Below are 115,343 nucleotides of genomic sequence, written 5' to 3' on the forward strand. Positions count from 1 at the left end.
CGACAGGTAGGCACCGGAAGAACCGACCAAGGACCCGGTGATGATCAGCAGCGGGTTGGCCAGCATGAATCCGGCGGCCGCAGCAGCCCAACCCGAGTAGGAGTTCAGCATCGAGACCACCACGGGCATGTCACCGCCGCCGATGGCCGCCACCAGATGGATACCCAGTGCCAGGGCGAGCACCAGCATGACGCCCAGAATCGTCCAGGACAGCGCCGGGTTGTCGGTGCCGGCGGCGATGAACACACCCATGCCGACCAGAGAGACCACAATAACCAGCACGTTGAGCATGTTGCGTCCCGGCAGCATCAGCGGCGACCCGCTGATCTTCCCGGACAGCTTCAGGTACGCCACGATCGAGCCGGTCAGGGTCACCGCACCGATGAAGATACCGAGGTAGATCTCACCCAGGTTGAAACCGGCGACATCCTCGTCGGACCCGGCCTTCTGGATGAACGAGTTGACGCCGATGAGCACGGCGGCCAGTCCCACGAAGCTGTGGAGCATCGCGATGAGTTCGGGCATGCCGGTCATCTCGACCTTGCGGGCCCGCGGAATGCCGATGGCCGCACCGATGAGCATCGCCACGGCGATGAGCAGCAGCGTGACCCACGGGCTGTTGTAGTTCTCGGTGTCGTCGGCAGAGGCCACGACAGCCTTGACGATGGTGGCGATCAGGGCGATCGCCATACCCGCGATACCGAACCGGTTACCGCGGGACGCGGTCTGCTGCTTGGCCAGCCCGGCCAGCGCCAGGATGAACAGCAGGGCAGCGACGATGTAGGCCAGGTTGGTGACCTTGTCCGTCCACTCCAGGACAGACGCACTCGGACCGTTGGCAAGAATCAGCTGGTTGGTCACGTTCATCTCAGTTGCCTCCCTCGAACATGGTGAGCATGCGCCTGGTGACGAAGAAGCCACCGAAAATGTTGATCGAGGCCACGACAATGGCGATGAACGCCAGGACAGCCACGGCGATATTGGACGAGCCGACCTGGAGAATCGCGCCGACCAGGATGATTCCCGAGATGGCGTTGGTCTCACTCATCAGCGGCGTGTGCAGCTTGTGGGTCACTGCGGTGATCACGTAGAACCCGACCACCACAGCCAGCATCAGGACCATGTACTCGTCGGCCACAGCCAGCGGGCTGGCCAACACCAGGGCGATGCCCAGCAACCCCGCCAGCAGCTTCCACGGCAGGGTGGACCTCGCCGGAGCCTCCTGCCCGGATGTCTCGGACGGTTCGGCCGTCTCAGCCTTCGGGTTCGGCGCAGGAGCCGCCGAGACCTTCACCGGAGGCGGCGGCCAGAGGATATCGGCAACAGAGCCTGCCTCGCCGGCCTCATCAGCCTTCGTGACGGTGATACCACGTACGATCTCGTCCTCGAGATCCAGCACGGCTTCACCGTCTTTACCCGGAGTGACCAGCTTGAACAGGTTCACGACGTTCTGACCGTAGAGCTGTGACGACTGGGCGGGCAGGCGCCCGGCCAGGTCGGTGTAACCGATGATCTTCACACCGTTGTCTGTGGTGGTCACCTCCCCGGCAACGGTGAGCTCGCAGTTTCCGCCGTTGGCGGCAGCCATGTCGACGATGACGGAACCGGGCTTCATCTTCGCAACGTCAGCTGCCGTCAGCAGCACCGGTGACGTACGACCCGGAATATTCGCCGTGGTGATCACGATGTCCGCCGCTGCCGACTGCTCGGCGTAGAGCTTCGCGGCGGCAGCAGCCTGGTCCTGTGTCATCTCCTTGGCGTACCCGTCGTCGGACTTCTCCGAAGCCGTAGGGATAGCCACGAACTCCGCGCCCATGGACTCCACCTGCTCGGCAGTCTCCGGCCTCAGGTCGGTGGCCTTGACCACCGCGCCCATCGAATTCGCCGTACCGATGGCCGCCAGGCCGGCGACACCGGTCCCGATGACGTAGACGGTGGCCGGCGGGACCTTACCCGCCGCGGTCACCTGACCGGTGAACAGACGCCCGAAGGTGTTCGCGGCCTCGATGACCGCGCGGTATCCGGCGATGTTGGCCTGGGAGCTGAGCACGTCCATGGACTGCGCACGGCTGATCCGGGGGACGGTGTCCATCGCGACGGCGGTGACGTTCTTCTCTGCCAGCTCGGCGACAAGCTCGTCATTACGCGCCGGCGCGAGCCGCGAGATCAGCATCGCCCCGGACTTCAGCGCCGCGCGGTGTTCGGCGGACGGGGTGTCGAGAGTGGTGACGATGTCGCAGGACCATACGTCCTCGCCGACGATCGTGGCGCCGGCAGCCTCGAACTGGCTGTCGGGGAAGTTCGCCTGGTCACCTGCGCCGGCCTGGACGGCTACGTCGTAGCCGAGCTTGATCAGTTTGCCGACGGTGTCAGGTGTCGCCGAGACCAAGGTTTGCGGTTCCCGGGGGATACCTATGAGCAACGGAGGGCTCCTCTGGTGCGTGGTCGATCGCTCCGGAATCACACAGGCCCCTCCTGGATGGTGGCTGGAGGTTCCGCGCGCGTCCAGACGTCAACCCAGTCATTGGGTACACGTATGTTAACGTCCGGTTTATTATGCACATGTAGCTGACTGTCCAACGGAAGTTCCGGAATTTTGTCCGGATCTTCCTCCCGCAGAGCCTCAACTACCCCCGAATCAGCGCCTATCCTACCCCCGTTTCCGCTATTCGGATCCGGTTTTCCTTTTCTCGCCCCAAAGGAACATTCTTACAGCTAACCTCCACGTCCCTGCCCGGTCGCCCCCACCGACCGGGCATAACCGATATCAGGCCAGTTTCGCGGCGATCAGTTTGTTCACCTGGGCCGGATCCGCCTTGCCTCTGGTCGCCTTCATGACCTCACCGACGATCGCCCCGGTGACCTTCTTGTTTCCCGCACGGTACTTCTCGACGATGTCCGGATTGGCCGCAATGGCGTCATCCACCGCCTTCTCGATCGCACCGTCATCACGGACAACCTCGAGACCCCGCGCAGCCACGACGTCATCCACCTCCCCTTCACCGGCCAGGACACCGTCGACCGCCTTACGTGCCAGCTTGTTGGTCAGCTTCCCCTCCTTGACGAGTGCGCTGACCCTGGCGACCTGGTCCGGGGTGATCTGCAGCCCCTCGAGCTCAACGCCAGCTTCCTTGGCTTTCTGGGCGAGGTAGGCGACCCACCAGCTGCGGGCCTCCGCCGGCGATGCACCGGCTTCTACCGTGGCGATGATCAGGTCAAGCGCGCCGGCGTTGACCAGGTCACGCATTTCCTCATCCTTGAGACCCCACTCCTCCTGGATGCGGGCCCGACGGATCCACGGCATCTCGGGGAGGGTCTCACGGATCGCTTCGACCCATTCCGCCGGCGCCAGGACCGGGGGAAGGTCAGGGTCGTTGAAGTAACGGTAGTCTGCCATCGTCTCCTTGACCCTGCCCCGGGAGGTGGTGCCGTCGGCCTCCTGGTAGTGACGGGTCTCCTGGATGATCTCGACGTCGTTGACGATGCATGCCGCCTGCCGCTGCATCTCGAAACGTACTGCCTGCTCAACAGACTTCAGCGAGTTGATGTTCTTGGTCTCGGTGCGTGTGCCGAACTCCGATGTACCCGCCGCGCGCAGAGACAGATTGGAGTCCACACGCATTGACCCCTGGTCCATGCGGGCGTCCGACACTTCGAGGGCCTTGACGAGGTCACGCAGGGCGGTGACGTAGGCGCGGGCGATTTCCGGGGCACGCTCCCCCGCTCCCTCGATCGGCTTGGTCACGATCTCGATCAGTGGAATCCCCGCACGGTTGCAGTCCACCAGAGACGCCGTCGCACCGTGGATACGACCGGTTGCCCCTCCCAGATGGGTGAGCTTGCCGGTGTCCTCCTCCATGTGGGCCCGCTCGATCTCGATACGCCACGGAGTACCGTCGTCGAGGACGATGTCCAGGTAGCCGTTATGGGCGATCGGCTCATCGTACTGGGAGATCTGGTAGTTCTTCGGCTGATCCGGATAGAAGTAGTTCTTCCGGGCGAAACGGGAGTACGGGGCGATCTCACAGTTCAGCGCGAGACCGATCTTGATGGCCCACTCCACTCCCTGCCTGTTGACGACGGGCAGGGCTCCGGGAAGTCCGAGACTGCAGGGGTCGACATTGGTGTTCGGCGCGTCACCGAACTCCGCCGAGGAGGCGGAGAACATCTTCGTCCGCGTCGCCAGTTCAACGTGGACTTCCATACCCATCACGGGGTCGAAGCGCTCGAGCACCTCGTCGTAGTCCATCACATCATCGGAGTAATCGTTCACCACGGCAGTCATGGTGAATCATTCTAATGGATGGTCTCGGAGCCGTCGCTGGGGCGGGGCTCTCTTCGTACCGCCCGGCCGTCAGCGGCGCGGCACAGTGCAGCGAAGATCGCGCCCGAGAGGTTGTGCCACACCGAGAAGATCGCGCCTGGAAGAGCAGACATGGGTTCCATGTGCTGTGCGGCGAGGCCCGCCGCCAAACCCGAGTTCTGCATCCCGACCTCGACTGCCATGGTGCGCCGCACCTGCACCGGTTGGCCGGTGACGAGCCCCGCACCGTACCCCAGCGCCAGGCCGAGCGCGTTGTGGAGTACCACGGCGACGAGGACGAGCAGACCGGCTTCGAGCAGATTGTCACGGTTACCTGACACGACGATCGCCACGACGGCGGCAATCGCGAACACCGAGATCCAGGGCAGTGACGGCAGAATCCGTTCGATCACCGAGGGAAGGAAGAACCGGAACACCAGTCCCGCAATGACGGGAACGAGTACGACCTGCACAATCGACAACGCCATGGAGCCCCCGTCCAGCGGCATGTACTGGCCCGCCAGCCACAGGGTGAGCAACGGGGTCAGCAGTGGTGCCAGCAACGTGGAGACAGAGGTCATCGCCACAGACAGGGCGAGGTCCCCGCGGGCAAGGTACGAGACGACATTCGACGCCGTACCTCCCGGCGCGCATCCGACGAGGACCACTCCGGCGGCGATAGCGGAGGGCAGGCCGAGGACCCACACCACCAGCAGGGCGGCCAGTGGCATGACCACGAACTGCGCCACGGCGCCGATGACCACGGGTAGCGGACGTTTGACGACCAGGACGAAATCGCGGGGCTGCAGGGTCAGCCCCATACCGAACATGATCAGGCCGAGTAGCCAGTTGGTCCAGTCGGAGGTCGCGGCGGACAGGTCATCGCCCCCGAGGAAGCCGATGACGCCACCGATGATCACCAACAGTGGAAACCCGAGGGATGCGATATAGGCGCTACGGTCCTGAGAAGACCGGGCGGACTGCGTGGATGGTTCAGCGGGGGCAGACGAGGATGGCATGGTGCTTTCCGGGGAGAGGCTTGGTGCTGTGATGTCAGGGCCAGGTCATGGTCTCGATGTTCACAGTGATCACAGTGAAATCCGGCGGTGAGCGACACACTACAACTCCGTCGACGGTGCGGGTTGCCTCGGGGAGGCATAAGCAGGTGATGATGCACCGTCGTGTCCACTCCACCTCTTGTGGTGGCACACCGGTCGCCGTATACTTAACTAGACTGTTAAATAAGGAGTTGGTTATATGGTGGATCCCGAGCCCCTCAGTCTGGCCTTCTCCGCACTTGCGGACCGCACCCGCCGGAAGATCCTCGAGCGACTCGCTCACGGCCCCGCCAGTGTCGGGGACCTGGCAGCACCCTTCGAGATGAGCGCACCCGCTGTCTCACGACACCTCAAGGTTCTGGAGCGTGCCCGACTGATCAGCCGTACGGCGAACGCCCAGTGGCGGACGATCGCGTTGCGGACAGAAGCGCTCGACGAGGTCACCGAATGGATCGACGCTCAACGACGTGAATGGGACCAGCGGTTCGACGCACTGGATACCCACCTCGAGAAGATGAAGACAACTACCCGGACAACCGGAAGTCAGGAGCAGGAATCATGAACACCCGCGACACCTCCCCCGACAAGGCACCCGAGTTCACCATCACCAGAACATTCGATGCACCGCGCGAGCTTGTGTGGCGTGCATGGACCGACCCCCATGAACTGGCCGCATGGTTCGGCCCGTTCGGAGTGACCACGGACTCTGTCACTGTCGACCTCCGCGTCGGCGGACGCTACTCGTACACCATGGTCAACGACACCACCGGCGAGGAGTACCCCACCGGAGGCGAGTACCTGCAGATCACCCCGGTCGAACGACTTGTCTTCACCTGGGGCGAGCCGGATGCGCCGGTAGACTCATCTCCGGTCGTCACGCTGACGTTCTCCGCCTCAGGGGACCGTGACCAGTACACGGAGATGGTGTTCCACCTCCGGGGAATCGGTGGCCGACCCGGCGACAACTACGTCTACGACGGATGGGACGAAGCCCTCACCAATCTCGGAAGGCACCTCGAGTCCCGTTAGTGTCAGCCGATCAGCGCGCCGACCGAGTCGATACGCTGCTGCGGCACGACCTTGAGGTGGCCGACGGCATCGTCGAAGGAGACCAGTTCGATGCGTTCACCGTGCAGGGCGACGACCTGACCTGTCTCCCCACGCAACGCCGCCTTGGTGGCATGGACGGCGTACCGTGTCGCCAGCACCCGGTCGAACGCTGTGGGGGTGCCGCCACGCTGAATATGCCCGAGGACTGTGGAACGGACGTCGGTGTCGAGCCGGTTCTCGATCTCGTGCGCGATCTTCGCTCCGATATCGTCGAACTTCTGGTGGCCGAACTGGTCGATCGCCCGGTCCCCGATATCGAACGTCCCCTCTTTCGGCACCGCTCCTTCGGCGACGACGATGATGCCGTACTTCTCACCCAGTTCGAAGCGACGGGACATGCGTTTGCAGACTTCGTCGATGTCGAACGGGACTTCCGGGATCAGGATGTCGTGCGCCCCACCCGCCATTCCCGCATGCAGTGCGATCCACCCTACGTGCCGCCCCATGACCTGCACGATCATCACGCGGTTGTGTGATTCAGCGGTCGTGTGCAACCGGTCGATGGCGTCGGTGGCGACGGCCACGGCAGTGTCGAAACCGAAGGTGTAGTCGGTGGCATTCACGTCGTTGTCGATGGTCTTGGGAACGCCGATGACCGGAACGCCGTTGTCATGGAGCCACTGTGCGCCCTTGAGCGTGCCCTCTCCACCGATGGCGATGAGCACGTCGATACCCGCATCCTCCAGATTCGCCTTCACCAGGTCAATCGAATCCTTGAACGTGGCGGTCTTGAGCCGCCCGGTCCCCAGGATCGTACCTCCACGGATCAGGATCCGGTCGATGTCCTCGTCGTCGTACAACTGGACCCTACGGTCCTCCACCAGCCCCTGCCAACCGTCCTCGTACCCGACGACGGTTGCTCCTCGGCCTGCCGCTGTACGGACGACGCCCCGGATGACGGCGTTCAGTCCGGGGCAGTCCCCTCCACTGGTCAAGGTTGCGATACGCATGATGACGATCCTAGTCAGCTACTTCCCCGCCTGCGACTGGTGCAGGTTGTTGGTCGACAACAGGGACGAGGTCACCCCCACGATCATCATGGCGGCGGGGATGAGCACGGAGAGACCGAACGCGGTGCCCGGGTCGTCGACGATCAGGCGCCACTGCATCATCGCACCAACCGCCGCCACACCGATGACCGAACCCAGTTGCCGTGTCTGGTTGTAGACACCGGACCCCGCCCCCATCTGGTTCATTTCGAGATCGCGCATGGTGGACGCTGAGTTCGGGGCCCACACCAGCGAGTTCCCGATTCCCAGGCCGATCAGCGGAATGATCGTCCAGTAGTGGGGCGCACCGGAGGCCATCACCGCGGTCATTCCGACGATGGAGAGGGCCATCACCGTGAAACCCGACGCGCCCAGTCCGCGTGAACTGTACCTGTCGGTCAGGCGTCCCACGATCGGTGACAGAACCAGCGACGTGGCCGCCTGGGGCACCAGCATTATTCCGGCCTGCAACGGGCTCAGCCCGTGGACCTGCTGGTAGTACAGCGTGAATGGCAGAGGCACGCTCGCGACGGTGAACCCCATGCTCACGATGCCGATATTGCCCAGCGAGAAGTTGCGGACGCGGAACAGACTCAACGGCATCAACGGGTCACGCCCGCGGTGTTCGGCGACGACCTGCTGACGGACGAACAAGGCGAACAACACGAAGGACACGCCGATCATCACCCAGATCCACCATGCCCAGTCCATGCTCTCGCCCTCCTGCAGTCCGAAGACGAGAAGGAACACCGCCACGACGGACAACACGATGGACAGCGGGTCTATACGCCGAGCGGCCGGTGGGAAACGTGGTACCCACACCATGACCGCGATGATCGACAGCACCCCGATCGGCACGTTGATGAAGAAGACCCATTCCCACCCGACGGTGCCGGTGATCAGGCCACCGAGCAGTGGCCCGCACAGCGTGGACAGGCCGGCCGTGGCGCCCCATACGCCGAGAGCCGAGCCACGCCTGTCGCGCGGGAAGATCCGGTTGATCACCGCCATGGTCTGAGGAGTCAACAACGCCGCACCCAGCCCCTGTACCGCGCGGGCGGCGATCAGTTCCTCGACGCTGCCGGCCAGGCCGCACCACAGCGACGAGCAGGTGAAAACCGCCATGCCGACGACATAGACATTCCGGGGGCCGAACCTGTCCCCGAGCCGCCCCGTCACCAGCAGCGGCACCGCGAACGTGAGGAGATATGCGGACGTGACCCAGATGACCTGGTTGTAGTCCGCGTGGAGCTGGCGTTGAAACTCGGGCGTCGCCACGGCCACAATGGTCTGATCCAGCAGGATCATGAAGAAGCCCGTGCAGAGGGCGAACAGCGCAGGCCACGCGTCTTTTGCCGGTAACGGCATCGTGGGATAGTGAGGCCCCGGTGTCGCCGGAGCGTTCGTTTCGGTCACGTCGGACCAGTCTGCCACGAAGCCGACAGGAATGTCAGTCCTGTTCCGGCCCCTTGATCCGTTCACGCAGTCCTGGCAGCGCGTCTCGGAACGGCGGGATGAGCGGCAACTCCGCGACCTCGTCCAGGGGACACCACGCCAGGTCCGCACTCTCCGCCGAGGGGAACAACTCCAACGGGGAGTCGCACGCCCCCAGTACGGTCGTGTAGGTCCATTCCCCGACGCTGTCGTCAGGGGTCTCCCAGCACAGCTGCCCGCTCATCGTGATTGTCAGAGGATATCCGGTCTCCGGGTGGGTGATCCTGTGCGAGCGCACAGCATCCAGAAGCGAAGCGCCCCGTTCAGCCGCCGCCGTCACCGGGGCCGCCAACACCATGTCTTCCGGGGCCAACGGAACCCTGACCAGCACATGGGAAAGTTCGGCGCGGGCGGTGACGAGGTGGTCGGAGACCTGCACGTCGGCAGGATCCACCCCGGTCTCCTCCTGCGTCTCCCGCAGGGCGGCGTCAACCGCCGACTCCCCCGGCTCCACCGCTCCCCCGGGAATGCCCCAGGTGCCTCCGAAATTCGTCCAGTTTGCCCGGTGCTGGACCAGCAGGAGCGTCGTGTCATTTTCCCGTGTGGTGAGGAAGAGGCCCGCCGCGCCGAGCGTGCCCCACCGTCGGGTGCCGTCGACGCCGACCGCCCACCCGTCACCGTGCAGTGCCTGTTGGGTCATGAGGACAAGGGTACGCCTTTTCGCGTTCCGGCCCTTGTGGGACGACCTCTCGCCACATACCATGAAATGCGTTCATTGTTACTTATGGCATACCTATGGAGGACCATGTCACCCGCAGACCCGGCATCCGGTACGTCCCCGGAGAAAGAGGCGCAGAACGCCGGCACAGCGGCCCTGAAAGGCCTGTTGGCCCCGGTGTCCGGTGCCTTGACCATCGGCCGCATTCTCGCCGCGCTCTCCGCGGTCCTGTCCGTCATCCCCTATGTGGCACTGGTGAGGATCGGTGAGATCCTCCTCCGGGCCTCGGCGACCGGCAGCGGGGTCGACGGCCTCGCCGTCAGACACTGGCTCTTCATCCTCGTCGGTACATTCAGTGCACGCCTGCTCATCTACTTCGCCGCTCTCACCGTGACTCACGTCGCCGATGTCCGCCTCGGCCACATCATCCGTGGCGATCTGGTGGCTCGCCTGGCGAAGGTCCCGCTGTCCTGGTTCACCGCAACGAACTCCGGTCGGGTCCGCAAAGCACTGCAGGACGACATCACCACCGTTCACCAGCTCATCGCCCATCAGCCGGTCGAAGGAACGAATGCGGTCGTCATGCCACTGGCGCTGATGGTCTACGCCTTTGTCATCGACTGGCGCCTCGGACTTCTGTCGATCGCGACCGTCCCGCTGTACCTCGTCTCGAACCTGGTGATGTTGCGTGGCATGGGCGAAAAGACAGTGGAAATGGACAGGAGGCTCGGCGACGTGTCCGCACGGATGGTGGAGTTCGTCACGGGCATCACCGTCGTCAAGGCTTTCGGACAGGTGGGGCGAGCTCACAGCCGCTATCAGAGAGCTGCCGACGCTTTCTACACGTTCTATTTCGAGTGGTGCCGACCGATGATCCGCATGGCTGCGCTGGGGCAGTCGACGCTCGCCGTACCGCTAATCCTCCTGGTCAACCTCGGTGGTGGCGCATGGCTGGTCCGTCACGGCCATGTGTCCGTCGCGGATGTGACGGCTACGTCGCTCATCGCTCTACTGGTCCCGTTCGCCATCGAAGTGGGGATGAACTCGCTGTGGTCACGTCAACTCGCCGGTCAGGCGGCGCTCCGGCTGTCGACCCTCCTGGGCACCCCGGCGCTCCGGGACGCCAGGGAAGAGCATGAGACGCACGGCAACACCCCTATCCCTGGAAACCACAACGTCGTCTTCGACCACGTGACGTTCGCCTACGACGGATCCGACACCCCGGCAGTCGACGACGTCACGTTCAATCTGTCTGAAGATACCGTGACCGCACTGGTAGGACCATCCGGTTCAGGGAAGTCCACCATCGCCACCCTACTGGCGCGTTTCGCTGACGCAGACTCCGGTTCCGTGACCATCGGCGGTGTCCCGGTCTCCGACATACCCGAGCTGTATTCACATGTCGGGTTCGTCCTACAGGACCCGCAGCTGCTCGGAATCAGCATCCGGGACAACATTGCGCTGGGCCGACCCGGTGCCACCGACACGCAGATCCGTGACGCGGCCCGGGCCGCCCACATCCTCACGGAGATCGAGGCACTCCCCCATGGTCTTGAGACCATCCTCGGCACAGGCTCAGGTTTGTCCGGTGGTCAGGCCCAGCGCATCGCCATCGCCCGTGCACTACTTGTCGACGCCCCTGTGCTGGTCCTCGATGAAGCCACGGCCCTGACCGACCCGGAGTCGCAGCACGAGATCCAACAGGCACTGTCGACCCTCGTCCAAGGGCGAACCGTCCTGTTGATCGCGCATCGCCCCGAGGTGATCGCCGGAGTCGACCAGGTCGTCCTCATCGACGACGGTCGTGTCATAGCGACGGGGGACCACGACAGCATGCTGTCCCACCCTGGCTACGCCCGCCTGTGGAATGCCGCCCAGACCGACCACCCCGAAGGACCCCAGCAATGAACCTCCCGTTGACGGACATCATCCCCCGCTGCCGGAGGATGCTCGCACATCCCGAGGCTATGCGCTCCGTGATCATCATCGCCGTCATCGCCGGCCTCCTCGAAGGTGCCGCCCTCGGCGCGCTCCTTCCCACGGTGACTGCTTTAGCCACCGGCGGGACGGTATGGGGCCTGGGGTTCCCGGGCTGGCTGTGGGTCCTCGGTGGGCTCACCCTGACCACCTTCGCCGCCAACTACCTCTCCAACCGGTGGGGCTATTCCGTCGCCCTGGACTTCCTGAAGAACATCCACCGCCTGGTCGGTGACCGCGTGAGCCGGCAACCCCTGGGTTGGTTCGCCGGGTCCCGGGCTGGCAGACTCTCCCGCATCGTCTCCACGGAGCTGATGACCACGGGTGAAATCCTCGCTCACATGATCGTTCCCCTGATCAGCAGGACCGCGGCCGCCGGCGTGATCATCGTGGTCTCATGGTGCTGGGATCCGTTGCTGGGACTGGTACTGACCGTCGCCGTCCCCGTTTTCATGCTGTTGACCATGGCGTCGACGACCCTCATGCGCCGGGCGACCCGCCGTACGGCACCGGCGCAGGAGGAACTCGCGGACCGCATCGTGGAGTTCGCCCAGTGCCAGGGTGCGCTACGATCCTGTGGCCGCAGCGAAGACTTCACACCCCTGCGACGCGCAATGGAGGAGGCTCGATCGACGAAATTGAGGGCCCTGGGCACCGAGACAGCCGGGCTCCTGCTCAGCGGTGCCGCCACACAGGGTGTGATCGTGATGCTGATCACCGTGACCGGCTCCCTCGCCGTGTCCGGACTACTGGACCCGGTCCCGGCACTGGCTTTCATCGGGTTGGCGATGCGTTTCACCAGTACGTTGTCCGCGATCACCGAAAGCGCGATGGGCATAGAGGGACGACGTGCGGTCCTCGACGGACTGGACGAGGTGCTCACCGCAGAACCGTTGACCGAGCCGTCCACCCCCGCAGAACTGACCGCCCCAGGATCAGTGACATTGGACCACGTCACGTTCGGTTATTCGGAGAATACCCCTGTACTCCGCGACGTCACCCTCGACATACCTTCGGGGACGATGGTCGCCCTGGTGGGGCCGTCCGGATCCGGCAAGACGACGATAGCCCGGTTGATCAGCAGGTTCTACGACACGGACACCGGAACAGTGCGCGTCGGCGGTGTTCCGGTGACCTCCCAGACGACAGAACAGTTGATGGCGCAGTTGTCGATGGTCTTCCAGGACGTCTACCTCTTCGACGACACCCTGCTGGAGAACATCCGTGTGGGTCGTGAGGATGCCACTGACAAGGAAGTCCTCGAGGCTGCGACCCTGGCCGGCGCCCACCACATTGCCGCGCGTCTGGCGGACGGGTGGAACAGCCGCGTCGGTGAAGGTGGCCGGGCCCTGTCGGGAGGTGAACGCCAGCGGGTCTCGATTGCCCGGGCAGTGCTGAAGAAGGCGCCGATCGTCCTCCTGGACGAGGCGACCAGTGCGCTGGACGTCGAAAACGAGACCAACATCGTCACCGCTGTGGATACGCTGCGCACTCAGGCAACGGTGATCACGATCGCGCACCGCCTGGACACCATCGCGCGGGCTGATGTCATCGTGCAGTTGGATGGCGAAGGGCGCGTCGAGGCACAGGGTACCCACGAGGAGTTGATGCAGCTGGACGGCACCTACGCCCGGTACTGGGGACACCTACACGATGCCCAGGGATGGCGACTGGTGGAGTAGACAGGAGGCGGCCCACTACGCTGGGAGACATGACCGGCTCACCGCGCGCACCTCTGTCCACCGGGCACCCCGGGAGGAAGACCGGACCGAAACCGTCCTTCACCCGGGCGGACGTGCTCGATACCGCTCTCGAGCTCGGGATCGCTGACTTCACCCTGTCCGCCATCGCCCGGCGCCTGGGTGTGGTCACCCCGGCATTGTACCGGGTCTTCCCGTCACGCGACGCTGTCCTTGACGCCTGCCTGGCGCGAGTTGCCGCCACGATCCAGACGCCGGGACCGGGCACTGCGTGGCAGGACGCACTGCGGCTCTGGGCGTCCGAATGCTGGCGCATGTGTGAGGAAGTTCCCGGTCTGGCCAGGACGTTGTACGCCTATCCGACCGCATTCGCTCACATCGAGGAGCCCCTGCGCGGATATGTCCGTGTGGTGGAGGAGCACGGCAGATCCCGCATGCAGGCCGCGTTCGCCCTGGACTTCATCGGGGACACGGTGATGGCCTGCCGTCTCGGTATCGAGAGCATGCGGGCGACTGACGCCGCCGGCACGTCGGGCCTGGAACGGGTGCAGGACCGGATCAGCGCGGACCACCTCTTCCAGCCGGACGACTCCTGGTCGGAGAGGGGCTTCGTCGATGTGAAAGTCAATTTCATCATCGAGGGCCTGGAGCGCCACTGGCCGGAGGTCTGACCTCCGGCGGCCCGGCCCGGTAGCGTCTACCGTCGACCCGCCTCGAAGGCCGCACCGACACGGTACAGGCGGTCATCGCCGTGTGCCGGCCCCATGATCTGCAGGCCGACCGGAAGCCCGGTGTCTGCGGACAGAGGTCCGGGGACGGACATGCCGCATACACCGGCGAGGTTGAGCGGCAGGGTGCACAGGTCGAAGAGGTACATCGCCAACGGATCGTCGGCCTTCTCCCCCAGCTCGAAAGCCGTGGTCGGAGTCACCGGGGACACCAGGACGTCGACGTCGGCGAACGCCTTGGCGAAATCCTGGGCGATGAGGTTACGGACGCGCTGTGCCTGCAGGTAGTAGGCGTCGTAGTAACCGACCGAGAGGGCGTAGGTGCCCAGGATGATACGACGCTTGACCTCCGGCCCGAAGCCGGCGGCGCGGGTAGCGGACATGACCTGGTCGGCGGAGTGGTGCCCGTCATCGAGCTGACGCTGCCCGTACCGCATCCCGTCGAAGCGGGCGAGGTTAGAGCTGACCTCGCACGGCAGAATGAGGTAGTAGGCGTTGAGCGCGTACTCGAAGCTGGGGCAATCCACCTCCACGATCGTCGCGCCCTGCGCCTTGAGCTGCTCCAGGGAGGAGCGGTAGCTCTCTGCCACACCGGTCTGCAGGCCCTGGACCGTCTCCAGCTGTTTGACCACGCCGACGGTCACGCCGGTCAGATCGCCGTCGGCGCCCTGCCGCGCGGCGTCGACGACGGGGGCGACCGGGCGCTCGGAGGACGTGGAGTCCTGCGCGTCGTGGCCTGCGATGACCTCGTGCAGCAGTGCAGTGTCCAAGACGGTCCGTCCCGTGGGGCCGCCCTGGTCAAGGGAGGAGGCACAAGCGACGAGGCCGTACCGGGAGACGGTGCCGTAGGTCGGTTTGACCCCCACGGTGTTGGTCAGCGCCGCGGGCTGGCGGATAGATCCGCCGGTGTCCGTGCCGATCGCCAACGGAGCCATGCCGGCGGCGAGAGCTGCTGAGGAGCCACCGCCGGAACCACCGGCGGTTCGGCTGAGGTCCCAGGGGTTGTGCGTCGGCCCGTAGGCCGAGTTCTCGGTGGACGATCCCATCGCGAACTCGTCCATGTTCGTCTTGCCCAGGATGGGGATCCCCGCCTCGCGGATGCGCCGGGTGACGGTGGCGTCGTAGGGGCTCATGTAGCCCTCGAGCATCTTCGAGGCACAGGTCGTCGGCGCATCGGTGGTGACGAAGACATCCTTCAACGCCAGCGGAACACCGGCCAGTGCGGAAGCGACATGCCCGGAGGCGATGTCCTTGTCCGCCTTCTCCGCTGCCGCGAGAGCCTCTTTCTCCCCCACGTGGAGGAATGCGTGGACCGCTTCATCGACGGCGGCGATCCGGTCCAGATGCGCGCGAGTCGCGTCGACGGAGCTGACATCTCCGGCGTGGATCTTTTCCGCGAGTTCTGCGGCGGTCCAGGTCGTCAGGTCCGAGTCATCCCGGCTACCGACGGTGTAGGTGGTGCTGTTCACTTCGCTCATTTCGCTGTCGTCTCGCCCTCTACTCGCCCAGGATCCGGGGAACCTGGAAACGCTGCTGTGCCTGCTTCGGGGCCTGGTCGAGGGCCTGCTCAGCAGTGAGTGACTCCTGGGGGACGTCCTCACGCATCACCGACACAGCGCCGTCGACGTTCTGGGTGGGGTGGCTCAGAGGCTCGACACCGGCGGTGTCGACCTCCCGCACGGCGGCAACGGTTTCCACGATGCCGTCGATCTGGGCTGCGTAGTGGGTGAGCTCGTCCTCGGTCAGGTCGAGGCGGGAGAGCCTGGCGAGGTGCGCGACCTCGTCACGGGAGATCTCGGACACAGGTGGGTCCCCTTTTCGTCTTCGCTGGGTTTACCACGACCACTCTAGTAGGACGCTGCATCGCGCGTACGCTCACCCCGGTTCGCTACAATCGGGGCGTCCACCGTCCTATTCTCGCTGAGGTACACCTTGTCCTATCTGATGCGCGTCCGTCTCCCCGATGTTCCCGGCACCCTCGGGCTCATCGCCGCCACGATGGGAACGATCGACGCGGATATCCGCAGCGTGGATGTGGTCGAGCATGACCCTGACGGCACTGTCGTCGACGACGTCGTCGTCGACCTTCCTGCAGGCCGTCTCGCCGACGCACTGATCAGTGCCGCGCAGGAAGTCGACGGGGTCTACGTCGACTCCATCCGCCCGTTCTCCGGAACCGTCGACCGCCGGGGCCAGATCAGCCTGCTCGCCGAGCTGGCGCGGCATCGTCGCCGTACGGTTGACAGCGTCCAGAAGCTGATCGACGCACTGCCGAAGTCGATGTCGGTCCAGTGGGCGGTCATCCTCGAATCCGGGGAGCAGACCCGGCGCGTCGCCGCCTCGTCCTCCGCGCCTGAGGACGACGGGCGGGTGCTGTCGGAAACTCCCGTCGCCGAACCCCGCGCGCTGACCGACCGTGACACCTGGGTGCCGTCGAGTTGGACGGTGATGGACTCTGCCCTGGCCGCCACTCCCCTGACCGGTACGAACTACATCCTCATTCTCGGGCGTCCGGGCGGCCCGGACTTCCTGCTCTCTGAGATCGAGCATCTCGGTGAGGTCGGCGAGATCCTCGGCGCACTACTGAGCTGAGCCGGTACTTTCTGGGAATCACTGCCCGGGTGGGCAGTAGTCGGTCACCGGCTCGCCGGGATGGAGCTGGTTCCACACCTCCTGGATTCCCTGATCAGTCAGGGTGACACCAGCAAGGACCGAAAGCTCCCAGTCGTACGTCGTGGTCGTCCAGAAGTGGGTATACGGTGCTGCGGAGGGTCTGTCGCGTGTTCCCCGCAACCGCCTAGCCAGGCTGAATCCGTCGCAGACGGCCGTGAATTCTCCGGTGATGTCGTTGTGGTGTGGTACCGATGTCGGAGTCAGGTCAATGGTCACCGGTAGCGGCAAGAACGCTTCGTCGACCATAGGGTCAGCAACGACATTGTCGAGCAACCACTCTCGGCTCCGCTGTCGCTTGTCCTCCGGTTTCCTGGACCGCGCCAGTGTCTTCCGTTGCTCGAGGTCCTCTGCAGGAATGACGTCTCCGTCCCAGGTGAACAGGCCCCGGTCAAGTTTCGGTCCTATGTCAGGGACTGCGAAATACTCCCGGTAACCGGAATCCACGTCACCGAGTGCGAGGATGTAGAACGTTTCACAGTCGATCCAGACCCGTACACCGTCGACAGTGATCTGCCAGGTGTCACGGTCCTCGATCTGTTCGTTGTGCACGGCGATGGAATCCTGGTCGCTGTTGTCCCACTGTGTGACCGGCGGTGGCAGGATGAGCCACTGCGCCTCACACGAGTACCGCAGTTCTCCTGGTGTACCGAGTTGGGGGCGCCTGGGATTGTCCCGGAAATCCCAGACCGATTCGCCGTCAGAGATGTAGAGCGGCCACCGGTTCTTCTCCACCCGCAGCATATTCCCGTCCCGCCACACCTCGAGTTCAGATGCGTGCGATGTTCCGAGCGTGCGATCGATGAGGTCAATGAAACTCGGCCCCGGCCCCCACGGATATCGCCCGTCCACATAGTCCCACCGGGAACTTCTCCGCCCGTCCCACCGGACCCGTGCATGCAACGTGGACGGGGGGCTGCTGACGATCCTGCGTCGGATCTCATCCCAGGTGGTCGTCATGCCCGTCCCCCGAAACGTCTCTCAAGTTCCTCCTGTACGACATCGTCACAGATCACGTGGGGGTTCTCGAATCTGAATACCCAATCATAGTCTGCAGTCGACCATCGTACGACGGTGTCGTGATCACCGTCGTCACCGACGGCTGTCTCTCCCCCGCGTCGAGTCATCGAGTAGTAGGCTCCCTCGCTCCGCGCAAGGAAGCCACCTCCGTCACGTCGACCGATGTCCTGCGGTGCAATGTCGACGACAGCAGATGCGGTGAGACTTCCGGACATGACATTGTCGACGAACCATTCGACCCCATTCTTCCGTAGCGCTTCAAGTTCCTTCTCAATCAACTCCTGGCGCTCGGACTGCATCAGGGACGGGCCATCCCACGTGAACAGCGAATCATCGAGGGGAATGCCGATCTCCGGGGATTCGAACCATTGTCCGTAGCCCTCCGCCTCCGGGGATTCGTTCATCTCGCCCAGCGGGTACCCGGTGTCGCGGTCGACCCAGATACGCAACGGTCCGACCTTGCGCGGTGGCGCTTTCAGCGCCACTGTCCAGCATTCCCGCCCCTGAAACTCTTCGACGATAACGGGGCCGTCAGGAACAGTGAAGTCAGCTCCCTCCCAGTCGTGGGGCTCCCGAGGTCCACACAGTGACTGGACACGACCATAGTAAGGCAGTGTACCCACACAGGCTGCGACAGGATGTCTGTCCGTTTCCGGTAGGTATTCAATGTCCAGGAACGACCAGATCGTCTCGCCGTCGCAGATGTATTCTGGCGAACCGTCTTTCTCCACGCGGAGTTTCCTGCCTTGCCGCCACACCTCATACCGGGCGTCCGGGTCACCGTCGCCACGCGTCTCCAGCGTCGCGTGCAATGAGGCAGACGGGTAGCCGAGCAGGATCGGGAGCAGCTCGTTCCACTCGATCGAGTCCTCCTGCCGGCCGGTGGAGCTCATCGACTACTCCCCTGCCGGAGCCAGGAAGAGCTGGTAGGACGGATTATCTGTGACCTCTGTGAACGGGTAGCCCAGATCACTGAGATGGGATTCGAAGTCCGCGGAGTGGGCATCCTCGAACGCGGCGAGGATCCGTCCGTAGTCCATTCCCTGACTCCGGTAGTGGAAGGCGGTGATGTTCCAGTTCGTGCCGAGAACATCGAGGAAATGCACGAGCGCGCCGGGGTGCTCCGGGAACTCGAAGGAGAACATCCGCTCGTTGACGAAGGCGGGCGGCACCCCCCCGATCATGTAGCGGATATGTTCCTTGGCGACCTCATCGTCCGACAGGTCCACGACGTCGTAACCGGCGTCGGCCAGAGCATCCGCGATCGCTTCCCGCTCCGGGACACCTTCCTTGAGTTGCACGCCGACGAAGATCCGTGCCCGGCGGTCATCGCCGCGCTCACCGACGCGGTAGTTGAACTCCGTGACCATCCGGCCGTTGAGGACCTCACAGAACTTGAAGAAAGCGCCCTGTTCCTCCGGGATAGTGACCGCGAAGATCGCCTCTCCCCCTTCACCGAGTTCCGCACGCTCGGAGATGTAGCGCAGGGTGTGGAAGTTCAGGTTGGCGCCCGAGAGCACGTTCACCAGGGTCTCGTCCTGGATGTCATTGGCCGCGGCATACTTCTTGAGCCCCGCCAGGGACACCGCGCCTGCCGGCTCGGCGATCGCCCGCGTGTCGTCGAAAAGGTCCTTGATGGCCGCGCTGATCTCATCGGAGCTGACCGTGACGACCTCGTCCAGGTACTCCTTGCACAGTCGGAAGGTTTCGGCACCGATCTTGCGGACGGCCACGCCCTCGGCGAAGAGGCTGACATGCTCGAGTTCGACCGGTTCACCGGCCCACAGCGCTGCAGTGAGACATGCGGACTCCTCGGGTTCCACGCCGATGACCTGGATCTCCGGATTCAGTTCCTTCAACAGCACGGCGACCCCGGCGGCGAGACCGCCACCACCGACGGGAACGAAAACACGGTCGACGGGGCCTGCCTGGAAGATCTCCAGCCCGATGGTGCCCTGGCCGGCGATCACCGCTTCATTGTCGAACGGCGGGACGTAGACCAGGCCTTCGGTCTCCGAAAGCTCCTTGGCCTTCCTCTGTGCCGCATCGAAGTTCTCACCGTGCAGCACAACTTCGCCACCGAACCCGCGCACCGCGTCCACTTTGATGGACGGGGTCGTCACCGGCATGACGATGACCGACCGGATACCGAGTTCGCGTCCGGACAGCGCCACTCCCTGTGCATGGTTCCCCGCCGACGCGGTGATGACACCGGCACAGCCGGTGAGCTGTGACATCCGGTTGAATGCGCCACGCAGTTTGAAACTGTGGACAGGTTGCAGGTCTTCACGCTTGACGAGGACACGGTTGCCTGTCTTCTCCGACAGGGCGTCCATGGTGTCCAGGGGCGTGTGCTTGGCCGCGCGGTAGACCGGCGCGGCAACGATGTCGCGGAGGTATTCGGCCGAGGTCTTCGTCACGGAGTTAGCCATGGTCGTCAATCGTACTGAACGGCTGTATCCGGCCGGTCACTAGGACTGCACAGGCCAGGAGGTATTGACCGTGGCTGCACGGTCCGTCTGCCCTTTCTCCTCGAAATACTTCTTGAGTCCGGACTGCGACTCGTAGTGCCAGGTTGCCTGGTTGAGCATGAGTTCGTCCGCACTGACCTCGGTAAGTTCGGGATAGGCACGGGCGAGTTTCCATGCCACTCTGGCAGCTGCCAGGGCATCCGCCGTGGCTTCGTGCGCGTTGTCCAGCGTCACCCCCCAGTGGGCGCACACCGGTTCCAGCTGCCGTTTACCTTTGCGGTACGGATCCTTCGCCTTGTCGATGACGAGGGGGTCGACGACCGGGCCGTCCACAGTGAACGTGGGATCCAGGCTCCGCAGAACCGTGAGATCGTACGCGGCGTTGTACACGATCAGTGTCGCTCCATCGCGCCACCCCGCCCGGATCCGCCCGATGGTCTCGGCGAGGACTTCATCGTGCGGCCGCCCGTGTTCCTTGGCGTACTCCGTGGAGATGCCGTGGACTTTCGCAGCCCCTTCGGGAATCGGGATACCCGGGTCAGCGAGCATCTCCAGGTCATCCCGTTGACGACCTTTGATCGAGATCAGGGCACTGGTCACGATACGTGCGGTGAGCGGGTCCGTACCTGTGGTCTCCAGGTCGAAACTGAGGAGATGGGTCGGATCGAAATGCGCGGCGGTCGTCATGGGTGCCACTCTATAACGTCGCCCGGACACCAATGCCGCGGTGCACTCGACATACGACGCCGCCCGGGCACACCGTCAGATCGACTGTGTGCCCGGGCGGCGTCGCCCCAGGGAACGACGGGCGCAGTACCACCGCGACCCCCGGGTCCCTTGCGGACTTAGACGAGGAAGTCGTCGTGCTCCGGCGTATCGACGGCGATGGCCTCGTCGTCACCGAAGAGGAAGTAGTTGGCGCCGGAGGTCATCTCGTTGATCTCTTCACGGCTGAGCAGGTTGAACATGTGATCGTCCTTTCTGAAATGCAGCCATCTGATCTTTTCGCTGGTCTGCGAGGGGGGTGTTCTTCTTGACACGGCCAACGCTAGATTTTGCCCGGTGAACAGTTCCACCCCTCCGAATAGCGGACCACCCCGATACCTACATCACATTCCAACCATCACTGCAGTCCACACGGATGGTGGAAGTGGTTTGTAGTTATGTCCACCGCAGAGAGCGCCACCCCCGCCCCTGGTGGTGCGCATCACATCATGCCCACCTACTGTGAAGATACACTCACATACCGAAAGAACAATTCGCTGTGCGCCGGATGTCACTCCCCGCCCGGCGCCGGGCTCACTACACTGGCGACGGTGACTGAGACACCGCCTGAGACACCCGAGACACACGAGACACACGAGACACCCGAGGAGCGTTGGAACCGTCTGGCCGCCGACATCCGCCGGCACCGGGAGCTGTACTACTACGAGGCGCCCGAGGTCTCCGACGCCGACTTCGACGCGATGATGCGCGAGTTGCAGGAGCTCGAAAAGGCTTATCCTGAAGCAGTACAGGGCCCGAGCCCTACCCAGGAAGTCGCCCCGTCACCGGAGAACTCACCGTTCCGCAACGTCGACCACCGGGAGCCGATGCTCAGCCTCGACAACGTCTTCAGTCTCGACGAGATGCGGGAGTGGCTGACCAGGACCCCCGCACCCACCTACCTCACCGAGCTGAAGATCGACGGCGCTTCGATTGATCTCCTCTACATCGACGGCCGTCTGAATCTCGCTCTCACCCGAGGCGACGGTGTCACCGGTGAGGACGTCACCCACAACGCCCGGACGCTCGAGGACATCCCCGACGTGCTCACCGGCACCGATGAGTTCCCCGTCCCCTCTCTCGTCGAGATCAGGGGGGAGATCTTCATCACCGTCGAGGACTTCGCGACGATGAACGCGGACCGCCAGGCCGAGGGAAAGAAGATGTTCGCGAATCCCCGGAACGCTGCGGCCGGTGCAATGCGGCAGAAGAATCCGGAGGAGACAGCCAAACGGCCCCTCCGTCTGATCTGCCACGGCATCGGCGCCAGGGAGGGATTTGTACCTGCCAGCCAGCACGACGCCTACCGGGCGATCGAGGCGTGGGGGCTCCCCGTCAGTCCGTACACCCGGCAGGTGCACTCCACCGACGAGGTCCTCGACGCCGTCACGTACTGGGGCGAACACCGACACGACGCCGCCCACGAGATGGACGGGGTCGTCGTGAAGATCGACGACGTCACCGAGCAGCAGAACCTCGGTGCCACCAGCCGTGCCCCACGGTGGGCGATCGCCTACAAGTACCCCCCGGAAGAAGCGGTGACCACCGTGGAGTCCATCCGCGTGGGCATCGGGAGGACCGGGCGCGCCACCCCGTACGCGGTGATGACCCCCACCTATGTCGCGGGTTCGACGGTCACCATGGCAACGCTGCACAACGCCACTGAGGCGCACCGCAAGGGCGTCCGTCTCGGGGACCGCGCGATGATCCGCAAGGCCGGTGAGGTGATCCCCGAGGTTCTCGGCCCGGTGGAGACCGCCCGTAACGGAGACGAACGGGAGTACGTGTATCCCTCACTGTGTCCGGAGTGCGGGACACCTCTGTCCCCCACCAAGGAGGGAGACGCCGACTGGCGTTGCCCCAACACCCGGTACTGCCCCGGTCAGCTGCAGAACCGGTTGAACTATCTCGCAGGACGTGGTGCCTTCGACATCGACGCACTCGGCGAGCGGGCCGCCCACGACCTCATCGCGTCCGGTGTACTGCCGGATGAAGGCCACCTGTTCTCCCTCACCGAGGAGACGCTGGCCACGACGAGCGCCTACACCACCAAGGCGGGGACGCTGAACAAGCAGGGACGGGTCCTGCTCGACAATCTTGAGGAGGCGAAGGGGGTCGACCTGTGGAGGGTGATCACCGCGCTGTCGATCCGCCATGTCGGCCCCACAGCCGCCAAGGCACTTGCAGCGAACCTGCAGTCCATTCCCGTCATCGACGAGACCTCCGTCGAGGACATGGCGGAGATCGACGGCGTCGGCGGAATCATCGCGCAGTCAGTCAAAGACTGGTTCGCCGTCGACTGGCACCGGGAGATCGTCGATGCCTGGGCTGCCGCCGGGGTCCGGATGGAACAGATTGTGGAGACGTCCGATCTGCCCGAGCAGACTCTCGCAGGGCTGACTGTGGTCGTCACCGGGTCATTGGCGAACTTCGACCGCACGGAAGCGAAGGAAGCAGTGGAATCCCGCGGAGGAAAGGCTTCCGGCTCTGTGTCGAAGAAGACCGACTTCGTCGTTGCCGGGGAGAAGGCCGGATCGAAACTCACGAAGGCCGAGGACCTCGGCGTGCCGGTGCTCGACGAGGCCGGATTCGAGAAACTGCTCGCCTCCGGACCGGACGCCGTGCGCTGACGAGTCCGCCTGCCCTCGTCGTCACACTCCGTAGGTACAGGGTCCACGGTAGGCTCGACTGCGACATCAGCCGCGACCATCGTCAGGAGTTCCATGTCCGTCGTGAAGATCAACGCCATTTCCGTGCCCGAGGGTGCCGGACCCGAGCTGGAGAAACGATTCGCAGCCCGTGCCCACACCGTCGACTCCTCCCCCGGTTTCGAAGGCTTCCAGCTGCTGCGGCCGACCAAGGGTGACGACCGGTATTTCGTCGTCACCACCTGGGCCACCGAGGAAGACTTCCAGGCATGGGCGGCAGGCCCGGCGAAGGCCGCGCACAGTGGCCCCCACGGCGGTGAGGGGAAGAAGCCGGTGGCGACCGGGGCTTCCCTGCTGGAGTTCGAGGTCGTGGACTTCGACGCTATCACCGCGCAGGCCTCCGACGACTAGATCTGCCCCCGGCCCCGCTCAGTTGCGGTGCAGCAATGCCGCGGCTCCCCGCACCGTCCGTGCCAGTTCCGCTGCCGCGCCAGGCTTCAGGATCCCCTCCCCGACCGCAACCAGGTCAATCTGAGGCTCGGGCGTCGCCACATCGAAGGTCCACTGTTTCCACGTCCGGATGAGACTGTGCGCGATGTCTTCACTGGTTCGTCCGTCATCGACCCGCCAGGCGACCGAAGCACCACCGTCGACCATCCGGGCGACACTGTCCGTCAGATCATCGACGACAACACCGTCCGCTCCGGTGTGTGCGATCTCAGGCCACTCGACACCACTGTCAAGGACGAGTGACCGTTCACCCTCGCCCCGGACCTGCTCGATGAAGCGACGTTCGACATTCACCGCGATCTCGCGGTCGACCTGCATCGTCTCGAACTCGGTTGCGCCCTGCAACCGGGACGTGACCTCGCCGAGTCGCCTTTCGTGGACGTGCACCACGGTGGCCCCGACAGCATCGCAGAACTCCCGCACCCCCTCCCCGAGGGACAGGGCGACATCCCGGAAGGCGGGACGGTCGAAACACAGCGGGTGTCCGCGGTACTCGACGGACGCCCCGAATGTCCATGGACCTGACACGTGGACCATCAGCCGGTCGGCGCCGGGCATCGTTTCGGCGACAATGTCGGTGAGCTCATGGAGCCGTCCGAGGAAATGACGGGCATCCAGGGTCTTCCCTGGGGCCACTTCCCACCCGCGCGCATGGGACCGCAGGTACGGGCCACCGACGAGCGCCCCCATCGCGGCCGTCACCGGCACCAGCTCGCTCTGTGGCAGGCTCAGTGGAGGGACGACGCCGACATCCTCGTCCACGTCACGGGTCCGTCGGGAGGCTGCAGCCAGAGCAGAACGGAGATCACCGTGGTCGGTTCGCACGTCCTCCCACCAGCCGAGACGCAATGGGCCATCCTCTCCTGCGTTCACGCCGACTGAGCCTGCCTGCCGGTCGACCACGGCACCGTGGCACAGATGGTGCCTGATCCGAGCAGGATGTCGCCGTCTGCGTCGGGGAGATAGACCACTGCCGCCTGCCCGCGTGCGACACCGCGCAAGGGCTCGTGGAGGTCGAGGGCGACAGACCCGTCGTTCAGGGTGGCTGTCGCCGGGACGACGCCGCCGTGGGCGCGGACCTGGACGTCACAGTCAAAGGTGGTGCCGTGTTTCGCCGGGTCCAGACGCTTGAGCCGGTCGGCCGTGATGTGGCCGATACGCAGGTCGTCCCGCCCGCCGACGATGACCGTCCCGGTGGAGGCGTCGATGTCGGTGACGTACCTCGGTTGTCCGTCGGCCGCGGGTCCAGCGACACCGAGGCCCTTGCGCTGGCCGATGGTGAAGCCGTACACCCCGTCGTGTTCAGCGAGGGTCTCACCCTCGACCGACTTCACCATACCGGGACGCAGACCGATCTGTTTACCGAGGAACGCCTGGGTGTTGCCGTCGGGAATGAAGCAGATGTCGTGGCTGTCCGGCTTCGACGCCACCCCCATGCCGAGGTCCTTGGCCTCGGCCCGGATGTCCGGCTTCACCGTGTCACCGACCGGGAACATACAGTGCGCCAACTGTTCATCATCGAGCACACCGAGCACATAGGACTGGTCCTTGTTGTCGTCGATACCGCGACGCATCACGCCGTCGTGCAGGCGAGCATAGTGCCCGGTGACCACGGCGTCGAAACCGAGCGCGATCGACCGGTCCAGGAGCGCCTCGAACTTGATCTTCTCGTTGCAGCGCAAGCACGGGTTCGGCGTCTCCCCGATCTCGTAGGACTCCACGAAGTTGTCGATGACATCAGCCTTGAACCGGTCGGAGAAGTCCCACACGTAGAAAGGGATCCCGAGGGAATCACACACACGCCGGGCGTCGGCGGAGTCCTCCAGCGAACAACACCCCCGTGATCCGGCGCGGACGGCCTCCGGCGACTGGCTCAACGCCAGATGCACGCCGACAACGTCGTGTCCTGCCTCCAGCGCCCGTGCTGCAGCCACGGAGGAGTCCACTCCCCCGCTCATCGCTGCGACAACCCGCATACCTTCCTCTTCTCTCCCGTGCACCGGTGCACGTCGGTGATCGTGTGGGACCGTCAGTTGCCTGGCCCCTGCAGTCGACCCTTCACCCTACACCGTGGCAGGTCAGGTGCGAATGCGTCCAGCGACAGCCACGACAGTGCCGCCGCTACGATGCCATCCCCGCGGCACGCGCCTGATCGACGACACCCGGCAACAGGGAGCAGAGCCGGTCTACCTCCTCCGCGGTGGTCGCAGTGCCGAAAGTCAGCCGCAACGCGCCGCGCGCCACCTCAACCGGTACCCCCATGGCCGTCAGGACGTGGCTCGCCCGGTTCACCCCGGCTGAACATGCCGACCCGGTCGAGGCGTCCACCCCTGCGACATCCAGCAACATGATCAGGCTGTCTCCCTCCGCCCCGGGGAATGCCACATGGACATGTCCGGCAAGCGCTCCGCCGGACGGATCGGTGTAGATCCGCGACTGCGGGATCGCGCCGACGACGGAAAGGACCTTCCTGCGGAAAGCGGAGAGCCGTCGTTGCTCTTCCTCCATCTCACTGACAGCGGCAGCCAGCGCTGCGGCGGTACCGGCCGCTCCCTGCGGATTCGCCGTCCCGGACCGGACACCTCTCTCCTGCCCGCCACCACGCAGTGGGCTGACCAGTACAGCATCCCGCCGGGCGAGCAGGATACCCATGGATTTCGGGCCACCGAACTTGTGGGCGCTCGCCGCCAACGTCGAACTGCCGAGGGCATGGAAGTCCACCGGAAGGTGGCCGACGGCCTGGACTGCGTCGACGTGGAAAGGCACACCCGCGGCCGCGGCTCGTCCGGACAGGTCAACAACCGGCTGCAGGTTGCCTGTCTCGTTGTTCGCCCACATACAGGTCATGACCGCGTCAACGGACGCCTCGAGCTGGGGTAGCTCGCTGACGCGCACCCGTCCATTGTCATCAACGCTTGTCTCAATGTGGTCGAACTGCGGAGTGCCCCCACCCACCATGCCGCTGCACAGCCAGTCGACGGTCTCGACGATAGCCGGGTGCTCTGTCGCCGCAGCGTGGATTCTCCGGGCATCGGGACCCCGCGTCTTCTTCGCGCCGTACGCGAGACCCTGGACCGCGATATTGTCCGCTTCGGTCCCGGAGGCGGTGAAGATCACCTCAGCGCGGTCGGCGCCCAGCAGTTCGGCGACCTGTTCACGCGCATCTTCCAGGACCCGTTGTGCATGGCGGCCTGAGGCGTACTGGCCGGCGGGGTTCAGCAGTGCCCCCGTGTCCGCCATCGCGGCGGCCGCTTCCGGGCGTAACGGCGCAGTAGCGGCGTGGTCGGCAAAGATTCTCTGTGTCGTCGGTGTCATAGCCGATCACTTCTCATCAGGGAAAGCGAGGAGGCGGCGGTCGAGCTCGCGCATCTTCTCCCCGATCGCTTCGGGGTCCACGCCCCGTCGCGACTTCGAGGCGGCCAGGCTGCGTTGGGCTGCGAACATCGCCTCACGCCTGACCTCGAGCGCTTTGCGCCCCAGCGCCTGACTACGGGCGCGGCGCCTGCGGAGGATCTCGGCTTCCGAGGCCCCTGTCTCATCCGGGGCATCGTCGGCACTGTCGTCGGAGCTGTCGTCCAGGTTCGACGCCGAGCGTACGAGACCGAGGCGTTCCTCGATCCGCGCCGCCTGCTCCGGTGAGAGCCCCTCGCTCATCTGCTTGCGGACAACGTCCAGTGCGGCCCGGTACGCCTCATCGAGCGCCTCCTCCGTCAGCTTGTCGTCCAGGTCCTGCAGCCCGTGGCGCGTACGCAGGTAGGACGTCAATGCCGGCAGAGTGAGCCCCGGAATCACCATCGTGCACAGAAGCACGACGAAGGCGACGATGGTGAACTCGTCACGCAACGGGAAATCCACCGGATTCAACGACAGCACCAACGCGAATGTCACCAGTCCCCTCATCCCGGACCAGCTGAGCAGGATGACGTCGGTGAAGCGGATCGGCGCCCGGTAGCGACCCCGCCTGGTCCGGTTGGCCCGCAGCAGCCAGAACATCCAGAGGAACCGCACCAGGATCAGCACCGCAGAGATCACCAGGCCCCACCAGACGGGGTTGAGGTGGTCGGTCTCGTCGTCGATGATCGCGTCACGGACGTTCATGCCCATCAGCCCGAAGGCGAGACCGGTGACCAGAAGCTCGGTGACCTCCCAGAAGGCCGATCCCGTCAACCTGGAGTCCGCCGCCGTCGCGTCCGCGCGGGACGTCAGTTCCACCGCAGCGACGACAACGGCGATCACGCCGGAGACGTGGATCTCCTCGGCCGCGAGATACACCATGAAAGGCAGGACCCAGGTGAATGCGTTACCGGCGACCGGGGAATCGAGCCACCCGAGTACCAACGCCGATCCCCGTCCGACAAGCCATCCGAGGATGACCGCAACCACCGCGCTGTAGATGAACGTGCCACCGGCCTCGAACCAGTGGATGTCGTCGTTGAACTCGGCTGCGGTGATCGCCGCGCTGAAGATCACCAGGGACGCCGCGTCGTTGAACAGCCCCTCCGACTGCAGCGACCCGATGATCCTGCGGGGGATACCGGCCGGTTCCGCCACTGCTTCGACGGCGACAGGATCCGGTGGAGCAACAGCGGCCGCGAGGGCCATGGCGGCCACCAGACCGACCCCCGGGATGATCAGCATGGTCACGCCGGTGACGACGGCGACGGTGATGAACACCAGTCCCACCGACAGGCTGAGGATCGTCCGCCACTGGTCACGGAACATGCCCCACGAGGTCCTGCGTGCCAGTGCCCACAGCAGCGGAGGAAGGAACAGAGGGAGAATCAGTTCCGGTTCAATCCACACCGTGGGAGTGCCCGGGATGAACATCACCGCCGTGGTCACGAGGAGCAGCAGGACCGGCCACGGAAGGCCGATCCGGTCGCCGACCCCTACCGTCAGAACGGTGCCGAGCATCAGGAACATGATGACGAAGAGGGTGGTCACGACATTCTGTCCTTCGTGGTGGGCGTGAAGTGGCGTGGTGGGGCACCGCCCGGAACTTCCGGAAACGCGACGAGGACCCGCACTCGATGAGTGCGGGTCCTCGTTGTGCCGTGCACGGTTCACCTCACCGGTTCACCGCAGAGTCTACTCGGCAGCACCGACGCCGACACCGGCAGGTGTCTGCGGGAAGGTACTCCTAGCCGCGAGCCTTGAGAGCCTCGGTCGCCTGCGGGGCGACCTTGAAGAGGTCTCCGACGACACCGAAATCGGCGATCTCGAAGATGCCGGCCTCGTCGTCCTTGTTCACGGCGACGATGGTCTTGGAGGTCTGCATACCGGCCTTGTGCTGGATCGCGCCGGAGATCCCGAGGGCGAGGTACAGGTTCGGCGAGACGGTCTTACCCGTCTGTCCGACCTGGAACTTGCCCGGGTAGTAGTCGGCGTCGACGGCTGCGCGCGAGGCACCGACCGCTGCGCCCAGAACGTCGGCCAGCGGCTCGACGACATCGCGGAAGCCCTCCGGCCCAGCGACACCGCGGCCACCGGAGACGACGATCTTCGCCTCGGTGAGCTCGGGACGGTCAGCCTTCTCCGCCGGGGAGAAGGAGGTGACGGTCACGGCGGTCGGGCCGGCGGCGGGCAGCTCGACGGGCTGGACGGTACCGGATGCCGCCTGCGGCTCCGGGTCAACCGCACCGGCACGCAGAGTGTACACCGGGGATGCACCGCCGGCGGTCGACTCGACGGTGAAGTCGCCGCCGAAAATGGAACCGGTGGCGGAGCGGTCGGCGTGGATCTCGATCTGGTCGTAGAGCACGCCGGAAGCGACGCGGGCACCCACGCGGCCGGCGATTTCGTTACCGGCTGCACCGGCGGCGATGACCACCGGGACCTGCAGCTGGGCTGCGAGGCCCGAGACTGCGTCGACGGAAGGGGTGACGACGTACTTCTCGGCGTCCTCCGACTCTGCGGCGTAGATGGTCTCGGCGCCACCGGCAGCCAGACCGGACTGCAGCTTCTCTGCGGTGCCCGGGGCGCCGACAACGACGGCACCGACAGTTCCGAACGCGCGTGCTGCGGTGATGAGCTCGAGGGTGGAGTTCTTCAGTTCACCCTGTGTGTGCTCGACAAGTACCAGGACGTTGGTCATGGTTGTGAATGTCCTTTCGACAGATTCGTTCTGGGGAATCGGGGGTGAACTAGACGAGCTTCTTCGACACGAGGTACTCGACCAGCTTGTTGCCGCCGTCGCCCTCGTCCGTGATGATCTCGCCCGCGGTCTTCTCCGGCTTCGGGGCGGCGTTCGTCACGGAGGTGGACGCGGCCGCCAGGCCGACGTTCTCCGCGGCGACACCGATGTCACCCAGGCTGACCTCGCGGATCTTCTTCTTCTTGGCTGCCATGATGCCCTTGAAGACAGCGAAGCGCGGGGTGTTGGCCTTCTCCGTGACGGAGACGATGGCCGGCTTCGGTGCCTCCACGGTGTAGACGCCGTCCTCCGTGACCCTCTCGCCCGACACCTTGTCGTCGGTGACCTCGAGAGTGCGCAGATGCGTCAGGGCCGGGATCTGGCGGTACTCGCTGAGCAGGCCGGGAACCGCGCCCGCGACACCGTCGGTCGACGCGTTACCCGCGATGATCAGCTCGATGTCGTCAACGAGGTTGAGCGCGTTCGACAGGGTCCAGGCGGTACCGAGGGCATCGGAGCCTGCCAGGGCGTCGTCCGTGACGAGGATGGCCTCGTCCGCACCGAGGGACAGTGCCTTACGCAGCGCGTCCTTGGCGCTGGCGGGACCGACGGAAAGCACGACGACGTTGCGGTCGCCACCAGCTTCCTTGAGCTGGAGTGCAGCTTCCACGGCGTTCTCGTTGATCTCGTCGAGGACCGCGTCAGCGTTCTCACGATCGAGGGTGAAGTCGTCATCAGTCAGCTTGCGCTCGGAATAGGTGTCCGGCACCTGCTTGACCAGAACCACGATGTTCGACATTCATAGGCCTTCCTGCTTGGGGTGCTTTTCTTCGGTCAGAAGTCTACCTGCGAATCACCGTGATGTACCCCACATAGAAAATCCCGTCGGGGCCACGTCACGGAGGAAACGTCGCCACCTGCACAGATACGCAAGAGTACGTCGAAAATCATTTTTATATCACTACCCCCGCAGGTGTAGTTCCTCCGCGATGACGGCTGTCGCCGTGTCACCGACCCGCGCGACGACCACGGTCAGCTCCCGCCCCCCGCGCCCCCGTTTCAGCTTCATCTTGCGGCGCAGCGCATCCGGGTCCACATCCACACCCCGCACGAGGATCTCCAGACGTACGCAATCCAGCGACGCGAGAGCTGATTTCAGCCGTTTCAGCGGAACCTGGTCCACCACCTCGAAGATGCGCTGCCCCGGCACGGCCGTACCGTCCCCGAATGCGTCGAGGGAATCCCCGCTGAGGTAGGCGATGTGCGGGTCGATCCGCCACCACCCGATCACCGCGGCGTACTGGCGCACCAGCCCGGCACGAACCACCGCCCCGTCGGGGTCGAGGATGTACCGTCCAAGGGCACCAACGGCCTCCGACTCCGGATCGTCCGACGTCAGTACCCGTCGTACCCCCTTGCGGAGAACCACTGCACGACGGTCGTGCCGGGCCAGGTCCGGGGTGTAGAGACACGCCTCCTTCACTCCACCGTCGACACTGACGACGTCGACCTGGCCCTCCCAGCCACTGTAATCGATGCCCGGGGCGCATTTCACCGCCAGAGAGGCTCCCGCATGTGCCGACAACAGGTCGGGAAGCGGCGGAAGCAGGTCCTTCGGGTCGCGGATCCGACCACGGGAGGTCCGGCGTGCGGGATCCGCCACCACGACGTCCACGCGTCCCGGCGCGAACGCCGGCACCACCGCATCCGCACGGACGAGGCCGACGTGCGCTGCAGGGATTCCGGACGTCTCAAGGTTGTACTGCGCCATCAGCAACCGTGCAGGATCCAGGTCGGCGCCCAGCACGGTGCCGAACCGCCGGGACAGGTGGAGCAGTTCTGTCCCGACTGAACAGGTCACATCCGCGACGACCGGTCCTGCACCGTCTCTGCCTGAACCGCCGCCCAGGACCTCGGCGAGAAAATCCGCACGTTCTGCAGCGACAACGGCCGGCGTCGCCTGCTGGACTGATTCCCCGCAGACCAACCAGTCGTCGGGGACCTTCCCGCCCCGCCGGGCGGCGCGGCGTGCCGTCACCAGCTCACTGAGCGCCCTCGCCTTGTCGCCGTAACGGTCCCTGAGCCAGGTGGTGTCCCGCACCGTGCTCGACGTCGACAGTTCGAGTTGCTCGGCGTCTGCCACGGCGTGAGGATTCCGGGCGAGCCAGTGGACCTCGTCGACGGTGTACGTCACGAGAACGGGGACGGAGGCAGGTCCTCCGGATCGACGGCGAACTTCATCCCGGGAGCGAACACCCGTTCCGGGTAGCCGTACATCCGGGTCTCCAGCAGGTAGTACTCGGCCATATACGGTTCGTCGACGGGCTCGCTGCGGACCGGGTCGACCCGCAGTGTCTCGGCGAAGTCCAGGACCTCGTCGACACTCCGGAATGTGTCGAGCATCTTGAGCTGTGCCCAGGTCGGAGGCATCAGGTTGATTTTCCGGTTACGCCAGCCGTCCAGAAGCGTCGCCGGACGGAACCATCCGGTGGACGTCGCTTCACGGGTGTCACCGTAGGCTTCCTGGCCTTCGGGCATCGCGGCGACGAAGAACGCGGTGTCGTACCGGATGGGCTGGGATTCGGGGGTCACCCAGTTCGCCCACGGACGCAGCAGGTCTCCACGGAGAACCAGGTCGTGCATGCTCAGGAAATCGGAGAACGCGAGCCGGTGATTCTCCAGCTCCTGGCGAAACGGCAGATAAGGGGTCGTGTCCCGCACCGGACCACTGCCGTTCCCCGCGGACTCTCCGGCATAACCTGCCAACAGGGTCCCGGTCTCCTCGAATGTCTCGCGCACCGCCGCACACACCAGGGCACGGGCGAGATCCGGTGTGGTCCCCAGACGCTCGGACCACCACCGGGTCGACGGCCCCTGCCAGCCGATCTCCGGTGAAGCGTGTCCATCGCCGTCGACATCCCCGGGCATGTCCCTGGCATCCACTCCCCCGCCGGGAAACACCGTCATTTCAGCGCAGAAGCGCATCGTGCTCGCGCGCTCCTGCACATAGACCTCGGGGCCACTGAGGGTGTCTCTCAGGAGCATCAGTGTCGAGGCGTGCCGGGCAGGCACCACTGCAGAGTCTGCTGCAGTGGCACCGTCATCTCCTGCGCGGTTTCCGCTGTTCACGCTGCCGTCCACCATGTCCTCCACCATAGCCTTCTCACGTCGTCTCAGTTTCCGGTCAGTTTCCCGGCGATGACGGTCGCTACCGTGCGCGGTGGCTACCGGCGTTCCTCGTCCGTCGGGCGAAGTACCGACCGTCGTCGACGGTCAGTGAGATCGGCTGGTGGTACGCGCGTGTCAGGTTCTCTGAGGTCATCACGTCCTCGAGCAGCCCCTGGGCCACCACACGCCCTTCATCGAGGATCATACCGTGGGTGAATCCCGGGGGGATCTCCTCGACGTGGTGGGTGACCATCACCGTCGCCGGTGCGTCCGGGTCCGCCGCCAGTTCGCCGAGCATCACGACCAGGTCCTCGCGTCCCCCCAGATCAAGACCTGCCCCCGGCTCATCGAGCAACAGGAGTTCAGGGTCGGTCATCAGCGCCCGGGCAATCAGGACCCGTTTACGCTCGCCTTCACTGAGTGTCTCCCACCTCTGCTCGCCGAGGTGGACCGCACCCATCTGCTCGAGGATCTCCATGGCACGGAGTTCATCTCCCCGGTCGTACCTCTCACGCCACCGCCCCATCACGTCATAGCCGGCGGAGATGACGAGGTCGATGACTTTCTCGTCCCCGGGGACCTGGTGCGCGACCGCAGCCGAGGACATCCCCACAGCGGTCCGGAGTTCCCGGACGTCGGTCTTCCCCAGCGTCTCCCCCACAATCCGCGCTGTGCCGGAGGACGGGTACTGGCGCGCGCCGGCGATCGTCAGCAGTGACGTCTTCCCGGCACCGTTGGGGCCGATGAGAATCCACCGTTCATCGACCTCGACCTGCCATGTCACCGGATGAAGGACATGTCGTCCGTTGCGGACCATGGCGACGTCGCGAAGGTCCAGGACAAGGTCCTCATCCAGGGCATCGGCGGTGGCGGGAGTCGAGATGATGGTGTCATTCACCCTTCCCATCGTGCCCTATCCGCACCGCGGGTGGCAGATCAGGGGTCCCCGTCGCCGACGACCCTGTTGTCCGGCGCTCAGAACAGCGCGGAGGCCATCCGGGTCCGCGCGGCGATGACCTCAGGGTCAGCAGTGTCGTACATGGAGAAGATCTCCAGGAGCCGCGAACGCGCGGCGTCACGGTCCTCCCCCTCACTGGTCCTGATGCGCTCGATGAGCGTGTCGAACGCCTCCTCGCGCGCGCCAGCCAGCAACAGGTCGTCGATCTCGTCGGAGGCGCCGGACGCCGAGCGTTCCAGGAGAACGGCCGTCACCCTCGCAGCCCGGGCTTCCGCAACGGTCTCCGGCTCTGCCGCGCTGTCAGCGATAATGCTGTCGTACACAGCGGTGGCCCCCGAAAAGTCCTCCTCATCGAGTAGTGAGGCCGCTTCGTCGAAGCGGGGGTCGCCGTTGTCCCCGGCACCGGTATCGCCGCCACTGCCGTCGCTGCCGTCAGCCCCTGCCGTGTCCGCGTCCTCGCCGGCACCCGGTTGTTCGGGAAGCCCCGGCAACCTTCCGTCGACGGCGCGGACCACGGCGGCGACGAACTGGGCGATCTGTTCCGCCGGCTGGACCCCCTCGAAGTTGGTCAGCGGGCGGCCACCGGCCAGCGCCAGTACCGTAGGCACCGCCTGTACCTGCAGTGCCTGGGCGATCTCCGGCGTCGAGTCGACGTCGACCTCGCGGAAGACCCACTGGACCGGCTCCCCGGAGGAATCCTGGGCTTCGGCGAGGCGGGTGAACTCCGCGGCCATGTCCGCGCACCCCTCCGCGCGCTGGCTTCCCAGGAGGAGAATCACCGCCACCTGTGTCGAGCGGACAACGAGGTCCTGTTCAAAGGTCTCGGGGGTGATCGTCGCACTGCGCGCGATGCGTACCCCGCTCTCGGCTTCTTCCCTGGACCGCTCAGCCGCCCGCTGACGCTGGTCCGCCGCCTCCTTCACGGCGCCGAGGTCCACGGCACCTGCCGCGAAACGGTTCGGTGTCGCGGGGCCGCCCTGCTGATGGTGTCCCGGATTATTCGGTGTCGTCATGGCGCCCCATCTTAGCGCCGACCGGTCCGACGCCGCTCCCAGCACCCGGTGTGCCAGTGCCGGCGGTCGTCGCCCCCACGGTGTGAATCCGGCCAGGCGACGATGTGTGCGAGCCCAGGCGGGATGTTCTGGTTACAGCCCGGGCACACGTAGTACTTCACCGCCGACTGAGACCCGATACGCCGCACCAGATACGATTCAGCCCACCCGGACGGGCCACCGGCCCAGGACGGCGCGTCCTCGCGCCGTGTCCCGAGATACGACGCCCCGTCCCGGCGCATGTCGCGCTCCGGGCTCCCCTGTCTCCTGTTTCGCCTCGGCATCGCCCCGTGCCCGCTCTCAGAACAGACGGAGTTCGTCGGATTCCACACCACGCATCGCCTGGTAGTCCAGGGTCACGCACCGGAATCCGCGGTCCTCCGCGAGAGTCTTCGCCTGGGGCTTGATCTCCTGCGCCGCAAACACTCCCTGTACCGGTGCCAGGAGCTCGTCACGGTTCAGCAGGTCGACGTACCGGGAGAGTTGCTCGACCCCGTCAATGCCACCCCTGCGTTTGATCTCGACCGCGACGGTCTTTCCGTCGGCGTCGCGCGACAGGATGTCAATCGGGCCGATTGCGGTGGGGTATTCCCGACGGACGAGGGTGTACCCCTCCCCGAGGATGTCGATCTGTTCTGCCAGCAGCTCCTGCAGGTGGGACTCGACGCCGTCCTTGACCAGACCCGGATCCTCCCCCAGTTCGTGCGACGTGTCGGAGTACACCTTCCAGAGGCGGATGGTGAGGCGCTCCTTCTTGGGATTCTCCACGGTCCACACAGACTGGACGCCCTGCTCCGCCATGTCGGCGGGCACGTCGTCGGACTCCACAACTGTCAGCGCACAGGGCGGCGTCATCCAGTTGAGAGGCTTGTAGGCCCGGTCATCGGCGTGGATGCTCACGGACCCGTCTGCCTTGACCATGACCAGACGGTCGGCTTCGGGGAGATGGGCCGCCAGACGTCCCTCGTAGTCGACGGAGCAGCGGCAGATGACCAAACGCATGCAGAACAGGCTACCCCATCAGCCGCCGGTCCCGACGGCAGCACCCCGCCCCTGCTGCCCTCCCGGAACAGCTAACGGATCCCGCGTTTCCGCGCCATCCGCATGTCCGACCGCACCATCCGTTCCGACGGCGCTGACTCCAACCAGGAGACCAGGGCGGTGTCCCCGGCGTCGTCGAGGGCGACCTCCCAGGTTTTCTGGCCGTCGAGCAAGGTCATCACGTGCAGTTCTGACTCGAGGAACGCCGCTTCCCGGCGGGTGATGGGGCGCCGGTCCGTGATCTCCGTATGGTGGCGGCTCAGCTGCAGATCCGACTCGGGGCGGACCGACCGGAGCTTGTACACCCTGGCGATCCCACTCCCGTATACAAGAACCCCGTGGCGCCAGTGCCTGCCGTCCGGATTCGGAAGGCTTCTGACCACCACGGGGATTCCCCGGCTGCGGAGGGTGAGGAATCGCGCGCCTGCGATAACTGCTCCGCAGACGAGCACGATCACCACGACGGTGATCAGAATGTTCAACAGCACCAGGTACGCCCCTTCTCGGTCGTCATCCTCCGACGGTAGTCGTCCGTCGGGGGAATTGCGCCTCCGAACTTTCCGACGATGTTACCGCCGGCCGGGGGCAGCACCAAAAGAGAACGGGACTTCGCCACAGTCGTCATAGCCGTCACAGCCGTCACAGCCGTCACAGCCCATGACGAACGCCGGGCCGGTCACCCTCAGTGAGGTGACCGGCCCGGCGGCAGGTGTGGCGGCTGTCAGCTCTCCTGCAGACGCTTCACGGCGCGAAGTTCGGACTGTGCCAGCTCCCGCTCCTCCTCGGTCGAGGCGTCACGCTCGCGTGCCTCGGCGTCAGCGGTGTCGACCTCGTGGGCCCACAGTGCGGAGTCGGCGAGGATGGTGATCTTCCCCGTCGACACGGACAGGAAACCGCCCTGTACCGCGGCGACGAGAGTCTCGCCCTCAGTGGTCCGGATGACCACGACACCGTTCTCGACCAACTGGCCGAGCAACGGCTCGTGGCCGGGCAGCACGCCGATCTCGCCCTCGGTGGTCTGTGCGGTGACGGACGTGGCCTGACCCGACCACAGCATCCGCTCCACGGCCACCAGTTCTGCGGCAATCTCAGCCATGTGCGTGACCCCTTACTTCTCGGTGAGCTTCTTGTAGGCGGCCTCGACGTCGTCGAGTCCACCCAGACCGTCGAAGCACTGCTCCGGGTAGGCGTCGAACTCGCCGTCGCAGATGCGCTCGAAAGCGTCGATCGTGTCCTCGAGGGGCACGAAGGAACCGGGGATGTCGGTGAACTTCTGGGCGACGAAGAAGTTCTGGCCCAGGAAGCGCTCGATACGGCGGGCACGCTGGACGGTGATCTTGTCCTCTTCAGACAGCTCGTCCATACCCAGGATGGCGATGATGTCCTGCAGTTCCTTGTTCTTCTGCAGGATACCGATCACGCGCTGTGCGACAGCGTAGTGGCGGTCACCGACGATGCCGGGCTCCAGGATGCGCGAGGTCGAGGTCAGCGGGTCCACCGCAGGGTAGATACCCTTCGAGGCGATGGCACGGTTGAGCTCGGTCGTCGCGTCCAGGTGAGCGAAGGTCGTCGCCGGTGCCGGGTCGGTGTAGTCGTCGGCAGGCACGTAGACGGCCTGCAGAGACGTGATCGAACGGCCCTTGGTCGAGGTGATTCGCTCCTGGAGCACACCCATCTCGTCTGCCAGGGTCGGCTGGTAACCCACTGCGGAGGGCATACGCCCCAGCAGCGTGGAGACCTCGGAACCGGCCTGGGTGAAACGGAAGATGTTGTCGATGAACAGCAGCACGTCCTGGTTCTGAACATCGCGGAAGTACTCCGCCATGGTCAGGCCCGACAGCGCCACGCGCATACGGACTCCCGGAGGCTCATCCATCTGACCGAAGACAAGGGCGGTGTCCTGGAGGACTCCCATCTCTTCCATCTCGAGGCGGAGGTCGGTGCCCTCACGGGTACGCTCGCCGACGCCGGCGAACACGGAGGTACCGGAGAACTCGCGGGCGATACGGGTGATCATCTCCTGGATGAGCACGGTCTTGCCCACACCGGCACCGCCGAACAGGCCGATCTTGCCGCCCTTGACGTACGGGGTCAGCAGGTCGATGACCTTGATGCCGGTCTCCATGAGCTCGGTACGACCTTCGAGCTGGTCGAAGCTCGGGGCCTCACGGTGGATACCCCACTGCTCGCCGTCGCGGCCGAGACCCGGCTCGTCGAGGCAGTCACCGAGGGCGTTGAACACGTGGCCCTTGACGACGTCGCCGACGGGGACGGAGATCGGACGACCGGTGTCGGTGACCTCTGCCCCACGGACGAGTCCGTCGGTCGGGGCCATGGAGACACCACGGACGATGTTGTCACCGAGGTGCTGGGCGACCTCCAGGACGATGGTCTTGGCCACCGCCTCCAGAGTCACCTCCACCTCAAGTGCGTTGTACAGTGCCGGCAGCGCGCCACGCGGGAACTCCACGTCGACGACCGGTCCGATGACTCGGACCACGCGACCGGCAGCAGTCGATGCCGCGCTGTCGCGCTGCACCTCAGTAGCTGTAGTCATAGTTAGTCACTTTCTCCGCTGTCGGCGAGCGCGTTCACGCCACCGACGATCTCTGAGATTTCCTGGGTGATCTTTGCCTGACGCAGCTGGTTGGCGACACGGGAAAGGTCGTTGACCAGCGCGGTGGCGTTGTCCGTCGCAGCGGACATTGCGGTACGTCGAGCAGCGGACTCACTTGCGGCAGCTTCCAGCATCAGCGCGAAGATGCTCCGGGAGACGTACTGCGGCAGCAGCGCCTTCAGGAGCGAATCCGGGTCCGGCTCGAAGTCGACCTCGGCGGACACCGCATCGTCGCCGTCAGACAGCATGTCCTCGCCGATGTTGAGCGGTTCGTCGTCCATCTGGGTCGCAATCGGCAGCATGCGGATCGCCTGCGGCGTCTGCGTCAGCATCGACTCGAACTTCGTGTAGACAACGTGCAGTTCACCGAAGCCCGCGACCTCGGTGTTCTCGGGGGCATTCAGTCCGTCGCGCCACTGCACCGTGCCCTCATCGCCGGCCGTGAAGCCCTCGATGAGATGACGGCGAAGATCGTGCGTTGCGGAGTAGACGGGATCCTGGGAGAAACCTGTCCAGGATCCGGCGACGTCGTCACCACGGAAGCTGTAGAACGTCACACCCTTGGAGCCGGCGACGTAGAGGACGACGTCCTTGCCTTCTCCCTCGAGGCGCTTGCGCAGCTCGGCGGTCTTCTTCAGCACGTTGTGGTTGTAGCCACCGCACATGCCGCGGTCACTCGTGATGACGAGGATAGCCGCACGCTTGGCTTCCGCCTCCACGTCCAGCATCGGATGATCCAGTGAGGATGCTGATGCGAGACGCTGAATGACCCGAGTGATCTCGTCGGCGTACGGCTGGGACGCGTCCACGCGAGCCTGCGCCTTGGTGATCTTGGAGGTCGCGATGAGCTCCTGGGCCTTCGTGATCTTCTTCGTCGAGTTGACGGACTTGATCCGACCCCTCAGTTCGCGAAGTGTTGCCATCGCTGCTACCTCCCTTCTTCTGTGTACTCGGTCTGTGCAGTCATCGTCTTAGTTACCCGCGCCTACTTCTTGCGGGAGACGGTGATCTGGGACTGATCGAGATCTTCGTCGGCCAGCGCCTGAGCCTCGGGCTCGTTGATGACCGGGGTTCCGTCAGTGGACTGGAAACCGCGCTTGAACTCGCCGGTGGCGGACACGAGGGTCTTCTTCGAGTCGTCCGACAGCGGGGTGCCGCCGTTGATCTGCTCGTAGACGTCGGCGTTGTTGGCGTGCAGGTACTCCCACAGCTCAGCCTCGAACCGACGGATGTCCTCGACGGGGACCGTATCGAACTCGCCCTCGCCAGCCAGGAAGATGGAGACCATCTGGTCCTCGACAGCCTGCGGCTCGGTCTCGCGCTGCTTCAACAGCTCGACGAGACGCTCGCCACGCTCCAGCTGGGCCTTGGAGTACTCGTCCAGATCGGACGCGAAGGCTGCGAAGGCCTCCAGGTCGCGGTAGGCGGCGAGGTCCAGTCGCAGGTTACCTGCGACCTTCTTCATGCCCTTGGTCTGGGCGTCGCCACCCACACGCGAGACGGAGACACCGACGTTGATCGCCGGACGGACGCCCTGGTTGAACAGGTCGGACTCCAGGAAGACCTGGCCGTCGGTGATGGAGATGACGTTGGTGGGGATGAACGCTCCGACGTCATTGGCCTTGGTCTCGATGATCGGCAGTGCGGTCATCGAGCCGGCGCCCTCCTCGTCGGACAGCTTCGCCGCACGCTCCAGCAGCCGGGAGTGCAGGTAGAAGACGTCGCCCGGGTAGGCTTCGCGGCCCGGCGGACGGCGCAGCAGCAGGGAGATGGCTCGGTAGGCCTCAGCCTGCTTGGTCAGGTCGTCGAAGATGATGAGGACGTGCTTGCCCTCGTACATCCACTGCTGACCCAGGGCCGCGCCGGCGAACGGTGCGAGCCACTTGAAACCGGCGGAGTCGGAGGCCGGGGCTGCCACGATGGTCGTGTAGTCCAGGGCACCCTGCTCCTCCAGGGTCTGACGCAGCGAGGCGATGGTCGAGCCCTTCTGGCCGATCGCGACGTAGATGCAGCGCACCTGCTTCGTCGGATCCCCGGACTCCCAGTTCTCACGCTGGTTCAGGATGGTGTCGATGCAGACGGAGGTCTTGCCCGTCTTACGGTCACCGATGATCAGCTGACGCTGACCACGGCCGATCGGGGTCATGGCATCGATGGCCTTGATGCCGGTCTGCATCGGCTCGTGCACCGGCTGGCGCTGCAGCACCGACGGTGCCTGCAGCTCCAGGGCGCGGGTCTCGGTGGACTCGATGTCCCCGCGACCGTCGATGGGCTGACCCAGGGGATTGATGACCCGGCCGAGGAAGTTCTCGCCGACCGGCACGGACAGGACATCGCCGGTCCGCTTGACTTCGTCGCCTTCCTTCAGCGACTCGTAGTTGCCCAGCACCACGACGCCGATCGAATCGGTCTCGAGGTTCTGTGCGACTCCGATGACGCCGCCGGGGAACTCAAGCAGTTCGTTGGTCATCACGGAGGGCATACCAGAAACCTGGGCAATGCCGTCCGCTGCCATCGTAACCACGCCGACCTCCTCACGGGAGGCCTCCGCGGAAGTGCTTGAGGTGTAGTTCGCAATCGCGCTACGGATCTCATCGGAGGAGATCGTAAGCTCCGCCATGTTCTTCCTGCTCTCGGTATCGTCTTCCAGCATTACATGAATTATCTTGTCGATCGAGGTTCTATCCGGGGGCTAGGCCAGTGCCCGACGCATGCGCTCCAGCTTTCCAGCTGTGCTGCCGTCGATCACTTCGTCGCCGACCCGGATGACCGCTCCACCGAGGAGGCTGGTGTCAACCTCGGAATGGACGGACATCGCGGAACCGTAGATCTTCTCCAACTTCTGGCCCAGTGCCTGCTCCTGCGCCTCCGACAGCGCTGCGGCGGAACGGACGCGGGCAACCCGACGTCCGTCCAAGCCAGCTGCGAAATCGCACAGTGCGTCAAGGTCCTCGACCGGACGGGCGACGGGGCGACCGACCACCTGAAGCGCGAGCGCCTCGGTGATGGCGCTGACGTGTCCGTAGAGGACCTTCGCCAGCAGTTCCCGACGCTTCTCTCCGGACGCGAGACGGTCCGCCAGCAGCATCTCCAGTTCCGGCTCCCGTTCAAGGAGACGCGCAACGTCGAAGAGTTCGGTGGCGACCTTCTCGCGCTGGCCCTGCTCATGGGCTGCACGCAGCAGGGCACGGCGGCCCAGCTCGACCAGCCCGTGGCGCAGGTCCCGGGTGTTGGACCAGGTGCCCTTGACGACCTGCGAGACGATCTCGCGTGTCGTCTCGGAGACCTTGTCCGCCAGCAGCCCGTCGGCCAGTGCGGCGCGACGGTCGGCCGGAACAGTCTGGTCCACCAACGCCGTGCGCAGGGACCGGTCGCTGTCCAGGAGGTCTGCGACCTCGAACAGCTCGGAACCGGTGGCTGCGCCGGCGGCGGCGGTGTCGGTGGCACCGGACAGTGCACCGTCCAGCGACTCAGTCAGCTGGTCCAGGGTTGTTCTGCTCGCTGCGTGCACGGGCCTCACTTCCCCGATCCGACGCTGTCGAGATCAGCGAGGAAGGAGTCGATCGTACCGGAACGCTTGACGTCGTCCGACAGCTGGTCGCCCAGCAGTCGCTCGGCGAGGTTGATGGAGTTCTCCCCCATCTCCTTACGCAGATCGGAGACGACGGCTTCGCGCTGCGCGAGCAGCTGCTTGTTGCCGGACTCGATGATGCGGTTGGACTCGTCGGTCGCCTGCGTCTTCATGTCAGCGATGATCTTCTGACCCTGTGAGCGGGCGTCGTCGCGAATCTGGGAAGCTTCGGTGCGGGCCTCGGCCAACTGCGCGTTGTACTTCTCCAGCGCGGCCTTGGCCTCGTCCTGTGCCTGTTCGGCACGTGCGATGCCACCCTCGATCTGGTCGGTGCGGTCAGCCATGACCTGCTTGACCTTGGGAAGAACGAACTTCCAGAAGATCACGAAGATGATGATGAAGCTAACGAGGGACCAGACGATGTCATACGACTTGGGGAGCAGAGGATTGATCTCCTGCTCCATCGGCAGCTCTTCGGCCGCCAGAATGAGGTAGTTCGTCATAGTCTCCAGCTTTCGCTCTTGAGTGTGAAGGTCTTGTCACAGTGCTCCCTGCGGAGCACCGCACACTAGAACAGGAAGCCGGCGACCAGGCCGATGAGGGCGAGGGCCTCGGTGAAGGCGATACCCAGGAACATCGTGGTACGCAGCTGGCCGGCCATCTCGGGCTGGCGAGCCATGGCCTCTGCGGTCTTACCGACCAGGATACCGATACCGACGCCGGGGCCGATGGCAGCGAGGCCGTAGCCGATGGTGCCGAGACCCTCGAAGCTAGTGGTGGTGTCCTGGGCGAGGAGCAGCAGGTCGTTCATGAGGATTCCATTCCCTTTCGTGGTGCCCCACCCGGGTCCACTGTTGTGGTTCCGGTAGGCGGGGCGAGAATTTTATGTGTGGATGTCGGGGGTCAGTGCTCGTCCGCGTGCAGCGACTGCTCGATGTAGACCGCCGTCAGCAGGCTGAAGATGTAGGCCTGCAGGAAGATGATCAGCATCTCGAACAGAGTGAAGGCGATGGCGGCGACGAGCGTTCCTCCGGCCAACAGCGTCCAGCCGTTGAGCTGCCAGAAGAAGAAGTTCGTGGCGCCGAACAGCAGCACGAGAACAATGTGGCCGGCCAGCATATTCGCCATGAGACGGATGGTCAGGGTGACCGGCCTCAGGACGAAGGTGGAGAAGAACTCGATCGGGACGACCAGCAGGTGCAGCGCCGGAGGCAGGTTCGGGATGACCACGGAGGACTTCACGAACTTGCCGAAGCCGTAACGCTTGGCACCGGCGTAGATCATGGCGACGTAGGCCACCGCCGCCAGGACGATCGGCATGCCGACCCTCGCATTGGCGGAGATGTTCAACGCCGGAATGATCGCAGGCAGGTTGCCGATGAGGACCACGAAGAAGATGGTGCCGATGATCGGCAGGAACCGCCGGCCCTCCTTCTTCCCCAGGATCTCTTCGGCGATGTGCACGCGGACGAAGTCGACCGCGTACTCTGCAACGTTCTGCGCACCCCTCGGGATCAGCTTCGGCTTACGGAAGGCATACAGAAAAAAGGCCGCCAGGATGACGATCATCAGAAGACGGATGATCATCAGGCGGTCTACCGCAAAGATGCCGTTCGCGAAATCACTGAACCAGAGCTGGCTGGGATCCACTTCCCCCGGGAAGAATTCATGCTCCATAGAAGGCGCGTGGAATTCGCCCTTCATGGCCAAGGTTGTAACGCTCAGCGTTCTCTCCCGTGGTTTGGGCCGCGTGATTGTGGTCAGGCGGTGCGATGGAGGATGTCAGGAGTTCCCGGAACCGTGGACTCCGTCGCACATCCGCACGGTACCGGGGGTGATATACCAGGCTTACTCGCGGGCACGCGTGTCTACGCGGGACCGCCTACCTGATTACCCGCAGGAGAGCATACCAGCCGTCCGCGCAGGTGCGCGAACCAACTCCCCCCGATCCCCCACAACAGACGACGCGCCCCGCCCCGGTGCGCGTATTCACCCCCGGGTCAGACGTTCGTGACGTTCGTCCGGATGATGCCGATGGTTTCCGCGCCCAGCGCGACGACCAGTGCGGCAATAACCGTGACGCCCATCGCCGTATGGTCGAAGAAGTCCATCTCACGAAGTACGAGGAGGATGCCGAGGACGACCACGATCTTGATCAGCCACGATCCCAGGGTGACGATCATCGTGGTCTGGGGTGAGGTATTCGAGGTCAACAGCACCACGGCCACCGTCGCCAGGACGAATCCGCCACCGACGGCCGCCCCGATGAGGACACCCCAGAGCCCCTCGAGACCACGGAAGTTCCCCCACAATGCCAGGGAGATCACGGTGATCACCAGGAGGCCGACGGCGCCCGAACGGGCCGCGTTGAGCAGCGGGCGTCGATGGTCCGCCAGGTCCCCGTCGGACTCGTTGATATCCGGGAGATTGTTCGTCTGCTCGCTGTTCTGCTCAGTCACGCGCTACAGCCTAGCCGTCCCCCACGCCGGTGGCCTACCCGGATGCCGCAGCATGCCTGTGCCCCCCTCGCTCGCGCCACAGGGGTACGGCCGTGAACGCCGTCGCCAGGAGGATAGCCACACCGAAAACGATGGCGGCGATCGGAAGCGGCAGCACCGTCGATCCCACAGCGCCCAACGCCACCACTCCGACCCAGCTGTACAGCACCAGAACGACCTGCTTCTGTGAGTGGCCGAGCCGGAGGAGACGATGGTGCAGGTGCTGCTTGTCGGGGGCGAAGGGACTCTTTCCCGCCTTCAGCCGGCGCACCACAGCCATCAGCAGATCCAGCATGGGGATGAACAGGGCGGCGATCACGACGAGCACCGGCGTCATCAACGCCAGGAAGTCGGCTGGGCCGTACAGCGCCATGTTGATCCGTCCGGAGGCTGACACACTCGCCGCGGCAAGCAGCAGGCCGATCAGCATCGACCCGGAGTCCCCCATGAAGATCCGCGCGGGAGAGAAGTTGTGGGGCAGGAATCCCAGGCACACCCCCAGCAGACCCGCTGAGATCATCGCGGGCGGGTAGGCACTCACCGTGCCACCCTGGTCGTGCAGGATCGTCAGCGAGTAGATCAACAGCGTTGTCGCGGCGATCGCTCCGAGACCGGCTGCCAGGCCGTCGAGCCCGTCCACGAAGTTCATCGCGTTGATGATGGCGACAGTCAGAAGCGCGGTCAAGAGCGTTGACTGGACCTGGTCAAGAATCAAGGTGGTGCCGCTCCCGAACGGCGAGTAGATCAGGTACCACGACAGCCCTGCCAGACTCATGACCACTGACCCCGCCACCTGGCCACCGAGCTTCAGCACCCACGAAATGTCGAAGAGGTCGTCGACCACTCCGACGATCACGATGACGAACGCCGCGGCGACGACCGCCACCATGTCGGGGGTCACCGGCGGGAAACCACGGGTCAGCGCCGGCAGCTGGTTGGCGACGAGTACGGCGACGACGAAACCGGTGAACATCGCCACCCCGCCGAGTCGCGGAGTCGGCACCGTGTGCACGTCCCGTGAACGCGGTGCGGCCAACCGCCCGAACCTGAGCATCAGCATCCTGATGACTCCGGTGGTCAGGTACGTGGTGACCAGGCCGACGAGAAGGATCAGCGCCAGTTCCCGGAAAGGCACACCCACCCCGGACCAGGACGCCGCGTAGAGGTCCATCCTCAGTGCCCCTGTGCGGAGCCGTCGTCGAGGAGAGCTGCGGCCGAGATCCCGAGCACCTCGCCGACCCGGTCAGCACCGATGGCACCGTCGCGCAGAATGCGGGGCCGGTGTCCGGAGAGGTCGACGATCGTCGACGCCGTCCCGATGGAGGCTTCGCCGGCGTCGAGGTAGACCGAGACCGAGTCACCGAGCTGCTCGCGTGCCGCCCCTGCCGTGAGTGCGGCCGGACTGCCTGAGATATTGGCACTGGACACCGCCATCGGCCCGGCCTGCTGGAGGAGTTCGATGGCCAACGGATGCAGCGGCATGCGCAGCGCCACGGTCCCCCGGGTGTCTCCGAGATTCCACGGAAGACTGGGGGCCTGGTGGGTGACGATGGTCAGCCCACCGGGCCAGAATGCCTCGGTGAGCAACCGTAGTGGCTCGCTGTAGTCGCGGACCAGCCCGGCCACCGTGTCCCAGGAGCCGATGAGGACAGGCACCGGCATATCGGGGCCACGGTGTTTCGCACGCAGCAGCGCAGCCACGGCGTCATTGTCGAACGCATCGGCGCCGATGCCGTAGACGGTGTCGGTGGGGGTGACGATCAGCCTCCCCGCCTTCACGGCGCTGAGCGCCGCCGCAACGCCGCTTTCCCGGCCTTCGTCGTCAGAACAGTCGTAGGTCTGTGCCATCGTCTGCGCCGTCCGTCCCTTCATCTCGTTCTGCCACTAACTCTGACCCGTTCACTCTAGCCCCGTACCGGACGATGTCCGGGATCGCGGTGCACCTGCCCGCTGACGAACCGGTCCCGTCCCGCGAGATCGCAGTGCTGTACCAGGTCCGAGATACCGGCTCCGGTGAGAAGCTCCCGGACAGCCTCCCCCGTCGAATCGTCGTGCTCGACGGCGACTGCCGCACTGGGGGCCGCAACCAGTTCGATGGTCCCGGCCAGAGGACGCATCAGAGCCAGACCGTCCTCCCCCGAGAACACCGCGTTATGGGGGTCCCGGGCCACCTCCGGCGACACGGGGGTGGTTTCCGGCACATACGGAGGGTTGGAGGCCACGATATCAGCGGAGCTGACCAGCCCGAGCGCCACAATATCCGCCGACGATGAAACATCGGCCCGGTGGAAGGACACCTCTACCCGGGCGTCGACATGCCCCTCATCGACCCAGTAGCCGGCGTTCCTGCGTGCCAGTTGTACTCCCTGGTCGGTGATCTCGAGGCCGATCACCCGCACAGAGACCTTGTCCGGAATCCCCCTGGCGCTCAGCTCATGGGCCACCCCCAGCGCAATCGTGCCAGGTCCACTGCACAGGTCGGCCACGGTCAGAGTCGGTTCCAGCAGTCGGGAGAACACTCCGCGCTCCCGACGCGACACACGCCGCTCCGCCTCAGTCGCCACCCAGTCGATGAGAAGATCGGTTTCCGGACGGGGGATGAACACCCCGGGAGCAACTGCAAGATCGATCCCCATCACTGACCCGTGTCCGAGGATCCACTGCAGGGGCTCCCTGGCGATCCGTCGCTGCAACAACCCGGTGAACGTGGCAGGCACAGTGTCCCCTCCCCGCATGACCAGGTCCAGCGGGGAGACCGTCGTCCCGGTCTCTTCTTCCAGGGCCGCAGCCATGAGCACACGTGCATCATGTGCCGCGGACTCGACGCCGGCCCGGACAAGAGCCGGAACAGCCTCCCTGAGCGCCGCCGAGACAGTGCTCACGCCACTGAGCGCCACCGTGGACCTACTCCCCGGCTTCCAACCTGGTCTGACGTTCTGCCTCGCTGAGCGCACCGAAGAGGGCGTCGAGGTCACCGTCCAGGACAGCGTCGAGGTTGTTCGCCTTGTAGCCGATGCGGTGGTCCGAGACCCGGGACTCCGGGAAGTTGTAGGTACGGATGCGTTCAGAGCGGTCCATCGTGCGGATCTGGGCTGCGCGTCCTTCCGCAGCCGCGGCGTCCGCCTCCTCCTCCTTCATCTGCTGAAGGCGGGCGGCGAGCACCTGCATGGCACGCGCGCGGTTCTGGATCTGGGACCGTTCCTTCTGACAGGTGACCACGATGCCTGTCGGCAGGTGGGTGATACGCACCGCAGAGTCGGTGGTGTTCACGCCCTGGCCACCCTTGCCCGACGACCGGTAGACGTCCACCCGGATGTCCTTGTCGTCGATCTCGACGTCCTCGACTTCGTCTGGTTCCGGGTACACCAGTACACCGGCGGCAGAGGTCTGGATCCTGCCCTGTGACTCTGTCACGGGGATGCGCTGGACGCGGTGAACACCGCCCTCGTACTTGAAGACGCTCCACGCGCCGTCGCGCCCGGGCTGCTTCGCCCGCACGGACATGGTCATGTCCTTCACACCACCGAGATCCGTCTCGTTGACATCGAGGATCTCGAAGGTGAAACCGTGCCGTTCGCCGTACCGCTGGTACATCCGGGCGAGTTCCCCGGCGAACAGAGCGGCCTCTTCGCCGCCGGCGCCCGACTTGATCTCCATGACGACGTCTTCGCTGTCGTGGGGATCACGGGGGGCGAGCAGGTCAGTGAGCTTCTCTTCGAGTCCAGGCAGCTCCGCGGCAAGACGGTCGGCCTCATCGGCGAAGTCAGCGTCCTCGTCCGCCATCTCCTTCGCCGCCTCATAGTCGTCGCGGGTCTCGACGAGCCTGTTGTAGGTCTGGATGACCGGCTGGAGTTCGCTGAACCGCTTGGCCACACGCCGCGCTGCCGCCGCGTCATTGTGCAGCTCAGGGTCAGCGAGCTGCATCTCAAGACCCTGGTACTCAGAGAGGATGTCGTCGACCTTCGACGGCGATCCCGCCAACTCACTCATCGTCGTCCTCCCCTGCCAACGGCGCGGATGAAGCGATCTGGAGCATGAAGTCGCGGTTGGTCTTGGACTTCCGCAGCTGCTTGAGCAACAGGTCGATGGCGGCCTGAGGATCCAGAGCGGAGAGGATCCTACGCAGTTTGTGCATCAGACGGGCCTCGTCGGGCCCCAGCAGGAGATCGTCCTTGCGTGTTCCGGACGGGTTGACGTCGACGGCGGGGAACATACGGCGCTCCGCGATCTTGCGGTCCAGCTTCAGTTCCGCGTTGCCGGTTCCCTTGAACTCCTCGAAGATCACGGTGTCACCGGCCGAACCGGTCTCGACCATCGCCGTAGCGATAATCGTCAACGATCCACCGTCCTCGATGTTCCGGGCCGCACCCAGGAAACGCTTCGGCGGGTACAGGGCGTTCGAGTCGACGCCACCGGAGAGGATCCGACCGGAGGCAGGTGAAGAGTTGTTGTACGCGCGGCCCAGGCGCGTGATCGAGTCGAGGAGCACGACGACATCCTTGCCCTGCTCCACCAGTCGCTTCGCACGTTCGATCGCGAGTTCCGCCACGGCGGTGTGCTCGTTCGGGGGACGGTCGAACGTCGAGGCGATGACCTCGCCACGAACGGAACGCTGCATGTCCGTGACCTCCTCCGGACGCTCGTCGACGAGGACGACCATGAGGTAGCACTCCGGGTTGTTGACCGTGATCGCGTTGGCGATATCCTGGAGGATCGTGGTCTTGCCGGCCTTGGGCGGGGACACGATCAGCGCACGCTGCCCCTTGCCGATAGGCATGATCAGGTCGATGACGCGGGTGGTCAGGATCTTCGGCTCGGTTTCCAGCCGCAGACGCTGGTTCGGGTACAGCGGTGTGAGGTTGTTGAACTTCGGTCGCTGCGCCGCCTGGTCAGGAGCCAGCCCGTTGACGGTGTCGACGGCGTGCAGCGGCGTGTACTTCTGGCGGTTGCGCCCCCGCCCACCGCCTCCGGCCTGCTGGGCCTTGGCACCGGGCCGGATCGTGCCGGTGACTGCATCCCCGTGCCGCATCCCGTACTTGCGCACCATCTGGATCGGCACGTACACGTCAGTGGCACCGGCGTGGTAACCGGTGGTGCGGATGAACGCGGTGTTGGCGTCGGCGAAGTCCAGGATACCGGCGACCGGCGTAGGCGGCTCATTGTTGCCGCCGCCGTTGTTCTGGTTCTGGTTGTTCTGGCCGCCCTGGCTGCCACCCCGGTCGCCGCGGTCGCCCCGGTTGTTCCTGTTGCCGCGGTCATTGCGGTTACGTCCGCCACGGTCGTCGGCATTCTGCTGGTTACCGCGGTTTTCCCGGTTCTCCTGGTTACCCTGGTTCCCCCCCTGATCCCCCTTGCCCCGGTTCCGCCGATTCCTGCGGTTCCGACGTCCCCGACGACCGCCTTCCTCGTCGCCGTGATCGCCCCGGTCGTTCCGATCATTCCGGTCGTGGCGTTCAGACCGGTCGTTCCGATCATTACGGTCGTTACGGTCGTTACGGTCGTTCCGATCATTGCCGTCATGCGGGGCGTTGCGCTCCCCCGCACCCCGCCCTTCGGCATTGCTGGTGTCGGCAGCGCTCCCGGCGCTGTCGGCGTTCTTTCCGTTGTTCACGTTCTCCACGTTGCCCGCCGTCGACTGGGGTACCTGCTGTTTCTTCCTGTCCTGGTTACCTGCTCCAGCGGGGTCCTCCTTCGGCCGCTCAGAGGCAGATTCCTCTGCCGGGGCTTTCACCGCTCCGGCAGGTGCCGAGGCCTGAGCCCCTGCGGGACGGCCGCTGCCGATCCCGGCGCTGGCGATGGCGGAGACCAGCTCCCCCTTCCTCATTCCGGAGATCCCCCGCAGACCCTGCGATGTCGCGATCTGCTTGAGTTCCGCCAGTTTCAGGGAGGCAAGCCCGTCGTTCTGTGCCCGGGAGACGATGTCCGGCAAAGTCACAGGTGTCCTTTCGGTTCACCTCCCCCTGCTGTCGACCGACGGCAGTAGCCGAAGGACGATCCCCGCCACGCCGGGTGTGCACGCCCGACAGGCGTCCACGGTCCCTTACAGCGGCAGAACAACGGAAGGTGACGTGCTCTCGTGAGTCGTCGATATGTGGAACGGATACCACGGTGCGCGCGGGCAACAGGACCGGCACCTCGTGTGCCGCCTACTGTTGTGGAACCCCGGTACCGGAGCAGATGATCGCGCCCGGTGGATAAAGCTGTCGGGGCAATGCTCCCGCGTGGATTCCCGTGAATCCGGATGACCGTCCACCGTCTCGGACCGGTTCCCGACTCTGACTCCTCAGGGCCGACGGGATGGCGGTGGTCGGTTCTCGGCGTCAATGCTACCACCCGGCCGCCTGTGTATCCCTAATCCGCACCGGCGTGCCGGTGTCCCGGCGGCCGTGCGACCATACGCGGGCCCCGTCCCCTATCCTTGGTGACATGGACGGCACCCACCGCACAGAGCCCGGTCACACCACCGGCCCCGCCCCCAGCACCGCGCCCCTCACGTCGTCGACGATGCGCGAGTACCCCCTGACCATGGCCTCCGTACTCGAGTACGGACGAGTGGTGCACGGTTCCACGACGGTGCGTACCTACTACGGGGCAACACCCGAGGACACCACGTTCAGTGAGATAGGGGGACGCAGTGCCGCCCTCGCCCATGCACTCTCCGATATCGCAGGTGTCGGGCCCGGGGACCGCGTCGCGACGTTCATGCCCAACATCACCGAACATCTGGAGTCGCTGTTCGCGGTGACGTCGATGGGTGCGGTGCTGCAACCACTGAACTCCAACCTCGTCGCGGACCAGCTGGTGCACATCATCAACCACGCCGGTGACCGGGTGATCATCAGCTCACCCCGCCTGGCACGACGCCTCGCCCCGGTGATGCCGGACTGCCCGGAGATCCACACGGTGATCGTCACGGGCACCGGTGGCGCCGAAGCACGGGACGATCTCCACGCGCTCCTCACCGAGGCCGGCCGCGGGGACGTCACTGTCCTCAGCTACGAGGAGATCCTCGACGGCTACGCCACCACGTACACCTGGCCTGAGGTCAGTGAGACCGCCCCGGCTGCTCTGCTGTACTCCACCGGCTCCACCGGCGCGCCCAAGGGAGTGGTGTACTCCCACCGCGCGATGTGGCTGCACGCGATGAATCTCCGCACCCCCGACTCCTTTGGCATCCGTAACGGTCACAGCTTCCTCTGTACGGTCCCTGTCTTTCACGTGCTGAGCTGGGGTGTCCCGATCGCCGCTTTCATGGCTGGCGCACCGCTGGTCTTCCCCGGAGGAGTTGCCGGCCCCACACACCTGGCACATGTCATCGCCGACTCGATGCCACGCATGGCCCACGGCGCCCCCAGCGTCTGGATGCAACTCGTCGTGCACTACCAGCGCACACCACCGGATAAGATGAGCCTGCAGGAGATCATCTCCGGCGGTGCGCCCGTGCCACCCGCGTTGATCGACGCGTGGGAGGAACGCTACGGCGTCGACATGGTCCATTCCTGGGGGATGACGGAGACGGGGCCGGTGGGTACGGTCGCCCGTACCCCGGTGGGTGTCGGCGGCGCTGCGCGACGCCGCTACCGCGACAGCCAGGGCCGGTTCCCCGTCGGCATGGAGTTCCGTGTGGTGTCTGAGGACGGCACTCCTCTGCAGCCCAATGACCGGTCAAGCGGTGAGATACAGGTCCGCGGCAACTGGGTCACCACCGACTACCACCACTCCCCCGCATCCGCCGCGGGCGGTGCCGCACACGTGTTCCGCGGCACGGACGTCGATGACTCCGATGACGCCGCCGAACGCTTCACTGACGACGGTTGGCTGCGCACCGGTGACATCGGGACGATCACCCGGGACGGATTCCTCACCGTGCATGACCGCCAGACCGACACCATCCGGTCCGGAGGAGAGTGGATCTACTCGGCGATCCTGGAGAACATCGTCATGGAGTCCGACATGGTCGCAGAGGCCGCGGTCATCGGTGTCCCTGATGAACGGTGGGGCCAACGCCCGCTCGCCGTGGTGGTGACCATTGCAGGCGTCGACCGCGACCGTCGCACCGCGGAGGCACTCGCTGCGGCGGTCGCCGACAAAGTGCCCCGCTGGATGGCGCCGGAGTACTGGACCTTCGTCGACCGGATCGACAAGACGTCGGTCGGCAAGTTCGACAAGAAGGACCTCCGCGCCCACCTGGCGTCCGGGGAGTTCGACGTGATCAAGCTGCGTAGTCCCGGCGAGCCGAAACCGCAGGACGCGTCCGGTGACACACCCACAGACGCGTCCACAGACGCGCCGTAGGGGCACCACCGGCATCCCCGGGAGAGTCGTACCGCCCCCGGTCCCGGACTGTCAGTCGACCTCGACCGAGGCCCGTCGTCCGATACCGGTCTCCAGGACGGCGATCCCCCTGCCCCTGGCCTCCTCCAGCAGTGGAGCGTCGACGGAGGACGTCGACAGGACCATGACCGTCGGGCCTGCTCCGGAAAGGAAGGCCGGGAACCCCAGGTTGCGCAACCTGTTGACCCACTCGGTCGTGACCGGAAGAACCTCCGCGCGGTACGGCTGGTGCAACCGGTCGCGCGTGGCCTCCCACAACAACTCAGGGTACGAGCTCAACGCCAGGGGCAGAAGCGCGGCACGGGACACGTTGAACCGGGCGTCCTGGTGGGACACATCGCTCGGCAGGACCCTGCGTACCGCCTCGGTGGAGGCGTGGAAGTCCGGGATCAGAGCGGTCGCGGAGATGTCCTGGTGCACGGGGACGGCGACGGCGTGGTATTCGGGGGCACTGCGGCCATCGACCGGGATATTGGTCCACGAGACCACTCCCCCGCCGAGGACACACGCGGCGGCGTTGTCCGGGTGTCCCTCGAACGCAGACGACAACTGGATCAGCGTGTCGTCGTCCAGGGCACCGGTCGGGTGGTCTCCGCCGGCGAGTCCGCTGGCGGCCGCCACGCCGGCAACCGCTGCCGCCGCCGAGGACCCCAGGCCACGCGAGTGCGGAATGCTGTTCCGGCACACGATCCGCAGGCCACCCACACTCACGCCCGCCTCGTGCAGACCGGCACGCAGCGCGCGGACCACGAGGTGCCGTTCGTCGAGAGGAACCTCGCCTTCACCTTCCCCATGCACGGTGATATCCAGACCAGCGTCGGTTGACTCCACCTCGACGGTGTCATACAGCCCGACGGCGAGACCGAGGGTGTCGAAACCAGGACCGAGGTTCGCGGTGGACGCCGGTACGGTCACGGTCACCCGGCGGCCGGGGGCAATCGTCCGCACCGGTGTGTCGGCGGCACCGGTGCGCGCAGTCGAACCGGGCATCATGCGAGGTCCAGTGCCTCAGCGACCGCGTTGGTGTCGACGTCGATCGGGGTCGGCTCCGGCATCTCGCTCAGAGCAGTCGTCGGGTCCTTCAACCCGTGACCGGTGACGGTGCACACGATGCGCTGCCCCTTGTCGACCTTCCCCTCTGCGTGGGCGGCCAGCAGCCCGGCCACCGACGACGCCGACGCCGGCTCGACGAAGACGCCTTCGCGGGCGGCGATGAGACGGTAGGCCTCGAGGATCTTCTCATCCGTTGCGGCACGGAACGCCCCACCGGACTCCTCCTTGGCGGCAACGGCCTGGTGCCAGGACGCCGGGTTACCGATCCGGATGGCGGTGGCCACGGTCTCGGGTTCGAGCACCGGTTCTCCGCTGACGAGGGGCGCGGCACCTGCGGCCTGCACACCGAGCATCACCGGTCGCTTCGTCGACAGGCCCGCCTCGGCGTACTCCGAGTACCCCTTCCAGTAGGCGGTGATGTTCCCGGCGTTCCCCACCGGCAGGGCGTGGATATCGGGGGCGTCACCGAGTGCGTCGACGATCTCGAAGGCGGCTGTCTTCTGCCCTTCGATACGCATCGGGTTGACCGAGTTCACCAGTGCGATCTCCGGGAAGTCGGTGGTGGTCTTGCGCACCAGTTCCAGGCAGTCGTCGAAGTTACCGCGGACCTGGATGATCTTCGCACCGTGCATGACCGCCTGGGAAAGCTTGCCCTGGGCGATCTTGCCCTCGGGGATCAGCACCGCCGAGGCGATGCCCGCGCGTGCTGCGTAGGCTGCGGCCGAAGCCGAGGTGTTGCCGGTGGAGGCGCACATCAGCACCTTCTTACCGGCGTGGACGGCGTCCGTCACGGCCACGGTCATTCCGCGGTCCTTGAACGAACCGGTCGGGTTGGCCCCCTCGACCTTGAGCCAGACATCGCACCCGGTGATCTCGGAAATGTAGTTCGCCCTGATCAGCGGGGTCCCACCCTCGTTGAGGGTCACCGGCTCCCAGTCCGCGGCGAAGGGCATCCAGTCGCGGTACTCGTTGATCAGGCCGGTCCAGTGGTGGAGCACCGGGGTGCGCTTGTCGGTCATCAGTTGCCTTCCATTCGGATCACGCTGTTGACGGCCTTCACGGCGTCAAGGTTCTTGAGGTTGTCCACCGTCGACTCGAGGTCACTTTCGGCGGCGTGGTGGGTGATGACGACCAGTCGTGCCCCGGCGTCGCCCGCCTCCTCCTGCCGGACGGTCTTCAGCGACACACCCTGCACGGAGAACGTCGAGGCGACCTCCGCCAGCACACCCGGGCGGTCGTCGACGACCATGTCGACGTGGTAGCGGGTACGCACCGACCCGAAATCACCGACAGGCAGGTTGGCGTAGGTCGACATGCCCGGGGCACGTCCGCCGTGCACGATATTGCGTGCGGCAGCGACCACGTCACCGAGTACGGCCGAGGCGGTGGGGGCACCACCGGCACCGTTACCGTAGAACATCAGACGTCCGGCGTACTCCGCGACGACGAAGATGGCGTTGAAGGACTCGCTGACACTGGACAGCGGATGGTCCAGGGGAATCAGTGCCGGGTAAACACGGGCAGAGACCGACTCCCGCCCCTGGTCGTCGACGAGCCGCTCACAGATGGCCAGCAGCTTGATGGTGCAGCCCGCGGCCTTGGCTGCCTCGATGTCGGCGACGTTGATCGAGCGGATTCCCTCGACGTGCACGTCATCGCTGCCGACCGGGGAATGGAACGCGAGGTTCGCCAGGATCGCCGCCTTGGAAGCGGCGTCGTAGCCGTCCACGTCAGCAGACGGGTCCGCCTCGGCGTACCCGAGGGCGGTGGCCTCGGCAAGCATCTCGTCGTAGGACGCACCACGCTTGTACATCGCGTCGAGGATGAAGTTCGTGGTGCCGTTGACGATACCCATCACCTGGTTGACCCGGTCCCCCGCCAGGGAACGGCGCAGCGGCCCGACCACGGGGATCGCCGCGGCGACGGCGGCCTCGAAGAACAGGTCGGCCCCGGAGGAGTCCGCGGCCTCGGACAACTCGCTGGCGTGTGCGGCGACGAGTGCCTTGTTCGCCGTCACCACGGACTTGCCGGCACGCAGTGCGGCCAGCACGACGGTACGCGGGTAGTCGATACCGCCGATCACCTCGATGACCAGGTCGATGTCCTCGCGGTTGACGAGACCGAAGGCGTCATCGGTGAGCAGTTCGGAGGGGACACCCGGGCGGGGCTTGGACAGGTCGGACACGGCGATACCGCGGACCTCGATGGGTCCACCGGTGCGGGCGGTGAAGTCCTGCGCGTCCTCCTGGAGGATGCGCAGGACCTCGGTACCCACGGTCCCCATACCCAGCAGCGCTACGCCGACGGTGGGCGCGGCGGCATTGTTGTCAGCCTGATCAGCCATTACTCTCCCGAAGTTGTCTCGTGTGGGGTCTGTCATATGAAAGTTCGTTTTCCCGATGATAAACCATCAGAAATTCTCCAGCGCGAGCACGTCCTCTACCGTCTCCCGGCGGATCATCACCCGGGACTCCCCGTCCGCCACGACAACCACCGGTGGACGGGTCATCATGTTGTAGCGGGAGGCCATCATGTAGCAGTACGCGCCCGTGGCGGGGATGACCAGCAGGTCACCTGGGGCGATGTCGTCGGGCATCAGCGCGTCATTGATCAGGATGTCACCGGACTCGCAGTGGCTGCCGACCACCCGGGTGGAGACAAGGTCTCCGGTAGCCAACCGGTTCGCCAGGCGGCAGTCGTATTCCGCCTGGTACAGCGCCGGCCGGATGTTGTCGCTCATCCCCCCGTCCACGGAGATGTACCGACGGACCGTGTCATCAGCGGTATGGACGTCCTTGACGGTACCGACCCGGTAGACGGTGACGGCCGACGGTCCGACGACGGCACGACCCGGTTCGACATTGACCACCGGCGCGTTGACCCCGTAGGACGCCGCCTTCGCCGCGACGCGGGACAGAAGGTCACCGGCGACCGCCTCGACATCGAGCGCCTCCTGGTCCGGGGTGTAGGCGATTCCGTAACCGCCCCCGAGGTCGAGGACGTCCAGGGCCGACACATCGACGTTCGCGGTCTTCTTGCCGCTGACCAGCCGTGCCCACAGCCCCAGGAGACGGTCCGCCGCCAGCGCGAAGCCGTCGGCCTCGAACACCTGGGAACCGACGTGGCAGTGCAGGCCCCGCAGTCGCAGCCCGTCGGTGGACAGGCAGGACAGGCAGGCGTTCTCTGCGGAACCCGACGCCAACGAGAAGCCGAACTTCTGGTCCTCGTGACTCGTGGCGATGAACTCGTGGGTGTCGGCGTGGACTCCCGGCTTCACCCGCACCAGAACGTCCTGGACCCGTCCTTCCCGCCGGGCGATCTCGGCGACCCGGTCGATCTCGATGAGGGAGTCGATGACGACAAGCTCGACCCCCGCCTGGACGGCGGCGGTGATGAACTCGTGGTTCTTGTTGTTTCCGTGCACGGTGATGCGCTCAGGTGGGAAACCGGCGGCCAGTGCGACGGCGAGTTCTCCGTGGCTGGCCACGTCGAGTGCGAGTCCCTCCTCGTCGACCCACCGGCAGACCGTACGTGACAGGAATGCCTTGGACGCGTAGTGCACCCGCTCGCCGCCACCGAACGCACCGGCCAGACGTCGGCACCGCGCACGGAAGTCGGCCTCGTCCATGACGAACACGGCCGTGCCGTACTGATCAGCCAGGTGTGTGACGCGGTTACCGGCGATGACCAGTTCACCGTCCTCCGCCCGCCCGGAGGAGGCGGGGAAGACATGGGCGGGGATCTTGTTGAAGTCCTCGAGGGTCTCAGTGCGCTTGCGCAGCGGAATCTGGGGAAGATGAACGTCGGGATCCATGGGGCGGGTCACATCCTCTCTGGGGTGGAGACGCCGAGCAGCCCCAGGGCGTTGGCGAGGACGCGACGTGTGGCCTCCGCCAGCGCCAGTCGCGCCAGGAACACCGGGGCGGTGGCGTCACCGGCCGGCTCGTCGGACTTGGGGAGAATCTGGCAGGAGTCGTAGAAGCGGTGGAAGGTTCCCGCCAACTGCTCGGCGTACCGGGCGATACGGTGAGGTTCACGCAGTTCCGCCGCCGTGGCCACGACGCCCGGGAACTCGCCCAGAGTGCGGATGAGGTCGCCTTCCCGGTCATGGTCGAGAAGGGAGAAATCCAGTGTGGACAGGTCCTCCGGGAGACCGACGCCGATATCGGCGGCCTTCCGCTGCAGCGAACACAGACGGGCATGTCCGTACTGGACGTAGTAGACCGGGTTGTCACTGGTCTCGCTCGCCCACAGGCCCATGTCGATGTCCAGTGACGAGTCGACGGAGGTGCGGATCAGGGCGTAGCGGGCCGCGTCCACACCGATCGCCTCCACGAGGTCGTCGAGTGTGATCACCGTGCCGGCGCGCTTCGACATGCGCACGGCTTTTCCGTCACGCACCAGATTGACCATCTGGCCGATGAGCACCTCGACCTGGTCGGAGTCGTAGCCGAGTGCGGAGGCCGCTGCCTTCAGCCTGGCGATGTAGCCGTGGTGGTCGGCACCGAGCATGTAGATGCACAGGTTGTGCCCACGGTCAATCTTGTCGGCGATGTAGGCGATGTCACCGGCGATGTAGGCGGCGTTGCCGTCCGACTTGATCACGACCCGGTCCTTGTCGTCACCGAACTCCGAGGAACGCAGCCACCACGCACCGTCAGCCTCGTAGAGGTTGCCGTTCTCCTTCAACGTGACGATCGCCTTGTCCACAGCACCGGACTCGAAGAGTGCATTCTCGTGGAAGAAGACGTCGAACTCCGTACCGAACTCGGCCAGGGTCTGCTTGATGTGCGCGAACATCAGCTCGACACCCTGGGAGCGGAAGATCTCCTGCACCGTGGCGTCGTCGTGGTCGGCCCAGTCCGGGGTCGCCTCCATGATCTGGTGTGCGATGTCGGAGATGTACTCTCCGCCGTAACCGTCCTCCGGGGCAGGTCCGTTCTTCGCCGACGCCACCAGTGAGCGCGCGAAACGGTCGATCTGGGTGCCGTGGTCGTTGAAGTAGTACTCGCGGGTCACCGCGGCACCGCGGGCGGTGAGAATACGGCCCAGCGAGTCGCCGACGGCCGCCCACCGGGTGCCTCCGAGGTGGATGGGCCCGGTGGGGTTGGCGGAGACGAACTCCAGGTTGATGCGCTGGTCTGCGTAGTCGTCACCGGTGCCGTAGGAATCCCCCGCCTCGATGATGTCGGCGACGAGCTTGCCCTGTGCGTCTGCGGCAAGCCGGATATTGATGAACCCCGGGCCGGCGATGGACGCCTCGTCAACACCGTCGACGCGGCTGAGTTCGTCGGCCAGCCAGGTGCCGAGGTCGCGGGGGTTCGTTCCCGCCTTCTTCGCGGTCTGCAGCGCGATATTGGTGGCGTAATCGCCGTGTTCCGGGTTTCGGGGACGCTCGACGGTAGCCAGGTCAGGCGCGACGGTGGGGTCGAGATCATGCTCCGTCAGGACGGTGCGGGTGGTCTCGGTGATGATGGAGGCGAGTTCAGCTGGAGTCACAACCCACGAGAGTAACAAGGAGGGGTGAACACTCCGCGAATCGCGTCCCGTGCGGGGGTTTTGCGGTGCCGTGGACCCGCGGTGCTATAGTAACCGCATTGCCTCCGTAGCTCAGGGGATAGAGCACTGGTTTCCGGTACCAGCGGTCGGACGTTCGAATCGTCTCGGGGGCACACTGCGCGGCCCGACCACCATCATTGATGGTGGTCGGGCCGCTTTCTGTATGCCCCCGCGGTGGTTAAAGGGTCTCCCCCGCTACCCGCGCTGCAGCTCTGCCATGGAGGTCACCGTCGCCCCGGGGACACTGTCGAACCGTGCCGGATCACAGGTGAGGATGATGATCTGGTTCGTCCTCGCCAGCTGTGAGAGCACGACGTTCATCCGGTGGATCCGGGCGGTGTCGGAGAAACCGAGTGCGTCGTCGATGACGACGGGGACTCCTTCACCACGCCCGATGATGTCCGCGACCGCGAGCCTGGAGAGGATGGCGAGTTGCTCCCTCGCCCCGCCGGACAGTTGTGCAGCGTCAAGCGCGGTGGCGTCCAGAACCCGGCGCGAGATACTGAGGTCCTCGTCGAACTCGATACTGACGGCACGGCCGTACAGTGTCCTGGCCAGGCTTTCCACGGAAGCGCGGTAAGGGGCTTCATAGCGGCGCCGCGCGTCGTCCCGCGCGGCCTGGACGGCACGGTGAAGGGTATCCGCCGCCTGCGCCTGTCGTGCGACCCGTTCTTCGGTCCGTTGTGCCCGCTGGAGTCGTGCGGAGGCCGCTTCGAGTCGTTCGGCTACGCCGCTGTGCTCGCCCAGCGCGCCGTTCGCCCGCGAGATCTCATGACTGACCCGGTCGGCACGGTCACGCAAGGTCCTCACCCTCGACTCCGCTCCCGCCAGGAGTCCTTCAAGGGTGTCGAGGTCGCTGACGGAGGGATCGAGTTCGGCGGTCAGTCCCTCCAGTTTTGCCGTCGCATCCTCTACCTCACGGTGCGCCTGGTCAACCTGTGTTCGCAGGTCATCGTCGCTGACGTCCGCCCGCAGTCCCTCCAGTGCCGCCTTGAGTTCCGCCACCCGGGCCGCTGCCCGTTTCTGTTCCTCGAGCCGGCTGTTCAGGACTGCTGCCGCTCCGGTTCTGGCGAGGGTGTCGAGTTCCTCGCGGAGCCGGTCGACGCGGCTTTCGCACGCTTCGGCGTCCTGAAGCAGCTCCTCCTTGTCTGCGGTCTCGGCGTCCGGCAGTTCAACTTCGTTGTCCGGGTCCCCGGTGTCGAGAGCGTCGAGGGCTTCGCGGGCCGCGGACACCGCCTGTTCCGCCCGCCGGTGCTGCAGGTCGTGTTCCTTGATGTTCCTGTCGAGTTCCTCCAGTCCGAGCCCGCCGGTCGCCTGGCTGACCTTGATTCTGAGTTCTGCGAGCTCGGTCTGGAGCTGCCGGCGTGTCTCGGCTTTCCGTGTCACCGCCTCGACGGTGTCAACGCCGGCGCCGGCGAGCGCTGACTGCAGACGCGCCGTCGCACTGTCGACGTCGGCGGTGAGGTCACTGCTGCCGTCCGGCCCCCCGACCCCCTGTGCCGGGGTGATCGTGAGCGAAAAGTCGCCGAGTTGCAGTGTGCGTCGGGAGGTGACGCGGAGTTGTTGCGGGGTCTCACCGAGTTCGTACTCGCCTCCGTCAACGGAGAACCGTCCACCCTGCACCCCGGTCAGCTCGATCAGCGTGGCCGAGGCGTCCCGGACGCTCTCCGCCCTGGTCAGATCGGCGTCGGCGCGTCGCACCGTCTCGACCGCCTCCGCTGTGACGGGATTCTGGTCGATGAGTTCACGGGTGTCGGTGATCTTCTCCGCAATGCCGCGGGCCTCTGTCTGTTTCGACCGGAGTGTCTGCAGCGTCTCTGCCACGGTGTCACGGTGGTGGACCGCGTCAAGGTAGCGGATGAACGCCGTCGTGGTGCGGGCCTGCCGACGTTCGCGTGTCAGCGCCGTCCGTAGCTCGGCCTCCTGCTGCTGTGCACCTTCTGCGGCGTCCGAGGCCGCAGCGGCCTCTGCGGTGGCCTTGTCGTGGCGGTCCACGGCGTCGGTCAGCTCAGTGACACGGTCCCGACGCACCTGGAGCCGTTGTTCAGCCAGTTCCAGTCTCTGCTGTGCGCCGGTCAATCCTGCGCGGCATTCATCCAGTCGGCGTTGTCGTTCCCGTCCCTTCTCCACGTCGACCGCTGCGGTTTTCGCCTTCTCCCGGGCGTCGGGCTCCTGCTGCGCGATGGTCTCTTTCTCGGCGCGCAGACGCTCCAATTCGATGATCAGTGTCTGCGCCTGGTCATAGGCCTTTTCTGCTGCGGTATGCTCCTCCAGCGCGGCCGCGTGTTCGTCCACGGCCGCTTTGTACTCTTTCGACGGTTTTCCACCCGGAGTGAAGTAGCGCGACCTCTCCGTGGCGATCCTGTCCACCAGGGCGGCCGCTCCCCCGCCGTCGGCATCGGCGGTGCCGACACCGTCATTGTCATCAGATTCCTCAGATTCCTCCGCCGTGTCTCTGTTCAGCGCCCTCTCCAGCGGTCCGAGACCGGCGGCGGCGAGTTGGTCGAGACTCGCCCCCTGTTCCACTGTCAGCGCGTCGAGCAGGTCGGTGTCGACTTCCCCCCGCATGATTTCGGCGAACCGGTCCGACGCTTCCCTTCCGGTCAGGCTTTCCGCCCGGGGCGTTGTGACCCGCAGTTCACAACGTCCGCTTCCTTTGTTGAAGGCCTTGGTCAGCTGTAGTTCGGTCTCTCCGACGACCAGCTCGGCAGAGATCGTGGTCGGCTCGTCAACGCTGACGTCCTTCAACGCCTTGACGTCCCGCCTCCGGGAACTCGTCGGGGTGTCATCGAGCAGGAGGCGGACCGCACGGAGCAGGGTCGATTTCCCCGCCTCGTTGGGTCCGTGCACGACCAGTACGCCGCTTTCGGGAAACTCGAGATGGGCATGGCTGACACCTGCCACGTGTGACAGGGTGAGTGACCTGAAGTTCAGCATGTTCGTCCTAGTTCCCCTTCTGTGCGCTGAGCCGGTACAACAGGCGCAATGCGTCACGGGCGTCGGCGTCGTCGTGGGAGGCGCGTTCGGCCAGTCCACGGGCCGCCGCACCCACCACCCCCGGCCAGTCGGCGAGCGCCAGTTCCTCGTCCCCGGGGACCACGTGGAGGTCCATCAGCCGACGACGAGGGTACAGAGCTGCGAAAGCCGGAGCGATGCGGTCAAGTTCCTCGTCAAGCACGGCGGCGGTAGCCAAGTCAACTGATCCGGCCAAGGCGTACTTCACGACCGTCGTGCGCTTGTCCCGGATATCCTCGAGCCTGTTGATCCACTCGGCCACGTCTTCACTGCTGTTGATCTGTGCGGTAAGCGCCAGAAATCTCCAGCGACCTGTCTTAACCTCCTCGACACTGACCTGTGGAGCCCGACCGGCATTCTCCCCGGTGGTAGGCAGGATGTCGACGACCAGGGCATATCCTGACTTCGTTTCGCCACCGCCTCCTTCTTCCCGGAAGTCGGTCACCTCAGGGCTCCCGGAGTACCAGACGGTCCCGTCGGGGTGCAGGGATGTGACGGAGTGGGTGTCCCCCAGGGCCAGCATGTCGATGACACCGTCGCGACAGGCCCTGGCTGCTGCATCGACATCGATGACGGCGGGATCCTCCCCGGACGACCGTGATTCGGTGGCACCGTGGCCGACGAGGATCTTCACGGTCTGCTCCCCTGTGCGCTCCGTGTGGCCCGGCCCCCCGGCTTCCGCCTCCCGGGCGAGCACGGAGGCCACAGGATCGGTGCTCATGTACTTCGACAACAACGGTGCCCCGATGATCTCCGCTGCCGGAGAGCTGTCCGTACGGCCAGGGACAGCCCGCGGTCGGCTGTCATTGAGCACCTGGACCGCCGGTGCGAGCCCGTCGAACTCCTTCGACCGGTAGACACTGGCCGCGTCGTACGGGTCGTGGTTTCCCGGGAGGAGAAACACCGGTACCGGACTCCGGCGGAGGATGTCCACTGTGCGGCGCCAGGTCACCGGATCAACAAGGTTGTCGTCGAAGACGTCACCCGCCACGACCACAGCTGCGCACTGACGCGCCCCTGCGACGCCCAACAACCGTTCCACTGCCGCGAGACGCGCCTCACGGTAGCGCGGCCCCGCCTCCTCCCCGAGGAACCATCGGTCCATACCCAACTGCCAGTCCGAGGTATGGAGGAACCGGAACACGCCGGGATCAGGCGTCGTCGGTAGCTGCCGCGAGGAATCAGTCATGGTGACCACTACTATCATCCGGCCCGGACAGCCACGGTTCGCGTTCGAACTCCTGCCCATCCCCGTCGTCACCACCGGCCGGGCCGTCGAGCACAGTCAACGCCTCGAAGCACCGCGTCAGGGTGTCGAGGACCCGCAGTTGGTCGGCGTTGTTCCAGCTGAACTTGCGCAGTGCCGCGTCCCGGGCGGACCTGTCGCCGAGTTCCAGTCCGAATTCGACCTCCAGCGGCTCCCACACGGCAAGATCCCCGGGGTCCCCCCAGAACTCCGTCGGTGAGTACGTGACTTCCCGGTCGTCGTCGGTTTCGCCCGGGGTTCCGGTCGGGGTGTCGGAGTTTTCCTCACCTCCGTCCCCTCCGTCGACGGTCTCGAGGAGTCGGTCCATGTCGATACCGCGCCACGCCAGGAAAGCCGAAGGGTCGCCGGTGAACTCTGCGGCGAGTGCATAGGCGACACATACCCGGTGTTTACAGAATGTCGCATGGTCCGGGCAGGAGCAGAACGAATCGATGTAGTGTTCAACGCCGAACAGGACGGTGGCTATCGACGACTGGGGTCGCCGTCCTGCCAACAGGTTACGGACGCTCTCCGGGTGGTCACCGCATTCTCCGACGACGAAGTCGATCTGGCGCCGGGTCAGCGGGCGCCAACGGATCTGCACCTCGAACGGTTCAAGCTGGGTGCCACTGACGAGACCGTTGACCTGCCCCAGTTCGTAGTCGATACGGAGAACATTCCCGCTGCGGAAGTAGGTGCGTCCACGTGAGAGACGAGCCGAATCCGCCAGCGCAGTCGCGGTCCGCATCACTTGGCCGGCCGACCAGCTTTCCGTCGGCGAGGACCGTTCCTCCACCTCCGTGGCCGGTTCCTGCGGCTTCTCCACCCCACGCACCCGCGGCGGGGTCGACTGGATGGACGACGGCGTTCTCCGCTTCGTCGCGGACCTGTCGCGGCCCCGGGTGAAGTCAGCGGAGACGACGTTGTCACCCCATTCGGGCTGCGGTATGCCGACGCGTTTCCGGTCTGTGCCGCGGCGTCGGCGCCTGTCATCGACCATCGTCGTCGCCCGTCCTTCCTGCGTGGTTCGTCACCGGAGTCGCTCTGTGGTCTCCGGCGGTCTCCCTGGCGACAGACGACCGGTTGAGCTGCCAGAGCTCGGCAAGATCCTGGTCATTGAGGCTGGCGATCCACCCTTCACCACTGGTGACGATGTCACCGGCCAGCTCCCGCTTCGAACTGAGGATGTCATTGATCCGCTCATCCAGCGTACCGGTGGTCACCAGCTTATGGACCGTCACATCCCTGCCCTGCCCGATGCGGTACGCACGGTCTGTGGCCTGATCCTCGACAGCCGGATTCCACCACCGGTCAATGTGGACGACCACGCTGGCGCGGGTGAGAGTGATCCCGGTACCTCCTGCACGCGTCGACAGAATCATGACCTTGGGGCCGCCGTCGGACTGGAAGTCGTCGACCATGGCTGACCGTGCCGATCTGCTGAGCCCGCCGTGGAGGACGGGAACGCCCTCGTCCAGCGCCCCGAAGTGTCGTCGGAGTTCAGGGACCAGCATCTCCCCGAAGGACGGGAACTGGGTGAAGACCAGTACCTTACGGTCGCGGGCCAGGGCGTCTTCGATGATCTCGAACAAACGCTCAACCTTCTTCGACCGGTGGCGGCCGTTCTTCAGGAGCCCTGACCCGTCCCCCGAGAAGTGGGCCGGATGATTGCAGATCTGTTTGATCCGCACCAGGGCTCCGAGAATGATGCCGCTGCGGCCCTTACCTTCAGCCTCGGCGATCCGCTGTTCGAGACTCTTCGTGTAGGCCTCGTACAGTGCCGCCTGCTCCTCGGTCAACGGGACGGTGTCGATCACTTCCCGCTTCTCCGGAAGGTTCAACCCCATCGATTCGTCATTCTTGACCCGTCTGAGAATGAACGGTTCAACCAACCGACGGAGCTGATCCAGGGTATCGCCGTCCTGGTACCTCTCGATGGGGATGGCCAGCCGGTTCTGGAAAGCCTGGGCGCTGCCGAGTATTCCGGGGTTGCAGAAGTCGAGGATCGAATGCAGCTCCGCGAGCCGGTTCTCCACCGGAGTCCCCGTCAACGCCAGGTGGTGGCCCGCCCTGATCGCCCGGACCGCCCTGCTCTGGGCGGTGCCGGGGTTCTTGATGTTCTGCGCCTCATCGACGACGACCCGCCCCCAGGCGAGCCCGGAGTACCTGTCCGGGTTACGGCTCACGGTCCCGTACGTCGTCAGCACGAGATCGGACGACTGCGCTTTCTCCACGAACTCGGTACCGGCCACCTTCTTCGCACCGTGATCGACGAGCACTGTCAGATCGGGAACGTGGCGGGCCACCTCATTCTGCCACGTGTCCAGAACAGACGTCGGGGCGACGACCAGTGTCGGCCCGTCACAGTCGCCGGCCTCCCGCTCCCAGGCAAGAAGGCTGAGAACCTGGAGGGTCTTACCGAGACCCATGTCGTCGGCGAGGATGGCCCCGATCCGGTGCCGGTACATCCAGACCAGCCAGTTCAGGCCCCGACGCTGATGGTCTCGGAGCGGCGTCCGGACAGCGGCGGGCACCTCTATGATCTCCGGCGGTGCAATCGTCGGACGCTGGTCCTCCTCCCCCGGCGCGGGGAAGAACGAACGGACCATCCGTGCCAGCCATCCGTCGGCGTCGACGGTGATGTCCCCCGCCTTCGCCGCCGGAGTCCCGTCGGCGACGGACGTCAACTGCGCGTCGACAAGGTCAGCGAGCGTGAGCTCCGCTGTCCCCTCGTCGTTCTCTGCCCCGGCGTCGCGGAGTTTCGCGAAGTAGCTGCGCGCCACACTGAGCGAGTGTGTGTCGAGGCGGACGTAGCGTCCCTGGATCTCGACAAGTGACGACGCCGTGGTCATCAATGTGGACATCTCCGAAGCGCTGAGCGGTTCTCCGTCAACGGACACCGACCAGTCGAACGACAGGACCTGCTCCAGGCCCATCTTCCCGGACCCCGGCCCCTGGCCGACCGGAGTGACCTTCACCCGCACCTCTGGTCGTACCACCGACCATGCCCGGGGTACGAGAACCTCAGTGCCACCTGCCGTCAGCGACGTCGCGCCGTCGACGAGCAGTCTCTCGACCTGATCGGTGGTCAAGGCAAGGTAGACCACCCGGTCCTTCTCGGGACGCCCCGTCAAGGACGACGTCGGTGGGAACCACACCTTTGTCCGGAGCCACGCCTCCACGGCCGAGGAGAACTGTCTGAGCTCAGGCCAGGCACGGTAGGCCTGGTCCAACCCCTCGCGCAGCGAACGCCTCAGCGACTCCGTAGCTTCCGCAGCGGGGATCGGCTCGGCAGGACCGTCGTCCACGGACATCCTGATCTCCAGTCGCCACCGCGGTTCAGCACGGTCGGGCTCCCCCTCGTCGGGACTACCGGACACCGCCCCGGCGAGAGAATCCGGTTCCTCCAGCGAGAGGACCATCCTGGTCGACGCCTGCCGCGCCGAGGCCCGCCAGGTGTTGAGGGCCTCCGCCGTCACAGGATTCGCCCGCGCATCCGCCTCCCCGGTGAACAGCGACGAGATGAAGTGGTTCTCCGGTGCACCTCCGACCACCTCGGCCCGGTCCTGCAGCAGGCGGACACACATCCAGTGCACCAACTCGTCTGCGGCGCGCAGCAGCGTGTCCGGACCACCGTTGAGGGTGAGCACCGCAGGTGCCGTGGCCTGCAGCTCACGTACCACCCGGTTGTGCGCGCCACTGCTGGACAGGCACCAGGTGGGGTACCACTGTCCGTCGGTGAACTGCATCTTCATCATCACGCGACCGGCATGAACCGCATCGAGCAACAGATCGTAGAGGCGGACGAGCCACAATGCCTCCGGACTCAGTCCACTCGGGGCAGTGACAGGGCTCCCCCCTGCCTCCGTCCCGACCCCTCCGCATGAGTGCACATAGTGCGAGAGCATACCGAGAACAGGAAGCGCCTGGTCCGGGGTGTAGGCCTGCGTCGGAAGGTCCAGAGAACGGATACGTCCCTTCGGCGTAGCAACGCGGACGGCGTCCCGACGTCGCAGAGGACGTGACGTCATCACCTCCCGGAGCGGTTCAGGAAGATCTCCCGCTGCGATGGACGCCGCATCGACGACGACCACGTGGCCGTCGATCTGCTCCGCCCATACGTGGAGGCCCCGGCCCGCGAGCCAGAGGAGATGTACCTGGTGTTCCGTCACCCTCCTTGTGTACCACGCCGGACGGACACGAAAGATTCTCGCCGCTGCCGTATGGGGAGAACGCTGACAGGACCTGCACAAACCTGGCAAGATGCTGGACGGAACATTCGGATTCAGTGGACCGGCAACTGGATATCGACGCCGCAACATGGAAACCTGATGTGACGCCGTCTCCGTTCCGGGGATGGCAGCTGCTAATTCTGAACAATCTACCGCTACCACCTACTGAGGAGGCCCACGGTGAGTGAACAAACGTGGTTCATTATCGCCATGGTGATCTATCTGGCTGTGATGCTCGGCATCGGCGTCTGGAGTTTCACCAAGACAGACAAGTACGAGGACTACATGGTCGGAGGCCGCGGCCTCCACCCATTTGTCGCAGCACTGTCCGCCGGCGCGTCCGACATGTCCGGTTGGCTGCTGATGGGCCTCCCCGGAGCCCTGTTCATGTCGGGATTCTCCGAGATTTGGATGGCGGTCGGCCTCTTGGTCGGTTGTTGGTTCAACTGGAAGTTCACCGCACCGCGCCTGCGTAGCTACTCGGAGGTCTCCAACAACTCCATCACGGTGCCGTCGTTCTTCGAGAACCGGCTCCGCGACCACAGCCATACCCTGCGTATCGTCGCGGGCATCATCATCCTGGTGTTCTTCACCTTCTACGTCTCCTCCGGAATGGTGTCCGGCGGCCGCTACTTCGAGTCCACCTTCAACGGTGACTACCTCACCGGTCTGCTCATCATCGGTGCGGTGACGGTCATCTACACCTTCGTCGGCGGTTTCCTCGCCGTGTCCTACACCGACGTGGTGCAGGGCTCCATGATGTTCGTGGCACTGATCCTGGTCCCGGTCTTCGCAATCATCTCGCTCGACAACCCCGGTGACATCTTCACGTTCCAGGTCGACAACGCCTACGGACTCGATGAGGCTCTCGGCCCGAACTCGAACTTCTACAACCTGTTCCAGTTCACAGACACCACCAGCTGGGCCGCGTTCATCATCATCATCTCGAACCTGGCCTGGGGTCTGGGCTACTTCGGGCAGCCGCACATCATCGTGCGCTTCATGGCGATGAGGAAGCCGTCCGACGCCGTGTCCGGTCGTCGTTGGGGCGTCAGCTGGATGTTCCTGTGCCTCATCGGCACGGTCTTCGTGGCGATCACCGCTCCCGTTTTCTTCTCCCAGAACGCCGACGCGACCATCGCCGACACCACGAACTACGAGACCATCTTCCTGGACATGGGCAAGGTCGTGTTCCATCCGCTGGTCGCCGGACTGGTTCTGACCGCGGTCCTGGCCGCCATCATGTCCACCGTCTCGTCTCAGCTCCTGGTTGTCGCTTCGGCTCTGGTGGAGGACATCTACGCCGGCCTGATCAACAAGAACGCCTCGGACACGCTGCTGAAGAACCTGTCACGCGTGATGGTCGTCATCGTGGCCGTCATTGCCGCTCTGGTCGCACTGGATCCGGATTCCGCGATCCTCGGACTCGTCGAATTCGCCTGGGCCGGCTTCGGTGCCTCCTTCGGCCCGGTGGTTGTCGCAGCGCTCTACTGGCGCCGACTCAACGCCCAGGGTGCCGCAGCCGGTATGATCGCCGGTGCCATCGTGGCCTTCATCTGGGGCGGCCTGCCGCAGTTCGGTGTCATGGACAAGCCGTTCGACCTCTACGAGATGATCCCGGGTGTCGCCATCAACGTCATCCTCATGGTCATCGTGACCCTTGCGACGTCGCCGCCGAGCAAGGAGATCACCACGGAGTTTGACGAAGCCGTCCGTATCTCCAAGCTCACCGCCGGAGATGACACCGCCGATCTCAACGCCGTCCGTGCCAAGGTCAAGGAAGAGTCTGCCCAGGGTAAGCTCTAGAACCTCTGACTGTCCCCTGCGGGGAACCTCCGGGCCGGTCGGGGGAGTCTCTCTAATCCATGAGACTCCCCCGGCCGGTTTCGTCGTTCCCGTCCTTCATCGCCGCTGCCGCTGTCACGGCGCTGGCTGTCATCCTCGGCACATGGACCACGTGGCATGTCGGCGACAGGTCCGCCGTACCGCTGGCCGCAGACCGCGTCACCGTCTCACAGACGTTGGAGCAGCTCACCACCGTGCCGCGGCGTACCCATGTTCTCGACTACTCCCGCGATCACTTCGGCGGCTGGTCAGCGCAATGGTGGACAGACCCCGGCGGGGATCCCGGGGAGCAGGCTGGTGCACAGTGCGATACCCGGCACGTCGTCATGCTGCACGCCTTCGACGACCGCTCCCCCGGCGACGACGGTTCCTGTCCCACCCCTCGCGGCCAGATCACCGATGTCTACACCGGTGAGCCCCTCTCGCCCGACGACGTGGAGATCGACCACGTCGTCCCCCTGTCCGCAGCCTGGGACCACGGTGCATGGGCGTGGAGCCGTGCGGAGCGCGTGTCCTTCGCCAATGACCTCGAGCTGAACCTGCTCGCCGTAGCGAGCGCCGCCAACCAGGCGAAGAGTGACGGGAGCCTGGGCGAATGGCTTCCACCGACAGCAGAAGCCGGCTCCCCTTCGGAAGCCGGCTGTGCCTATGCTGCGAGATACCTCGCTGTGTGCCTACGCTACGGACTGACAGTCAGTGACGACGACGCCACCACCGCGAGACACTCCTGCGGGATATGACCGTCACTGACGGCCAGTCCCCACTGTCCCGTGGTCAGTCCCGGCGGGCCCCACGGTTACCGCGGTAGCTGCCACGGCCACCGCGGTCGCCGCGGTCACGGTCGCTGCGGTCACGGTCGAAACGTCCACCCCGGTCGTTTCGGTCGTTGCGTCCCCGACCTCCGCGGTCACCACGGTCGCTGCGGTCACCACGGGGGCGTCCACCGCCACGGTGTCCGCCACGGTCGCGGTCGCCGTCCTGGCGGTGCCGGGCCGGACGTCCGGCGGGGGCGCCGGGATCGGGTTCGATGTTGATCAGTTTGCCGGAGATGCGAGTCTGGTCGAGGGACTCGAACACTTCCTTCGGCAGATCCGACGGCAGCTCAACCAGGGAGTGCTCGGAAAAGATGCTGATCCGGCCGAAATCGCGGGAGTTCATGTTGCCCTCATTGGCGAGAGCTCCGACGATGGCCCCCGGGCGCACACGCTGACGGTGGCCGACACCGATGCGGTACACAGACAGGGACTTCCCGTTACGGTCGGTGACCGTGGGAGCCTGCTTGTTGAACCGCTCCTTGAAGGGACGGTGGACACCGGACTGCGCCTCGGAACCGTCCCGACGGTCCGTACGGTCGTTACGGTCCCGGCGGTCCCGCCGCGGAGGCTCCTGGATCTCCTCCATGTAGAAGGGCTCCTTGCCCTGCAGCTTCGCTGCCAGCGCGGCGGCGATCTCCGTGGGGTCGACCTCGTTCTCTTCGGCGTAGGTGGAGATCAGCTCACGGAACGTATCGACCTGCTTGCCCTTACGGGCTTCGGTGATCGACGCGTGGAACTTGTTCTTGCGTGCTTCGTTGACCTTGTCGACGCCAGGAAGCTCAATCTCGTTGAGCTTCGACTTCGTCGCCCGCTCGATGTTCTTGAGCAACCGACCCTCGCGGGGGGTCACGAACAGGATCGCTCGACCGTGCCGGCCTGCACGACCGGTGCGGCCGATACGGTGGACGTAGGACTCGGTGTCGCGCGGGATGTCGTAGTTGAACACGTGGGTGATGCGCTCGACATCGAGCCCGCGGGCAGCGACGTCGGTGGCGACCAGGATGTCGAGACGCCCGTCCTTCAGCTGGTCGACGGTGCGTTCACGCTGGTTCTGCGGTATGTCACCGTTGATGGCCGCCGCATCGAAGCCACGTTCACGCAGCTTCTCGGCGATCTCCTCGGTGTCGTTCTTCGTACGGACGAAGAGGATCATCGCCTCGAAGTCCGTGACCTCAAGAATGCGGGTCAACGCATTGAGCTTGTTGCGGTAGGTCACGTACAGGTAGTCCTGCTCGATGTTCTCCGCGGTACGCTGCGTGGACTTCACGGTGATCTCGGCAGCGTCATTGAGGTACTGCTTGGACAGGCGACGGATCGCCGACGGCATGGTGGCCGAGAACAGGGCGACCTGGCGGTCGTCCGGGGTGTCGGACAGAATGCGCTCGACATCGTCCTGGAAGCCCATGTTGAGCATCTCGTCGGCCTCGTCGAGGACGAGGAAGCGCAGACCAGACAGGTCCAGGCTGCCCTTCTCCAGGTGATCGATCACGCGCCCCGGCGTGCCGACCACCACGTGTGCGCCACGACGGAGACCCGACAACTGGGCACCGTAGGGGGCACCACCGTAGATCGGCAGCACGCTGATGCCGCCGAGCTGGTTGGCGAAAGACTCGAAGGAATCGGCGACCTGCAGCGCGAGCTCTCGCGTAGGGGCGAGGACCAGGACCTGCGGGGTACGCTGATGGGGATCAAGACGCGACAGGGCCGGCAGCGCGAACGCTGCGGTCTTGCCGGTACCCGTCTGCGCCAGACCCACCACGTCCCGCCCCTCCATCAGGGGCGGAATGGTGGACGCCTGGATCGGCGACGGCGTGGTGAACCCGACGCCTGCGACGGCGTCAAGGATCTTCTGCGGTAGACCCAAAGAATCGAAGCCGTTGGTGTCGGCCGCGTCCTCGTCGGTCTTCTCGTTCTCTGTTCGGATGTTCTTCTCGGTGACGTCCCCGTCCACAGTGCTCTCGGGAATCTCTGCGCCCACTACGTCACCGAGGTCCGGCGACCCCGTGACCGGGGAGGCGGCATCCTCGTGCAGATTCTCCTGAGGTACTGACGACTGGGAGGTTTCCGGCATTTTCTCGTCGCCGGTCACGTTCTCAGTTTCAGACATTGACCTCACAGTACGTTGTCGGAGCCGCAAAAGCGATTCGGCCGCCCTGTGCTGTGATATAGGACTCTTCGATGGTTAATATGTGAGTCCGTGAGTGACACAAGCACCCCCGCACGGCGACCGAGACAGTTACGCCGCACCCTGACCCACAGGCACATACATTTCATCGCCCTGGGCTCCGCCATCGGTACGGGCCTCTTCTACGGCTCGTCCGGCGCCATCGGTGCCGCCGGGCCCGGTGTCGTCTTCGTCTATCTCCTCGGCGGGGCGGTCGTCTACTTCATGCTTCGGGCACTTGGTGAGATGGCGGTGGCGGACCCCGCCCCCGGGTCCTTCGCAGAGTACTGCCGCCGGTATCTCGGCGGCTGGGCCGGGTACATCACCGGCTGGATGTACGCCTTCGAGATGATCATCGTCTGTCTCGCCGATCTCACCGCCATCACGGTGTACATGACGTTCTGGTTCCCCGAGACCCCCGGCTGGGTATGGGTCGCAGTGGCGCTCCTCGTCGTCGGTGCGGCGAATCTCGCCAGCGCCCGCTGGTACGGCGAGCTGGAGTTCTGGTTCACCTCGATCAAGGTGACCGCCGTCATCGCAATGATCCTCGGCGGCGCTGCGATTCTGGTGTTCAACGTCGATACCGGTGGTTCCGCCGGATTCGACAACCTCTGGAACGACGGCGGCCTGTTCCCCAACGGGATCACCGGTGTCTTCAGCGCACTCATTCTTGTTCTTTTCGCTTTCGGCGGGACAGAGATCATCGGCGTGACAGCCGGCGAGGCCGCCGACCACGAGAAGACAATCCCCAAGGCAGTCAACACGGTGCCGATGCGCATCCTGCTGTTCTACATTCTCGCGATTCTCGTGATCGTGGCTGTAATTCCCTGGCGCGACATCACCGGTGAGGAATCGCCGTTCGTCCAGATCTTCAGCGGTCTCGGTATCGGATGGGCGGCTGCCGCCCTCAACGTCGTGGTCGTTTCCGCCGCCCTCTCCGCAATCAACTCCGACCTCTACGGGGCCGGGCGAGTGGTTTTCGGCATGGCGCGCCAGGGTCTGTCGCCGAGAATCTTCGCCCGCCTCAACCACCGGGGTGTGCCGGTGACGACGATCGGTGTCATGCTCGTCGTGCTGCTGGTCGGCGTCGCCCTGCAGTTGGCGAGTGACACCGCTGCCGACATGTTCCAGAACATCGCGGCACTGGCGACCTTCGCCACGGTTTTCGTGTGGTTGATGATCCTGCTCGCCCATCTCGGCAGTCGGTACCGGTCGCGTGGCAAGGAGGGTGCGACCTCCGGGAATCTCACGTTCCCGGTCCCTCTGTGGCCTGTCGGCCAGTACTTCGCCATCGCCGTCATTCTCGTCACGTTCGGCACCATGGTCTGGATGGACGAGTACCACTCCGCATTGTGGGCCGGCGTCATCTTCCTGGTGATCATGACCGCCTTCTACCCCCTTGCCCGTCGACGCGCCGCTGCAGTCCGGGCGGCCACCTCACTCCGGGGGGACGAAACGGCGTCCGACTAGGTGTCTGACGGCCCGTTAACCTACCTTTGTAGTGTCCTTTTACCCCCTTACCGGGGATAGTCAACCCCCTCCCAGCCCATCACCCCAAGGAGCTCCCCCGCCCATGAGTGCACAGGCCCCCGATTCCCAGAGCGACTGGAACTCGCGCATTCTGCTCGCCGAACAGATCCTTCCCCTGCTGTCTCGACTGCACCGCGAACACAATGTCGTGACGTCCGTCTTCGGACGACTGCTCATCAATGTCACCGGTGTCGACGTCATCAAGTCACACCGTTACGCACGACTGGTCACAGACCGTGAACTGCCGTTGAGCTCAACACTTCCCATCCTGCAGGAACTCGTTGAGATGAACCTGGGGACGGCATCCATCGACCTCGGCCGTCTGGCGACCGGGTACGAGGCCGAAGGGGCCTCTGCGGGGAGCCTGCGCAGTTACCTCGAACGCGAGCTCGCCGAAGTCGTCGGCGGTCACTCCGAGAAAGAGCCCACCGACGTGGTGCTCTACGGTTTCGGACGGATCGGCCGGCTGCTGGCACGTATCCTCATTGCCCGCGAAGCCGCATACGGCGGCGTCCGTCTGCGCGCGATCGTGGTCCGGCGCAACGGTGACGACGACCTCGAGAAGCGTGCCAGCCTGCTGCGTCGCGACTCCGTCCACGGAGCCTTCGACGGGACGATCACCGTCGACACCGACAAGGAGATCATCTGGGCCAACGGCACACCGATCCAGGTCATCTACTCCAACGATCCGGCACAGGTCGACTACACCTCATACGGCATCACGGATGCGGTTCTCGTCGACAACACCGGACGGTGGCGCGACCGCGAGGGACTGTCTCAGCACCTCACGGCACCGGGGGTCAGGAAGGTGCTGCTGACCGCCCCGGGCAAGGGCGACGTCCGCAACCTGGTCTACGGCATCAACCATGCCGACATCACCGACGGTGACGCCGACAACATCCTCTCGGCCGCCTCCTGCACCACAAACGCCATTACCCCGGTACTCAAGGTGATCAACGACAGGTACGGCATCAGCCACGGGCATGTGGAGACCGTCCACTCCTTCACCAACGACCAGAACCTCATCGACAACTTCCACAAGGGCGACCGACGTGGCCGCGCAGCGGGACTGAACATGGTGCTCACGGAAACCGGGGCGGCGAAGGCCGTCGCCAAGGCTCTCCCCGAGCTTGAGGGCAAACTCACGGGCAATGCCATCCGCGTGCCCACCCCGGACGTGTCAATGGCGGTACTGAACCTCACCCTCGACAACGCCACCAGCCGCGACGAGGTCAACACCTACCTCCACAAGGTTGCGCTGCACTCCAACCTCCGCCAGCAGATCGACTACATCAAGTCTCCCGAGGTTGTCTCCACCGACTTCGTCGGCTCCACCCACGCCGGCATCGTGGACGGACTGGCCACCATCGCTGACGGCAACAACCTGGTTGTCTACGTCTGGTACGACAACGAATACGGCTACTCCAACCAGGTCATCCGCATTGTCGAGGAGATCGCCGGCGCCCGGCCACGGGTCTTCCCGCGGCGGCTCACACCGACGGAGCTGTTCTGACCCACAACCCTATCGAACGGATGTTCGATAGGGTCAGGTCGGTCGATCCTCGTGTCCACCGCCGGCCGTAACGTCCCGGGACATGACAAACCCCGACAACACCGACAACACCACCGCGCCCGCAGTGTCTCTCCGCACCCTCATGCGGCGGCCGCTCAGCACCCTGAGGCCCTCCCCCTCCGTCCGCCGGGCAGCCGACCGGTGCGCGGGCGTCCTACGCCATCCTCGCAGCCGGATCCAGGTGACACCGGGTTGGCAGGCTCCCTCACTGCAGGTCGCACTGCCGACAGGCCCCGCACAGGTATTCCTGTCACGCCACCGGGTCTCGCCGGTGATGTGGCGCAGGCTCACCGGTTCCGGTGCACTGGACTACCCACCCCCAGCTGTATGCCATCTGGTCACGCTGACGGCGTTCGCGACGCCCTCCGAACTCAGCGGGTCAGAACGAAATATGACGGTCGACGTCCACTCGCTGTTCCGTAGGACACTGCTCCCACCGGACTGCGCTGACCATCCGAGGAACAGAGAACTCGCCGACTGTGACTGCCTGCCCTGGCTGTCAGAGGACGTATGCGGCGAGCCGACCTCCGACGGCCGACGTCTGGAGTGGACGTGGCACGCCCTGACACATGGAGAGCCGGGCCGTTCCCACCCGCACAGCCACGGACACGGACTCCGGACCAGGCGCGATAACGTGGCCTGACCGGAACCGTGCAACGGCCGTGGCCGGGTCCCGGGGTACCAGGTCACGAATCCTCGTCGGTCTCCTCGTCCCCGGACGGGCCGTCCCCGGCAACATCGTCCTCCCACAGCGTTTCCAGGGGGACCAGGAGTGATTCCCAGTGGGCCGCCTGGGTCTGCGCGAGTGCAAGGACATCGAAGAGCCGGTCAAAATCGGTGTAGTGTCCCAGGTCGAGGACCTCTTCGGACATGTCCGCGACATTGGCGACCAGACCGCGGAACATGGCCTGACGCTCCATCTCCGAATACTCCTCACTCAGGGCCCCGTCATCCCACACGTCGGCGATCGCCTGATCCATCAGGTCCTCGAAGCCCTCCCCCAGCGAGATGAATTCGACATGGGCAGTCGGCTCCACGGACTCACCGTCAAGGGTGACAACCAGCTCAGAACTCTCCCCGATCTCCGCGGAAACACGGAGAGCGTCGCTGGCATCCTGCTCAAACTGCAGATCGACGATCCGCGAGTCAGTCCCGTCAATCAAGTCACGGATGACACCCACCACAAGGTCGGTGGCGACATGACGTGCGACGGTGGCGACCGCGTCATCCACGGAGAACACCACTCCGACCAGTGCAGCCTCAAAATCCTCGTCGTCCTCCGCCACATCGGCCATGGCGAGAAAGACATTCGCCGCCGACAGGCCGCCGGGCACGCCGTCCTCGATCTCGACGAACTGAATCTCCAGATCCGAGGAGACCGGCACAAAAAGGGTACCGTCATTGACCCTGGACTCGATCCCCTCCGAATCCAGGGACTCTGCAACATCCTCATAGAACCCCATGGCGGGTGCCTCCTAGGTACCTAATCCATACGTTGTGCAGCACGCGCCGGTTTCACGCGGCCCGCCTACCGGAACTCCCCCATGCTAGCCCAGTTCCGCCGCTGCAGCGGAGACGGAAAACGGTCATTTTGCCGACAGAACAGGACGTCCGTCACACTACGTCGAGCAAGTTACTGAAAACATACCCTCATCTGCCTGTTTCGTCCCTGACCCCGACGGATTCACCGTCCGCGGTGTTGTAGTAGGGTGGAGCGTCGAGATTGACCACATCATGAAATGAGGCGAGGACCTGCTGTGAACAGCACCAATTTCGGCCAAAATGAATGGCTGGTCGACCAGATGTACCAGCAGTTCAAGGAAGACCCCCAGTCCGTTGATCCGGAGTGGCGGGAACTCTTCAACAAGCGGCCGGACACGGTTGACCACGCCTCGGGGACACCGTCCCCGAGCTCCACGACCTCCGGGAACAGCGGCAAGACCGCCGAGACGAAGAGCACGCCGGCCGCAGAGGCCACGAAGGCCACAGGCTCCGTCGAGAACAAGACCAAGAGCGCGCCGAAGAGTGCGCCGGCCTCCCCGAAGAAGTCGCTTTCTGCATCGGTTAACCCGATCCCGGAACGCGTCGCACCTCCGGCACCGAAGGGGCCCGCCGAGGCGCCTGCCGCCGGTGAGCACCCGCTGAAGGGGGCCCAGAAGTCCATCGCGAAGAACATGGACATCTCGCTGGAGATCCCCACCGCCACGACGGTGCGCGACATGCCCGCCAAGCTCATGTTCGAGAACCGGGCCATGGTCAATGACCACCTGAAGTCCCGCGGTAAGGGCAAGATCAGTTTCACCCACATCATCGGCTGGGCGATGGTCAAGGCAGTCCAGGCCCATCCGTCGATGAACAACAGCTACAAGGTTGTCGACGGCAAGCCCGTCCTGGTCACCCCCGAGCACATCAACCTCGGCCTGGCCATCGACATGGTCAGCAAGAACGGTGCCCGCAATCTCGTCGTCGCCGCCATCCGCGAGTGCGAGACGCTCACTTTCGACGGATTCGTCGACGCCTACGAGGACATCGTCAAGCGTGCCCGTATCGGCAAGCTCACGATGGACGACTTCAGCGGCGTGACTATCCAGCTCACCAACCCGGGCGGCATCGGCACCCGCCACTCGGTGCCCCGCCTCACCCGTGGCCAGGGGACGATCGTCGGCGTCGGCGCCATGGACTACCCCGCGGAGTTCGCCGGAGCGTCCGAGGACCGTCTGGCTGACATGGGTGTCGGCAAGCTCGTCACCATGACCTCGACGTACGATCACCGCATCATCCAGGGTGCGGAGTCCGGCGAGTTCCTCCGGGACATCAGCCGACTGCTGATCAACGATGACTTCTGGGACGACCTGTTCGCCGCGATGTCAGTGCCCTACGCCCCCGTCCGCTGGAGCCAGGACCTGCCGAACATCGGCGTCGACAAATCCACCCGCGTCATGCAGCTCATCGAAGCCTACCGCAGCCGCGGACACCTGATCGCCGACATCGATCCGCTGCAGTGGACCCAGCCGGGGCTTCCCGTCCCCGACCACTCCGACCTGGAGATCGAGACCCACGGACTGACCCTCTGGGACTACGACCGCAGCTTCAACGTCGGTGGATTCGCCGGACGCGAGAAGATGACGCTGCGTGAGGTCCTCGCTACGCTGCGTCGTGCCTACACCCTCAAGGTCGGTTCCGAGTACACCCACATCCTCGACCACGACGAGCGTCAGTGGCTGGAGGAGCAGATCGAGGGTGGCCAGCCGAAGCTGTCCAACCCGGAGCAGAAGTACCTGCTGCAGACACTGAACTCCGCCGAGGCGTTCGAGAACTTCCTGCAGACCAAGTACATCGGCCAGAAGCGGTTCTCCCTGGAGGGCGCTGAGTCGCTCATCCCGCTGCTCGACGCTGCCGTCGACTCGGCTGCCGAACAGGGCCTTGAAGAGGTCGTCATCGGCATGCCCCACCGCGGGCGCCTCAATGTCCTGGCCAACATCGTGGGCAAGCCGTACTCGAAGGTGTTCACGGAGTTCGAGGGCAATATCGAGCCCACCGTCGCCGGCGGATCCGGTGACGTGAAGTACCACCTCGGCCAGACCGGCCAGTACACCCAGATGTTCGGCGACAACGACATCGACATCACACTGACGGCGAATCCGTCGCACCTTGAGGCCGTCAACCCGGTGATGGAGGGCATCGCCCGCGCCCACCAGGACATCTCAACCAACGGCCATGATCACCCGATCATGCCGATCCTGATGCACGGCGACGCCGCGTTCACCGGGCTGGGTATCGTCCAGGAGACCATCAACCTCGCGAAGCTCGACGGCTACACCGTCGGCGGCACCGTGCACGTCGTGGTCAACAACCAGATCGGGTTCACCACGACCCCGGATGCCGGACGTTCCACCCATTACGTCACCGACCTCGCCAAGGGCTTCGACGCCCCGATCTTCCACGTCAACGGCGATGATCCGGAGGCAGTCGTCTGGGTGGCCCGCCTGGCGGTCGAGTACCGTCGTCGCTTCGGTAAGGACGTCTTCATCGACCTCGTCTGCTACCGGCGTCGTGGTCACAACGAGTCTGACGACCCGTCCATGACCCAGCCGGGGATGTACGACCGTATCCAGGACCGGACCACCGTCCGCGCTCTCTACCACGACACCCTGGTGGGCCGCGGTGAACTGTCCGAGGAAGACGCGCAGCGCGCCGCCGACGACTTCCAGGGACAGCTGGAGACCGTGTTCAACCAGGTCCGCGAAGCGGAGAAGGGCGCCACCCCTGCCGAGCAGACCGGCATCGCCGGTTCGCAGTCCCTGACCCGAGGTCTGGACACCTCCATCTCCCGCGAGGTCCTTGAGGCCGTCGGCGACGCCTTCACCGGCGTCCCGGAAGGATTCAGCGTCCACCAGCGGGTCAAGCCGGTCGTCAAGCGTCGCCAGGAGATGACCCGGAAGGGCGGCATCGACTGGGCCTTCGGTGAGCTCCTCGCATTCTCTACCCTCGCCCAGGACGGTCGGCTCGTCCGGCTGGCCGGCGAGGATTCCCTGCGGGGCACCTTCACCCAACGTCACGCGGTGCTCTTCGACTCCGAGACCACTGAGCCCTACAGCCCGCTCGAGAAGCTCGCTGAAGAGTCCGGCAACGGCGGTTCCTTCCGCGCCTACAACTCCCCGCTGACCGAGTTCGCGGGGCTCGGCTTCGAGTACGGCTACTCCGTCGGAAACCTCGACGCCGTGGTTGCCTGGGAGGCGCAGTTCGGCGACTTCGTCAACGGTGGACAGACGATCATCGACCAGTACATCGCCTCCGGTGAGGCGAAGTGGGGTCAGCTCTCGAGCGTGATCCTGCTGCTGCCGCACGGTTACGAGGGCCAGGGCCCGGACCACTCCAGCGCCCGCATCGAACGTTTCCTGCAGATGGCTGCCGAGGGTTCGATGACGATCGCTCAGCCGTCCACCCCGGCGAACTACTTCCACCTGCTGCGGCGTCATGCCATGGGCACGATGCGCCGTCCGCTGGTGGTCTTCACGCCGAAGTCGATGCTGCGCAACAAGGCGGCAACCTCCGCGGTGGAGGACTTCACCGATGTGACGAGCTTCCGCTCCGTCCTCGACGACCCCCGTCTGAGCGACTCCGCCGCCACGCACGACGACATCACCACCGTCCTGCTGTGCTCCGGGAAGATCTACTACGACCTGGAGAAGAAGCGTCAGGAGGACGAGCGCGACGACGTCGCCATCGCCCGTGTGGAGATGCTGCACCCGTTGCCGCACAACCGCATCAAGGAGGTTCTCGACCGGTACCCGAACGCCGAGTTCCGCTGGGTGCAGGACGAGCCCTCCAACCAGGGGCCGTGGCCGTTCATCGCCCTGAACCTGCCGGAGCGCATCGAGGGACTCAAGCTGAAGCGGGTCTCCCGTCGGGCCCAGTCCTCGACGGCGACCGGCCTGGCCAAGGTCCACAAGCTTGAGCAGGAGCAGCTGCTCAACGAGGCGTTCGCCAAGTAGCCCCTCCGCGCCCGCCCCTCCGGTGGGTGCCCGGTAGGCCATAACCCGGCGGGGAAGGCACGACAGTGACCTTCCCCGCCGGGTTTTCTGACGTCTGTCGCTAGTCGTCGTCCCCGTCCGCAGCGAGATCGTCGCTGGAGACGCCTCCCGCCACATTGTTCAGCGCCCGACGGTCCGCCCGCTCCAGCGCCGTCTTACGGTAGACAGCGACCGTGTTCTGCGGGAGCGAATCATCGTCACACCCGACGGCTTCCCCCGGGTCGCTGGCCTGGAGATCGGTCGGGAGAGCCGAGAACATGGTCGTGTGGGCGATATCGCGCCACTGGCTCGGATCCGCACCCTCGTCACGTGCCTGTGCATAAAGCCCCCGGAGTTCCTCGCCCTTCACCGGGTCAAGCACGTCGAGCAACTCACCGACACAACCCAGGACGACGTTGACCTCACCGTTGCGGAGCAGGCCCAGGCGGTCTGAACCTTCGATGTCCCGCAGCTCCACCGGCCGACCGGTCCCGGCGAAAGCGCTCTCGTAACTCTCCGCCAGCCGGTGCTGCACCGGATCGTCTGTGAGACCCAGGTAGATCGGACCGGACGTCTCCTCTGCCATCCCCTGTGCCGCCGGCCCGGTCACGCCTCCCGCCGAACAGCCGGAGAGTCCCACCGCCACCGTCGTACAGACCGCCGCGGCAGCGAGAGCGCCGCGGCGGTCCCGCCGACGGCGCGGCCGCACCGCCGGCTCCCAGAAGCGTCTCACACCCATGTACCGTCCGTTCTCCGTCCATTCGTACCGGGGCGTGGGATCCCGCCCGTGATCGGTAGTGCCACCATCATGTCACCACCATGCCACGACGTAGACACCCACCAGCGCAAGCCACGGGACCACACCCCACAGGCGTGCCCGGTCCGAGAGCAGTGCCCCTGCCACAGCCACCGCCCCGCCCACCGCATGGGGAATCCACAACGGACTCCCCACCAGGGCCAGGATCACCGCGATCCCGCACAGACCGCCGGCGATCAGTCGTGACATGGTTTCCTCCCGCATTTCCAGCAGTACCTCGACATCGGCCTAAGAATACCCGCACAGTCGATACCGGAAGAAGCTCCGGCACCACCGAGACACCGGTTCACAGCGCGCCCACGGGATACTGTGCCGTAATCTCTAGTCTCATGGACACCACACGGGTATTCGCCGGACGTCTCGCCGGCATGCTTCTCCTCGGCGCGGACGGCGAGTCTCTCGGACGGATCCGGGACGTCGTCCTGACGATCCGTTCAACGCGGGCAGTCGCTCTCGGGCTCGTCGCCGAAGTCGCGGGCAAACGTAGGATCTTCCTGCCGATGGGACGCGTCACCTCCATCGACCCCAAGGAAGTCACTCTCAACACCAGCTCGGTGAACCTCCGTCCGTTCCGGTCCCGCGCAGGAGAGCTGACGGTGATGGACGACCTGATCGGAGCGAAGGTGCACACCGACGACCCCGAATTCAGTCACCTCGCCGGTCGGGCGGTCGAGATATCCGACGTCGAACTCGAACGGACCCGCACCCGCGAGTGGGAACTCAGCCGGGTGGCCGTGATCACCCGTGGTCGGCTGGGACGCCGGACGACCCCGGCGGTGATCCCCTTCATGCATGTCCACGGGCTCTCGGCGTCCGGTGCGGGCCCCCGCGACGTCGACGCGGAACTGATCGCCGAATTCACCACGATGCGCAACGCTGACATCGCCCACGCTCTCCGGGACATGGACCCGGACCGGCGGTTCCGGATCGCCTCGGAGCTCGACGACGAACGCCTCGCCGACGTGATCGCCGAGCTTCCCGACGACGAGCAGACCGAGCTCGTCGAGGAACTCAATATCGAGCGCGCTGCGACGATCCTGGAGGAGATGGACCCCGACGACGCGGCAGACCTGCTCGGAGAACTCCCCGGGGACAAGGCCGACGTCCTTCTCGAGCTGATGGACCCTGAGGAGTCCGAGCCCGTGCGCCGGCTCATGAGCTTCTCCCCCGACACCGTCGGCGCCCTGATGACGTCCGAGGCGATCATCCTGACGCCCCAGGCAACCGTGGCAGAAGCACTGGCCCATGCCCGCAATCCGGAGGTCCCGCTCTCCCTGAGCTCACTGATCTTCGTGGTGCGGCCTCCGCAGGCGACGCCGACGGGCCGGTACCTCGGTTGTGTCCATCTGCAGAAACTCCTGCGGGAACCACCGTCCTCACTGGTCGGCGGGATTCTGGACCTCGAACTTCCTGCGTTGCATCCCGACGACACCGAGGAGACGGCCGCCCGGTACTTCGCCACCTACAACCTGGTCTCCGCGCCGGTCCTCGACGAAGACAGTCACCTGCTCGGTGTGGTTGGCGTCGACGACCTGCTTGACCATCTGCTGCCCGAGAACTGGCGTGACGAGGACTGGCGCAGCAACCGGCCCGCCCGGACACAACTGACCGCAGGACGAGAGTGAGGGCACCATGCCGGACAACTTCTCCAGAACTGACCTGGACACTCCCTCGACGGGTCCCCGCCGCAGACTCATCGCGTACAACGACGACGCCGTCGGCGTCGGTGCCGAGAAGGTCGCCCGGTTCCTCGGGACAGGGCGCTACCTCATGTGGCAGACCATCATCGTGGTGGTCTGGATCTGCCTCAATGTGGGCGGATTCTGGTGGAACTGGGACGTCTACCCGTTCATCCTGCTGAACCTCGCCTTCTCCACCCAGGCCGCCTACGCGGCACCGCTGATCCTGCTCGCACAGAACAGGCAGGACGACCGCGACCGGGTCTCCCTGAACGAGGACCGACGTCGCGCCGAGGAAACCAAGGCCGACACGGAGTTCCTCGCCAGGGAGCTCGCCGGGCTACGTATCGCGGTAGGCGAAAACGTCACGCGGGACTATCTGCGTCGCGAACTCGATGACCTCGGTGACATGCTCCGGCGTATCGAGGACAAGCTCGAGGATCAGCGCAACGACGAACGGGCCGACGGAAATCCCTCTGACGCCGCACGGTGATTGGCCCTGAACTGGGGTGGGAGTATCATCGTGGTCAATGTCTACTGTCACTGAATCAGCGGTTCGCAGTGCCCTGGCAACTGTGGAGGACCCGGAGCTCAACAAGCCCATCACCGACCTCGGGATGGTCAAGTCGATCGATGTGGACGGCACCCATGTCGCCGTCGAGATCTATCTGACCATCGCCGGTTGTCCCATGAAATCGACGCTGACGACACGCACGCGCGATGCCGCCGAGAGCGTCGAGGGGGTCGACCAGGTCACCGTGACCACCGACGTCATGAGTGACGAACAGCGACGGGAGCTCCGCACGAAGTTGCGGGGTGGAACCGCAGAACCCGTCATCCCCTTCGCTCAACCTGAGTCGACGACCCGGGTCTTCGCCGTCGCGTCCGGCAAGGGCGGGGTCGGTAAGTCCTCCGTGACGGTGAACCTCGCCACCGCACTGGCGCAACGCGGTCTGCAGGTCGGTGTAGTCGACGCCGACATCTACGGTCACTCGATACCCCACATGATGGGATCGAACCACCGTCCCCACCAGGTGGACGACATGATCATCCCGCCACAGGCACACGGGGTGAAGATCATGTCGATCGGCCACTTCCTGGACAGCAATTCACCGGTCGTGTGGCGCGGACCGATGCTGCACCGCGCCATCCAGCAGTTCCTCGCGGATGTCTTCTGGGGGGACCTGGACATCCTGCTGCTCGACCTCCCTCCGGGAACCGGCGATGTGGCTATCTCCGTCGCGCAACTGGTCCCGAACGCGGAGCTTCTGATCGTGACCACGCCTCAGGTGGCGGCGGCGGAAGTTGCCGAGCGGGCGGGCAGCATCTCCCAGCAGACCCGCCAGCGGATCGGCGGTGTCATCGAGAACATGAGCTGGATGGACATGCCGGACGGCACCAGGATGGATATCTTCGGCACCGGGGGCGGGCAGGTCGTCGCCGACCACCTCAGCCAGCTGACCGGCGGTGAGGTTCCCCTGATGGGCCAGATTCCGCTGGATCCGAATCTGCGGATCGGTGGTGACCTCGGTAACCCGATCGCCATCTCCGAACCCGATTCAGCGGCGGGCACCGCGTTGGGGGCGATCGCAGGGAAGCTCGCCACGCGACGGCAGTCCCTCGCCGGACGTCAGCTGAATCTCGGTGTCGCCGGGCAGTAGTCCTCTCCCCGCGCCCTGGGCCGCGCGCCCGGGTGCCTACATGGTGTCGTCGTAGTTTCCGGCGTCGCCCCAGTCCCGGGACTGGCCGACCTCGTCCTGCTGTGGGAGTTCCACCCGTTCCTCTTCCTGTGCCGCGGGAACCTCGTTTTCCTGTGCCGTGGGAACCTCACTCGGCCTCGGAGGGTTCTTCGGTGCCCTGCCGGAAATCTGGGCGGATGTGCCCCGCACTGCTCCGGTGACATCCTTCGCTGAAGACTCCAGGTCCGTGAGGAAACTGTCGTCGTCGTCCAGCAGCGTTTTCGTGATGAATCCACGGGCGCCCATCTGACGGACACTGTTGAGTTGGGACAGGGGCTTGCGGAACTCCTCGAAGTCCTCACCGAAGTCCTGGTCCAGCTCCTGCCGGGCGTTGGCGATGGCGGTGCGTGCCGCAAGAAGCAGAGCCTTGAGGTCGGTGATCAGCCGAGGAAGTCGTTCCGGTCCGACGACGATAATGCCCACGACAATCAGGACGAGGACTTCGCCCCATCCGATGCTGGAGAACACCAGACACGCCTTTCTCTTGACACTGCCGACTGCCTGATTCTAACCCCCGCTGCGCTGACGTGGCTATTTCGCCCTTCCCCTGGTGGTCCGTCTCTGAACTTTGCGCGCTGCAGCAGCCATGCGGCCGGTGATGCTGTCCGGGCGACGGCAGCCGTCGATACCCACCGCATCGCTGTCGGTCAGGGCATCCTGCGGGGCGCCGCCCCCCTGTGCACAGTCGTCGGGGATACGGACGAGCCGGCTGAGCAGACTTCCGGAAGCGTGGAGCTGGTCCATCGGGATGCTACCCCGCAGACGGTCGGACGCCTGGCGCTGTGCACGGACTTCGTCCCGGCACTCCTCACAGTGGACCAGGTGGATCCGCGCCCGGTGTTCCGCCCCGCGGGACAGTTCTCCGTCCACCAGTGCCGCGACAACCTCCGGGGTCAGATGGCCGACATCCGACAGCTTCCCGACTTCCGACATGACTGGACCTCCTTGACGACTCGCACGTCGCGTGCCTCATCTGCCATCGATGATAGCGCTAAGACTGCGGGATGTAGCTGAGTTCACCGGCAAACCGGGCCAGGCTGGCCCTGAGCTGGCTTCTCGCACGGTGGATCCGCGAGCGTACCGTGCCCATCTTGAGACCCAGCGTGTCGGCGATCTCCTCGTAGGTCATGTCGAGCCCGTCACACAGGATCACCGCGACACGGAACTCCGGGCTCAGATCGTCCAGAGCCTTTTCCAGCGCCGGATCGAGGTTGTTCATCTCGAAAGCACGTTCCGGGCCGACCCGTGTCCCCTCGACGCGGTCGTAGTCCTCCGGCAGCGCCTCCATCCGGATCGTCCCCCGGTGGCGGACCATGTCGAGAAAGAGGTTGGTCGTGATGCGGTGCAGCCATCCCGAGAAGGTTCCCGGCCGATACGACTTCAACGACCGGAATGCCCGCATGAAGGTGTCCTGCGTAAGGTCTTCCGCGTCCTGCCGGTCGCCGCTGAGCCGGTACGCCAGACGGTAGACACTGTCCGCGTGTTCCTCGACGAGTTCGCTCCAGGACGGCATGGCACCTTCCCCGCGGTCGAAAGCGCCCGTCGCCCCGTCAGGGCCGGAGTCTGCTGCGGTGTTCATGGTCTCCATCCTGACGCACGTCCATTAGCTTTGTGTGCCTGGGCGCTTCGGATTCACTGTGAGCCTGTGAGTACGTCGCGCTGGTGCCTTTCCCTTCAAAATATATCCTGTGGTCCGGGCTGCTGTAAAGCTGTAACTTGCGCCCCACCAAACACAGTTTTCCCACGTTAGGCAGTGTCCGCCCGACTCGCCGGGGGCGGTCACCACATCGGCAGCTCAGCACCCTTACAGTTACACCCGTGAACGCAGAATCCAGCTCCGCCCTCGACGCCGTCCGCGACTACGTCAACAGCACAGCCGCAGCCGACGAGTCACTCGACGCTGCCCGCGATTCAGCCACCGAGTACGGGCTGCTCACCCCTGACGCGATGACCGGTGAGTTCCTCACTTTCCTGGCGGCCCAGATCACCACCCCGTCACCCACCGCGGTCGTCATGTCCCCGGCCTTCGGTGTGATCGGTCTGCACCTCTTCGCTGGATTCTCCGGTGGAGGGCACGTCACCTGCATCGACCCGGAAGTCCAGCACCAGGCGCTGGCACGCAGTGCGTTCAACTCCGCAGGGGTCCGCTCCAACGCGTACCGGTTCCTGCCCTCGGCACCGCTGATCGGTGTGTCCAGGTTGGCCACGGACGCCTACGACATCATCGTCTCCCAGTCCATGGTCGAGCATCTGTCGGCGACAGTCGACGCCGCGCTCCCCGTCCTGCGCCCGGGCGGGGTGCTGGTACTGCTGGACTCGCTCCTCGACGGCACGCTGGCTGACCCTGCACACACCGACCGGCAGACGCGTGCGGCCGCCGACGCCGAGGAACACCTGCGGTCTCTGGACGGCATCACCGTCGCACGACTGCCGCTGGGCGCCGGATGCACCGTCATCACCAAGCACACCGAGCACACCGAGCACACTGCCTGATAAACAGCTCTCATCGCGCGACGCGACACCGAGGTCCGCGACGATGGTATACAGGGATGACGTGAACCGCTACAGACCTGAACTACACGTCACCGCGGAAGTCGGCGTTCTCGAGGCACCGGCCGGAGCCTTGAGCCGGGGGGATTCCCTCCATGTCTTCCACCAGTTCCGGCCCCGACCTGACGCCGGGGCCCGGTGGGCCCACCAGGTCGCGTCCGGCATCCCCTACGGCTGGGACGTCTGCGACGACGTCCTCGTTCCCCGCGACAACGAGATCGACTGCCTGGCAGGATCATCGGTTCCCGTGGGCGACGGGGTCGAACTTTTCTTCGTCACCACGACCCCTGCAGAAGACAGCGACCCGTCCGGTCTCCGCTCGAACACCGTCGCACACGGCCACCGGGGCGACAGGACATTCACCATTCAGCGCGCACGCGTCGCCGACCTCGGCGCGGCCACCACGGAAGTCTCCGACGACCCCAGCGTGGTCTCCCCGTTCGTCGAGCGTCTCGGCCCGGTGGACATCGACGACTCCGCATACCCCGTCCACGATCTCGCGACACCGTCCGTCGTCCGCCGTGGCGACGTGTGGACCATGATCGCTCTTGACCTCATCGATGACGTAGATGCCCGCATCGTCGTACTGGACTCGACGGACCGCCAGACATGGACCGTCCGTGGGCCCCTGGAGTTCGCCGGCGAATCGGTCCCTCAGGGGCGCCCGTACGCCCCCCGCCTGACCTCGATGACCGACCATGGGACCGGTGAGGACAAGGACGTCCTGTTCATCACCTACCCTGACGACAGTGTCGACAGTGTCGCTGATGTCGCTGGCACCGCCGGTTCCCGGGAGCAGGCAGGCGAGACCACGGGCTACATCGTCGGTACGCTCGACGGAACGACGTTCCACACCTCGACGAATTTCCAGGTCCTCGACCACGGCCACGACTTCACCCGCCCGCGTCTGGTGCCCGGCACCCGGCCCGTCCTCTCCGGTCTGGTCGGTGCTTTCCCACACAGTGGCGACGGCGACGAACCAGCCACCTGGGCCAACTGCCTGTCAGTGCCGAGGTTCCTCAGTCTCCGGGAGGGGCACCTCTACCAGGACGTCATCGGGCTCCCCACCGCCGTCCGCTCCTACACCGACCGTGCCGCCGTCTACACCGCACAGCTCGACGTCGAGACGGGTACTGCGACGGTGGACCTGCTGGACAAGGACGGGAGTGTCATCGTCAGTGTCGCCCACTCAGGTGAGCAGGTCTCCATTACCCGCGATGATGATACGCGGGTGGCTCCCCTCGCCGACGGCGACAGTGACACGCTCACCATCTTCGTGGATGGGCCGGTGTGCGAGGTCTTCGCCGACGGTGGCCTGGTCTCGCTCACCACGGCCCTGACCGGCCCGCGGGTCTTCGACAGGTTCTCCGTCACCGCTACCGGCGGCGCACGGGTCCTGTCCGCGATGGAGTCGCTGGGGCGCCAGCTTCAGCGCCAGCTCGCCCACCTGGACGATCCGGCCGAGCAGGAGAAGCTCATCCGCGAGGCGGTCCTGGCAGACCGGGACCTCTCCGCCGGGATCGACCCCGGGGAATAGCGGGCTCTGAGCCCCCTCAGCCCAGATCGGGGTCGCGCCGCAGGCGGGTGATCGCGGCGCGCGCGGTGACCGTCATCGTCTCCGGCAGTGCAGCGATACGCTCGGCCAACACGGTGGGGTGGATGTGTCGCGCCGAGGGACTCATCCCGATCTGCGCGGCGATCGAGGCCTGGTCCAGATTCATCTGGAACTCCACGTTCTCGGGGTCACCGACAGGTACGAGGTGGCCCGACGCCTGTGCGATCATCCGTTCCACCTTGCCTTCCTCGACGTCGATGATGCCGAGCGGTTCACGCAGCTCCGCCAGGTGGCCGGCATCTGCCGTGAGCACGATGACCTGCCCCTCCGAAGACAGCACCCGGGCGAACTCCGCGGCATTACGGGGAGCGAAGATCACCGTGATCGCGTCCACGACCCCGTCGCGCAGCGGCAGCCGGGACCAGGCGTCGGCGACGACTGCACCGATATTGGGGTGGCATGACGCCAGTCGCTTCGCCGCCGGAACCGACACGTCGATCCCCACACCCCGGGAGTTCTGGATCGAATCCAGGGTATGGGACAGGTAGTAGCCGGTACCTGCACCGATTTCCACGATGGACGGGTGCGCATCGTCGGCGACGCCTGCGTCGTCGAGAGCGTGGCCGACATGGTCGGTGATCGCCTCGACGAACGGAGCGAAGTGCCCCCCGGACAGGAACGTCTCCCGCGCCTGGATCATTTCGGCGTCATCGCCGGTGTAGCGCAGCCCGGCACCACCGGCAAGGGTGACGTAGCCTTGCCGTGCCACATCGTAATTGTGGCCGGAGTCGGAGACCAGGGTCTTCCACGCCTCGTCACCGGCACGCAACGGGGTGCCGTCCACCGGGTCGGCGAGAAGGTCGATGACATCAGAGAGCACGGGTGCGGGGTCTCCCCTCGATAGCGGAACGAAAAAGTGCCGGGTCGGCTACTTCCGGAACCACTCTACAAGAGTACGGGCCGCGAAACCCGTGCTGCCCCGGTCGATGTCGCCCCGCACGGAATCCGACCACGACGGGCCCGTGGTGTCGAGGACGGCGCAGGGCACGCCGTCTGCGAAACGCCGGAGGTACATCGCCGCAGTCAGTGCACCGGGCCCCTCCGGTGCCACCGTGACGTCGGCGTCCCGGGCACTGACAGTCTTCTCCAGATACGCCGGCGTCGGTAGCGGCCACCACCGCTCACCGACCCGCGCGCCGCGCAGTGTCACCCTACGGACCGCCTGTTCGTCACCGGTGACGGCTCCGGTCAGTTCACCGAGCGCTGATTTCGATGCCGTCGACACCGGTCCGACGACAACCACACGCCGGGGCCGGTACCGCTGGACGCCGTAGGCCACCGCATCCGCCAGTGCCAACCTGCGGCACGCCTCCGCCTGCTCCACTGCACCGGCGGCACCCGGAAGCTGGCTGGTGGTCCCGTTGACGTGTTCGACGACCGGTCGGGCGCGACCTGGTACCCAGGCTGGGAGGCTGTAGCCGTGGACCGGCACCAGCCCGACGACTTTCTGCGGTCCCTTCAACTCCGCCAACGCCCGGATCACCGCAGGTACCGGGGCACCCCCGACGAGCAGGACCTCCGGCCGGTCGTCGTTGAGGTCCCCCTCCGCCGCCGCCGGATCCCAGAACATCTCGACGAAACCGACCTCGTCCTCGCCCTCCGGGTCATTGACCCCGGCCCCGGCAGTTGCGGTGACGAGGATCCCACCGAAGCCCTTGCGCTGCAGCCACCCGCGCCCGTGGGTCTTCACCCGGGTACCGGCAACATCACCGAGGACGGCCTTGGCCTTGCGGCGCCACCACACCGACGTCGCCGACGGTGCCGGTACAGCATTGATGTCCCTGGCCAGCACCGTGGCCGCACCCAGCACCCGACCGCGGTACACACTGTCCTCTGACCGCCGGACCACCGCCTCGTCAGCGACGTCGCCGATGTCGACGTGGACGGAACGTACCTCTGTGGCAGGGTCTTTCCGCGTGACGACGAGGTGGCGTCCGCCCAGCACGATTCCCTGGGCCAGGTTCCGGAGCTGCTGGACTGTCGTGGCCTCCGGCACACGGATCTGCACCGTATGCCGCTTGGCACGCACCGGATGCCCGTCGACAAGCGTGCCGAGGCGACGGATCAGCACGGCCCCTGCCGCCCGCCATCCGTCATCGGCTAACCGGGGTTCCTCGGACAACTCCGCAAGATCCGTCAACGGCCGCGCATGCCGGGGAACACAGATCTCCCACACTCCGTCGGCAGCCAGACCGGCTGTGGGGTCCCGGTCGGCGGGGCCCTCCGGCGCGTCGGCGAACACGATACGGCAGTCGATGACATCGCTGCCGGTCACGGTGGCTCCCACCGTGATCTCCGGTACCGGCCGAGGTAGATTCGGAATCCTCTTCACTGTGCCCTCTCCTGCTGTTCCTCGTGCCCGTCATCACTCTGGTCCGCGTGCACTGCCCGTCGTTGTCCCCGGGTACTCCCCGGTGCCGCCGGCTCACGGTCGAACACGGTCAGCACCAGGTAGACGAGGACCAGTCCCACCAGCAGTGACGCGATGACGGTGATGAGCAGATACATGGCAGCCGAGACTACCCGAACGACCGACCGTCAGAATCGCTCCGGCCCTCGGAGCCGGCCTCACCGGACATCCGTCCGGCCTGCTTCTCCAGGTTCTCGAGTTCCTGCAGGAGCTGACGTCGTCGTTCCTCCAGTTCCTCGACCTGCCCCTGGTGCGCCTCCACGCAGTACGCGACGGCTTCCTCAGGCGAATCCGTCACAAGGAACAGGTCCGGGTCACCGTCGGAGATCATCCCTTCATCGACGAGCCGTGTGGTGATCCAGTCGACCAGCCCACTCCAGAACTCGCAGCCGAGCAGGACGATCGGGAACTGCCGGACCTTGCCGGTCTGCACCATCACCAGTGCCTCGAAGAGTTCGTCAAGCGTCCCGTAGCCACCGGGGAGGCAGATGAAAGCCTGGGCGTACTTCAGGAACATCATCTTGCGGACGAAGAAGTAGCGGAAGTTCAGGCCGAGGTTCACCCACGAGTTCAGCCCCTGCTCATGGGGAAGCTCGATTCCCAGCCCCACGGACACTCCGCCGTCCTCGGCCGCTCCCCGGTTCGGAGCCTCCATCAGCCCGGGGCCTCCTCCGGTGATCACCGCGTACCCGGCTTCCTTCAGCCGTCGTCCGAGTTCACGACCGGTCTCGTAGTAGGGGTGGTCCTCGGCGATCCTCGCCGACCCCCACACGGTGACCGCCTTCGGCAGTTCCGCGAGCGCACCGAAACCTTCGACGAACTCGGACTGGATGCGCATCACCCGCCACGGGTCGGAGTGCAGCCAGTCGGTGTTCGGCTGTTCGTCCAACAGCCTCTGGTCCGTCGTCGACCGGGGGTACGGGGTCGCCGGGTAGACACCGTTGATACCTCGACGCATCACCGGCCCCTGAAAGGTGAACGGTTGCGGGTTGTCATTCGCCATTGCACGTCACCGTGCCTTCCGGGTCAGGTAGTCGGTCAACTGGGTGCTCACGGTCTCGATCATCTCCACCGGGCAGTTCTCCTGCGGGGTGTGGCACAGCCCCGGGTCACCCGGACCGAAGTTCACCGCCGGTATCCCGAGGGACGAGAAGCGGGAGACGTCGGTCCACCCGTACTTCGCGCGGACGTTGCCGCCGGTGGCGTCAACGAGCGCGGACGCCGCAGGGTGGTGGAGTCCCGGCAGAGCGCCGGGTGCGAGGTCGTCGATCTCCAGGCTGAATCCTTCGGACGGGGCGTCGGGCGTGCCGACGCCGAGGACCTCCAACGTGTGGGCGAGCGCCTCCTCACCGGAGCGGTCCGGGGCGAAGCGGAAGTTCACGAACATCCAGGCCTCGTCGGGGATGGTGTTCGTGGCGACGCCTGCTTCCAGGTGGACCACGTTGAGCCCCTCGCGGTAGAGACAGCCGTCGATGTCGACGTCACGGGGACGGTAGTCACTCACCCTCGCGATGACCGGCGAGAGCCGGTGGACCGCATTGTCACCGAGCCACGCACGTGCCGAGTGCGCCCGGGTACCGTGCGCAGTCACACGGACCCGGAGCGTTCCCTGGCACCCGGCCTCGATCACCGCGCCGGACGGCTCCCCCAGCAGCGCGACATCCCCCTCGAGCCATGCCGGGTGGGCCTCGACGAGGTGCCCCAGACCGTTGTAGCGGGTGGCGACCTCCTCACCCTCGTAGAGCACGAGTGTGAGGTCGTGGGCGAGGTCGGGGGAACTGGCGAGGCTGGCGAAGGCGTGGATGTACACCGCGTCCCCGGACTTCATGTCAACGGAGCCGAGGCCGTGGATGCTGTCCCTGCCCTCACTGTCCGGGCGGCGGGTCGACGGCAGGTTGTCGGCGGGGGGGACGGTGTCGATGTGGCCGGCGAGGATCACCCGGGTCGCCAACCCGCGGTGGGTCCGGGCGACGAGGGTGTTGCCGTGACGGTCGACAGTGACGTGCGGGTGCTCGTCCCGCAGTCCCTCGAGCGCGACCTGGAGCGCATCGGCGATCGCCTGTTCCTCGTGGGACCGGCTCGGGATGTCGACAAGCCTGCGCGTCAACTCCACCGGGCAGGCCGACAGGTCGGACGCGGTCAGGGTGGTGGTCGGTGAGGTGGGCGGCGGGGTGGGCACAGAATTCGTCATCGTGGCACTCACTCTAGTGGGCTCTGGTCTCGCACGCCGGGCGGGTGTGCGAGAATCCGGAAGTATGAGCACACAGCACACCGACTCCCCCACCGATTCTCAGGGTGCGGCACCGACCGAGGCCGGAAACCGGGACCTCGGACACAGCCTCAAGGTCCGGCACCTCACGATGATGGGACTCGGTTCCGCTGTCGGGGCGGGGCTCTTCCTCGGTACCGGCGTGGGTATCAAGGCGGCGGGGCCGGCGGTTCTGCTGTCCTACATCGTCGCCGGCATCGTGGTGGTCTTCGTCATGCGCATGCTCGGCGAGCTTGCGGCCGCCCGCCCGGCGTCGGGCACCTTCGCCACCTACGCGAAAATGGCCCTGGGCCCCTGGGCCGGCTTCTCCACGGGCTGGTTGTACTGGTTCATGCTCATCATGGTCATGGGCACGGAGATCACCGGTGCCGGGGCCATCATGGGCAACTGGTTCGGTGTCGAGGGATGGATTCCGGGCCTGCTGTGCGTGATCCTGTTCACCGTGGTCAACCTGTTCGCGGTCCGTGGTTTCGGAGAATTCGAGTACTGGTTCTCCTTCGTCAAGGTTGCGGTCATCATCTTCTTCCTCGTCGTCGGTGCGCTGTTGATCTTCGGGCTGCTTCCCAGCCATGACGCTGTCGGCGTCGACAACTTCACCCCCTTCGCCCCGAACGGCGTGTCCGGCATCGCAGCCGGCCTCCTCGCCGTGGCCTTCGCCTTCGGCGGTATCGAGATCGTCACCATCGCGGCCGCCGAGTCCGAGAAGCCCAGTGAAGCGATCACCGCTGCGGTGCGGGCCGTCGTCTGGCGTATCTCGGTGTTCTACCTCGGCTCCGTGCTGGTGATCACCGCTCTGCTGAACGTCGCCACCCTCGATGATGCCGACAGCGCCGCAGATTCCCCGTTCACCCGTGTGCTCGCCATGGCCGACATCCCCGGCGTCGTCGGGTTCATGGAGGTCATCATTGTCCTGGCGCTGCTCTCGGCGTTCAACGCGCAGATCTACGCGACCTCGCGACTGACCTTCTCCTTCTCCCACCAGGGCAACGCACCCAAGCTGTTCCGGAAGGTGTCGTCACAGAAGGTTCCGACGGCCGCCGTGATCTGCTCGCTGGTCTTCGCCTTCATCTCCGTCGGACTGCAGGTGTGGGGACCGGACAACCTGATCAACATCCTGTTCAACGCCGTCGGCGGGTGCCTGTTGGTGATCTGGTTCATCATCGTGCTCAGCGAACTGAAGCTCCGCCCGCAGCTCGAGGCCGAGGGAAGCCTGAAGGTCCGCATGTGGGCCTGGCCGGTCCTCCCGATCGTCACGCTGGTGGCACTGGTCGGCCTGGCGGTGCTGATGCTCTTCGACGAGACCGCACGTGACCAGGTGGTCACCGTAGCCATCGCCTTCACCGCGGTGAGCCTGCTGGGTGTGTACGTCACCCGGCACCACGCCCGCACGGTGGCGAACGAGGAACCCGAACGTACCTCGTAGTGTCCGGGGGCGACAGGTAGACTGTGACACCATGACTGCCGCATATGGAACCGGAATTGCGACCCTGACAGCTGACGACACCGTCCTCGACGTGTGGTACCCCGAGTTCGGTCTCGGGGAAGCACCGTCGACCCCGTCAGACTTCTCCCACCTGGAGGGTGAGGACGCCGACCGTGACGTCCGACGCACGGTGGTGACGACGGTCATCGAGGACCTGGACGCCGCCCCTGTCGACACCGCCGACGTCTATCTCCGTCTCCATCTGATCTCCGGCCGGAAGATCCGGCCCCACGGCTGCAACCTGGACGGCATCTTCGGCAAGTTGGCCAATGTCGTCTGGACCGACTTCGGCCCCTGCGCCGTCGAAGGGTTCGAGGCCACCCGCGCGCGCCTGAGCCGGCACGGCCGGGTCACGGTCTTCTCCGTGGACAAGTTCCCGCGCATGGTCGACTACGTCGTCCCCACCGGGGTCCGGATCGGCGACGCCGACCGGGTCCGTCTCGGCGCCCACCTCGCCGAAGGCACCACGGTGATGCATGAAGGCTTCGTGAACTTCAACGCAGGCACCCTGGGGTCGTCGATGGTGGAGGGACGCATCTCCGGTGGGGTCGTGGTCGGCGACGGCTCCGACGTCGGCGGTGGCGCCTCGATCATGGGCACCCTCTCCGGCGGCGGCAAGGCCGTGATCTCCGTCGGTCGCCGCTGCCTTCTGGGGGCGAACTCCGGGCTCGGAATCTCACTCGGCGACGACTGCGTCGTCGAGGCCGGCCTCTACGTCACCTTCGGGACCAAGGCGGTCGTCTCCGGCGCTGTCGCCGAGGCAGTCGGTGTCGCTGACGGGAGCACGGTGAAGGCCTCCGACCTCTCGGGGGTCTCCAACGTCCTGTTCCGTCGCAACTCCGTGTCCGGCGCCGTCGAAGCCGTCGCACGCACCACCGGTTCAGTGGAACTGAACGAAGACCTCCACAAGAACTGACCGACACCGGGGCTCCTCTCCCCGCCCCGGCTCTCCGCTCTCCTTCCTCACTCCCCTCTTCTCCTCGACACCTCCGTCGGAAAGCTCTCCTCCCATGGGACATCCAGCAGCCTCACCTGCCCACCCGGCCCGCATCACGCCTGTCGGCCCCCGCCCCGCCACCACACAGCGATGACCCGCGCAGCACGGACGCTCCTCCGTCTGAGCGGCCGCGGTCTCCGGGCCCACCGTGCCCGGCTGGTACTGACAACACTGTCCGTGGTTCTCTCCACGTCCTTCCTCACCGGAACGGCCCTGCTGTCGGGGATCCTCGGTGACTCCGTCAGCCGGCTCAGCACCTCGGACTACAGCCACGCCGATATCGTGGTCCGCCCCGCAGACGGCCACCGTGAACTCACGGACACGGTGGAACGCCGCATCCTCGACAACCCGCAGGTCGACCGCGTCGCCGTCGACGACCGCCGTAGCGTCGTCCTCACCCGGGGCACAGACGCAGACGGCCCCACGGTGGACACCGGCGGCATCCCCGTGCGTCCGACGCCCTGGTACGGTCCGGAGCGCTCCCTCGACCCCGGCGAACACCTCGTCACAGGCTCGCCCCCGCGCCCCGGCGAGCTGGTCGTCACCGCCACCGCAGCCGAAGCCACAGGTCTGGCAGTCGGCGACGAGCTCACCGTCACCGGCCCGGCCGGTGCCTTTCCGCTCCGGATCAGCGGGATGTCCGGCGGTGGCGATCCAGGCACCTTCGCCGTGGCGATGAATGAACGGACCTACCGTGAGAACCTCGCCCCCGACGGTCTCCCGGGGCTGGCCCTACGGGTCACACCTGGAGCAGTGCCCGAGGACGTGGTCACGACCCTGACCGAAGACCTTGCCGACCCTGCCGACCCTGCCGACCCTGCCACCACCGCCGGCGGGGCTCCCGACGTGGCGGTACCATCCGTCCGCACCGCAGCCGAGGTGGAACGATCCGACTCCACCATGCTGGACACAGGACTGGGGTACCTGCGCTACATTCTCGGCGCGTTCGGCGCCATCGCGTTGATCGTCGGGATGTTCATCATCGCCAACACCTTCGCGATGACTGTGGGGCAACGCATGCGGGACTTCGCACTCATCCGGGCCCTGGGAATGTCCGGCCGCCAGGTGTCCGTCTCAGTGCTGTGTGAGGCGGCGGTCGTCGGAATCCTCGGCTCCACGTCGGGAGTGCTTCTCGGCGCCGGACTGGTCACCGCCGCAACACGACTGGTCACCCTGTCCGGCCCGCTGGCCCCGGAGCTCCCCGCCGCCGACGCGGGACTCCTGATGACGGCGTTCGTACTGCCGTGCGTGGTCGGGACGCTGGCCACCGTCCTCGCGGCATGGGGACCTGCCCGCCGGGCCGCGTCCGTTCCACCACTGGCGGTCGCGCGGACTGACCTCGCGGCCTCCCCCGCCGCGTCGTGGTCGGCGCGGGCACTGACAGGTGCTCTCGTCTGTGTCACCGGGGTCGTGGCCGCCGGTATGGCCGTGGAGGTAGGCGCCGGTTCAGGAACCCGGACAAGAATGATCATCTGCGGGGCAGGGATCCTCATGACACTCACAGGGGTGTATCTCCTGTCCCCCTCACTTGCCCGGCGTGCCCTGCCGTCTCTCGGACGGTTGCTGGTGCTCCCCCTGGGTAAGTCCTTCCGGGTGGCCGGCACGGTAGCGGTACGCACCACCCGGCAGTCTCCCCGTCGGACCGCCGGAACCGCCTTCGCCGTCACGCTGGCCCTGTGTCTGGTCACCGTGACCGGGATGACGGGTGCGTCGACGGTGGCGTCGCTGCGACAGACGGTCGACACGGAGGTCTCCGCGGACCTGGTGATCGCAGCCCCCGGTGGCGCGGTTGATGCCCCTGTCCCCGGCGCCACCGTCGACGAGGTGCGCGGGTCCTCCGGCGTCGGCACCGCCTTTCCACTGGGTAAAGGGGTCGCCTTACTCGGCGACAGGCCGGAACCCGGTCTGCCGCTGGTGACCGTCAGCAACGGGGATCCGTCTGCGGTCCTGGATCTCGGTGAGCAGCACGGTGACCTGGAGATCGGCACCCGGGACGGGGTCACGATGTCGGCGTCCTACGCTGCCGCGAACGGATGGAGCATCGGAGACCGGGTCCCGGTACGGGCCCAGGGGCAGGCACGCGCCGTCGACCTCGAGTTGACCGGAACCTATGAGTATTCCCGGATCCTCGGCGACGTCGTCATCGGTGCGAGCGCATTCTGGCGGGTCGCACCGGGCACCCAGGGCGGGACCGGCCACCGTGTGATCGCTCTGCTGGTCACCGGCGACGGCTCCGTCCCGCGGGACACCTTGGCCACCCGGCTGGGCAGTCTCCTCGGCGACACGGCGGCAGTGACCGTCCAGACACCGGCCGAGTTCGCCGGTGAACAGTCTGTGCTGGTCGAACGCATGATCCTCGCCGTCTACGCCTTGCTTGCCCTGGCCGTGGTCGTCGCGGTGATGGGGGTGGTGAACACCCTTGCGTTGTCGGTGGTGGAACGTCGCCGTGAGATCGGCATGCTCAGGGCAGTGGGAATGAGCCGTGGCCAGGTACGCCACATGGTCGTCGTGGAAGCCCTGCAGACGACGGTCTACGGCGCTGTACTCGGTACCGGGGTGGGGCTCGTCGCAGGGCGGGCACTGCTCAGCATCCTGTCGGAGAGCGGGCTGTCCACGGTCGTGGTGCCGTGGCCACTCGTCGGGTCGGCCCTGGCCGCAGCCGTGCCTCTGGGCGTCCTCGCAGCCCTGGCCCCTGCCACACGAGCCGCGAGGATCCCTCCCCTTGAAGCGGCCCAGCCGTAGACGACGGCGCCGGAGACGTGCTATTCAAGCCCTGCGGCGAGCCGCCGGGCGGCGGTGACGATCTGCATGTCCGTGGCGGTCAGCCCGATCCGTACATGCTCCGCACCGCCAGGACCGTAGAAGTCGCCGGGCGCCACCAGTATGCCGAGACGTGCGAGCCGGTCCACGGTATCGCGACAGGGGCGCCCTTCCGTGGCCCACAGGTAGAGACCGCCGTCAGAGTCGTCGATGCGCAGTCCCGCGGCCTCCACCGCAGCGGACAACAGCTCGCGGCGCTCACGGTAACGCTCCTTCTGCAGAATCTCCTGGCCGTCGTCCTCCAGGGCCGCGACAGTGGCCGCCTGAACGGGGCCAGGCATCATCAGACCCGCGTTCTTCCGGACGCTGAGCAGTTCGCCGATCAATCCCCGGTCACCGACAAGGAACCCGGAACGGTACGACGCGAGGTTCGAGGTCTTGGAGAGCGAGTGGACGGCGATCAGGTTGGTGTGGTCGCCGTCACTCACCCTGGGATCAAGGATGGACACCGGGGCGTCCTCCTCCGACCATCCGAGACCGAGGTAGCACTCGTCGGAGACGACGACGACATCACGTTCCCTGGCGAACTCCACGACCTTACGGAGATGATCGATCCCCAGCACCTTGCCGTGCGGGTTGGCCGGCGAATTGATGAAGATCAGCGTGGGCGTCTCCGGGCCGAGCTTGAGCAGCGAGTCGCTCCGGACAGCCCTCGCCCCGGCGAGGCGGGCGCCGACCTCGTAGGTCGGGTAGGCGAGCTCCGGGATCACCACCGTCTGTCCCGGCATCACGCCGAGCAGGAACGGCAGCCATGCGATGGCTTCCTTCGTACCGACCACGGGCAGAACGGCGTCCTCACCGACGCCGGTGACGCCGAACCGCCGGGCCAGCGCCTCAACGACCGCCCGACGGAGCTCCGGTGTGCCGACCGTCTGCGGGTAGCCGGGGGCAGCCGCGGCTTCCGCGAGTGCCAGCTGGATCGACGGGGCGACCTCGTCGACCGGCGTCCCGACCGAAAGGTCAACGAGACCGTCCGGGTGAGAGGACGCCACCTGCTTCGCACCAGACAACGAGTCCCAGGGAAAGTCGGGGAGCTCGGAGGAGAGGGTACGGCGGGAACGGCTCGACATGATTTTCCTCAGGTTTCCTCAACAGTGGTGGCGTCGGCGGAGTAACGGTGGCGGGGTCAGTCCTGGTTCTGCGGCGGGAGGTTCTTGATCCCCTCCACGTCGAAGTCCTGCGGGCCGAGCTTCGCAGCTCCACCCGGGTCCCCGAGATCATCGAAGAAGGCGACGTTGAAGTCGATGTAGTCCTCCCACTCGTCAGGGAGGTCGTCTTCGTAGAAGATCGCCTCGACCGGGCAGACCGGCTCACATGCGCCGCAGTCCACACATTCGTCCGGGTGGATGTACAGCGAACGCTTGCCCTCGTAGATGCAGTCGACGGGGCATTCTTCGACACACGCCCGGTCCATCACGTCCACACACGGCTGTGCGATCACGTAGGTCATCTGGTTGTCACCTTCTGGAGTTCGTCACTGTCAGGAGTTCTCAATGTATTTGTCAGCCGCCCCGGAGTCACCGGGGGCTGCAGTCGTCGCTGTGATCTTCTCACTTCAACCGCAGTAATGCCCAACCGCCACCGGCCGCTCCCAGTGGAAGGAGTAGCAGAGCCCAGACGGTACCGGCGAGGATGGTGTCGCCGCCCAGGCCGGGCAACACCGGCCAGAACAGCAGCAGAGCGTATCCGGCCAGCCACACCCACAACGGCGCGGCAGCGACCCGCCGGTTGTCGGTCCACAGCAGTGCCGTCTTCACGAGCACGTAGTTGAACCACGGGCCGACGACCACCGGCCAGGGGAACGGCACCGAGACATCACCGACGGTGATCCGCGACCCCAGGTAGAGCGCTGACAACAGAATCGCCACCAGTGATCCGACGCAGAGCCAGACGATACCGGCCACCCGTTCCGAGCGTGCGGTGTCCCGACGAACCTGTGAACGCTCCGGATCACCCCAGTGCGGCTCGGCGGCGGGGTCCACGGCTGTCGTGTCCTCAGAACTCATCGGGTCACCTCCCTTCGGCAAATAGACAGTCTAGTCTGTCCAGAGTGTCCGGGGGAAAACTGCCCCGCGTGGAGAAGTCTTCTCCCAGCGTGTAGCTCTCAGAATCCAGCAACGGTTGGGTGATGAGATTGGACAGGCAGAAGGCCGTCGGCCCGGAGGAGTACCGTGGACGGTCGTTGACGTCAGAGACCGAGCCGTCCGCGACCCACAACTGGGTCGCGTGCGCCGCCATCGCTCGTCTCTTGGCTGCGACGTCCTGCTCGCTGCCCTCGATCCTGGCGTCGACGACCCGTGACGGAACAGTCGCCAGGTCTCCGGGCTGAGCGCGACGCCAGCCCTCGGGCGGCGCACCGTGGGCGTCGAGGGCGCGCAACCCCTCGTCGACGCGTTCACGTTCCTGGGCCGTCCAGTAGATCCTGGCCGGAGTCCAGCGGCCCTCCCGGACCGCGTCGGCGGCGGCACGATGGGTGATCTCGTGAGCACGGACATGGTCCGGATGACCGTAGCCGCCGTCGGGGCCGTAGGTGACGACCACATGGGGCCGGAGTTCATCGAAGACCTCCCCGAGCTGGTCGACGGCGAGTTGACCCGAGTTGACGAATGCGCGCGGATGCTCCGCGGCAGGGGTGCCTGCCATCCCGGAGTCGCGCCACCGTCCCGGCCCACCGAGGAACACCGGTCGCCCTAGCCCGAGCTCCGCGAGTGCGCGCTGGAGTTCGGCGATGCGGTAGCCGCCGAGGATGTCGCGGTCGTCGGCGACGAGGCTGGCGTACTTGTCACCGATGACCTCCCCCTCCTCCCCGAGAGTGCAGGTCACCACGGTCACCTCCGCCCCTCGACGGCTCCAGTTCGCCATCGCCAGCCCGCCCCAGATGGACTCGTCGTCCGGATGGGCGTGGACGGCGACGACGCGCAGCCCTGTCAGGTCGCCGTTTACGCGTGTCTCACTCATTGTCGGTCTCCCGGGTCGTGTCGGTGTCGTTGTGCGTCTCATCGTCGTCTGACCCAGAACTGTCGGCCCTGAACCATTCCGGGACGGTGACGAAAGGCCCTGACCGCTCACCCACCGGCCAGGATGCGACCCTGCCCGGCGGACCCGCAAGCTCGGCGGACCGACCCACCACGACCCGGTCTCCCATCAACGGCAGGGACAGTGCCTGACTGGCGAGATACTCGCCCACCTGTTCATCGGTCCCGTCGTCCAGAAGGGCGTCCAGCTCCGGGTCACAGATGCCCGAGATATTCGACGCCCGAGCGTTCGGGGCCGCCTCATCCGATTCCGTCGTGGTGGGCGGGGCCTCCCCCGACGTCGTCGGTTCGGTCGTCGGTTCGGTCGTCGGTTCGGTCGTCGGTTCGGTCGTCTGCGAGGACGTCGCGGTGTCGTCCGCGTCCGCCTCGGTGGACAGCTCCGACTCCGTCGGCAGCTGCTGGGACGGCGACCGCAGCGGACGGTCAGCCTCGTCGCAGGTGAAGGTACTGCGTAGGTCGGTACGCGAGCGCTCACGGTCCTGCCAGACCACCACCGCATCGACTTCTCCCCGGGGAAGAAACGCCGAATAGAGGTCGGACGCGGTCGGGGTGACGACGGTAGCGGGAACGCCGGCGGAGCCCAACTGGTCGACGACCCGACGCGCGGCCTCGACGGCCTCGTCGTCCAGTGTGTCGGCAGCGATGCGCAACGGGTCAGCGGCGGTGGCTCCGGTCGTCTCCGCAGCGTTCCCGGGGTCCGTATGCCCCCGGAAAGCGCCGGTGCCGCCGTCCGGTGCGACAGCGTCGGGATCACCGGTCACCAGCCTGGCGATCTGGTCGGAGTCGACGCTCGACAGCAACGCTCTGCGGGCCTCGGCCGACTCCAGGCGCCCGGCGGCGACGTTCGGGACCAGGTCCATCCGGGTGTCCAGATCGACGGTGGTCGAACCCACGCCGGGCAGACTGCCCACTGACTCCGCGGTCACCGCACCGCTTCGCGTCGTCAGCATCTGGAACTGACCGGCACGCAGCATCTGCGTCGACGTGTTCAGGTCACCCGACTCAGAGAAGACCACCCGGTCCGTCCTCGCCGGCGACGTGCCCCAGTACCTGGTGTTCCGTTCCAGAACGAGGTTTCCTCTCCCGGGATCGAACTGCCGCACCGTGTAGACCCCGCCTGAGGCTGCCGGAAGAGTGCCGAGCACGGTGCTGAAGTTCCGCCCCTCGGCACCGTAGATGTGGCTGGGCAGCAGGTGTGCGAAAAGTTCGCGCCAGTCCTGCTGGGGCCGGGAGAAGGTGACGGTGACGGTGTTGCCGCCGGCGGACACCGCCAGGTCGCTGATGTCGGCGTAGCCGGCGTTGTCGGTGGTTCCCGGCATCGTCGTGACCTGTTGCCACAGATAGTGGAAGTCCGAGCCGCTGATGGGGGTACCGTCGGACCACTGTGCCTCATGCGCGAGTGTGTACCGCACCTCCGTCGGCGCATCCTCCTCGCCGGAGCGTACGTCGACGGACTCCAGCAGATCGGAGTTCAGCACGGTCCGCCGGCCGTCCTCGCCGACGGTGAAGGCACTGGGCAACGTCAGATCGGCCACGGTGGAGGTCAGCATCGAGCGGGAGCTCACCAGGTGGGGGTTCAGGTCGGCGGGGATCCGGTCGACGCCCACGGTGATCGTGCGCAGTTCCTCCGGGACAGCAGAGGCTTCGTCATCGGGGTCCCCGTCGGTGTCCCCGGACCCGGAGTCATCCGGACGACCCTCCCCCGCCTCCTCCGCGTCGTCGACGGTGGGCGCGTCCCCCGGGTCCGCCTGGCAGCCGGACAGCACCAGACCACAGGCGGTGGCGACCGAGGCGACCACGACGACGGACGACGGACGCCGCCGAGACCTACTGAACTGCTTCACCTGGCGACGGCTCCTCATGGTCCGGACTGTGGAGGGATTGCCCTACTTGTTGCGGGCCTTCATGCGCGACAGGGCACGCGCACGCTCGCTGGCTCCGAGGATGACCTTACGCACGCGGATGTTCTCCGGCGTGACCTCGACACACTCGTCCTGACCACAGAACTCCATGGCCTCGTCAAGGGTCAGGTTGCGGGCCTTGGCCAGCGTCACGGTCGCGTCCGCCGTCGCGGAACGCATGTTCGTGAGCTTCTTCTCCTTGGTGATGTTGATGTCCATGTCTTCGTCACGGTTGTTCTGACCGACGACCATGCCCTCGTAGGTCTGGGTGCCGGGCTCGACGAAGAAGTCACCACGGTCGGCGAGCTGGGTCAACGCGTAGGCGGTGATCTGGCCGGTACGGTCGGAGACGAGTGAACCGTTGGGGCGGTCCTTGATCTCCCCTGCCCAGGCCTCGTAGCCGGCCGAGTAGTGGTTGGCGATACCGGTACCACGGGTCTCGGTCATGAAGATGGTGCGGAAACCGATCAGGCCACGGGACGGGACTGTGAAGTTCATCCTGATCCAGCCGGTACCGGTGTTGTCCATGCCCTCCATACGACCCTTACGGGCTGCCATGAGCTGGGTGACGGCACCGAGGTGCTCTTCCGGAACGTCGATGATCATGTGCTCGTAGGGTTCCTGGAGCTTGCCGTCGACGGTCCGGGTGACCACCTGAGGCTTACCGACGGTCAGCTCGAAGCCCTCACGGCGCATCGTCTCCACGAGCACCGACAGTGCCATCTCACCGCGTCCCTGCACCTCCCAGGCGTCGGGCCGCTCAGTGGGCAGGACGCGGATCGAGACGTTACCGATCAGTTCCTGGTCCAGTCGGGCCTTGACGACACGGGCGGTCAGCTTGTCGCCGCCGCCGCGCCCGGCCATCGGGGAGGTGTTCACACCGATGGTCATCGAGATCGCCGGCTCGTCGACGGTGATACGGGGCAGCGCCACCGGATGATCGGGATCGGCGAGCGTGTCACCGATCATGATGTCCTCGATACCGGAGACCGCGGCGATGTCACCGGCGATGACCTCCTCGGCCGGGACACGGGACACCCCGACGGTGCGCAGCAGCTCCGCGATCTTGGCGGTCTTGGTGTGCTCGACCCCGTCGGCGTCGTAATGGATCCAGGAGACCTGCTGACCCTTGCGGATCGTGCCCGCGAACACCCGGATCAGGCCGATACGGCCGAGGAAGGAGCTTGAGTCCAGGTTGGTCACGTGGGCCTGCAGGGGCGCCTCGATGTCCGCGGACGGCTCCGGGAGCACATCGTAGAGGACGTCGAAGAGAGCCTGGAGGTCCTCTGCGTCCGGGACATTCCCGTTGCCGGGGTTCTCGGTGGAGGCCTTTCCTGCACGCCCCGAGGCGTAGAGGACCGGCAGATCCAGCAGTGTTTCTGCGGCAGCTGCCGCTTCCTCGTCGTCGAGAGCCGCAGCGAGCTCGAGCAGCAGGTCCTGCGCCTCGGTGACGACCTCGTCGATGCGGGCATCCGGACGGTCGGTCTTGTTGACGCTGATCATCACGGGCATCTTCGCCTCGAGGGCCTTGCCCAGCACGAAGCGCGTCTGGGGAAGGGGCCCCTCGGACGCGTCGATCAGCAGGACGACGCCGTCGACCATCGACAGCGCGCGCTCCACCTCGCCACCGAAGTCCGCGTGGCCGGGCGTGTCAATGACGTTGATGACCAGGTCACCGCCGTCTTTACCGAGGCCGGCACGGCGGATCGCCGTGTTCTTGGCCAGGATGGTGATGCCCTTCTCTTTCTCCAGATCCCCCGAATCCATGACACGGTCCTCGACCTCGCCGTGGGCATCGAACACCCCGGACTGACGCAACATTGCGTCGACGAGGGTGGTCTTACCGTGGTCAACGTGGGCGACGATGGCGACATTACGGAATTCAGTCAGTGACACAGATCCTTCAGCTTCCTAATTGAGAGTCAGTCGAGGTCGGGGCCCGGGGCACCGCTGAGCGGCCCCGGGGGGACAACGACGCTCCAGGGTACTCGACAGAGCCCCATTTTTTCTCATCGACGCAATCCAGCGCAGGTTAACGCCCGTCACTGCTATGGTGGTCAAAAGCGAACCTTGGCTGCTTTTTGTTACTCGTGTTACTGTTGTGGCCAATGTGACGTTTGATGCGCTCGTGACGTTCCTTCGACGACACGATTCACAACCACCGAGAGGCTGACAGTGCTTTCCCAGTTCACCCGCACCTCGCGGATCGCACGGACCGGACGACCCGCCCGTCGCATCTCCCGCGCCGTCTCCGCCGTCCTGACCGCTGTAGCCGTGTCCGCAGGCGCGTCGTTGGCTGCGGCGCCGGCGGCACACGCCGCCCCTGCACTGCCAGGCCTCCCCGATCTTCCTGTCGACAACCTCGGACGCCCCACACCGGAGCTGCTACAGCAGATCGAGGATTTCGCCAACAGTCCTGACGTCCCCGACAACGTCAGTGACATCCTCAAGCGCGTGGTCAGCTTCTTCCGTGGTGACGGGGAACCCGGTGTCGGCCTCCCGGACAACGCACCGGGGTTCACCCAGTTCGGTTGGCCGACGCTCGCGTCGAACTGCATCGGGGGCACAAGTAATGCAGTCGGCCTCGCCATGGGTGTCCCCGGCCCTGCCGAACTGCCTCTCCCCGGTGTTCCCGATGGTCACGTCTCCTTCGTGTTCACTGCGCTGGGGACCGGGACCGTCGCCGAGAAGCAGAATACCGGGATGCGGGTGCACTGGGTGAACATCAACAACGGACGGATCGGCCACACAGAACTCGCCTACGGCGGGATCAACCCGGAGGGCCCTGCCACCATCAACGGCCTGGCGGACACCGGCCCCGGCAATGTCCTCGCCCTGCTGGAAGGCGGAGTGACCACCAACGAGGAGGGCGCGCAGGGCAACTGCACCTTCCTGCCGACCGCCGGGATCTTCAACGTTCGCTGACTCCGCACCACCACATCTTCATGAGTGCCACGCATCCGCCCAAGGTCGAGAACTTCGATCTCGCCGGGCTGAGCAACACCGACCCCAAGGGCTTCCTCCGTCAGGTGGACCGGTGGGACCAGCGTGACGGCATGCTGTACATGGCCAGGCCGGCGGACCACCCACGTTTCGGCTACCTCGAGAGCTGGTTGATCCCGGCACTTGATCTGCGTGTCAACCGCTTCCACTTCCGCGACGGAGAGGGCGGCAGGTTCCCCGGCCAGGACCTCTACGTCGACATCGCCCTGATCAACCGTGGCGACCTCCTCTGGCGGACGACCGACCTCTACGTCGACCTGGTCACCTATGCCGGGGGCCGATGGGAGGTTCTCGACCTGGAAGAGCTCGGTGATGCACTCCTCGCTGGTCATATCGACGCCACCACGGCTGCGCGGGCGCTTGAGTCGTCCCAACGTCTCATCAACGGGATGCTGGACGAGGGCGGGGTAGACAACTGGTTGAGGTCCCAGGGGTACCCGCTGTCCTGGGCCGAAGAGGTCACACTGGCGGCCCCCGAAAAGGCGTAGTCTCCTGCGCCGTCCCACTGCGCGACCGCTACGTGAATTTCCACTGACACTGCAGGGCACTGCCAGCATCCTCCAAGATCACCGCCGTAAGTTCATTGTCAGAGCCACCGCAACGGTGGCCACAGGCAGAGAAGCGACCGGAAGGACACCCCGTATACGGCAGCTGAGCATTCTCCTCTTGAAACGTCAGCAGTTAACCCCCGACCCTCTGGGCCGGGGGTTAACTGTGTGTCCGGGCCTGTTAGTGCCCTCGTAGATCTGGACATCAGCAGAAGTCTTGCCAGCAACCGACTAAACGAAGTCCTTTCCGCAGACGACCTTGTAACAACCGTCGCAGGGAACTCCCGTGTCTCTCCTGTAGAGGCTCTCATCGCGCTCGGGCGGCTCTCCCCTGACGAGGAGTTCTCACCTCTCAACCTGGAGGCGCACCGCTGGCTAGCCGAAGACACGATCTCCTTGCCCATCCCAATCGAACATGAAGCTGCAGCAAAAGCCATGGCCGCTGTCGCCAGGAACAGGCGAAACGTCGGGCCACGAAGGGCGATTCGAACACTCGGGGGCACCCGCGTCTGTCCGATGAAGATAATTGAACTGTCCGCCACGAACACACCCCTTAACGCCGCAGACAGCAGCCAAGATGAAGACGCAGGAAGAGAGGAAGATAGTGCAGACCCTCTCCCTTAACCACCTCCACCACCTGGTGCGGGAACGCACCGGGCGGACAGTCCGCTGGCACAGCGGCGGGCCGAAAGGTGCCTGGAAGGACGGCCGGGTAAGTATCCGACACGGCACGAGCGACACGCAGACCAAGTGCACGATCGCTCATGAGCTGTCCCATGTCGCACACGATGACCCGTGCAACGGTGACGACGCCGTGGAGGCCCGTGCCGATCGGGAGGCTTCACGCCTGCTAATACCCCCCATGGCATACGCTGAGACAGAACTGGTCTACGGCCCAGACATCCACAAGATCGCCGAAGAGCTCGGCGTCACCACACACCTCGCTATGACGTGGCGAGACACCTTCGAGAGGACCCTACTATGACCATCCGACGTACAGCCCTCGCTGTCGTAGCCGCCGGGGCACTCGTAATAGCAGGATGTGGCAGCCGTGATCGAAATGCCGCCGTCGACGAGACGGCTAATCAGGGACCGAGCAGGCCGCAGAACGCAAGCTCAAGCACAGACGTATCGGGAACGAAGTCTGTAGGCGATATGGCTGTGCAACGCCTGGGGCGAAAACCTGACATTCAAGTTACAGCCGACCCAGCCCCCGTTGGCCGGAGTGGTTCGACCTCTGATTATGCAGTACATGTCACCGGGACCTGTACCTCAAGGGCAGATGTCTACATAACCCGCGACTACACCATCACAGAAGAGCTTATGGTCCGGATTATCCCGGAAGGCGAGGAATTCGGTGCCTACATGAGTCCGGAGAACGCCAAGAGGGGGTCCACACACACCTGGCATGTCGAGCCAGATGAAGGCGGAACTTGCGACCTGAGTGGCTACGACCCTGCGTCGGGGAGCGACTTGTTTGACGAGCGAGGTGTCGGCACAACGACCGTAGAGGTGAAGATCCCAAGGAACCTAGAGAACTCCTAAGAACGAAGAGCCCCCGGCTGACACTGGCAGTCACACCTTCGAGAGGACAATACTATGAACACCAGGCGAGCAAGCCTTGCTGTCTTAGCCGCTGGAGCATTTGCACTTGCTGGATGCTCCGATGATTCGGCCGCGGACGAGACCGCCTCCACCCCGGCGCCGACAATAGCTTCAGAGTCCGACGGTCAAGTTACTGAAACGACCCTCCTCCACGACGGTGCTCGGATGACAATGCACCGGCCATTGGAAGATTTCACCGTAGCGCTTGATCGCACCGACGTCGCATACTCGAACCTGGAGAGCTTCGTCGATGACCCAGGTTGGTCGACCGACACAATCTCAGTAGAGCTCACCGGGCAGGGGGCAAAGTTGTGGATCAGCTCCACAGACGACACCGCATCATGGCTCGGAAACCGAGTGGACTCTGACATTAGCGCAGGCACGTACACGCTGCTGGGAAAGAATTGGGCTGCCGATGTCAATCTAAGTGACGACGTTGATGGACAACTGAAAGAGGATGCCCTAATCAGGATGGCTGAAGAGCTTCCCGCTTCACTGTGGGCTTTCCGGTGACCTGCACGTAGCCGCACCGCAGAGTTGACCCCCAAGCCGCCGGACTGACGCCGGCAGAAGCACCATCAGAGGAGAACACCATGACCATCAGACGAACAGCGCTTGCCGCCGTAGCCTGCGGCGCGCTCGCGCTCACCGCGTGTGGAGACGCCGAAGCGGAGGGCGAATACCACGGCTTCGATACGGAGGCGGAATATAGCCGAGCCCTCGACGACTTCGCGTGTGGCTTGGCAGAGGACGGCGCTTACGCGGTACAGGCGTACAACACCGTCCGTGAAGACCCCGAACTGTCGAGCCAGTACGGCATCCCCTCCAATGGTGACCCACAGCTACTCCATGACATCACCTACGGCACGACCACCTACGACTGTTCCGTCCCATGGGTCAGGGAGGGGGCGGCGAAGACCGTAGAGAACGGAGAATACTTCGATCGGGACTATGCCATCGAAGAAGGGGTGATTGAAGAATGACGAGCCAGCAGCCCAACAGGATCATCCGAGCCCGACAAAGCCTAATCGGCAAGAAACCATCTGAGATCGATCCCAACCGCGACAGCAGTCACGCGAGGTCATTCGTCGGGATCGGAGGGCTCGTCATCGCATTCGCCATCCTTATGATCGTGCTCGGAGAGACCGGAACGGGACTGCTCGTCCTCATCGTCGGCATCCTCATCGTCGCGGCAGCCACCATCGTCCAGGCGATCAACAAGCAAAGTGAGAGCCGATCATGACCATCCGACGCTCCGCCCTCGCTGCATTGTTTGCGCTCCCCCTCATCCTCACCGCATGTGGCAGCGACGACCAGACCCCTGCGACCACGACCAGCAGTACCACATCCACGACAGTCAGCACTACGAGCTCAACCACTGTGAGCACGACCAGCAGCACAACGTCCGAGATGCCCGAACCGGAACCCATGGTCGAAGAACCAGCAGCGGTAGAGCCCGTCCCCGAGCAACAAGGCATCTGGGCGCCACCCGGCCAGGGAACCAGGTGCCCCGGAACCGACGCCTACGTCTGGAACTACGCCGACTGCAATCCCTCCAACGGAGTAATCGACCCCGAAGAGTTCTACCGACTTACGGCACCAACCCCGGAATACGAAGAGCCCTATCGGTCCGACGGTTGCGTAGGCCCAGCCGCAACGTGTGGCTACTACGACGCCACCGGCGACCCAATCTGGGTCGACAAGGAGACCGGAGAGACCTCGCCGCGGTACTACGACGAGGATGGCAACCCCACCATGGAAGCCCCCTAGACACGAAAAGCGGCCCCCACCACCGGGTCGTGTGACATAAACCACTCAAACACTGACGATTTAGACGCAACAAGGTACGGTATGGACCATGACAACGATCAGCCCGACACCCAAACAGACTCCCCGTCTGAACAGGGAGAGTCGACGCACGATCAAGCGAGCAGTAGTCATCCCTCAGGATCAAGTCCTTCGACAGGCCTGGCACACCACCGGTCAGTCCCTCAGGGAAGCGATGAACAAGAACCGCTCGACGCCGAACCGCTAGACCCCGATGTCGCCCAACAGATTGGGCAGAGGGTTCTTTCTGTGACCCGAAGCGGACCGCTTCCGACAGTCGATGAGTTTAGAGGATACGACGGAGTCGTCGACGGGGCAGCCGACCGAATTCTCCGTATGGCAGAACTGTCCGCCGAGGCAGCCGCGGACGCGACATCCGCAAACGCCGAAGCTACAAGAGCGGAAGCTCAAGCTACCCTAGCTGGCGCTGATTCAGTCCGTCAGGACAGCGACTCAGTCAAGCGAGGACAGATCATCTTCGCGATCCTGTCGGTAGTCTGCATCATCGCGAGCACTGTTCTTGGCGTGGCCGGAATGGGAGCAGCATCAATCGCCCCACTCGTAGCAGGAGTGATATCGGGTTTTGGAGTGCTCATCCGTCCAGTGAACCCATCTCGCTGGCGCAACCATGGAGAATCGACACCCCCCAGCGGCGAGTAGTAGAAGGCCCCCACCGCCGGGCAGGGCGATGAGGGTGAATGTCCAACACATATACGCACGTCAGACAGGAGAAGTTTATCATGAGCGTTCAACGACGCCCGAAGACCGGCAATCCAGCGAAAAGACGCCCGAAGTGGGTCGTACGCTACCGTGACCCCAGCGGACGCGAGCACAGCAAGACCTTCACCTACGACGAATACAAGAGGCCAGAGAAAGCGGCGCATGCCTACGACCGGGAGCAGGCCCGCCTCCTCCAGCGACGCGAGTGGGTCGATGAGGACAACGCCCCGCTACTGAAAGACATCTGGCCGCTATGGGAGCAGATGGCCACGAACGAGGGAACCAAGGCAGTGCGGGAACGCGTCGGGAAAACCTCGGAGACCTCGGCAAGACGAAAATCACCGATCTGCGGCCGACTCAACTACGTACTTGGCAGGCGACCCCTGAAGATGGGGCGCCCGTGGGTGAAGGGGTGCACCGGACTGTCGCTGAATACCCGGGTGTCCTGGTGGACTTAGCTGTCCGGCTGCCTACACATGGCGGTCACGGACGAGATGCTGATCGTGAACCCCTGCAGCAATATCCCGGGGCCCGGGGCAGGGTCGGAGCCAGTGGATCCGCGGACCCTCCCGACGATGTCGCAGATCCGGACCACCGTCGAACACGCGAACAACACGGGCCGGAACACGCTGGCGACGATGATCATCCTCGCGGTATCGACCGGCATGCGACCCGGCGAGGTCGGAGGACTGCGGTGGAAGAACATCGACCGTCAAGCCGGGGTGATCCATGTGGTCGAGCAGACTGTGCAACAGCCGACGGAAGATTCTGACGGGTGGGGCCCGCTGAAGACCCGGTCGTCGCGGCGGAAGGTACCGGTGCCGCCGGAGACGATGAACCGGCTTCGCCGTCACCGGCTGAAGCACCCCGCCGACGCCGACGACGGATACCTACTGGCATGTGCTCCCCGATGAGGAGGATCTGGTGCGGAATTCTGCGGCGGGTCTGGTGCGGGATGGGCTCGGAGTCGTCGACGCACGCAGAGCGGGGCGCGGAGGGCTAAAACCCCCTCTGACCTCTACGCGAGGATCTGGCGGCCCATGACCATGCGGCAGACCTGGTTGGTGCCCTCGTAGATCTGGGTGATCTTCGCGTCGCGCATCATGCGCTCGACCGGGAAGTCACGGGTGTAGCCGTACCCGCCGAGCAGCTGTACCGCATCGGTGGTCACCTGCATCGCGATGTCCGAAGCGAAGGTCTTCGACCCGGCGGCCAGCAGCCCCAGCTTCTCCCCGCCCTCTGCCTCACCGCGCTCGGCGTTGGAGGCCGCAGTGTAGATCATCAACCGTGCAGCGTCGATCTTCATCTTCATGTCGGCGAGCATGAACTGCGTGTTCTGGAACGCCGCAATGGGCTTGCCGAACTGCTTGCGCTCCTTGACGTACTCCACTGCGGCGTCGAACGCGCCCTGGGCGATACCGAGCGCCTGGGCCCCGATCGTCGGCCGGGTATGATCCAGGGTCGCCAAGGCGGTCTTGAAACCGGTCCCCTCGTCCCCGATGATGCGGTCGCCGGGGATCCGGCAGTCCTCGAAGTACAGCTCCGCAGTGGGTGAGCCCTTGATGCCCAGCTTGTGCTCGAGGCCACCGACCCGGAATCCGGGATCGTCCTTGTGCACCATGAAAGCGGAGATCCCGTTGGCACCGGCCTCGGGATCAGTCACAGCCATCACGGTGTACCAGGTGGATTTGCCACCGTTGGTGATGAAGCACTTGGAACCGTTGAGGACCCACTCGTCACCGTCCTTGGCCGCCTTGGTCTTCATGCCGCCGGCATCAGAGCCGGCCTCACGTTCGGTGAGCGCGTAGGACGCCATCGCACCGTTGACGATGTCCGGGAGGACCTGCTGCTTGAGTTCCTCGGACCCCGACAGGATCAGGCCCATCGTGCCGAGCTTGTTCACCGCCGGGATCAGTGAGGACGCCCCGCATACACGCGCGACTTCCTCGATGACGATCACCGCTGCCAGGGAGTCACCCCCCTGTCCGCCGTAGGCCTCACCGACGTGGATCGCGTTGAACCCGCTGTCATTGAGTGCCTTCAAAGCCTCTTCCGGGAAGCGCTCGTCGGCGTCGACGGCAGCAGCGTACGGAGCGATCTCCTGCTCCGACAGCCCCCGGATACTGTCGCGGAGCTCGCGGTATTCTTCCGGCAACTGGAAAAGGTCAAAATCAGGGTTGAAAGCCATGAACGTCAGTCTCCTGGGAAATCGTTGGAAATGCTCGCACCGGACGTTACCCGGGACAGTCCGCCTGCACCGCGGTACGCCGAACCCGATGATGTGATTCAGCCTACACTGGGGGTCAT

The 115,343-nt window shown here is 65.3% G+C and carries 102 protein-coding genes and 1 tRNA gene (2 of these 103 cut by a window edge); 34 read left to right on the plus strand and 69 right to left on the minus strand.

Going from position 1 to position 115,343, the window contains the following annotated elements; genetic code table 11:
- From pntB to FS507_RS03845, 4 genes are all read right to left on the minus strand, one after another.
- Positions 1–867, minus strand: partial view of a Re/Si-specific NAD(P)(+) transhydrogenase subunit beta gene (gene pntB, locus FS507_RS03830; RefSeq protein WP_145941500.1) — the 5' portion only. The gene continues 615 nt to the left of window position 1, outside the view; only the first 867 of its 1,482 coding nucleotides appear in the window; its start codon is at positions 865–867; its stop codon lies off the left edge, out of view.
- Position 868: 1 nt separating this feature from the next.
- Positions 869–2,422: a Re/Si-specific NAD(P)(+) transhydrogenase subunit alpha gene (locus FS507_RS03835; RefSeq protein WP_145941501.1), complete on the minus strand. Its 1,554-nt coding sequence runs from the start codon at positions 2,420–2,422 to the stop codon at positions 869–871.
- Positions 2,423–2,767: 345 nt separating this feature from the next.
- Positions 2,768–4,285, minus strand: a complete 1,518-nt coding sequence (gene gatB, locus FS507_RS03840; protein WP_145941502.1) for an Asp-tRNA(Asn)/Glu-tRNA(Gln) amidotransferase subunit GatB — start codon at positions 4,283–4,285, stop codon at positions 2,768–2,770.
- 11 nt (positions 4,286–4,296) lie between these two features.
- A complete protein-coding gene (locus FS507_RS03845) occupies positions 4,297–5,322 on the minus strand; it encodes a bile acid:sodium symporter family protein (RefSeq protein ID WP_145941503.1) in 1,026 nt (341 codons plus the stop codon).
- A gap of 238 nt (positions 5,323–5,560) precedes the next feature.
- Here FS507_RS03845 and FS507_RS03850 point away from each other — a divergent pair, with 238 nt between their 5' ends.
- Entirely contained in the window at positions 5,561–5,923 is a 363-nt protein-coding gene (locus FS507_RS03850) for an ArsR/SmtB family transcription factor (protein WP_145941504.1), read from the plus strand.
- On the plus strand, positions 5,920–6,390 hold the full coding sequence (locus tag FS507_RS03855) for an SRPBCC family protein (RefSeq protein WP_145941505.1): 471 nt from the start codon (positions 5,920–5,922) through the stop codon (positions 6,388–6,390). Before FS507_RS03850 ends, FS507_RS03855 begins: the two co-directional genes overlap by 4 nt.
- 2 nt (positions 6,391–6,392) lie before the next feature.
- On the opposite strand, the gene FS507_RS03860 is transcribed toward FS507_RS03855, so the two are convergent.
- From FS507_RS03860 to FS507_RS03870, 3 genes are all read right to left on the minus strand, one after another.
- Complete coding sequence (locus tag FS507_RS03860) at positions 6,393–7,421, minus strand: ATP-dependent 6-phosphofructokinase (RefSeq protein WP_145941506.1); 1,029 nt, start codon at positions 7,419–7,421, stop codon at positions 6,393–6,395.
- Between the two features lie 18 nt (positions 7,422–7,439).
- Positions 7,440–8,828: a DHA2 family efflux MFS transporter permease subunit gene (locus tag FS507_RS03865; RefSeq protein ID WP_145941636.1), complete on the minus strand. Its 1,389-nt coding sequence runs from the start codon at positions 8,826–8,828 to the stop codon at positions 7,440–7,442.
- A gap of 82 nt (positions 8,829–8,910) precedes the next feature.
- Positions 8,911–9,594 carry an NUDIX domain-containing protein gene (locus FS507_RS03870; RefSeq protein WP_145941507.1) on the minus strand — a complete coding sequence of 228 codons (684 nt, stop codon included), beginning with the start codon at positions 9,592–9,594 and terminating at the stop codon, positions 8,911–8,913.
- Between the two features lie 105 nt (positions 9,595–9,699).
- Here FS507_RS03870 and FS507_RS03875 point away from each other — a divergent pair, with 105 nt between their 5' ends.
- Genes FS507_RS03875 through FS507_RS03885 form a run of 3 tightly spaced genes read left to right on the plus strand, consistent with a single transcriptional unit; the run spans position 9,700 to position 13,960 of the window.
- Positions 9,700–11,520, plus strand: coding sequence for an ABC transporter ATP-binding protein (locus FS507_RS03875; RefSeq protein WP_260853152.1), 1,821 nt, complete (start codon positions 9,700–9,702; stop codon positions 11,518–11,520).
- Positions 11,517–13,271 (plus strand): ABC transporter ATP-binding protein, encoded by a 1,755-nt coding sequence (locus FS507_RS03880; protein WP_145941509.1) that lies wholly within the window; start codon positions 11,517–11,519, stop codon positions 13,269–13,271. Before FS507_RS03875 ends, FS507_RS03880 begins: the two co-directional genes overlap by 4 nt.
- A 29-nt stretch (positions 13,272–13,300) precedes the next feature.
- Entirely contained in the window at positions 13,301–13,960 is a 660-nt protein-coding gene (locus FS507_RS03885) for a TetR/AcrR family transcriptional regulator (RefSeq protein ID WP_145941510.1), read from the plus strand.
- Positions 13,961–13,986: 26 nt separating this feature from the next.
- On the opposite strand, the gene gatA is transcribed toward FS507_RS03885, so the two are convergent.
- Together gatA and gatC are read right to left on the minus strand one after the other, a co-directional pair.
- Positions 13,987–15,486, minus strand: a complete 1,500-nt coding sequence (gene gatA / locus FS507_RS03890; protein ID WP_440130334.1) for an Asp-tRNA(Asn)/Glu-tRNA(Gln) amidotransferase subunit GatA — start codon at positions 15,484–15,486, stop codon at positions 13,987–13,989.
- Between the two features lie 28 nt (positions 15,487–15,514).
- Positions 15,515–15,820, minus strand: coding sequence for an Asp-tRNA(Asn)/Glu-tRNA(Gln) amidotransferase subunit GatC (gene gatC, locus FS507_RS03895; protein ID WP_075813130.1), 306 nt, complete (start codon positions 15,818–15,820; stop codon positions 15,515–15,517).
- 129 nt (positions 15,821–15,949) lie between these two features.
- On the opposite strand from gatC, the gene FS507_RS03900 reads away from it, so the two are divergent.
- Positions 15,950–16,609: an amino acid-binding ACT domain protein gene (locus tag FS507_RS03900; protein ID WP_145941512.1), complete on the plus strand. Its 660-nt coding sequence runs from the start codon at positions 15,950–15,952 to the stop codon at positions 16,607–16,609.
- Between the two features lie 18 nt (positions 16,610–16,627).
- Here FS507_RS03900 and FS507_RS03905 read toward each other — a convergent pair whose 3' ends face one another.
- The 5 genes from FS507_RS03905 to FS507_RS18405 form a co-directional block, all read right to left on the minus strand.
- A complete protein-coding gene (locus FS507_RS03905) occupies positions 16,628–17,647 on the minus strand; it encodes a hypothetical protein (RefSeq protein WP_145941513.1) in 1,020 nt (339 codons plus the stop codon).
- On the minus strand, positions 17,644–18,600 hold the full coding sequence (locus FS507_RS03910; protein WP_145941514.1) for a hypothetical protein: 957 nt from the start codon (positions 18,598–18,600) through the stop codon (positions 17,644–17,646). Before FS507_RS03910 ends, FS507_RS03905 begins: the two co-directional genes overlap by 4 nt.
- A 3-nt stretch (positions 18,601–18,603) precedes the next feature.
- Positions 18,604–20,139, minus strand: a complete 1,536-nt coding sequence (gene ilvA, locus FS507_RS03915; protein WP_145941515.1) for a threonine ammonia-lyase, biosynthetic — start codon at positions 20,137–20,139, stop codon at positions 18,604–18,606.
- 39 nt (positions 20,140–20,178) lie between these two features.
- A complete protein-coding gene (locus FS507_RS03920; RefSeq protein ID WP_145941516.1) occupies positions 20,179–20,865 on the minus strand; it encodes a 3'-5' exonuclease in 687 nt (228 codons plus the stop codon).
- A gap of 158 nt (positions 20,866–21,023) precedes the next feature.
- Complete coding sequence (locus FS507_RS18405) at positions 21,024–21,146, minus strand: hypothetical protein (RefSeq protein WP_255372501.1); 123 nt, start codon at positions 21,144–21,146, stop codon at positions 21,024–21,026.
- 348 nt (positions 21,147–21,494) lie between these two features.
- On the opposite strand from FS507_RS18405, the gene ligA reads away from it, so the two are divergent.
- Positions 21,495–23,573, plus strand: a complete 2,079-nt coding sequence (gene ligA, locus FS507_RS03925) for an NAD-dependent DNA ligase LigA (RefSeq protein WP_260853153.1) — start codon at positions 21,495–21,497, stop codon at positions 23,571–23,573.
- Positions 23,574–23,666: 93 nt separating this feature from the next.
- The gene (locus tag FS507_RS03930) at positions 23,667–24,002 is read left to right on the plus strand and encodes an antibiotic biosynthesis monooxygenase family protein (RefSeq protein WP_145941517.1); all 336 of its coding nucleotides are present in this window, start codon (positions 23,667–23,669) and stop codon (positions 24,000–24,002) included.
- Between the two features lie 18 nt (positions 24,003–24,020).
- Here the strand turns inward: FS507_RS03930 and FS507_RS03935 are convergent, their stop codons facing one another.
- From FS507_RS03935 to rho, 27 genes are all read right to left on the minus strand, one after another.
- Positions 24,021–24,974: a hypothetical protein gene (locus tag FS507_RS03935; protein ID WP_260853154.1), complete on the minus strand. Its 954-nt coding sequence runs from the start codon at positions 24,972–24,974 to the stop codon at positions 24,021–24,023.
- Entirely contained in the window at positions 24,971–26,077 is a 1,107-nt protein-coding gene (gene mnmA, locus FS507_RS03940; RefSeq protein WP_145941518.1) for a tRNA 2-thiouridine(34) synthase MnmA, read from the minus strand. The genes FS507_RS03935 and mnmA overlap by 4 nt, the downstream gene beginning before the upstream one ends.
- Before the next feature lie 145 nt (positions 26,078–26,222).
- Entirely contained in the window at positions 26,223–27,416 is a 1,194-nt protein-coding gene (locus FS507_RS03945) for a cysteine desulfurase family protein (RefSeq protein ID WP_145941519.1), read from the minus strand.
- Between the two features lie 6 nt (positions 27,417–27,422).
- The gene (locus tag FS507_RS03950) at positions 27,423–29,045 is read right to left on the minus strand and encodes a cation:proton antiporter (protein WP_145941520.1); all 1,623 of its coding nucleotides are present in this window, start codon (positions 29,043–29,045) and stop codon (positions 27,423–27,425) included.
- A gap of 196 nt (positions 29,046–29,241) precedes the next feature.
- Positions 29,242–30,195, minus strand: a complete 954-nt coding sequence (locus tag FS507_RS03955; RefSeq protein ID WP_145941521.1) for an electron transfer flavoprotein subunit alpha/FixB family protein — start codon at positions 30,193–30,195, stop codon at positions 29,242–29,244.
- Positions 30,196–30,244: 49 nt separating this feature from the next.
- Positions 30,245–31,033 (minus strand): electron transfer flavoprotein subunit beta/FixA family protein, encoded by a 789-nt coding sequence (locus FS507_RS03960; protein ID WP_075813148.1) that lies wholly within the window; start codon positions 31,031–31,033, stop codon positions 30,245–30,247.
- A 162-nt stretch (positions 31,034–31,195) separates the two neighbouring features.
- A complete protein-coding gene (locus tag FS507_RS03965) occupies positions 31,196–32,428 on the minus strand; it encodes a THUMP-like domain-containing protein (RefSeq protein ID WP_145941522.1) in 1,233 nt (410 codons plus the stop codon).
- Positions 32,425–33,279 carry an NUDIX hydrolase gene (locus FS507_RS03970; protein WP_145941639.1) on the minus strand — a complete coding sequence of 285 codons (855 nt, stop codon included), beginning with the start codon at positions 33,277–33,279 and terminating at the stop codon, positions 32,425–32,427. Before FS507_RS03970 ends, FS507_RS03965 begins: the two co-directional genes overlap by 4 nt.
- A gap of 163 nt (positions 33,280–33,442) precedes the next feature.
- On the minus strand, positions 33,443–34,309 hold the full coding sequence (locus FS507_RS03975) for an ABC transporter ATP-binding protein (protein ID WP_186314541.1): 867 nt from the start codon (positions 34,307–34,309) through the stop codon (positions 33,443–33,445).
- Positions 34,310–34,377: 68 nt separating this feature from the next.
- A complete protein-coding gene (locus FS507_RS03980) occupies positions 34,378–35,373 on the minus strand; it encodes a tetratricopeptide repeat protein (RefSeq protein ID WP_145941524.1) in 996 nt (331 codons plus the stop codon).
- Between the two features lie 11 nt (positions 35,374–35,384).
- On the minus strand, positions 35,385–35,696 hold the full coding sequence (locus tag FS507_RS03985; RefSeq protein WP_145941525.1) for a hypothetical protein: 312 nt from the start codon (positions 35,694–35,696) through the stop codon (positions 35,385–35,387).
- 16 nt (positions 35,697–35,712) lie between these two features.
- Positions 35,713–36,414 (minus strand): endonuclease NucS, encoded by a 702-nt coding sequence (nucS, locus tag FS507_RS03990; RefSeq protein WP_145941526.1) that lies wholly within the window; start codon positions 36,412–36,414, stop codon positions 35,713–35,715.
- Between the two features lie 71 nt (positions 36,415–36,485).
- Positions 36,486–36,941 (minus strand): DUF2550 domain-containing protein, encoded by a 456-nt coding sequence (locus FS507_RS03995; protein WP_260853155.1) that lies wholly within the window; start codon positions 36,939–36,941, stop codon positions 36,486–36,488.
- A gap of 233 nt (positions 36,942–37,174) precedes the next feature.
- Positions 37,175–37,549 (minus strand): F0F1 ATP synthase subunit epsilon, encoded by a 375-nt coding sequence (locus FS507_RS04000; RefSeq protein WP_145941527.1) that lies wholly within the window; start codon positions 37,547–37,549, stop codon positions 37,175–37,177.
- A gap of 12 nt (positions 37,550–37,561) precedes the next feature.
- A complete protein-coding gene (gene atpD / locus FS507_RS04005; protein ID WP_075813162.1) occupies positions 37,562–39,010 on the minus strand; it encodes a F0F1 ATP synthase subunit beta in 1,449 nt (482 codons plus the stop codon).
- 2 nt (positions 39,011–39,012) lie between these two features.
- Complete coding sequence (locus FS507_RS04010; RefSeq protein ID WP_145941528.1) at positions 39,013–39,993, minus strand: F0F1 ATP synthase subunit gamma; 981 nt, start codon at positions 39,991–39,993, stop codon at positions 39,013–39,015.
- Positions 39,994–40,055: 62 nt separating this feature from the next.
- Positions 40,056–41,690 (minus strand): F0F1 ATP synthase subunit alpha, encoded by a 1,635-nt coding sequence (atpA, locus tag FS507_RS04015; RefSeq protein WP_145941641.1) that lies wholly within the window; start codon positions 41,688–41,690, stop codon positions 40,056–40,058.
- A 72-nt stretch (positions 41,691–41,762) separates the two neighbouring features.
- Complete coding sequence (locus FS507_RS04020; RefSeq protein WP_145941529.1) at positions 41,763–42,581, minus strand: F0F1 ATP synthase subunit delta; 819 nt, start codon at positions 42,579–42,581, stop codon at positions 41,763–41,765.
- Positions 42,582–42,586: 5 nt separating this feature from the next.
- Positions 42,587–43,144, minus strand: a complete 558-nt coding sequence (locus FS507_RS04025; protein WP_145941530.1) for a F0F1 ATP synthase subunit B — start codon at positions 43,142–43,144, stop codon at positions 42,587–42,589.
- 65 nt (positions 43,145–43,209) lie between these two features.
- Positions 43,210–43,452 carry an ATP synthase F0 subunit C gene (locus FS507_RS04030; RefSeq protein ID WP_145941531.1) on the minus strand — a complete coding sequence of 81 codons (243 nt, stop codon included), beginning with the start codon at positions 43,450–43,452 and terminating at the stop codon, positions 43,210–43,212.
- A gap of 92 nt (positions 43,453–43,544) precedes the next feature.
- Positions 43,545–44,345 carry a F0F1 ATP synthase subunit A gene (gene atpB / locus FS507_RS04035; RefSeq protein ID WP_145941532.1) on the minus strand — a complete coding sequence of 267 codons (801 nt, stop codon included), beginning with the start codon at positions 44,343–44,345 and terminating at the stop codon, positions 43,545–43,547.
- A gap of 296 nt (positions 44,346–44,641) precedes the next feature.
- A complete protein-coding gene (locus tag FS507_RS04040; protein WP_186314542.1) occupies positions 44,642–45,100 on the minus strand; it encodes a hypothetical protein in 459 nt (152 codons plus the stop codon).
- 34 nt (positions 45,101–45,134) lie between these two features.
- Positions 45,135–46,310 (minus strand): MraY family glycosyltransferase, encoded by a 1,176-nt coding sequence (locus FS507_RS04045; protein WP_145941533.1) that lies wholly within the window; start codon positions 46,308–46,310, stop codon positions 45,135–45,137.
- 2 nt (positions 46,311–46,312) lie between these two features.
- Positions 46,313–46,987, minus strand: a complete 675-nt coding sequence (locus tag FS507_RS04050; RefSeq protein ID WP_145941642.1) for an L-threonylcarbamoyladenylate synthase — start codon at positions 46,985–46,987, stop codon at positions 46,313–46,315.
- 56 nt (positions 46,988–47,043) lie between these two features.
- Complete coding sequence (locus FS507_RS04055; protein ID WP_145941534.1) at positions 47,044–48,021, minus strand: N5-glutamine methyltransferase family protein; 978 nt, start codon at positions 48,019–48,021, stop codon at positions 47,044–47,046.
- Between the two features lie 22 nt (positions 48,022–48,043).
- Positions 48,044–49,120, minus strand: a complete 1,077-nt coding sequence (gene prfA, locus FS507_RS04060; RefSeq protein ID WP_145941643.1) for a peptide chain release factor 1 — start codon at positions 49,118–49,120, stop codon at positions 48,044–48,046.
- Between the two features lies 1 nt (position 49,121).
- Positions 49,122–51,068, minus strand: a complete 1,947-nt coding sequence (gene rho / locus FS507_RS04065; RefSeq protein WP_440130336.1) for a transcription termination factor Rho — start codon at positions 51,066–51,068, stop codon at positions 49,122–49,124.
- Positions 51,069–51,643: 575 nt separating this feature from the next.
- On the opposite strand from rho, the gene FS507_RS04070 reads away from it, so the two are divergent.
- The gene (locus FS507_RS04070) at positions 51,644–53,434 is read left to right on the plus strand and encodes a long-chain fatty-acid--CoA ligase (protein ID WP_145941644.1); all 1,791 of its coding nucleotides are present in this window, start codon (positions 51,644–51,646) and stop codon (positions 53,432–53,434) included.
- A 51-nt stretch (positions 53,435–53,485) separates the two neighbouring features.
- On the opposite strand, the gene thrB is transcribed toward FS507_RS04070, so the two are convergent.
- The 5 genes from thrB to argS form a co-directional block, all read right to left on the minus strand.
- Positions 53,486–54,463 carry a homoserine kinase gene (gene thrB / locus FS507_RS04075; protein WP_145941536.1) on the minus strand — a complete coding sequence of 326 codons (978 nt, stop codon included), beginning with the start codon at positions 54,461–54,463 and terminating at the stop codon, positions 53,486–53,488.
- Positions 54,463–55,545 (minus strand): threonine synthase, encoded by a 1,083-nt coding sequence (gene thrC / locus FS507_RS04080; RefSeq protein ID WP_145941537.1) that lies wholly within the window; start codon positions 55,543–55,545, stop codon positions 54,463–54,465. Before thrC ends, thrB begins: the two co-directional genes overlap by 1 nt.
- Positions 55,545–56,870, minus strand: coding sequence for a homoserine dehydrogenase (locus FS507_RS04085; RefSeq protein WP_145941538.1), 1,326 nt, complete (start codon positions 56,868–56,870; stop codon positions 55,545–55,547). Before FS507_RS04085 ends, thrC begins: the two co-directional genes overlap by 1 nt.
- Before the next feature lie 66 nt (positions 56,871–56,936).
- A complete protein-coding gene (gene lysA, locus FS507_RS04090; protein ID WP_145941539.1) occupies positions 56,937–58,340 on the minus strand; it encodes a diaminopimelate decarboxylase in 1,404 nt (467 codons plus the stop codon).
- A gap of 8 nt (positions 58,341–58,348) precedes the next feature.
- Entirely contained in the window at positions 58,349–60,025 is a 1,677-nt protein-coding gene (gene argS / locus FS507_RS04095) for an arginine--tRNA ligase (protein ID WP_145941540.1), read from the minus strand.
- 100 nt (positions 60,026–60,125) lie between these two features.
- Here argS and FS507_RS04100 point away from each other — a divergent pair.
- Positions 60,126–60,198: transfer RNA gene (locus tag FS507_RS04100), tRNA-Arg, on the plus strand.
- 82 nt (positions 60,199–60,280) lie between these two features.
- Here the strand turns inward: FS507_RS04100 and FS507_RS04105 are convergent.
- From FS507_RS04105 to FS507_RS04120, 4 genes are read right to left on the minus strand one after another with little or no spacing between them, the layout of a single operon-like run.
- The gene (locus tag FS507_RS04105; RefSeq protein ID WP_145941541.1) at positions 60,281–63,022 is read right to left on the minus strand and encodes an AAA family ATPase; all 2,742 of its coding nucleotides are present in this window, start codon (positions 63,020–63,022) and stop codon (positions 60,281–60,283) included.
- A gap of 7 nt (positions 63,023–63,029) precedes the next feature.
- Positions 63,030–64,289 carry a metallophosphoesterase family protein gene (locus FS507_RS04110; protein WP_145941542.1) on the minus strand — a complete coding sequence of 420 codons (1,260 nt, stop codon included), beginning with the start codon at positions 64,287–64,289 and terminating at the stop codon, positions 63,030–63,032.
- Positions 64,282–65,346, minus strand: a complete 1,065-nt coding sequence (locus FS507_RS04115; RefSeq protein WP_145941543.1) for an SWIM zinc finger family protein — start codon at positions 65,344–65,346, stop codon at positions 64,282–64,284. Before FS507_RS04115 ends, FS507_RS04110 begins: the two co-directional genes overlap by 8 nt.
- Complete coding sequence (locus tag FS507_RS04120; protein WP_145941544.1) at positions 65,336–68,518, minus strand: DEAD/DEAH box helicase; 3,183 nt, start codon at positions 68,516–68,518, stop codon at positions 65,336–65,338. The genes FS507_RS04115 and FS507_RS04120 overlap by 11 nt, the downstream gene beginning before the upstream one ends.
- Positions 68,519–68,758: 240 nt before the next feature.
- On the opposite strand from FS507_RS04120, the gene putP reads away from it, so the two are divergent.
- Both putP and FS507_RS04130 read left to right on the plus strand, forming a co-directional pair.
- On the plus strand, positions 68,759–70,384 hold the full coding sequence (gene putP, locus FS507_RS04125; protein ID WP_145941545.1) for a sodium/proline symporter PutP: 1,626 nt from the start codon (positions 68,759–68,761) through the stop codon (positions 70,382–70,384).
- Between the two features lie 59 nt (positions 70,385–70,443).
- The gene (locus FS507_RS04130) at positions 70,444–71,163 is read left to right on the plus strand and encodes an HNH endonuclease family protein (protein ID WP_145941546.1); all 720 of its coding nucleotides are present in this window, start codon (positions 70,444–70,446) and stop codon (positions 71,161–71,163) included.
- Between the two features lie 34 nt (positions 71,164–71,197).
- On the opposite strand, the gene FS507_RS04135 is transcribed toward FS507_RS04130, so the two are convergent.
- The gene (locus tag FS507_RS04135) at positions 71,198–73,345 is read right to left on the minus strand and encodes a DEAD/DEAH box helicase (RefSeq protein WP_145941547.1); all 2,148 of its coding nucleotides are present in this window, start codon (positions 73,343–73,345) and stop codon (positions 71,198–71,200) included.
- Between the two features lie 90 nt (positions 73,346–73,435).
- Here FS507_RS04135 and FS507_RS04140 point away from each other — a divergent pair, with 90 nt between their 5' ends.
- From FS507_RS04140 to FS507_RS04150, 3 genes are all read left to right on the plus strand, one after another.
- Positions 73,436–74,872: an amino acid permease gene (locus FS507_RS04140; RefSeq protein ID WP_186314544.1), complete on the plus strand. Its 1,437-nt coding sequence runs from the start codon at positions 73,436–73,438 to the stop codon at positions 74,870–74,872.
- Positions 74,873–74,975: 103 nt separating this feature from the next.
- Positions 74,976–76,445: a glyceraldehyde-3-phosphate dehydrogenase gene (locus tag FS507_RS04145; protein ID WP_145941549.1), complete on the plus strand. Its 1,470-nt coding sequence runs from the start codon at positions 74,976–74,978 to the stop codon at positions 76,443–76,445.
- A gap of 82 nt (positions 76,446–76,527) precedes the next feature.
- Entirely contained in the window at positions 76,528–77,148 is a 621-nt protein-coding gene (locus tag FS507_RS04150) for a hypothetical protein (RefSeq protein WP_145941550.1), read from the plus strand.
- A gap of 43 nt (positions 77,149–77,191) precedes the next feature.
- Here the strand turns inward: FS507_RS04150 and FS507_RS04155 are convergent, their stop codons facing one another.
- Positions 77,192–77,968 (minus strand): hypothetical protein, encoded by a 777-nt coding sequence (locus FS507_RS04155; protein ID WP_145941551.1) that lies wholly within the window; start codon positions 77,966–77,968, stop codon positions 77,192–77,194.
- Positions 77,969–78,262: 294 nt separating this feature from the next.
- On the opposite strand from FS507_RS04155, the gene FS507_RS04160 reads away from it, so the two are divergent.
- Positions 78,263–82,000 (plus strand): multifunctional oxoglutarate decarboxylase/oxoglutarate dehydrogenase thiamine pyrophosphate-binding subunit/dihydrolipoyllysine-residue succinyltransferase subunit, encoded by a 3,738-nt coding sequence (locus FS507_RS04160; protein WP_145941552.1) that lies wholly within the window; start codon positions 78,263–78,265, stop codon positions 81,998–82,000.
- Positions 82,001–82,100: 100 nt separating this feature from the next.
- Here FS507_RS04160 and FS507_RS04165 read toward each other — a convergent pair whose 3' ends face one another.
- Both FS507_RS04165 and FS507_RS04170 read right to left on the minus strand, forming a co-directional pair.
- Entirely contained in the window at positions 82,101–82,751 is a 651-nt protein-coding gene (locus FS507_RS04165) for a hypothetical protein (protein WP_260853156.1), read from the minus strand.
- A gap of 78 nt (positions 82,752–82,829) precedes the next feature.
- On the minus strand, positions 82,830–83,024 hold the full coding sequence (locus FS507_RS04170) for a hypothetical protein (protein ID WP_145941553.1): 195 nt from the start codon (positions 83,022–83,024) through the stop codon (positions 82,830–82,832).
- A 140-nt stretch (positions 83,025–83,164) separates the two neighbouring features.
- Between FS507_RS04170 and FS507_RS04175 the strand changes: the two genes are divergently transcribed.
- From FS507_RS04175 to FS507_RS04185, 3 genes are read left to right on the plus strand one after another with little or no spacing between them, the layout of a single operon-like run.
- On the plus strand, positions 83,165–84,460 hold the full coding sequence (locus tag FS507_RS04175; protein WP_145941554.1) for a magnesium transporter MgtE N-terminal domain-containing protein: 1,296 nt from the start codon (positions 83,165–83,167) through the stop codon (positions 84,458–84,460).
- Between the two features lie 7 nt (positions 84,461–84,467).
- On the plus strand, positions 84,468–85,007 hold the full coding sequence (locus tag FS507_RS04180) for a DUF1003 domain-containing protein (protein ID WP_145941555.1): 540 nt from the start codon (positions 84,468–84,470) through the stop codon (positions 85,005–85,007).
- 37 nt (positions 85,008–85,044) lie between these two features.
- The gene (locus tag FS507_RS04185; protein WP_145941556.1) at positions 85,045–86,175 is read left to right on the plus strand and encodes an Mrp/NBP35 family ATP-binding protein; all 1,131 of its coding nucleotides are present in this window, start codon (positions 85,045–85,047) and stop codon (positions 86,173–86,175) included.
- Between the two features lie 36 nt (positions 86,176–86,211).
- Here the strand turns inward: FS507_RS04185 and tatB are convergent, their stop codons facing one another.
- From tatB to sigE, 3 genes are all read right to left on the minus strand, one after another.
- A complete protein-coding gene (gene tatB / locus FS507_RS19035; protein WP_145941557.1) occupies positions 86,212–86,721 on the minus strand; it encodes a Sec-independent protein translocase protein TatB in 510 nt (169 codons plus the stop codon).
- Positions 86,722–86,784: 63 nt separating this feature from the next.
- Positions 86,785–87,186, minus strand: a complete 402-nt coding sequence (locus FS507_RS04195) for an anti-sigma factor (RefSeq protein ID WP_145941558.1) — start codon at positions 87,184–87,186, stop codon at positions 86,785–86,787.
- Positions 87,187–87,244: 58 nt separating this feature from the next.
- A complete protein-coding gene (sigE, locus tag FS507_RS04200; protein WP_145941559.1) occupies positions 87,245–87,832 on the minus strand; it encodes an RNA polymerase sigma factor SigE in 588 nt (195 codons plus the stop codon).
- Positions 87,833–88,071: 239 nt separating this feature from the next.
- On the opposite strand from sigE, the gene FS507_RS04205 reads away from it, so the two are divergent.
- Both FS507_RS04205 and FS507_RS04210 read left to right on the plus strand, forming a co-directional pair.
- Positions 88,072–88,746, plus strand: coding sequence for an O-methyltransferase (locus tag FS507_RS04205; RefSeq protein ID WP_145941560.1), 675 nt, complete (start codon positions 88,072–88,074; stop codon positions 88,744–88,746).
- Between the two features lie 61 nt (positions 88,747–88,807).
- Positions 88,808–90,340, plus strand: coding sequence for a GH32 C-terminal domain-containing protein (locus tag FS507_RS04210; protein ID WP_260853157.1), 1,533 nt, complete (start codon positions 88,808–88,810; stop codon positions 90,338–90,340).
- Between the two features lie 16 nt (positions 90,341–90,356).
- Here the strand turns inward: FS507_RS04210 and FS507_RS04215 are convergent, their stop codons facing one another.
- From FS507_RS04215 to dapE, 5 genes are read right to left on the minus strand one after another with little or no spacing between them, the layout of a single operon-like run.
- Complete coding sequence (locus FS507_RS04215; RefSeq protein WP_145941562.1) at positions 90,357–91,238, minus strand: methyltransferase domain-containing protein; 882 nt, start codon at positions 91,236–91,238, stop codon at positions 90,357–90,359.
- Positions 91,239–91,286: 48 nt separating this feature from the next.
- A complete protein-coding gene (locus FS507_RS04220) occupies positions 91,287–92,750 on the minus strand; it encodes an aminopeptidase (RefSeq protein WP_145941563.1) in 1,464 nt (487 codons plus the stop codon).
- Positions 92,747–92,926: a hypothetical protein gene (locus FS507_RS04225; protein ID WP_145941564.1), complete on the minus strand. Its 180-nt coding sequence runs from the start codon at positions 92,924–92,926 to the stop codon at positions 92,747–92,749. The genes FS507_RS04220 and FS507_RS04225 overlap by 4 nt, the downstream gene beginning before the upstream one ends.
- An 11-nt stretch (positions 92,927–92,937) precedes the next feature.
- On the minus strand, positions 92,938–93,831 hold the full coding sequence (locus tag FS507_RS04230; RefSeq protein WP_145941565.1) for a TIGR00730 family Rossman fold protein: 894 nt from the start codon (positions 93,829–93,831) through the stop codon (positions 92,938–92,940).
- A 6-nt stretch (positions 93,832–93,837) separates the two neighbouring features.
- Entirely contained in the window at positions 93,838–95,019 is a 1,182-nt protein-coding gene (gene dapE / locus FS507_RS04235) for a succinyl-diaminopimelate desuccinylase (RefSeq protein ID WP_145941566.1), read from the minus strand.
- A gap of 64 nt (positions 95,020–95,083) precedes the next feature.
- Here dapE and FS507_RS04240 point away from each other — a divergent pair, with 64 nt between their 5' ends.
- From FS507_RS04240 to FS507_RS04250, 3 genes are all read left to right on the plus strand, one after another.
- Positions 95,084–96,520, plus strand: coding sequence for an amino acid permease (locus FS507_RS04240; protein ID WP_145941567.1), 1,437 nt, complete (start codon positions 95,084–95,086; stop codon positions 96,518–96,520).
- A 31-nt stretch (positions 96,521–96,551) separates the two neighbouring features.
- A complete protein-coding gene (gene dapD, locus FS507_RS04245) occupies positions 96,552–97,496 on the plus strand; it encodes a 2,3,4,5-tetrahydropyridine-2,6-dicarboxylate N-succinyltransferase (protein WP_145941568.1) in 945 nt (314 codons plus the stop codon).
- A 171-nt stretch (positions 97,497–97,667) separates the two neighbouring features.
- Positions 97,668–100,319, plus strand: coding sequence for an ABC transporter permease (locus FS507_RS04250; RefSeq protein ID WP_145941569.1), 2,652 nt, complete (start codon positions 97,668–97,670; stop codon positions 100,317–100,319).
- A gap of 20 nt (positions 100,320–100,339) precedes the next feature.
- Here FS507_RS04250 and dapC read toward each other — a convergent pair whose 3' ends face one another.
- From dapC to typA, 6 genes are all read right to left on the minus strand, one after another.
- Positions 100,340–101,467 carry a succinyldiaminopimelate transaminase gene (gene dapC, locus FS507_RS04255; protein ID WP_145941570.1) on the minus strand — a complete coding sequence of 376 codons (1,128 nt, stop codon included), beginning with the start codon at positions 101,465–101,467 and terminating at the stop codon, positions 100,340–100,342.
- A 56-nt stretch (positions 101,468–101,523) separates the two neighbouring features.
- On the minus strand, positions 101,524–101,847 hold the full coding sequence (gene fdxA, locus FS507_RS04260; protein ID WP_038547609.1) for a ferredoxin: 324 nt from the start codon (positions 101,845–101,847) through the stop codon (positions 101,524–101,526).
- A gap of 100 nt (positions 101,848–101,947) precedes the next feature.
- Positions 101,948–102,403: a hypothetical protein gene (locus tag FS507_RS04265; RefSeq protein WP_145941571.1), complete on the minus strand. Its 456-nt coding sequence runs from the start codon at positions 102,401–102,403 to the stop codon at positions 101,948–101,950.
- A 4-nt stretch (positions 102,404–102,407) separates the two neighbouring features.
- A complete protein-coding gene (gene mshB, locus FS507_RS04270; RefSeq protein WP_145941572.1) occupies positions 102,408–103,355 on the minus strand; it encodes an N-acetyl-1-D-myo-inositol-2-amino-2-deoxy-alpha-D-glucopyranoside deacetylase in 948 nt (315 codons plus the stop codon).
- Positions 103,348–105,294 carry an ABC transporter family substrate-binding protein gene (locus FS507_RS04275; RefSeq protein ID WP_145941573.1) on the minus strand — a complete coding sequence of 649 codons (1,947 nt, stop codon included), beginning with the start codon at positions 105,292–105,294 and terminating at the stop codon, positions 103,348–103,350. The genes mshB and FS507_RS04275 overlap by 8 nt, the downstream gene beginning before the upstream one ends.
- A 24-nt stretch (positions 105,295–105,318) precedes the next feature.
- Positions 105,319–107,229 (minus strand): translational GTPase TypA, encoded by a 1,911-nt coding sequence (gene typA, locus FS507_RS04280; protein WP_145941574.1) that lies wholly within the window; start codon positions 107,227–107,229, stop codon positions 105,319–105,321.
- Positions 107,230–107,508: 279 nt separating this feature from the next.
- Between typA and FS507_RS04285 the strand changes: the two genes are divergently transcribed.
- The 9 genes from FS507_RS04285 (at position 107,509) to FS507_RS04325 (ending at position 113,950) form a co-directional block, all read left to right on the plus strand.
- Positions 107,509–108,258, plus strand: a complete 750-nt coding sequence (locus FS507_RS04285; protein WP_260853158.1) for an Rv1157c family protein — start codon at positions 107,509–107,511, stop codon at positions 108,256–108,258.
- Between the two features lie 20 nt (positions 108,259–108,278).
- Positions 108,279–108,824 carry a DUF402 domain-containing protein gene (locus tag FS507_RS04290; protein ID WP_145941575.1) on the plus strand — a complete coding sequence of 182 codons (546 nt, stop codon included), beginning with the start codon at positions 108,279–108,281 and terminating at the stop codon, positions 108,822–108,824.
- Between the two features lie 637 nt (positions 108,825–109,461).
- Positions 109,462–109,869 carry an ImmA/IrrE family metallo-endopeptidase gene (locus FS507_RS04295; RefSeq protein WP_145941576.1) on the plus strand — a complete coding sequence of 136 codons (408 nt, stop codon included), beginning with the start codon at positions 109,462–109,464 and terminating at the stop codon, positions 109,867–109,869.
- A complete protein-coding gene (locus FS507_RS04300; RefSeq protein WP_145941577.1) occupies positions 109,866–110,429 on the plus strand; it encodes a hypothetical protein in 564 nt (187 codons plus the stop codon). The genes FS507_RS04295 and FS507_RS04300 overlap by 4 nt, the downstream gene beginning before the upstream one ends.
- A gap of 54 nt (positions 110,430–110,483) precedes the next feature.
- Positions 110,484–111,002: a hypothetical protein gene (locus tag FS507_RS04305; protein WP_145941578.1), complete on the plus strand. Its 519-nt coding sequence runs from the start codon at positions 110,484–110,486 to the stop codon at positions 111,000–111,002.
- Positions 111,003–111,082: 80 nt separating this feature from the next.
- Positions 111,083–111,472: a hypothetical protein gene (locus FS507_RS04310; RefSeq protein WP_145941579.1), complete on the plus strand. Its 390-nt coding sequence runs from the start codon at positions 111,083–111,085 to the stop codon at positions 111,470–111,472.
- A 256-nt stretch (positions 111,473–111,728) separates the two neighbouring features.
- Positions 111,729–112,259 (plus strand): hypothetical protein, encoded by a 531-nt coding sequence (locus FS507_RS04315; RefSeq protein ID WP_145941580.1) that lies wholly within the window; start codon positions 111,729–111,731, stop codon positions 112,257–112,259.
- Positions 112,260–113,056: 797 nt separating this feature from the next.
- Positions 113,057–113,494 (plus strand): hypothetical protein, encoded by a 438-nt coding sequence (locus tag FS507_RS04320; protein ID WP_145941581.1) that lies wholly within the window; start codon positions 113,057–113,059, stop codon positions 113,492–113,494.
- 18 nt (positions 113,495–113,512) lie between these two features.
- The gene (locus tag FS507_RS04325; protein ID WP_145941582.1) at positions 113,513–113,950 is read left to right on the plus strand and encodes a site-specific integrase; all 438 of its coding nucleotides are present in this window, start codon (positions 113,513–113,515) and stop codon (positions 113,948–113,950) included.
- Between the two features lie 104 nt (positions 113,951–114,054).
- Here FS507_RS04325 and FS507_RS04330 read toward each other — a convergent pair whose 3' ends face one another.
- The gene (locus FS507_RS04330; protein WP_145941583.1) at positions 114,055–115,224 is read right to left on the minus strand and encodes an acyl-CoA dehydrogenase family protein; all 1,170 of its coding nucleotides are present in this window, start codon (positions 115,222–115,224) and stop codon (positions 114,055–114,057) included.
- A gap of 117 nt (positions 115,225–115,341) precedes the next feature.
- On the opposite strand from FS507_RS04330, the gene FS507_RS04335 reads away from it, so the two are divergent.
- A protein-coding gene (locus FS507_RS04335; RefSeq protein WP_186314546.1) for a DUF4232 domain-containing protein crosses the window boundary here: on the plus strand, positions 115,342–115,343 show a 2-nt sliver of it. It continues 748 nt past the right edge of the window; a 2-nt sliver of its 750-nt coding sequence is all that appears in the window; its start codon straddles the right edge of the window (only 2 of its three bases are visible, at positions 115,342–115,343); its stop codon lies beyond the right edge, outside the window.

Source organism: Corynebacterium glyciniphilum AJ 3170 (assembly GCF_007673095.1).
GTDB lineage: Bacteria > Actinomycetota > Actinomycetes > Mycobacteriales > Mycobacteriaceae > Corynebacterium.

What these genes read in the sequence shown, in the direction of transcription:
- FS507_RS04230 (WP_145941565.1), bottom strand. Translation starts at nt 93,831, where the DNA reads ATGGCGAATGACAACCCGCAACCGTTCACCTTTCAGGGGCCGGTGATG.
- FS507_RS03860 (WP_145941506.1), bottom strand. Translation starts at nt 7,421, where the DNA reads ATGCGTATCGCAACCTTGACCAGTGGAGGGGACTGCCCCGGACTGAAC.
- FS507_RS04225 (WP_145941564.1), bottom strand. Translation starts at nt 92,926, where the DNA reads ATGTATCTGCTCATCACCGTCATCGCGTCACTGCTGGTGGGACTGGTC.
- atpD (WP_075813162.1), bottom strand. Translation starts at nt 39,010, where the DNA reads ATGACTACAGCTACTGAGGTGCAGCGCGACAGCGCGGCATCGACTGCT.
- FS507_RS03980 (WP_145941524.1), bottom strand. Translation starts at nt 35,373, where the DNA reads ATGACGACACCGAATAATCCGGGACACCATCAGCAGGGCGGCCCCGCG.
- FS507_RS04110 (WP_145941542.1), bottom strand. Translation starts at nt 64,289, where the DNA reads ATGACTGATTCCTCGCGGCAGCTACCGACGACGCCTGATCCCGGCGTG.
- FS507_RS03975 (WP_186314541.1), bottom strand. Translation starts at nt 34,309, where the DNA reads ATGGGAAGGGTGAATGACACCATCATCTCGACTCCCGCCACCGCCGAT.
- FS507_RS03870 (WP_145941507.1), bottom strand. Translation starts at nt 9,594, where the DNA reads ATGACCCAACAGGCACTGCACGGTGACGGGTGGGCGGTCGGCGTCGAC.
- FS507_RS04290 (WP_145941575.1), top strand. Translation starts at nt 108,279, where the DNA reads ATGAGTGCCACGCATCCGCCCAAGGTCGAGAACTTCGATCTCGCCGGG.
- FS507_RS03960 (WP_075813148.1), bottom strand. Translation starts at nt 31,033, where the DNA reads ATGTCGAACATCGTGGTTCTGGTCAAGCAGGTGCCGGACACCTATTCC.
- FS507_RS04195 (WP_145941558.1), bottom strand. Translation starts at nt 87,186, where the DNA reads ATGTCGGAAGTCGGGAAGCTGTCGGATGTCGGCCATCTGACCCCGGAG.
- FS507_RS04180 (WP_145941555.1), top strand. Translation starts at nt 84,468, where the DNA reads ATGCCGGACAACTTCTCCAGAACTGACCTGGACACTCCCTCGACGGGT.
- FS507_RS04300 (WP_145941577.1), top strand. Translation starts at nt 109,866, where the DNA reads ATGACCATCCGACGTACAGCCCTCGCTGTCGTAGCCGCCGGGGCACTC.
- FS507_RS04295 (WP_145941576.1), top strand. Translation starts at nt 109,462, where the DNA reads ATGAAGACGCAGGAAGAGAGGAAGATAGTGCAGACCCTCTCCCTTAAC.
- dapD (WP_145941568.1), top strand. Translation starts at nt 96,552, where the DNA reads ATGACTGCCGCATATGGAACCGGAATTGCGACCCTGACAGCTGACGAC.
- FS507_RS04105 (WP_145941541.1), bottom strand. Translation starts at nt 63,022, where the DNA reads ATGCTGAACTTCAGGTCACTCACCCTGTCACACGTGGCAGGTGTCAGC.
- FS507_RS04135 (WP_145941547.1), bottom strand. Translation starts at nt 73,345, where the DNA reads ATGTCTGAAACTGAGAACGTGACCGGCGACGAGAAAATGCCGGAAACC.
- FS507_RS04305 (WP_145941578.1), top strand. Translation starts at nt 110,484, where the DNA reads ATGAACACCAGGCGAGCAAGCCTTGCTGTCTTAGCCGCTGGAGCATTT.
- FS507_RS04145 (WP_145941549.1), top strand. Translation starts at nt 74,976, where the DNA reads ATGAGTGCACAGGCCCCCGATTCCCAGAGCGACTGGAACTCGCGCATT.
- FS507_RS03945 (WP_145941519.1), bottom strand. Translation starts at nt 27,416, where the DNA reads ATGACACCGACGACACAGAGAATCTTTGCCGACCACGCCGCTACTGCG.
- FS507_RS03910 (WP_145941514.1), bottom strand. Translation starts at nt 18,600, where the DNA reads ATGAGCTCCACCGGCCGGCAGGAGGACTCGATCGAGTGGAACGAGCTG.
- thrB (WP_145941536.1), bottom strand. Translation starts at nt 54,463, where the DNA reads ATGCCCGGTTCGACTGCGCGCACCGGTGCCGCCGACACACCGGTGCGG.
- FS507_RS04115 (WP_145941543.1), bottom strand. Translation starts at nt 65,346, where the DNA reads ATGGTCGATGACAGGCGCCGACGCCGCGGCACAGACCGGAAACGCGTC.
- FS507_RS04310 (WP_145941579.1), top strand. Translation starts at nt 111,083, where the DNA reads ATGACCATCAGACGAACAGCGCTTGCCGCCGTAGCCTGCGGCGCGCTC.
- FS507_RS03855 (WP_145941505.1), top strand. Translation starts at nt 5,920, where the DNA reads ATGAACACCCGCGACACCTCCCCCGACAAGGCACCCGAGTTCACCATC.
- FS507_RS04315 (WP_145941580.1), top strand. Translation starts at nt 111,729, where the DNA reads ATGACCATCCGACGCTCCGCCCTCGCTGCATTGTTTGCGCTCCCCCTC.
- FS507_RS03845 (WP_145941503.1), bottom strand. Translation starts at nt 5,322, where the DNA reads ATGCCATCCTCGTCTGCCCCCGCTGAACCATCCACGCAGTCCGCCCGG.
- dapC (WP_145941570.1), bottom strand. Translation starts at nt 101,467, where the DNA reads ATGTCGAGCCGTTCCCGCCGTACCCTCTCCTCCGAGCTCCCCGACTTT.
- FS507_RS04030 (WP_145941531.1), bottom strand. Translation starts at nt 43,452, where the DNA reads ATGAACGACCTGCTGCTCCTCGCCCAGGACACCACCACTAGCTTCGAG.
- ilvA (WP_145941515.1), bottom strand. Translation starts at nt 20,139, where the DNA reads ATGGCTAACTCCGTGACGAAGACCTCGGCCGAATACCTCCGCGACATC.
- FS507_RS03985 (WP_145941525.1), bottom strand. Translation starts at nt 35,696, where the DNA reads ATGCCGAGGCGAAACAGGAGACAGGGGAGCCCGGAGCGCGACATGCGC.
- FS507_RS04000 (WP_145941527.1), bottom strand. Translation starts at nt 37,549, where the DNA reads ATGGCTGAGATTGCCGCAGAACTGGTGGCCGTGGAGCGGATGCTGTGG.
- FS507_RS04175 (WP_145941554.1), top strand. Translation starts at nt 83,165, where the DNA reads ATGGACACCACACGGGTATTCGCCGGACGTCTCGCCGGCATGCTTCTC.
- lysA (WP_145941539.1), bottom strand. Translation starts at nt 58,340, where the DNA reads ATGGATCCCGACGTTCATCTTCCCCAGATTCCGCTGCGCAAGCGCACT.
- nucS (WP_145941526.1), bottom strand. Translation starts at nt 36,414, where the DNA reads ATGCGTTTGGTCATCTGCCGCTGCTCCGTCGACTACGAGGGACGTCTG.
- FS507_RS03885 (WP_145941510.1), top strand. Translation starts at nt 13,301, where the DNA reads ATGACCGGCTCACCGCGCGCACCTCTGTCCACCGGGCACCCCGGGAGG.
- FS507_RS04170 (WP_145941553.1), bottom strand. Translation starts at nt 83,024, where the DNA reads ATGTCACGACTGATCGCCGGCGGTCTGTGCGGGATCGCGGTGATCCTG.
- FS507_RS04050 (WP_145941642.1), bottom strand. Translation starts at nt 46,987, where the DNA reads ATGGCACAGACCTACGACTGTTCTGACGACGAAGGCCGGGAAAGCGGC.
- FS507_RS04240 (WP_145941567.1), top strand. Translation starts at nt 95,084, where the DNA reads ATGAGCACACAGCACACCGACTCCCCCACCGATTCTCAGGGTGCGGCA.
- FS507_RS04025 (WP_145941530.1), bottom strand. Translation starts at nt 43,144, where the DNA reads ATGACGAACTACCTCATTCTGGCGGCCGAAGAGCTGCCGATGGAGCAG.
- FS507_RS04130 (WP_145941546.1), top strand. Translation starts at nt 70,444, where the DNA reads ATGAGACTCCCCCGGCCGGTTTCGTCGTTCCCGTCCTTCATCGCCGCT.
- FS507_RS03905 (WP_145941513.1), bottom strand. Translation starts at nt 17,647, where the DNA reads ATGACGACCACCTGGGATGAGATCCGACGCAGGATCGTCAGCAGCCCC.
- FS507_RS03970 (WP_145941639.1), bottom strand. Translation starts at nt 33,279, where the DNA reads ATGCTCCTGAGAGACACCCTCAGTGGCCCCGAGGTCTATGTGCAGGAG.
- FS507_RS04325 (WP_145941582.1), top strand. Translation starts at nt 113,513, where the DNA reads ATGGCGGTCACGGACGAGATGCTGATCGTGAACCCCTGCAGCAATATC.
- FS507_RS04010 (WP_145941528.1), bottom strand. Translation starts at nt 39,993, where the DNA reads ATGGCAACACTTCGCGAACTGAGGGGTCGGATCAAGTCCGTCAACTCG.
- FS507_RS04275 (WP_145941573.1), bottom strand. Translation starts at nt 105,294, where the DNA reads ATGAGGAGCCGTCGCCAGGTGAAGCAGTTCAGTAGGTCTCGGCGGCGT.
- mnmA (WP_145941518.1), bottom strand. Translation starts at nt 26,077, where the DNA reads ATGCGGGTTGTCGCAGCGATGAGCGGGGGAGTGGACTCCTCCGTGGCT.
- FS507_RS03880 (WP_145941509.1), top strand. Translation starts at nt 11,517, where the DNA reads ATGAACCTCCCGTTGACGGACATCATCCCCCGCTGCCGGAGGATGCTC.
- FS507_RS04155 (WP_145941551.1), bottom strand. Translation starts at nt 77,968, where the DNA reads ATGGGGTTCTATGAGGATGTTGCAGAGTCCCTGGATTCGGAGGGGATC.
- FS507_RS04250 (WP_145941569.1), top strand. Translation starts at nt 97,668, where the DNA reads ATGACCCGCGCAGCACGGACGCTCCTCCGTCTGAGCGGCCGCGGTCTC.
- atpB (WP_145941532.1), bottom strand. Translation starts at nt 44,345, where the DNA reads ATGAAGGGCGAATTCCACGCGCCTTCTATGGAGCATGAATTCTTCCCG.
- FS507_RS03920 (WP_145941516.1), bottom strand. Translation starts at nt 20,865, where the DNA reads ATGACGACCGCCGCGCATTTCGATCCGACCCATCTCCTCAGTTTCGAC.
- FS507_RS18405 (WP_255372501.1), bottom strand. Translation starts at nt 21,146, where the DNA reads ATGTTCAACCTGCTCAGCCGTGAAGAGATCAACGAGATGACCTCCGGC.
- FS507_RS04265 (WP_145941571.1), bottom strand. Translation starts at nt 102,403, where the DNA reads ATGAGTTCTGAGGACACGACAGCCGTGGACCCCGCCGCCGAGCCGCAC.
- gatB (WP_145941502.1), bottom strand. Translation starts at nt 4,285, where the DNA reads ATGACTGCCGTGGTGAACGATTACTCCGATGATGTGATGGACTACGAC.
- FS507_RS04320 (WP_145941581.1), top strand. Translation starts at nt 113,057, where the DNA reads ATGAGCGTTCAACGACGCCCGAAGACCGGCAATCCAGCGAAAAGACGC.
- FS507_RS03850 (WP_145941504.1), top strand. Translation starts at nt 5,561, where the DNA reads ATGGTGGATCCCGAGCCCCTCAGTCTGGCCTTCTCCGCACTTGCGGAC.
- FS507_RS04045 (WP_145941533.1), bottom strand. Translation starts at nt 46,310, where the DNA reads ATGGACCTCTACGCGGCGTCCTGGTCCGGGGTGGGTGTGCCTTTCCGG.
- sigE (WP_145941559.1), bottom strand. Translation starts at nt 87,832, where the DNA reads ATGAACACCGCAGCAGACTCCGGCCCTGACGGGGCGACGGGCGCTTTC.
- thrC (WP_145941537.1), bottom strand. Translation starts at nt 55,545, where the DNA reads ATGACCGACAAGCGCACCCCGGTGCTCCACCACTGGACCGGCCTGATC.
- mshB (WP_145941572.1), bottom strand. Translation starts at nt 103,355, where the DNA reads ATGAGTGAGACACGCGTAAACGGCGACCTGACAGGGCTGCGCGTCGTC.
- FS507_RS04085 (WP_145941538.1), bottom strand. Translation starts at nt 56,870, where the DNA reads ATGGCTGATCAGGCTGACAACAATGCCGCCGCGCCCACCGTCGGCGTA.
- fdxA (WP_038547609.1), bottom strand. Translation starts at nt 101,847, where the DNA reads ATGACCTACGTGATCGCACAGCCGTGTGTGGACGTGATGGACCGGGCG.
- atpA (WP_145941641.1), bottom strand. Translation starts at nt 41,690, where the DNA reads ATGGCGGAGCTTACGATCTCCTCCGATGAGATCCGTAGCGCGATTGCG.
- FS507_RS03930 (WP_145941517.1), top strand. Translation starts at nt 23,667, where the DNA reads ATGTCCGTCGTGAAGATCAACGCCATTTCCGTGCCCGAGGGTGCCGGA.
- FS507_RS04150 (WP_145941550.1), top strand. Translation starts at nt 76,528, where the DNA reads ATGACAAACCCCGACAACACCGACAACACCACCGCGCCCGCAGTGTCT.
- FS507_RS03875 (WP_260853152.1), top strand. Translation starts at nt 9,700, where the DNA reads ATGTCACCCGCAGACCCGGCATCCGGTACGTCCCCGGAGAAAGAGGCG.
- FS507_RS04185 (WP_145941556.1), top strand. Translation starts at nt 85,045, where the DNA reads ATGTCTACTGTCACTGAATCAGCGGTTCGCAGTGCCCTGGCAACTGTG.
- FS507_RS04070 (WP_145941644.1), top strand. Translation starts at nt 51,644, where the DNA reads ATGCGCGAGTACCCCCTGACCATGGCCTCCGTACTCGAGTACGGACGA.
- dapE (WP_145941566.1), bottom strand. Translation starts at nt 95,019, where the DNA reads ATGACGAATTCTGTGCCCACCCCGCCGCCCACCTCACCGACCACCACC.
- FS507_RS04330 (WP_145941583.1), bottom strand. Translation starts at nt 115,224, where the DNA reads ATGGCTTTCAACCCTGATTTTGACCTTTTCCAGTTGCCGGAAGAATAC.
- FS507_RS03955 (WP_145941521.1), bottom strand. Translation starts at nt 30,195, where the DNA reads ATGACCAACGTCCTGGTACTTGTCGAGCACACACAGGGTGAACTGAAG.
- FS507_RS03865 (WP_145941636.1), bottom strand. Translation starts at nt 8,828, where the DNA reads ATGCCGTTACCGGCAAAAGACGCGTGGCCTGCGCTGTTCGCCCTCTGC.